This window comes from Geodermatophilus sp. SYSU D00815 (genome assembly GCF_054050035.1).
Map to the genome: position 1 here is coordinate 166667 of NZ_JBJGYO010000004.1, position 109674 is coordinate 276340.

A 109674-nucleotide genomic window follows, 5' to 3' on the forward strand; every position below is an offset into this window, starting at 1 on the left:
TGGGGCTCTTCGCCGGTGGCGCGCTGCTGGCCTACCAGCTGTTCGCGCACGTCCAGGCCCGCGTCGACGTCTGGCTCGACCCGTTCGCCTACCGCGACGACGCCGGCTACCAGCTCGTGCAGTCGCTGTTCGGCCTGGGCACCGGCGGCCTGTTCGGCGCCGGGCTGGGCAGCGGCCGGCCCGACCAGGTGCCGGTGGCGAAGAGCGACTTCATCACGGCCGCGATCGGCGAGGAGCTGGGGCTCTTCGGGCTGGTCGCGGTGATCATCGTCTACCTGATCCTCGTCGAGCGCGGCCTGCGCACCTCGCTGATCGTGCGCGACGCCTTCGGCAAGCTGCTCGCCGCCGGCCTGGCCTTCGCCATCGCCTGGCAGGTGTTCGTCGTCCTGGGCGGGGTCACCGGGCTGCTGCCGCTGACCGGCCTGACCACCCCGTTCCTGGCCTACGGCGGCTCCTCCCTGGTCGCCAACTTCGGCCTCGTCGCCCTGCTGGTGCGGATCAGCGACGCCGCGCGCCGCCCGGCCGCGCCGCCGGCGCCGCAGCCGCCGCGGCTCGGTGACGCCCCGACGGAGGTCGTGCAGTCGTGAACGCGCCGCTGCGCCGCGTGGCGATCAGCGTGCTGGTGCTGTTCACCCTGCTGATCATCAACGTCAACTACATCCAGGTCGTCCGCTCCGACGAGCTGCGCAACGACTCCGGCAACACCCGCGTGCTGCTCGAGGAGTACGAGCGCGAGCGCGGGTCGATCGTCGTGGAGGGCACCGAGATCGCCCTCTCCGTGCGCACCGACGACCGGCTGACCTACCTGCGCCAGTACCCGCAGGGGCCGACCTACGCCCCGGTCACCGGCTACTACTCGCTGATCTACAACACCTCCATGCTGGAGCGGGCCGAGAACGACGTGCTCGCCGGCAACGACCCCCGGCTGTTCGCCCGGCGGCTGGCCGACCTGTTCACCGGCCGCGACCCCTCCGGCGGCGACGTCGTCCTCACCCTCGACCCCACGCTGCAGCAGACCGCCATGGAGGCCCTCGACGGCGTGGTCGGCGCCGTGGTCGCCCTCGACCCGTCCACGGGCGCCGTGCTGGCCCTGGCCAGCACGCCGACCTACGACCCGAACCTGCTCTCCAGCCACGACCCGGCCGGCATCCGCGACTACGCCGCCCAGCTCGACGCCGCCGACACCGACCCGCGCAGCAACCAGGCGATCTCGCAGCGCTACTCGCCGGGGTCGGTGTTCAAGGTGGTCGTGTCCGCGGCGGCCCTCGAGGACGGCTACACGCCGGAGACGGTCATCCCCGCCCCCGACCTGCTCACCCTGCCGGGCACCAGCACGGAGCTCGAGAACTTCAACGGCGAGACCTGCGACCCCAGCCAGGAGCAGCCGCTGATCGACGCGCTCACCATCTCCTGCAACACCGCCTTCGCCCAGCTGGGCATCGACCTCGGCGAGGACCGGGTCCGGGAGATGGCCGAGGCGTTCGGCATGGACGGCGAGGGTTTCCGCATGCCACTGTCCGTGGCGGGCAGCACCATCGGCGACATCGCCGACGACGCCCAGCTGGGCATCAGCTCCATCGGGCAGCAGGACGTGCAGATGACCCCCATGCAGGCGGCGATGATCGCCGCGGCGGTGGCCAACGACGGCACGCTGATGCAGCCCTACCTGGTCGACCAGGTGCGCGCCCCCGACCTCACGGTCATCGACCAGACCGAGCCGGAGGAGCGGGCGCAGCCGATCTCCGCCGACGTCGCCGCCCAGCTGCAGGAGATGATGGTCAGCGTCGTCGAGGACGGCACCGGCCGCCGTGCCCGCGTCGACGGCGTCACGGTCGGCGGCAAGACCGGCACCGCGGAGATCGGCGAGGGCCAGAGCCCGCACACCTGGTTCATCGGCTTCGGCAGCGAGGGCGACCGCGAGATCGCGCTCGCCGTGTTCGTGCGCAACGGTGGGCAGAGCGGCACCGAGGGCACCGGCGGTGACATCTCGGCTCCCATCGCCGGCCAGGTGATGGAGGCCTACTTCGGGGAACAGGGGGGCTGATGGCGCTGTCCCTGGGCACCCTCCTCGCCGGGCGCTACGAGATCACCGCACCCATCGCCGTGGGCGGCATGGGCGAGGTGTGGCGGGCGCGCGACCGCGTGCTCGACCGCACGGTCGCGGCCAAGGTGCTGCGCAGCGAGTTCACCGGGGACCCGAACTTCCTGGCCCGGTTCCGCAACGAGGCCCGGCACACCGCAGCGCTCTCCCACCCCAACATCGCCTCGGTCTACGACTACGGCGAGACCGTCGACGAGCGCACCGGCCACAACCTGGCCTTCCTCGTCATGGAGTTCGTCGACGGCCAGCCACTGGTCACGATCCTCCACGAGGAGGGCCGGCTCCCGGTCGACTGGACGCTGCACGTGCTCGGCCAGGCCGCCGAAGGGCTCTCCGTCGCCCACCGGGCCGGGGTGGTCCACCGCGACATCAAGCCCGGCAACCTCATGGTGCGGCCCGACGGCGTGGTGAAGCTGACCGACTTCGGCATCGCGCAGGCCCGCGACGCCGCCCCCCTCACCCGCACCGGCATGGTCGTGGGCACCGCCCAGTACCTCTCGCCGGAACAGGCGCAGGGCTTCGAGGTCACCGCCGCCTCCGACGTCTACTCCCTCGGCGTGGTCGCCTACGAGTGCCTGACCGGCGTGCGGCCCTTCGACGGCACCTCGCAGGTCGCGATCGCCCTGGCGCACATCAACCGGCCGCCGCCCCCGCTGCCCGCGGAGATCCCCCGGGCGGTGCGCGAGCTCGTCGAGCGGGCGCTGGCCAAGGACCCGGCCGAGCGCTTCCCCGACGGCGGCGCCTTCGCCGAGGCGGTCCGCGCGGTGGCCGCGGCCGCCGGTCCGGTCGCGGCGGCCGGCGGCCCGGTCACGGCGGCCACCACCGAGGTCATCGCCATGCCCGAGGACGGCACCCGCGTGCTCGGCGGCGGCACGGGGGCCGCCGCGGCGGTCCGCGGCCCCTCCACGTCGCCGCGGACCATGCCGCCGCTGCAGGGCCCGCCGGTCGACGGGGACGACGACCGGCGGGACGACGGCCAGCCGGCGCGGCGCAACCGGCGCGGCCTGTGGATCGCCGCCGTCGTCCTGGCCGTGCTGCTGCTGGCCGGCGGCGGGTGGCTGCTGCTGAGCGGCGACGGCGAGGAGAGCCCTCCGGGCGGCACCACGGCCAGCGCCTCCTCCACCAGCGCCGCCCCCACCACGGCCGGGACGGTGGTCGTCGACACCGCCGCCTACATCGGCCGGCCGTACGACGAGGTGCGCACCCTCCTCGAGGGGCAGGGGCTGCAGGTCAACCGCGAGGAGGCCGGCGAGGACCGGCTGGCCGCGCTCGGGCGGGAGCTCGCCGCGGGCGCCGTCGCCGGGTCCGACCCGGCCGACACCACCGTGCCGGTCGGCTCCGCGGTCATCCTGTTCGTCGCCGGGGACGGCTACGCGCCCGACGACGGCGACGACGGCCGGCCGACCGAGCAGCCGCAGCAGACGACCTCGTCGTCGACGACCTCGCGGCCGACGACCTCCTCGCAGGCCCCGACCACCACCACGTCCAGCCCCACCGAGACCACGACGGAGACGACCACGGCCACCGCGCCCGGGACGACGGCCGGCGAACCCCCCGCGGGCGAGGGGCCGGCGGAGGGCGAGGGTCAGGCGGACGGGGAGAGCCTCGGTGCGGCGGCTGTGCCGGATGGGACGTAGTGGTCCTCGACGTCCGGGATTCCCGGGATCCGGCGGCCGCGCCGGTTAGGGTGGCCGACGGCCCCCTCCGGCACCGCCCGGGCGTCCCCCGGGGCGCGCACGGCACCACCCGAGAGGACCCCGTATGACCACCCCGCAGGTGCTCGGCGAGCGCTACGAGATCGGCGGGGTGCTCGGCCGCGGCGGCATGGCCGAGGTGCACCGCGGGCGCGACCTGCGGCTCGGCCGCGAGGTCGCCGTCAAGGTCCTCCGCCAGGACCTGGCCCGCGACCCCTCCTTCCAGGTCCGCTTCCGCCGCGAGGCCCAGGCGGCCGCGTCGCTGAACCACCCCGCGATCGTCGCGGTCTACGACACCGGCGAGGACCGCACCGCCACCGGCGCGACGCCCTACATCGTCATGGAGTACGTCGAGGGCGAGACGCTGCGGGACGTGCTGCGGCGCGAGGGCGTCCTGCCGGCCGACCGGGCGATGACCCTCGCCGCCGACATCTGCGGCGCCCTGGACTTCAGCCACCGCAACGGCATCGTCCACCGGGACGTCAAGCCCGGGAACGTGATGATCACGCCGCAGGGGTCGGTCAAGGTGATGGACTTCGGCATCGCCCGCGCCGTCTCCGACTCCGCGGCCACGATGACGTCCACCGCGGCGGTCATCGGCACGGCCCAGTACCTCTCGCCGGAGCAGGCCCGGGGCGAGAGCGTCGACGCCCGCTCCGACGTCTACTCCGTCGGCTGCCTGCTCTACGAGCTGGTCACCGGGGCGCCTCCGTTCACCGGCGACTCCCCGGTCTCGGTGGCCTACCAGCACGTGCGGGAGGACCCGCGCCTGCCGTCGTCGATCAACCCGGCGGTCCCGCCGGAGCTCGACGCCATCCTGCTCAAGGCCATGAGCAAGAACCCGGCCAACCGGTACCAGTCGGCCGCCGAGATGCGCAACGACCTGCTCCGGGCGCTCGCCGGGCAGCGGGTCGAGGCCACCCCGGTGATGAACGACGCCGAGAAGACGACCCTGCTCTCGGCGGTGCCCGGCGCCGTCACCGACGACCAGGACTGGGACGAGGACCCCGAGGCGGCCCGCCGCAAGCGGCGCAACCGGATCATCGCGATCGTCGCGGCGGCGCTCGTGCTCGTCGGCGGGGCCGTGGCCCTGTTCCTGCTCCTCGGCGGCGGCGACGAGGAGCAGCCGCCGCCGGCCACGCAGCAGGTGACCGTGCCCAACGTCGTGAACCTGACGGAGGCCGACGCCCGCGCCCAGATCGAGGGCGCCGGGCTCGTCGTCGGCGACGTGACGACACAGCCGAGCACCGCCGAGCAGGAGGGCCTGGTGCTCTCGACCACCCCGGCCGGCGGCGCGGCCGCCGACGAGGGCACCGAGGTCGACCTGGCCGTGGGCGCCGGGCCGGACACGCTCGCCGTCCCGGCCGTCGTCGGCCTGGACCTCGACGAGGCCCGCGACAACCTCCGCGGCGCCGGTTTCACGGGGAACATCAACACCGAGCAGGTCGACAGCCTCGCCCCCGAGGGCGAGGTCGTCGACATCGACCCGGCGCAGAACTCGCAGGCGGCCCCCGACGTCGAGATCACCCTGTCGGTGTCCGACGGCGACGCCCCCGTCCCCGCCGTCGTGGGTCAGCAGCAGGCCGCCGCCGAGCAGGCCCTGGCCGACGCCGGCTTCGGCAACGTGGTCGTCGAGGAGGTCGAGTCCGAGCAGCCCGCGGGCACGGTCATCGGCGTCGACCCGGGCGCGGGCCAGCAGGCCGCCGCAGACACGCAGATCACGCTCCAGGTGGCGTCGGCGCCCACCCAGCTGACCGTGCCGCCGTCGATCGTCGGCCAGACCGAGGCGCAGGCGCGCGCGATCCTCCAGCAGGCCGGCTTCACCAACATCACGGCGATCCCCACCGATCCCGAGGCCGGCACGCCGGGCACCGTGGCCGGGTCCGACCCCCAGCCCGGCACGCAGGCCGACCCGGACACCGAGATCACCCTGCTGGTGGTCCCCGCGGCGCCGACCCCCGGCACGGAGGACTGAGCGAGCCCCCCGCAGGGCCTCGCTAGGCCGAGGCGGCGGCCAGCCGGCGGGCGCCCGCCGACGCCGCCTCGAGCCGCTCGGGGTCCGGCGCCAGGCCGCAGGTGGTCAGCCAGTTGGCCAGCATGCGGTGGCCGCCCTCGGTGAGGACCGACTCGGGGTGGAACTGCACGCCCTCGATCGGCAGCTCGCGGTGCCGCAGGGCCATCACCACGCCCGAGGGGGTGTGCCCGGTGACCTCGAGCTCGTCGGGGACGGTGGCCGGGTCCACGGCCAGCGAGTGGTAGCGGGTGGCGGTGAACGGCGACGGCAGGCCGGCCAGGACGCCCACGCCCTCGTGCACCACCTCGCTGGTCTTCCCGTGCAGCAGCTCCGGCGCGCGCACGACCTCGGCGCCGAAGGCCTCCGCGATGCCCTGGTGGCCCAGGCACACGCCGAGGACGGGGGTGCCGGCCTCGGCGGCCGCCCGCACCATCGGCACCGTCACGCCGGCGTCGGCGGGCGTGCCGGGGCCGGGGGACAGCAGGACCCCGGCGACGTCGAGATCGGCCAGCTCGTCGACGCTGACGGCGTCGTTGCGCCGCACGACGCAGCCGACGCCCAGCTGGCCCAGGTACTGGACCAGGTTGTAGACGAAGCTGTCGAAGTTGTCGACGACGAGGACGGGCCGGTTCGCGCGCACCCCTCAGGTGTACACGGCCGCGCTGCCCGCGTCGTCCCCCGGCCGCGTGCTGCCGGGCCTCAGCGGCCGGTGGCGTGCTGCAGGTCCAGCGGCCCGCTGTAGGCCGGGAGGGACACCTCGGCCCGCTCCCGGACGGTGAAGGTCAACCCGAACGCCTGCACCGCCTGCTGCAGGACCGCCACCTGCGGCGAGGCGGCCAGCTGGGCGCGCACGGCGTCGGCGTCGGCGACCGCGGTGATCACGAACGGCGGCGAGTAAGTGCGGCCCTGCAGGAGCAGCACGTTGCCCACGCAGCGGACGGCGCTGGTGGCGATCAGCCGCAGGTCCATGATGGCGACCCCGTCGGCGCCGGCGGCCCAGACGGCGTTGACGACCGCCTGGACGTCGGACTGGTGGATCACCAGGTCGTCCGGCCGGGCGTTCACCGGCAGGGTGCCGTCGGCCCGCGGCGGGGCGTCGTCGAGCACGATCTCCAGGCCCGGGCCCGTCAGCGGCACCAGCGCGGCCGACAGCGCTCCGGCGTCGGCGGCGTCGCGTGCGGCGGCGACGTCGCCGTCGCGGGCGGCCACCTGGTCGGTGAGCCCCTCCGCCTGCTCCTGGAGCTCGGCCAGCTGCGCCTGCTGGCTGCGGATCTCCTGGCCGCGCTGCACGATCAGCTCCGACAGCTCGGTGACCTCGCCGGCGCGCAGGTCGGTGCCCTGGGCGGTCCGCCCCGAGGTGGCGAAGAGCAGGCCCGCGGCGAGCGCGACCACGGGCACCAGCGCCGACCAGGCGGAGGGCCGGCGCAGGGGGCGCCGCAACCGGAGCGTCGACAGGGCCACGCGGACCTCCTCTCGGCCGTCGGGGCGGTACGAAGGGGGGAGGACACCACGGCGCAACCCCACCGCCGTCCCCTCGAAGCTTAGGCTGGGAGGCAGTTGGCGGCCGGTACGCCGAACCGGCCCGCGGAGGGAGTTCGCACGGTGCCCAAGTCCAAGGTGCGCAAGAAGTCGGTCTACACGCCGCCGGCCGACGCCCTGCAGTCGCGCGGTGCCCGCGCCAAGGCCGCCCAGCCCAGCCCGCGCTGGTACGCCGTCGTGATGGTCGCCCTCATGCTGCTGGGCCTGGCGTGGATCGTCGTGTACTACGTCGCCGGCGACCGCATCCCCGTGATGGTCTCCCTCGGCGCGTGGAACTTCGCCATCGGCTTCGGCGCCATGGTCGCCGGCCTGGTCATGTCGATGCGCTGGCGCTGACGGAGGACTCCGTTCGCCCCGTCCCGGCGCCTGTACACGAGGCCCTCGTCCCCCTGGGGACGGGGGCCTCGCTCGTTCCCGCCCTGGGGATTCTGTGCACAGCGACCGGCTGAGTCCACAGGTCGACATGGCGCTCCACCCCCAGGGTTGTCCACCGAGTGTGGAGAGAGGGAACCGGTCGTCACACCGCTGACCTGCGATTTCCGCCGCGCTGGGACTCGTGTGACCAGCCCGCCACCCGCGTAACTACACCGATGTGAGTCTGTCCCCAGCTGTGCACACAGCTGTGGAGAAGTCGACTTGTGTGCCGGGGCGCGGCGGTGACCTGCGGCTTTCCCGCGCCCCCCGGGTGTGGATCGGCACGCGCGTCGGTCACGGGGAGCAGCCGACCGCCCACGGGGCCCCGGCTGGCAGCCTGGGGACGTGCAGTGGTCCCCCCGCGCGGCCGAGACGGTGGCGCTCACCGCGATCGGGCTCGGTCTGGCCCTCGCCGTCCTGCTGGTCGACCCGCTGGGCCGGGTGCTCGTGGGCGCGGCGGCGCTGCTGGTGCTGGGGACGGCCGCCCGGGACGCGCTGCTGCGCCCGCGGCTGGCGGCCACGCCCGACGGCGTCGTCGTCCGCACCCTGACCGGGCGTCGGGTGCTGCCGTGGAGCGGGCTGCGGGTGCGGGTCCGGACCAGCTCGCGGTGGGGGCTGCGCAACCGCACCCTCGAGCTCGACACCGCCGCCGGGCCGGACGACGAGGGCGTCCTGGTCGTCCTCGGCCGGCGCGACCTCGGTGCCGATCCCGAGGTGGTGGCCCGAGCGCTGCGCGCGCTCGACCCGTCCTAGAGGACGGCGACCGTCGGCACCGCCAGGCAGAGGACCAGGAGGACGACGGCGAGCACGGCGACCCCGGCCAGCTGCGCCGGGCGGCTGCGGCGGGCGGCCACGAGCAGCCCCGTGGCCGCGATGCCCGCGAGCAGCCCGCCCAGGTGGCCGACGATCGAGATGCCGGGCACGAGGACGCTGACGAGCACGTTGATGGCCAGCAGCGCGACGATGCCGCGCAGGTCCTGCCGCCGGGCCACCATGAGGACCGCCAGGCCGCCCATGAGGCCGTAGAGGGCCGTGGAGGCGCCCGCGACGGGGACGCCGGGGTGGCTGAACAGCTCCACGGCCGCCGCGCCGCCGAGGACCGACAGGAAGTACAGCGCCAGGTAGCGCCAGCGGCCGAGGGCGTGCTCGAGCTCGGTGCCGAAGACCAGCAGCGCGAGCATGTTGAGCGCCAGGTGCACCGGGCCGACGTGCAGGAACGCGGCGGTGACCAGCCGCCACACCTCGCCCTGGTCGACCAGGACCGGGTACTGGGCGAGCCAGAAGAAGACCGAGGAGTCGTAGTTGTCGAGCGGGTCGTACCCCGCGACGCCGGCGGAGACCGCGGTGACCACGAACATCGCGACGTTGACCGCGATGAGCGTGAGGGTCACCGGCCCCCAGCGGCGCCCCGCCGACCGCACCCCGCCGCCGCGGACGCGGCGCACGCCGGCCTGCCCGGCGCGCACGCACTCCGGGCACTGGAACCCGACGGAGGCCGGGACCATGCACTCGGGGCAGATCGGCCGCCCGCAGCGGGTGCAGGAGATGCCGGTGGCGCGGTCCGGGTGCCGGTAGCAGGTGGTGGTCGGCGGGGCCGGCTGGGGCTCGCTCAGCTGCGCTGCACCTCGACCGACTGGATCACGACGTCCTCGACCGGACGGTCGTTGCGGCCGGTGGACACCTTGGAGATGCGGTCGACGACGTCGCGGCTCTCCTGGTCGGCGACCTCGCCGAAGATGGTGTGCCGCATGTTCAGGTGCGGGGTCTTCCCGACGGTGATGAAGAACTGCGAGCCGTTGGTGCCGGGCCCGGCGTTGGCCATGGCGAGCAGGTACGGCCGGTCGAACTGCAGCTCGGGGTGGAACTCGTCCTTGAACTGGTAGCCGGGGCCGCCGTAGCCCTGCCCGAGCGGGTCGCCGCCCTGGATCATGAAGCCGTCGATGATCCGGTGGAAGATCGTGCCGTCGTACAGCGGGGCGGTGGTCTTCTGCCGCGTCTCCGGGTGCGTCCACTCCCGGCGGCCCTCCGCCAGGTCGGCGAAGTTCGCCACCGTCTTGGGCGCGTGGTCGGGGAACAGGTTCAGCCGGATGTCGCCGTGGTTGGTGTGCAGGACGGCACTGCGCGCGGGGGTCGATTCGGTCACGCCGTCCACTCTCCCACTGCGGGCGGGGGCCGCGGGGGGCCGGGGAGCGGGACCTCCGACCCTGACCCGATGTGGGGGAACGAGATCCCCCGATTTGGCTCTCGTGAGGGAACCGATCCGGCCGCAACCTGGGAGGGCGGGGAACGGGGGCCTCGCGATCCGCCGGAGCTCCGGCGCGTCGACGACTCCCCTCGTCCGGCCCAGCAGGAGGCCATCCCCGTGAACGCCACCGACGCCCGCATCTCCCGCCGCGCCGCGCTCCACTGGGGAGCCGGCGCCGTGGCCACCGCCCTCCTCGGCGGCACCGGCGTCCTCGCGACCGCACGCCGCGCCGCGGCCGACGTCGTCGAGGCCGACCTGTTCGCGCTGCCCGGCGAGCGCGTGATGATCGACGGGCTGTTCGTGCCGTTCCTCGGCTTCGGCAGCACCCCCCAGCGACCCGAGCTGCCCGCCGGCCGGCTGGAGGTGCAGACCGGTGACACGGTCAGCCTGACCATCGAGAACGGCACGACGCGGCTGATCGGGCTGGCCGTGCCCGGGGTGGCGGCCGTGGACGGCGGCCCCGTCGCGCCGGGCAGCACCGGCACGGTCACGTTCACGGCACCCGACCGGCCGGGGACATCGGTCTACATCGGCACGGTGGACGGCAGCGCCGAGACGGGGCGGGCGCTGGGGGCCACCGGCGCCCTGGTCGTCCGGCCCCGCGCGGGCGCGGCGTCCGTGGGGGCCAACTTCCCCGGCGCCCTGGCCCGGGCGCGCCGCCAGCCGTTGTTCGGCACTCAGCCCGCGGTGTTCCCGACCGTGATCGTCCAGGAGCGCTCGTGGCTGTTCGCCGAGCTGAACCCCGCGACCGCCCGCGATCTCGCCGGCGGCCGGGTCGCCCTGCCCAGCGATCCGGAGCCGGAGTACTTCCTCATCAACGGGATCAGCGGGATGTTGGCGGTCGAGGACCCGGCCACCTTCCTGGAAGGCCGTGCGGGCGATCTCGGCCGGCCCGGGGACGCCACCCTCGTCCGCATGATCAACACCGGCCGTGCGCCGCGGTCGGTGCACTTCCACGGCAACCACTTCTGGGTCCTCAGCCACCCGGACACGCCCTGGATCGTCGGCGCCTTCAAGGACACGGTGCGGGTGCCCCCGGGCTCCGCGGTGGACGTGCTCTTCCCGATGGAGACCCCACCGGACTCGTTCCCGGTGGTCGACCGCGCGCAGAAGTACGTCGTGCACGACCACATCGAGATGGCCGAGACCGCCAGCGGGGGCCACTACGCCGGCGGCATGGTCTCCGAGGCCGCCTTCGACTGAGCCTTCGACCGAGATCCTCGACCGAGAGGAGCTGATCACCATGGCCGGCGGACTCGTCCCGATCGACCAGAACCGTCCCGCGGACCTCACCCAGTCGGTGCACTTCGGGCACAACTACCCGGAGGCGGGCCCCGAGACGCCCGGGCGGGTGCGGCCCGACGCGGCCTTCGTGCGCAAGGTCTTCAACGACAAGCTGGAGTTCTCCGACGGCGAGGACGTCGAGTACTGGGCGTTCAAGGACCCCGACGACGACAAGCCGTTCCCCTCGACCCCGATCCGGGTCCGGCAGGGCCAGGTGGTGCACACGACGATCGAGCCGTCGATCAACCGGCACACGATCCACCACCACGGCATCGAGCCGTCCACCTACAACGACGGGGTGCCGGACACCTCGTTCAGCGTCGCCGGCGACTACACGTACCAGTGGCGGGCGTCGCGGGCGGGCACCTTCTTCTACCACTGCCACCGCAATGCGCCGCTGCACGTGCAGATGGGCATGTTCGGCTACCTGGTCGTCGACCCGCCGACCGGCCCCGGGAGGCTCTACGTGGGCGGGCCCGAGTACGACGTCGAGGCGCTGTGGGCCACGTACGACGTCGACCCCGCGTGGCGCGACTACAACCACGCCTCCGGCGAGGAGAACGCGATCGCGGACCGGACGAGGCTCAACCGGTTCCGGCCCCGCTACTTCACGGTCAACGGCGTCGACGCCCAGCGGTCGCGGAACGACCCGAGGACGACGGTGCGGGCGCGGGTCGGGCAACGGATCCTGCTGCGGCACCTGACCGGCGCGTACTTCGTCAACACGGTGATCTTCCCCGGAGCGCTGCGGCCGGTCGTGCACATGTCCGACGGCGAGCCGCTGCCCGAACCGTTCCGGCTGCCGCAGAACCGCTTCACCACGACCACGGCCGAGCGCTACGACCTGATCCTCTGGCCGAGCACCGCGGGGACCCACACCGTCACCTACCAGTTCCGGCACTGGCTCACCGGCGCCCTCGCCGGCACGGCCACCGCCCACGTCGTCGTCACCTGACCCGGACGAGCGGAGGACCGCACCATGCGCACCTGGAGGAGGAGGACGGCCGTCGTCGGCACGCTGGTCGCGGTCGGCGTCGTGAGCGGCGTGACCGCCGGCCTGGCGGCCCTGCAGGACGACGGGGTGCACCTGTCCGCCGAGCTGGAGGACGGCGGCCACGCCTGGCTGGAACTGGAGGACCGCAACGCCCTGCCGGTGGTCTGCTTCATCTGGGACAGCGACGCACCGCAGGACGGCGACTCGATCCACAGCGCGATCCTCGACCGGGCCGGCGCGGAGGTGGTCGACCTGGGGATCGGCGACCAGTGGGTCGACGGCGGCGCCTCCGGCTGCGAGGTGGTGCGGGACGACCGGTTCCGCGACGTGTTCGCCGACCCCGGGGAGTACGTCGTCGAGGTGGTCGTCGTGGAGGAGCAGGGCACCCCGCCGACCCCACCGCTGCGCTCCGGGCCGCTGGCGCCCCACGACGGCACGACGACGTCGTCCGGCTGAGCGCCCGGCGACGTTCCACGGGAAACCGAGCGGACCGCTCGCGGGGGCTGCTACGTGGAGACGAGGGGAATCGAACCCCTAACCCCCGCCTTGCAAAGGCGGTGCTCTGCCAATTGAGCTACGTCCCCGGGCGAGCCGGGCGCCGGCCGGCTCAGCGTGCGGTGGGGGTGCTGACCGCGTCGGGCCCGCTGGTGGCCTCGTGCCACAGGTCGGCCTCGGTGCGGCCGGCCGAGCGCTTGCGGATCGCGGTGATCGCGCCGGCGACCGCTGCCGCGAGGGCCAGCTTCTTCAGCACGGAGTACCTCCTCGGGGCGCCGGGACGACCGGCACACGGGTGGGCCTGGGAGGACTTGAACCTCCGGCCTCATCCTTATCAGGGATGCGCTCTAACCGCCTGAGCTACAGGCCCGTGAACCTCGAACAGCTTACCTGGGCGTCATCACCGACCGAACGGGGGGTCGTGCCGGGTGGGGCCCGCAGGGCTCCGTGCAGGCGCGACGCCGCCGAGGGCGGCTCCTGGCCGCGGTGCAGCCCGCAGGGCCGCCCCGCCCTAGTCCCGCTCGGAGAGGGTCAGCTCCAGGCCGCCGACCAGGTCCGAGCAGAGGTTGTAGATGAACGTCCCGACGGTGCACAGCGCCGTCATCAGGACGACGTTGATCGCCCCGATCACCGCGGCGCCGCCGAAGACGATGCCCGGCGTGATGACCTCGCTGCCGCCGCCGTCACCCGACGCGCTGCCGAGCTGGCCGAACAGGTCGTTGAGGGTGTCGAACACGCCCAGGCCGGAGAGGACCCCGTAGAGGATCCCGACGGCCACCATCCAGATGAAGAACAGGGCGATCGAGAGCACCAGCGAGATCTTGAACGCCGACCAGATGTCGATGTTGCGCAGCTGCAGCCGTGCCCGCCGCGGGCCGCGGGGCGCGCCCTTGGCCGGCCGGCCCACCTTGCCCGCCTTCTTGGCCGGTGCCGACGCCGCGGCGCCACCGGCCGGAGCCCCGGCGGGAGCGCCCGCTCCCGGGGCGCCCGCTCCCGGGGCGCCCGCCACGGGGGCGGCACCGGGGGCGCCGGCACCGGGGGCGCCGGCTCCGGGACCCCCCGGCGGGACGGCGGCCGAGGCCCCGGTGGCGGGGGGCACCGGGGCACCCGTCGCGGGGCCGGCCGCGGACTGCGCGCGCTGGCTGCCCGTGGTCGGGATGGCCTGCGTCGTCGAGACCGACGCGGCGCCCGGGCCGCCGGCGGCGTCCTGCGTGCGCACCGAGCCCTGCCGGTCGCTCATCCCAGTCTCCCGTCCCCCGGCGCCGCGCGCCGCTCGCTCGCGACCGGTGCTCCCGGGGTGCGCGGTGCGGCACCCCGGGGCCGGTCAGGTCGGTGGTTCGACGGGGCGCGGCCCGTCCGCCGCGGGCTGCGGCGGCGACCGGGACCCCCGCCCGTCACCCGGTAACCCTAGGCTGCGGGCTCGTCATTGTCCGTGGTACGCGCGATTGCCACGATGCTCACGTCCTCCGGCAAGTTCATGAGCTTGACACCCATGGTGGCACGGTCCTTGTTGTGCCGCACGCCGTTGACCGGCGTCCGGATCACGCCGCCACCGGAGGTGATCGCGTACAGCTCGTCTCCGAGCCGGACGGAGAGCGCGCCGACCAGGTTGCCCTTGCGCGCCTTCGGGTCGGCGGTGAGCACGCCCTTGCCGCCGCGGCCCTGCGCCGGGTAGTTCTCGATCCCGGTGCGCTTGGCGAAGCCCCGCTCGGTCGCCACGAGGACGTCGACGCCCTCCTCGACCACGATCATCGACAGCAGCGCGTCGTCGTCGGCGAGGGAGATGCCGCGCACGCCCTCGGTGGCCCGGCCCATGGGCCGCAGCGTCGAGTCGTCGGCCTTGAACCGGATCGACATCGCCTTCCGCGTGACCAGCAGCAGGTCCTGCTCCGGGTCGATGAGGGCGGCGCCGATGAGCTCGTCGCCCTCGCGCAGGTTGATGGCGATGATGCCGCCGCTGCGCGGGGAGTCGAAGTCGGTCAGCCGGGTCTTCTTGACCTGGCCCTTGGCGGTGGCGAGGACCAGGTACGGCGCGACGCCGTAGTCCTTGATCTGCATGACCTGGGCGATCCGCTCGTCGGGCTGGAACGCCAGGATGTTCGCCACGTGCGCGCCGCGGGCGGTGCGGTTGGCCTCCGGCAGCTCGTAGGCCTTGGCCCGGTAGACCCGGCCCTTGTTCGTGAAGAACAGGATCCAGTCGTGGGTGGAGCCCACGAAGAAGTGGTCGACGATGTCGTCCTGCTTGAGCTGGGCACCCATCACGCCCTTGCCGCCGCGGCGCTGCGACCGGTAGAGGTCGCTCTTCGTCCGCTTGGCGTAGCCGGTGCGGGTGATGGTGACGACGACCTCCTCCTCCGCGATGAGGTCCTCCATGGAGACGTCGCCCTCGTTCGGCACGAACTTGGTGCGACGGTCGTCGCCGTACTTGTCGACGATCTCCTTGAGCTCGTCGCGGATGATCTGCCGCTGCCGCTCGGGGGAGGCGAGGATCGCCTGCAGGTCGGCGATGCGGGCCTCGAGCTCGGCCAGCTCGTCGTAGATCCGCTGCCGCTCGAGGGCGGCCAGCCGGCGCAGCTGCATGTCCAGGATCGCGGTCGCCTGGATCTCGTCGATGTCGAGCAGCTCCATCAGCCCACCGCGCGCCGCCTCGGCGGACGCGGCGCTGCGGATGAGCTGGATGACGGCGTCGAGCATGTCGAGCGCCTTGGCCAGACCGCGCAGGATGTGCGCCCGCTCCTCGGCCTTGCGCAGCCGGTACTGGGTGCGCCGGACGATGACGTCGATCTGGTGCAGCACCCAGTAGCGGACCAGCTCGTCGAGGCGCAGCGTCCGCGGGACGCCGTCGACGATCGAGAGCATGTTGCAGCCGAACGTCGTCTGCAGCTGGGTGTGCTTGTACAGGTTGTTCAGCACGACCTTGGCCACGGCGTCGCGCCGCAGCGTGATGACCAGCCGGCGGCCGACGCGGTCGCTGGACTCGTCGGCGATCTCGCTGATCCCCTGCAGCCGGCCGTCGCGGACGGCGTCGGCGATCGCCTCGGCCAGGTTGTCCGGGTTGACCTGGTAGGGCAGCTCGGTGACGACCAGCTGCACCCGGCCGCGGGCGTCCTCCTCGACCGTGACCACGGCGCGCATGCGGACCGAGCCGCGGCCGGTCCGGTAGGCGTCCTCGATGCCCTCGCGGCCGACGATCAGGCCGTAGGTCGGGAAGTCGGGGCCCTGGATCCGGGCCATGCAGGCGTTGAGGGCCTCCTCGGGCTCCGCCTGCGGGTGGTCGAGCATCCAGTAGACGGCCTCGGCCACCTCCCGCAGGTTGTGCGGGGGCATGTTCGTGGCCATGCCGACGGCGATGCCGGCCGAGCCGTTGATCAGCAGGTTGGGGATGCGCGACGGCAGGACCAGGGGCTCCTGGTTCTTGCCGTCGTAGTTGGGCTGGAAGTCGACGGTCTCCTCGTCGATGCCGGCCATCATCTCCATGGCCAGCGGGGTCAGCCGGGCCTCGGTGTAGCGCATGGCCGCGGCCGGGTCGTTGCCCGGGGAGCCGAAGTTGCCCTGGCCGTCGATCAGCGGGTAGCGCATCGCCCAGGGCTGGGCCAGCCGCACGAGGGCGTCGTAGATCGCCGAGTCGCCGTGCGGGTGGTAGTTACCCATGACCTCGCCGACGACGCGGGCGCACTTGACGTAGCCGCGGTCGGGGCGGAAGCCCTGGTCGTACATCGCGAACAGCACCCGGCGGTGCACCGGCTTGAGGCCGTCGCGGACCTCGGGCAGCGCGCGGCCGACGATGACCGACATCGCGTAGTCGATGTAGCTGCGCTGCATCTCCTGCTGGAGGTCGACCGGCTCGACGCGGTCGCGGAAGGGGGTTTCGGTCACCGTTCAGGTCCTCAGTCGAAGGACCCCGTCCTCCCCGCCCCTCGCGAGCTCGGGCGGACCCGGGACGGGGCCGGGGATGGTGCGGGCAGTGGTCCTCGGCTACACGTCGAGGAAGCGGACGTCCTTGGCGTTGCGGGTGATGAAGCTGCGGCGGGCCTCGACGTCCTCGCCCATCAGCACGCTGAACAGCTCGTCGGCGGTGGCGGCGTCCTCGAGGGTGACCTGGAGCAGGATCCGGGTCTCCGGGTTCATCGTGGTCTCCCACAGCTCGGTCGCGTTCATCTCGCCGAGGCCCTTGAACCGCTGGATCGCGTCGTCCTTCGGCAGCTTGCGACCGGCCTCGGCGCCGGCCTTGAGGACGGCGTCGCGCTCCTTGTCGGTGTAGACGTACTCGTCACCGATCTTGCCGCCCCACTTGATCTTGTACAGCGGCGGCTGGGCCAGGTAGACGTGCCCGGCCTCGACCAGCGGCCGCATGAACCGGAACAGCAGGGTCAGCAGCAGCGTGCGGATGTGCTGGCCGTCGACGTCGGCGTCGGCCATCAGCACGATCTTGTGGTAGCGCAGCTTCGACAGGTCGAACTCGTCGTGGATGCCGGTGCCGAAGGCCGTGATCATCGACTGGACCTCGGTGTTCTTGAGGACCCGGTCGATGCGCGCCTTCTCGACATTGATGATCTTGCCGCGGATGGGCAGGATCGCCTGGAACATCGAGTCGCGGCCGGACTTCGCCGAGCCGCCGGCCGAGTCGCCCTCGACGATGTAGATCTCGGAGTTGCGCGGGTCGGTGGAGCGGCAGTCGGCCAGCTTGCCCGGCAGCGAGTTGTTGTTGAGGACGTTCTTGCGGGCCAGCTTGCGGGCGTCCTGCGCGGCCCGGCGGGCGCGCGCGGCCGAGCTGGCCTTGGAGATGATCGTCTTCGCCTCGGACGGGTTCGCCTCGAACCAGTGCCCGATCTGCTCGTTGCAGACCCGCTGCACGAAGCCCTTGACCTCGGTGTTGCCGAGCTTGGTCTTCGTCTGGCCCTCGAACTGCGGGTCGCCGATCTTCACCGAGACGATGGCGGCGAGACCCTCGCGGATGTCCTCGCCGGTGAGCTTCTCGTCCTTCTCCTTGAGCAGCTTCTTGTCCACGGCGTACCGGTTCACCACCGAGGTGAGCGCCGCGCGGAAGCCCTCCTCGTGGGTGCCGCCCTCGTGGGTGTTGATGACGTTGGCGAACGTGTAGACCGACTCGGAGTACGACTCCGACCACTGCATCGCGACGTCGACCGACATGCGCATGTCGTTCTTGCCGGTGCCCTCGGCGGAGAAGCTTACGACCGACTTGTGGATCGGGTTGCGCTTGGCGTTGATGTGCGCGACGTAGTCGATCAGGCCACCCTCGTAGTGGTAGGTGACCTCCGTCGCCTCGAACGCCTGCGCCTCGGCCGCCGGGTCCGGTGCCTCCACGGCGACCGAGGTCTCGTCGGCCACGCCGGTCTCGGCCTTGCCCTGCCCGGGCCGCTCGTCGCGCAGGACGATCTTCAGGCCCTTGTTGAGGAAGGCCATCTCCTGCAGCCGCCGGCTGATGGTGTCGAACGAGTAGCTCGTGGTCTCGAAGATGTCGCCGTCGGCCCAGAAGGTGATCGCGGTGCCGCGCTTCTTCGTCGGGCCGACCTCCTCGAGCGGACCGGGCTTGGCGTAGTCGTAGACCTGGTGCCACTCGGTGCCGTGGGTCCAGACCCGGACGTCGAGCCGGGTCGACAGCGCGTTGACCACGGTGACGCCGACGCCGTGCAGACCACCGGAGACGCCGTAGCTCTTGCCGTCGAACTTCCCGCCCGCGTGCAGGACGGTCATGATCACCTCGACGGTCGGGCGCTTCTCGACCGGGTGCATGTCCACCGGGATGCCGCGGCCGTTGTCCTCCACCCGGACGCCGCCGTCGGCCAGCAGCGTCACCTTGACGGTGTCGCAGAAGCCGGCCAGCGCCTCGTCCACGGCGTTGTCGACGACCTCCCACACCATGTGGTGCAGGCCGCGCTCGCCGGTGGAGCCGATGTACATGCCGGGGCGCTTGCGCACCGCCTCGAGGCCCTCGAGGACGGTGATGGAGCTGCCGGAGTACGAGTTGTCGGTCTTGGGTCGGGCGACCACGAGGGGCCTTTCTCTCGCGCAACCGGCGCGCGGCGGCCCGTCGACGCTGAAGGGCACGGAGGGCGCAGAACGGCGCTCAGCCGGTTGCTGGCGGTTTCTCCCGTCCAGTCTACCTGTGCCACCGACAGGAATGCCGCCGTCCACGCCCTGAGGCAGCATCTGCGCCACAAACGACTCGCCAGCCACCACCGGTGCTGCCCCCGGGGGTGACACGCCGTCCCTGGGGGCGCTGGGACGGCGGCGCCGCCCGGCGCCCGGCTCAGCCCGGCAGCCGGCTGGCGTCGAGCCGCCCGGGGGAGCGGTTCGCCAGCACGGTGACCACCCACAGGACGACGCCGATGCCGAGCAGGATCCCGGCGATCCGGTACTGCTCGGCCGGGCGGCCGGCCCACGGCGTGGCCAGGAAACCGCACGCGAGCGCGCCGACCACGGGGAGCACGGTGGGCGTGCGGAAGTGGTCGGCGTCCACGTGGTCGCGGCGCAGGACCAGCACCGCCACGTTGACGACGGTGAAGACGCAGAGCAGCAGCAGCGCCGTCGTCCCGCCGAGCGCCGGGACGCGGCCGACGAACGTGATCAGCCCGATGGCGAGCACGGTGGTGAACAGGATCGCCGGCCACGGGGTGCGGCGGCGGGGGTGCACCCGGCCGAGGAAGGCCGGGAGGACGCCCTCCCGGGACAGCCCGTAGACCAGCCGGCTGGCCATGAGCATGTTGATCAGGGCGGTGTTGGCGACGGCGAACATCGTGATGACGCCGAACAGGCCCAGCGGGAAGGCCGGCGCCCCGGCCTCCACCACCTGCAGCAGCGGGGTGTCGCCCTCGCTGAGCCGGTCCGCGGGCACGAGCGCGATGGCCGAGATCGACACCAGCACGTAGATCAGGCCGGTGAGCAGCAGGCCGGCCAGCAGCACCTTGGGGAAGATCCGCCGGGGCTCCTTGCACTCCTCGGCCATGTTGACCGAGTCCTCGAAGCCGACCATCGCGAAGAACGCCAGGCCGGTGGCGGCGACGACGCCGGCGAAGACGGTCCTGTCGCCGGTGTCGAACTCGGTGACCCGCGAGAAGTCCCCTTCGCCGAAACCGAGCGCCCACAGGCCGATGGCGATGATGATCAGCAGGCCGGAGAGCTCGACGCAGGTGAGGACGACGTTGGTCTTCACGCTCTCGCCGACCCCGCGCAGGTTCACGAGGGCCACCAGGGTCATGAAGCCGAGGCCGACCAGCGTGATGCCCACGCCCTCGCCCAGCCCCAGGTCGAACACCTCGGCGAAGTTCGCGCTGAACGCCCGCGCCGCGGTCGAGGCCGAGGTGATCCCGGAGCTCATCACCGCGAAGGCGACGATGAACGTCAGGAAGTGCACGCCGAAGGCCTTGTGCGTGTACAGCGCGGCGCCGGCGGCCCGCGGGTACTTCGTGACCAGCTCCAGGTAGCTGAACGCGGTGATCAGTGCGACCAGGAACGCGATGAGGAACGGCAGCCACACGACACCGCCCACCTCGGCGGCCACGGTGCCGGTCAGCGCGTAGATGCCGGTGCCCAGGACGTCGCCGACGACGAAGAGCAGCAGCAGGCCCGGTCCCATGACCCGCCGCAGTTCCGGCTGGGCGCCGGCGCGCGCGTCGGTGGAGGTCTCCGCCATGACGGAATCGTGGTGCGGGCGGCGGGCGCCCGCGAGTCGGGCGGGGGGCGCGCGGGCGCCGGACACTCGGGAGGTGGACGAGCCCGGGACCACCCGACCGCTGACCTGCCTGGTGACGGGCGCGACCGGCTACATCGGGGGACGGCTGGTGCCCGAGCTGCTGGCCGCGGGCCACCGCGTGCGCGTGCTGAGCCGCTCGCCGGAGCGGTTGCGCGACCACCCGTGGGCCGGCCGGGTGGAGGTGGCCCGTGCCGACGCCGGCGACGCCGAGGCGGTGGCCGCGGCCTGCGCCGGCGTCGACGTCGTCTACTACCTGATCCACGCGCTGGGCACGGGGCCGGAGTTCGAGGAGACCGACCGGCGCACCGCCCGGGTGGTGGCGGCCGCGGTGCGCGAGGCGGGCGTCGGCCGGCTGGTCTACCTCGGCGGCCTGGAGCCGCGGGGCGAGGAGCTCTCGCCGCACCTGCGCTCGCGGGCCGAGGTCGCCGGGATCCTGCTCGGCTCCGGCGTCCCGACCGTCGTGCTGCGGGCGGCGGTCGTGCTCGGTTCCGGGTCGGCGTCGTTCGAGATGCTGCGCTACCTGACCGAGCGGCTGCCGGCGATGGTGACGCCCAGCTGGGTGCAGAGCCGCATCCAGCCGATCGCCGTCCGCGACGTCCTGCGCTACCTGGTCGGCTGCGCGACGCTGCCGCCCGAGGTGCACCGGTGCTTCGACATCGGCGGCCCCGACGTCATGACCTACGAGGAGATGATGCAGCGGTACGCCCGGGTGGCCGGGCTCCCCCGCCGGCGCATCGTCCGCGTGCCGGTCCTGTCGCCGTCGCTGTCCAGCCACTGGGTCGGCCTGATCACCCCGGTGCCGGCGTCGATCGCCCGGCCGCTGGTCGAGTCGCTGCGCAACACCGTCGTCTGCGGCGAGCACGACATCTCCCGCTGGATCCCCGACCCGCCGGAGGGGTTGCTCGGCTTCGACCGGGCGGTGGCCCTGGCGCTGCAGCGGGTCCGGGAGGCGGCCGTCGCCACCCGCTGGTCGTCGGCCTCGGTGCCGGGCGCGCCGTCCGACCCGCTGCCCACCGACCCCGACTGGGCCGGCGGCAGCCTCTACGTCGACGAGCGGGTGCGCACGACCTCGGCGTCGGCGCAGGCGCTGTGGCGGGTGGTCGAGGGCATCGGCGGCGAGGCCGGCTGGTACTCGTTCCCCCTCGCCTGGCGGGTGCGCGGCTGGCTGGACCGGCTGGTCGGCGGGGTGGGCCTGCGGCGGGGACGGCGCTCGCCGCACGACCTGTACGTGGGCGACGCGCTGGACTTCTGGCGGGTCGAGGAGGTGGAGGACGGCCGGCTGCTGCGGCTGCGGGCGGAGATGCGGCTGCCCGGGCTGGCCTGGCTGGAGTTCCACGTGGAACACGGGCGGCTGCGGCAGCGGGCGACGTTCCACCCGCGCGGCCTGCTCGGCCACCTGTACTGGTGGGCCGTCGCCCCGTTCCACGGCGTCGTCTTCGGCGGCATGGTCCGCGGCATCGCGCGGGCCGCCGAACAGCGGTCCTCCGCGACGGCCTAGACGAGCAGCTGGGCCGCGGCCAGCTCCCGGTAGAGCGGGCTGGTCTCGACCAGCTCGGCGTGCGTGCCGCGGGCCACCGCCCGGCCGGCGTCGAGGACGACGATCTGGTCGCTGTCGAGCACGGTCGACAGCCGGTGCGCGACGACCAGCAGCGACCGGTCGGCGGCGGCCGCGGCCAGCGTGTCGCGCAGCAGGCTCTCGTTGCGGGCGTCGAGGCTGGCGGTCGGCTCGTCCAGCAGCAGCAGGTCGGGGCGGGCGAGCAGCGACCGGGCGATGGCCAGCCGCTGCCGCTCGCCGCCGGAGAGCAGCACGCCGTCGTCGCCCACCGGGACGTCGAGCCCCCGCGGGGACCGCTGCACGATGCCGGTCAGACCCACGTCGGCGAGGACCGCCCACAGCTCGTCGTCGCCGGCCTGCGGCGCGGCCAGCAGCAGGTTCTCGCGCACGGTGCCGGCCAGCACCGGCGCCTCCTGCTCGACGTAGCCGAGCCGGGCGCGCAGCGCGGCGCGCGGCAGGTCGCGGACGTCGGTGCCGGACCACCGGATCGCCCCGCCGGTGAGGGGGTAGAAGCCCTCGATCAGCGCGAGCACCGTGGACTTGCCGGCGCCGCTCGGGCCGACCAGCGCCACCCGGCTGCCGGCGGGCACGGCGAGCGACAGCCCGTGCAGCACCGCCGTGCCGTCGGGGTAGGCGAACGAGACGTCGTCGAGCTCCAGCAGCGGGACGGCCGCGCCGGCCGCGGGTGCCCGGGGGAGCGCGGTGGCGGAGCCCCGTTCCGGTCGCTCGTCGTGCTCGGGTTCGAGCTCGAGCACCTCCCGGATGCGCCCCAGGGCGCCCAGCCCGGTCTGGATCTGGGTCCACGCCGCGATGGCCTGGCCCAGCGGGATGACGAGCAGGAACAGGTAGAGGATGAACGCGACCAGGTCGGCGACGCGGATCGACCCCGTGGCCACCCGGTACCCACCGACGCCGAGCACGGCCAGGAACGCGCCCTGCACGGCGATCGCGCCGGCCGGGGCGATGAGCGCCTCCAGCCGGGCCAGCCGGACGCCGGCCGCGTACGCGCGGGTGGCGCTGGCGTCGACCACGGCCACCTCCCGCGCGGTGGCGCCGCTGGCCCGGATGGTCCGCACCGCCGACAGCGCCCGCTCGACCGCCGCGGTCATGGCCCCGACCGCCTCTTGTGCCTGCCGCGACAGCCGGCGCGCCCCGCGCGAGGCGGTGATCGCCACCCCCGCCCCGACGACGACCGCGACGACGGTCACCAGCAGCAGCCAGCCGTCGACCAGCGCCATGGCCACGAGCGAGCCGACGCCGACCACCGCCGAGCCGGCCACCTCCACCACGCCCGAGGTGACCGTGGCGCGCAGGAGCGTGGTGTCGGCGCCGACGCGGGACATCAGGTCGCCGGTGCGCCGCCGGTCGTACTCGGCCACCGGCAGCCGCAGCAGCCGCTCGGTCAGCGTCCGGCGGGTGGTGAGGACGACACCCTCCGCCGTCCGCTGCAGCAGGAACTGCTGCGCGGCACCCAGCAGCGCGGCGGCGACGAGCACGACCAGCAGGACGACGACCGGGCCGACCAGCCCCCCGCCCCGGCCGACCGCGTCGATGACCCGGGCGATGAGCGCCGGCTGGGCCAGCGCGGCCAGGCCGCCGGCCAGGCTGAGGACGGCGGCGAGCGCGAGCGCCCGCCGGTGCGGGCGCAGCAGGGGGAGCAGGTCGCGCGGCCGCGCGGTGGCGACCTCGTCCGCGGCGGGACCGGGCGCGGCGTCGGTGCTCACCGCCGGCGGCCGGGCTAGTGGCCGGCCAGCGCGCCGAGGACGGCGCCCAGCAGCCGGGCGTGGTGCTCGATGAGCGAGGGCCGGTGCCCGTCGGGCCGGATCGCGGCCACGTGACCGGCCGCGGTCCAGAACTCGTCGCCGTCGTCGCTGCCGAGCAGCAGGCCGCGCAGGGTCGGGTCGGCCACGAGGCGGCGCAGGTCGGGGCCGTCCTCGGCCGCGAGCAGCACCCAGCGGGTGTCGAACTCCTCGTCCCCGCTCGGGATCTGCAGCAGCCCGCCGGTGCCGTGCTTCCAGAACCGCGCGGGGGTGAGCCGCATCCGCGGCAGCGGGAGCAGCACCGGCGCGGCGGTGACCGCGTACTCCGGCACCCGGTAGCGGCCGGACTCGTAGACCACGTCGAAGGCGACGAGGTCGGTGGTGCCGACGCGCCCCCGGACGACGGCCGCGGGCCGGTGGTCCCTGCCCAGCCGCACCGGGGCGGCGGCGATGAGCTCGCCGAGGACGGCGTCCTGCGGCTGCGCGCCGTCGCTGACCGCCCAGCCGTGCTGGACGGCCCAGGCCTGCGCGCCGACGAGGTCGCCCTGGTAGGCGAAGACCTGCTCGACCGCGCCCGGACGGCGTCGGCGCCCGCCGAACAGCCCCCGCCGCGGCTGCTCCGCCGGCGGGGGGTACGGGCCCGGCTCCTCGGCCGGGGGCTGCTCCGGCGGGATCGCGCCGGGCTGGGTCTCGTCGCGCTGCGCCGGGGGGAGCGACCAGCCCGGCGGCTCCCAGGGGGCGGGCTCCTCCGGCCGCGACGGGCCGCGGTCGGCCTGGGGCTGGTCGCCGCCGCCCCCCAGGTGCGCCGGTTCCTGCCAGCCGGCGCCCTCGTCGCGGCGGTCGTCGAAGCCGTCCCGGTCCCTGCTCATCGCTGCCTCGTCCTCCCGGTGCCGGCGTCCGCGCCGGCGCCCGTCATCCGTACGTGTCGCGGGGCCCGCGGCCGCGCACCGAGCGCGGCCCCTTCTTCCAGCTGGGCGCCGTCGGTCCGACAACGCGCAACCTGGTCACGACGTCCCCGCCGACCTGTGCCCGCAGCTTGGCCAGGATGCTCGGCGCGAGCAGCCGCAGCTGGGTGGCCCAGGCCGTGGACTCGGCCTGGACCAGCAGCTCGCCGTCGGTGAGCGTCTGCGGGGTGCAGTGCGCGGCGATGTCGGGGCCGACCAGGGCCGACCAGCGGCCGAAGACCGTGCCCACCTTCGTGCGCTCGGACCAGTCCTGCGCGCTGACCAGGGAGTCGACCAGCCGGCCCAGCGGCTGCGGGTCGTCGTCGCCGGGGCGCGGGCCGGTCCAGGTGCGCCGGGGGCCGGCGATCCGCCGGCGGGTCGGCTGCGGCCGGGCGGCCGAGGCGGCGCGGGCCGCCTCCAGCGCGGCGCGGGCGATGTCGCTCGGCCGCGCGGGCCGGTCATCGGTCACCGGGCACCTCCAGCAGTGACGGCCCCTCGTGCCCCGCGCCCTCCGCGAGCCCGGGGTCGGCCCCCGGGGGGAGGCCGGCGTCGCCCAGCGGCGTCGCCGTCCCGCCGCCGACGAGCACCACCGCGCCGCGCAGCTCCGCGGGCACGTCCTCCAGGACGGCGGCCGTGATGAGCGTCTGCTCGGCCGACCGGGCCACCGCGGCCAGGGCGGCTCGGCGGTCGGCGTCCAGTGTGGCGAAGACGTCGTCGAGCACGAGGACGGGCTCCTCGCCGTCGGCCCGGAAGAGGGCGAAGGTGGCCAGCTTGAGCGAGAGCGCGAGCGACCAGGACTCCCCGTGGCTGGCGAACCCCTTGGCCGGCGAGCCGCCGAGGTGGATGACCAGGTCGTCGCGGTGCGGCCCGACCAGGGTCATCCCGCGGTCGACCTCCTCGCGCCGCCGCTCCGCGAGCCGGTCCCGCAGCGCCGCGGCGAGCTCGTCCGCCGTCGGCAGCGGCGTCTCGGGCGGCACCGGACCGCCGTCGCCGGCGAGCGGCACGGTGCTCGCGTACCCGAGCCCGGCGGGGGCGGCGCCCGGCCCGGCGACGGAGGCGTAGGCGCGGCCGACGTGCGGCGCCAGGTCGGCGACCAGCCGCAGGCGCGCGGCGAGCAGCTGGCTGCCCAGGTCGACGAGGTGACCGTCCCAGACGTCGAGGGTGGCCAGGGCGTCGCCGCGGGCCAGCCGGGCGGTCTTCAGCAGCGCGTTGCGCTGCTTGAGCACCCGGTCGTAGTCGCTGCGCACGCCGGCCAGCCGGGGGGTGCGGCTGACCAGCAGCTCGTCGAGGAAGCGGCGGCGCTCGGTGGGGTCCCCGCGCACCAGGGAGAGGTCCTCGGGCGCGAAGAGCACCGTCTTGACCACGCCGATCAGCTCCCGGGGGCGGGGCAGCGGGGCCCGGTTGACCCGCACCCGGTTGGCCCGGCCGGGGTTGACCTCGATCTCGACCAGGAGCTCGCGGTCGCCGCGCCGCAGCGCGGCGCGCACCACGGCCTGCGGGTCGCCGGTGCGGACCAGCGGGGCGTCGGTGGCCACCCGGTGGCTGCTCAGGGTGGCCAGGTAGCCCACCGCCTCGACGAGGTTGGTCTTGCCCTCGCCGTTGCGGCCGACGAAGACCGTCGGGCCGGGGCGCAGCGCGAGGTCGACCCGCTCCCAGTTGCGGAAGGAGCCCAGCTGCAGGTGCCGGACGTACACCGGTCACGCCCCTCGGGGGGTGCTGGGGCGACCCCTCCGCGGAGCCCCGCGCCCAGCTCGAACGGCCCCGCCCCCGGCTCGCGGAGGCCGGGGACGGGGCCCTCCCAGGCGGGCAGGGGGATCCGTCCTCACGCCGGGCGCTCGACCTCCTGCGCCGCGACGGCGTGCACGGCGTGGCCGCCGAACTGGTTGCGCAGCGCGGCGACCGCCTTCATGGTCGGGGAGTCGTCCTGGCGCGAGACGAAGCGGGCGAACAGCGAGGCGGCGATCGTCGGCATCGGGACGGCGTGCTCGATCGCCTGCTCGACGGTCCACCGGCCCTCCCCCGAGTCCTCGGCGTAGCCGCGGATCCGCTCGAGCTTGGGGTCCTCGTCGAGGGCGCGCACCAGCAGGTCGAGCAGCCACGAGCGGATGACCGTGCCCTGCGTCCACGACGCGATGACCCCGGGGACGTCGTCGACGAGGTCGGTGGCCGCGAGCAGCTCGTAGCCCTCGCCGTAGGCCTGCATCAGCGCGTACTCGATGCCGTTGTGGACCATCTTCGAGAAGTGGCCGGCGCCCGGGCGCCCGGCGTGCACGAAACCGGCGCCGGGCAGCGCCTGGCCGGACTCGTCGGTCGGCGAGGGCGGGCGCAGCGCGTCGAAGATCGGCTGCACCCGGGCCACGTGCTCGGCGTCACCGCCGACCATCAGGGCGTAGCCGTTCTCCAGCCCCCACACCCCGCCGGAGACGCCGCAGTCGAGGTAGCCGATGCCCTTGGCGCCGAGCGCCTCGTGGTGCAGCAGGTCGTCGGTGAACTTCGAGTTGCCGCCGTCCACCACGACGTCGCCGGGGCTGAGCAGCTCGCCGAGCTCGCGGACGACCGACCGGGTGGCCTCGCCGGCGGGGACCATGACCCACACCACCCGCGGCGCCTGGAGGGCGTCGACCAGCCCCTGCAGGCTGTCGACGTCGCTCTTCGGCGAGCTCCTGTCGTAGCCCACGACCTCGTGGCCGGCGCGGCGCACGCGCTCGGCCATGTTGCCGCCCATCTTCCCCAGACCGACCAGCCCCAGCTGCACGGCGACGTCCTCTCTCGAAACGAACTGCGTTGGTGTGCGCTCGCGGTGCCCGGGCGGCGGTGACCTGACACCTGCTCGACGGGTCAGCCGGGCAGGCGGACCGGCATGATCAGGTAGCGGTAGCTGCCGCTGCGCTGCGCCGGGCTCGCCGGCGCGGCGTCGCCGCCGGCGCCGTCGTCGTCGGCGGCGGGCTCGTCGACCCCCGACAGGACGGCGGGCTTGAGCGGGCTGGTGAAGTCCATGCGCGCCCGCGGCGTGTGCACCGACGCCAGCCCGTCGAGCAGGAAGGTCGGGTTGAAGCCGATCGTCAGCGGCTCGCCGTCGAACTCGACGTCGCAGCGCTCCTCGGCCTGGCCCTCGTCGTCGGTGCCCCCGGCGCGCAGGGTGACCTGCCCGGGGGTGAACTCGCACCGCAGCGGCGTGCCCCGCTCGGCGACGAGCGCGACGCGCTTGGCGGCGTCGGTGAACAGGCCGACCGGCAGCACGGCGTGCGCGTTCGACTCGTTCGGCATGATCGCGCGGTACTTGACGAACTCGGCGTCGAGCAGCCGGGTGGTCGTCTGCCGGTCCTTGCCGGACAGGCCGAGGATGCCCTCGCCGGAGCCGCCCGACGACAGCGAGACCACGATCTCCGGGCCGCTGGTGAGCGTCTTCGCGGCATCGGCGAGCGTGCGCGCCGGCACCAGGACGGCGGCCGAGGTGCCCGGCGTCTCCGGTCGCCAGGCGAACTCGCGCACCGCGAGGCGGTAGCGGTCGGTGGCGGCGAGGGTGATCAGGTCGTCCTCGATCTCCAGCCGGACGCCGGTGAGCATCGGCAGGGTGTCGTCGCGGCCGGCCGCCACGGCGACCTGGCCGACCGCCTCGGCGAACACGTCGCTGTCGACCACCCCGGCCGACGACGGCATCGACGGCAGGGAGGGGTAGTCCTCGACCGGCAGCGTCGGCAGGCTGAACCGCGCGTTGCTGCAGGCGATGGCCAGCCGCGCGCCCTCGGCGGTGATCTCGACCGGGTGCGGCGGCAGCGCGCGGGTGATCTCGGCGAGCAGCCGGCCCGGCACGAGCGCGCGACCGCCCTCGGTGGCGTGCACGTCGACCTCGGCGCGGGCCGAGACCTCGTAGTCGAAGCCGGAGACGGAGAGCTGGTTGCCGTCGACCTCCAGCAGGATGCCGGCGAGGACCGGCACCGACGGCCGCGGCGGAAGGCTGCGCGCCGTCCAGGCGACGGCGTCGGCGAGCACCTCTCGTGCCACCCGGAACTTCATGACTCGACCCACCCCAGCTCTGCCCGAGGGGTGAGGACTCCGGTGTCCTCACCCTCCGCGGGATCTCCCGTGCTCATGTGCGTGTGCTCCCCCGTGTGCTCATCGTGCCTGGTGCGCCTGCCTCAGTGGAAACCCGTGCCCCCCGGAGGGCCCGCCCAGCGCAGCGTCCCCACCCAGACTGGGGTTCGAGAATTTCCCGGGACATCTCCTTCATCCTCGTCATCACCGGTGTGGATCCTGGGGACGGAGCCCGTTCGCGCAGGTCGTCGCACAAGTCGACATGTTGGTGCGTTGTGGGTGGCCGAGGGCGCTCCCGTGTCGACACGTGGACAACTCGACGGCCGTGCACACGCCACCCCCGTCGTCCACGGGCCGTCCCCTGCCCGCTGCCCGGCGCATCCCCAGCCCGTCCGCAGGCCGCCCGACGGCGTCCACCGCGACCCCGCGTGACCGGGAAACCGCAGGTCACACGCATGTAGTTACACGGGGGGCCGAGTACGGTCGCGTACCCGACCGCAAGGGCCGTGGGTCGGCGGGGGGCGCGCCCGTGACCGGATGTGAGCCAGCGCACACGAGATACCCCCAACCTGTGCACATTCCTGGGGACAACTTCTCGACGAGTCGACGGCGGCCGGGACGGCGACCGGCGCATACCCGCGCGGGACGAGGCCTTACGCCATGCACACAGTTCCCCACAGGTGGGGATAAGTCGACGTCGCGGGGGGTGTCACCGGATCCGTCCGACGGGCCCCGGACGGGCCGGCCCACCGCAGCCGGGTCGGTGCAGGGTCCCGTCGCGAGCGGGTGACGTGCTGGAGCGGCCCCGTTCGCGCGCCCAGAGCGTGCGAACGGTGGGGAGGAACGGGGTCCTTCTACTGGCGGGCGCGGCTCTTGATCCGGGCGGTCAGCTCGGTGACCTGCGTGTACGTCGCCCGGCGCTCGCTCATCTGGTTGGTGATCTTCTTGACGGCGTGCATCACCGTGGTGTGGTCCTTGCCGCCGAAGGAGGCGCCGATCCGCGGCAGGGACAGCTCGGTCAGCTCACGGCAGAGGTACATGGCGATCTGCCGGGCGTTGACCAGCGTGCGGCTGCGGTTGGTGCCCTGCAGCTCCTCCATCGTCACGGAGAAGTACTCCGCGGTGGCGGCCATGATGATCGCCGCGGTGATCTGCGGGCCCTGCTCGTCGCTGATCAGGTCCTTGAGCACGAGCTCGGCCAGCGGCAGGTCGACCTGCTGCTTGTTGAGGCTGGCGAACGCCGTCACCCGGATCAGCGCGCCCTCGAGCTCGCGGATGTTGGTCTGCACCTTGCTGGCGATGAACTCCAGCACCGCGTCGGGCACCTGCAGCCGCTCGCCCCACGCCTTCTTGCGCAGGATCGCGATGCGGGTCTCGAGGTCCGGCGCCTGGACGTCGGTGATCAGGCCCCACTCGAAGCGGGTCCGCAGCCGGTCCTCCAGAGTCGTCAGCTTCTTCGGCGGACGGTCGGAGGTGATGACGATCTGCTTGCTGGCGTTGTGCAGCGTGTTGAACGTGTGGAAGAACTCCTCCTGCGTCCGCTCGGCGCGCTCCAGGAACTGGATGTCGTCGATGAGCAGGAAGTCGATGTCGCGGTAGCGACGGCGGAAGTCCTCGGCGCGGCCGGAGTGCACCAGGTTGATGAACTCGTTGGTGAACTCCTCGGTGCTGACGTACCGCACCCGGACGTTCGGGAACATGCGCGCGGCGTAGTGGCCGATCGCGTGCAGCAGGTGCGTCTTGCCGAGCCCGGACTCCCCGTAGATGAACAGCGGGTTGTAGGCGCGGGCCGGCGCCTCGGCGACCGCGACCGCCGCGGCGTGGGCGAACCGGTTGCTGTTGCCGATGACGAAGCTGTCGAAGACGTACTTCGGGTTCAGCCCGAGGTCCACCGCGGCCGACCGGCGCTCACCGCCGCTGCCGGTCTCCGCCCCGCGGGCTGCGGCGCGGCCGCTCTCCCCCCGGCGGCCGGCGGTCCGGCCGCGGCCGGCATCGGCCGGCAGGTCGAGGTCGAAGGGCAGGACGTCGGCGGTGTGCTCGTCGGCGCTGGGCACGGCGGGCGCCGCCGGGCTCCAGTCCTCGGGGGCGCCGCGGTCGGCGACCGGCCGGGGCCCCGGCTCGTCGACGACCGGGCTGCGCAGCCCCTCGGCCGGCTCGCGGTCCCAGGCGGGCGGCGGCTGGCTCCACGCCGGGGCCTCCCGTTCCCAGACCGGGCCGGCGTCGGCGCGCACGCCGAACGCGCTGCGCCCGTCGTCGGCGCGGTCCCGGCTCTCCTCGTCCTCCGCGGTGCGGTGCGCACCCGAGGCCGACCACGGTCGCCGCGTGGGCGGCTCCGGCTGCTCCTGCGGCGCGGGGGGCGCGTCCTCGAGCTGGACGGCGACCCGGATGTCGCGGCCGAACTGCTCGGACAGCGCCTCCGACAGCACCCGGCGCATGCGCGACTCGAGCACGGTCTGGGTGAATTCGTTCGGCGCGGCGAGCACGGCGGTGTCCTCGACGAGGCCCAGCGGCCGGGTCAGGTTCAGCATCGCGTTCTGCTGTGGGGACAGGCTCGTGGCCAGCCGCTCGCGGATCTGGTCCCAGACCGTCGCCAGGTCCAGCGTGGCATCGGTCATGCCCGTCGTCCTCCCAGTGCTGTTCTCGACCCCAGGCCCCCGGCCCGGCCCCCGCGGTGCCGACCCCGGCTCGCCCCCGGCGTGCCGGGGTGCGCGCACCCCGCCCGGAGCCGTCGTTGTGGATACCCGAGCACACCGGGTCCACATCGCTGTCCACAGGCTGTGCACGAGCGGCGGCGAGCGTCGGCGCGGGCCGCCGCGGGCGGTCCTCCTCGACGATATCCGTGCTGGTCAGCGCGCTGGACGAGCGGACGTGCTGTGGTCGGCCACGCCGGTTCGACCGACGGGTCGGCTCCGGCGCCGGACCTGCTCGGAGCGACGCGGAGCGACGGCGACGCTAACAGCCTTGTCCACAGACCGGCAACGATCGCCGGACGTTCCCGGGCGCGTCGATCGGAGTTGGGACGGGCGTCACTACGGCGTGCCTCTGCCGAGCCCGGGCGGCGGTGGGTGAGGCTGGGGAGTCGCCGATCGGCCCTCCCGCCGGGCACCCGCCATCCTCGGCTATGCTGGTCGGAGTCTGCAGAGCGCCCGGGCGCCTGCGCAGGTCGTACCTGTCTCCCGGGGTTCTCGCAGGAACCAGCTTCCGGGGTCCGAGCCCCGAGCGCGCCCGTCGGCCGGCGGGTGCGCGCCCGCCGATGTCGTGCAGTAGGAGTACCTCGTGAGCAAGCGCACGTTCCAGCCGAACAACCGCCGCCGGTCCAAGACCCACGGCTTCCGGCTGCGGATGCGCACCCGCGCGGGCCGGGCGATCATCGCCGGCCGTCGGCGCAAGGGTCGCGAGAAGCTCTCCGCCTGAGGTGTTGCCCGCGCAGGCCCGCCTGCGCCGGCGTCCGGAGTTCACCGCGGTCGTCCGGTCGGGGCGGCGCGTCGGGCGGCCGACCATGGTGCTCCACTACCTCCCCTCCCGTCCCGCCCTGCCGGGCGTCGCCACCGACGGCCCGCGGGCGGGATTCGTCGTGGGCCGGGCGGTGGGCAACTCGGTGGTCCGCCACCGCGTGACCCGTCGGTTGCGCGCCGTCGTCCGTGCCGAGCTGCACCGGCTGCCCGCCACCGCCGACCTGGTGGTGCGAGCCCGCCCCGAGGCCGCCGAGGCGAGCTCCGAGCGGCTGGGCCGCGACCTGGCCGCCGGCCTCGACCGCCTGCTCGGCGAGCCGGTCCGGTCGTCGTGAGGTCGGCCCTGCTCGCGGCGGTCCGCTTCTACCAGCGGGCCATCAGCCCCGCCCTGCCCCCGCGCTGCCGCTTCTACCCGACGTGCAGCGCGTACTCGGTCGAGGCGATCGAGCGGCACGGCGCGGCCCGCGGCACCTGGCTGGCCCTGCGCCGGCTGGCGAAGTGCGCACCCTGGCACCCCGGCGGGGTGGACCTGGTGCCCGAGCCGCGCACCGGAACCACTCCCGACGGCCGGTCGTCGAGCACTGCGGCACCGGTCGCGGACCCCCGCTCCCACGGCCACCACCACCCCGACCGTGCGACCGCACGGGCCGCGCAGCAGGAGGCTGGCGTTGCTTGACTGGATCTACACCGCCATCTCCTGGGTGATGGCGCGGTGGCACTCGCTCTGGAACTCCCTCTTCGGTGATCCCGCGCCCGAGACCGCCCTCGGCGGCCTCGCCTGGGTCCTGGCGATCGTGTTCCTCGTCGTCACGATCCGGATCGTCCTGTTCCCGCTGTTCGTCAAGCAGATCAAGTCGCAGCGGGCGATGCAGGAGATCCAGCCGGAGATCCAGAAGCTGCGCAAGCAGTACGGCAGCGACCGGCAGGGCTTCAGCCAGGCCGTGATGGCGCTGCAGAAGGAGCGCGGGGTCAACCCGCTGGCCGGCTGCCTGCCGATCCTGCCGCAGATCCCGGTCTTCATCGGCCTGTTCCACGTGCTGCGCCGCATCGCGCCGGGCGCGGACGGGCTCTACAGCTGGAGCGACCAGCTCACCGACGAGGCCGCTCGCGCGAAGTTCTTCGGCGCGCCGATCTCCTCGTCGTTCAACATGAGCGGCTCCAAGGAGCAGGCGATCCTCGAGATCGCCACCTACACGAACATCCGCGTCGTCGCGTTCGTGCTGATCGTGATCATGTGCGCGACCACGTTCTTCACGCAGAAGCAGATCATGCGGCGGTCGGGGCCGGTCGAGGGCCAGGCCGCGATGGTGCAGAAGTTCATGCTCTACGGGATGCCGCTGAGCCTGTTCGTCTCCGGCTTCTTCTTCCCGATCGGCGTCCTCCTCTACTGGTTCACCAACAACCTGTGGACCCTGGGCCAGCAGTTCTACGTGCTCAAGAAGATGCCCCCGCCGCCCGGCTCGCCCGCCGCGCTGGCGAAGGCCGCCGCCGAGAAGCCCGCGATCGACCCGAAGGCGCTGGCGCCCAAGCCGGGCGCCAAGCCGGTGCGCGGCAAGGGCGGCAAGCCGGTCACTCCCGCGGCGCCCTCCGCCGGCCCCGACGGGGCGGCCGCCGCGGCCTCGAGCGACAACGGCACCCCCGGCGGCACCCCCGGCGGCACCCCCGGCGGCTCCACCGGCAGCACCGCCGCGGACGGGGCCCGCTCCAGCCCCCCCAGGACGGGCGCCTCGGGCTCGGCCAAGGCGAAACGCAAGCGCCGCTGACCGGCGCTCCGGCGTCCCGCGGGGACGTCCGGCCGGCTCCCGCCGGCCCGCAGACCTGATGTGCCACCCTTCCGAGGAGGAACCCCCGTGAGTGCTCCGCAGCAGCCCGCCACGGACACCGCCGCCACCGCCGAGGCGACGTCGGGCGCCGTGCTGAGCCCGCCCGCCGGCACCGCCGTCGAGCCCGACGGCACCCCCGCGCTGCCCGACGCCGACGAGGACGGCGACGACGCGCTGGTCGACGACGTCGACGACCCGGCCGACGACGACCTGCTGGTCCGGGAGGGCGATGTCGCCGGGGACTACCTCGAGCGGCTGCTGGACATCCTCGACGTCGACGGGGACATCGACCTCGACGTGGAGGGCGACCGGGCCTCGGTGGCGATCGTCGGCGGCCAGCTCGACGACCTCATCGGCCCCGACGGCCAGGTCCTCGAGGCGCTGCAGGAGCTCACCCGCCTCGCCGTGGCCCAGTCGACCGGCGTCCGCAGCCGGCTCATGCTCGACGTGGGCGGTTTCCGGGCCAAGCGGCGCGCGGACCTCTCGACCCTGGCCGGCGAAGCCGCCCGGCGGGTCGCGCAGAGCCGCCAGCCGGAGCGGCTGACCCCCATGAACCCGTTCGAGCGCAAGGTCGTCCACGACGTCATCGCCGGCGTGACCGGTGTGCGCAGCGAGTCCGAGGGCGAGGAGCCCAACCGGCGCGTCGTGGTCCTGCCCGACGCGTGAGTGTTCCGGACGATCCTGTTCCGCCTACGCCGGAGGTGGCGCGGGCCGTCTTCGGCGACGCCCTCGAGGCGGCCGAGCGCTACGTCGCCCGGCTCGCCTCCGACGGGGTCACCCGCGGGCTGATCGGCCCGCGCGAGGTGGACCGCCTGTGGGAGCGGCACGTCCTCAACAGCGCGGCGGTGGCCGAGGCGGTGCCCAGCGGCGCCCGGGTGGTGGACGTCGGCAGCGGTGCCGGGCTGCCCGGCATCCCGCTGGGGCTCGCCCGGCCGGACCTGGCGATGACGCTCGTCGAACCCATGGCGCGTCGCGTCGAGTTCCTCGAGGAGGCCGTCGGCGAGCTGGAGCGGCCCTGGCGCGTCGTGCGCGGCCGGGCGGAGGAGCGCTCGGTCGTCTCGGCGGTGGGGCCGGTCGACGTCGTCACCGCGCGGGCCGTGGCGCCGCTCCCCCGGCTGGTCGCCTGGTGCCGCGGGCTGCTGCGCCCGGGCACCCGGCTGGTCGCCCTTGTCGGCGCGCGCGCGGTGCAGGAGCTGCCGGCGCTCGTGCCCGAACTGGAGGCCGCCGGGATGCGTGACGTACACCCACGGGCTGTCGGTGCCGCGCTCGGGAACGCTGCCACTACCGTGGTGGTGCTGACCCGCGCGGGACGATGACGAGAGCGCGTCACCTGTTCCACGTGGAACCGATAGGAATGCCCCGACCCGTTCCACGTGAAACGGATCCGGGGAGCGAGGGGGAAGGACCGCGATGACCGACCCGGGCGAGCGGTTGCGGAGCAGTCTCGCCGCTGACAACGTCGCCTCGGGGGCACCGGCGGACTTCGACAGCCCGATCGCGATGGAGGCGCTGCGCGCCACCCGCGTGCTGCACGCCGCCGACCAGGAGCCGTTCCCCAGGCCCGGCCGGCTGCGCGTCATCACCATCGCCAACCAGAAGGGCGGCGTCGGGAAGACGACGTCGGCGGTGAACCTCGGCGTCGCGCTGGCGCTCTACGGCCTGCGCACGCTCGTGATCGACCTCGACCCGCAGGGCAACGCGAGCACCGCCCTGGGCGTCGACCACACGGTCGGGACGCCGTCGGTGTACGACACCCTGGTCGGCGACAGCGCGCTGTCGGAGGTCGTCCACCCCACCACGGCCAGCCCCCTGCTCACCTGCGTGCCGGCGACGATCGACCTGGCCGGCGCAGAGATCGAGCTGGTGTCGGTGGTCGCGCGGGAGTACCGGCTGCGCCGCGCGATCGAGGCCTACGTGCACTCCCTCCCGGAGGACCGCAAGCCGCAGTACGTGCTCATCGACTGCCCGCCGTCGCTGGGCCTGCTCACCCTCAACGCGCTCGTGGCCGGCGACGAGGTGCTCATCCCGATCCAGTGCGAGTACTACGCCCTGGAGGGGCTCGGCCAGCTGCTCAACAACATCGACCTGGTCCGGGCGCACCTCAACCCGGGGATCGCCGTGCGGACGATCCTGCTCACCATGTACGACGGGCGCACCAAGCTCGCCGACCAGGTGGCCGAGGAGGTCCGCAACCACTTCGGCGAGCTGGTGCTCGACGCGGTCATCCCCCGCAACGTCCGGGTGTCCGAGGCGCCGGGGTACAGCCAGTCGGTCCTGACCTACGACCCGGGTTCCCGCGGGGCGACGGCGTACGTCGAGGCGGCCCGCGAGCTCGCCGAGCGCGGCGCGACGATGCCGCCGCTCGATCCCGGGAAGATGCCGGCCGGTGTCGCTCCCCCGGCGTACGGCGACGCCGGCGTTCCCTCCCACTCCCCGACGGAGAACCGATGACCAAGCGTGGCGGGCTCGGCCGCGGCCTGGCGGCCCTGATCCCCACCGCTCCTCCCCCGCCCGCCGGTCCGGAGACCGACCGGCCGTCCGGGGTCACCCCGCCGTCGCCGGCCGCGGCGGCGCCCGCGGACGGGCGCCCGGCCGACGGGCACCCCGCACCGGCGCGTGCCGAGGAGCCGGCCACCCCGGTCGTCCGCCCGACGGAGCGGCCGGCCGAGGACGCCGTCGGCGTGCCCGGGGCCCAGCTCCGGGAGGTCGCCGTCGACGACGTCGTCCCCAACCCCAAGCAGCCGCGGCAGGTCTTCGACGACGAGGCGCTGGAGGAGCTCACGCACTCCGTGCGGGAGTTCGGGCTGCTCCAGCCGATCGTCGTCCGCGAGAAGCGCCGGGAGGACGGCGGCCCGGCGTACGAGCTCATCATGGGCGAGCGGCGGTTGCGGGCCGCCCGGGCGGCCGAGCTCGAGACCGTGCCGGCGATCATCCGCGACACCACCGACGACGCTCTGCTGCGCGACGCCCTGCTCGAGAACATCCACCGCGTCCAGCTCAACCCGCTCGAGGAGGCGGCGGCCTACCAGCAGCTGCTGGAGGAGTTCGGCGCCACCCACGAGGAGCTCGCCGGCCGGATCGGTCGCAGCCGGTCGCAGGTCACCAACACCATCCGCCTGCTCAAGCTGCCGGTGAAGGTGCAGACCCGGGTCGCCGCCGGGGTGATCTCCGCCGGGCACGCCCGCGCGCTGCTCGGGCTGGCCGACGCCGAGGCGATGGAGGCCCTCGCCGGGCGCATCGTCGCCGAGGGGCTCTCCGTGCGGGCCACCGAGGAGGCCGTGGCGCTGGCCGCCGCCGAGCAGCCGACCGCCAAGCGCCGCGCCCGCAAGATCAGCGCGCCGGGCGTGGAGGACCTCGGCCAGCGGCTCTCCGACGTCTTCGAGACCAGGGTGAAGGTCCAGATCGGCCGCGCCAGGGGCCGCATCGTCGTCGAGTTCGGCTCGGTCGACGACCTGCAGCGGATCGTCGGCCTCATGGCCCCCGACCTCACCGGCCGCCGGGGCGACTCCTGACGGAGCGGCCCCCGGCGGTCGGCCGTTGCGTCACTGACGCAAGTCAGGACCGCGGGTCGGTGTACCGGTCGCTGTTGGCCGGGCCGACGAACGGCTCGACGTCCGGCAGGTGCGGCTCGGTGTCGGGGCGGACGGCGCGGAACCGGCCGGTGTCCACCGAGCCGAACGTCGTGTGCAGATCGAGCTCCTGCTCGATGACCCGGGCCAGCCGCCGCACGCCCTCGCGGATCTCGTCCGGCTCGGGGTAGCAGTACGACAGCCGCATGTACTCGCGGCCGCTGCCGTCGGCGTAGAAGCCGATGCCGGGCACGTAGGCGACGAGGTTGTTGACCGCGCGCGGCTGCATGAGCTTGGCGTCGAGCCCGTGCGGCAGCTTCAGCCACACGTAGAACCCGCCGTCGGGGCGGGTCCAGGTGGTGCCGGCCGGCATCAGGGCGTCGAGCGACTCCAGGGTGGCGTCGCGGCGGTCGCGGTAGAGCTCGATGAAGTGCTTGATCTGCTGCTGCCAGGGCTGGGTGTCCAGGTAGCGCGCGACGGCGTACTGGGTCAGCGACGGCGGGCAGAGCACCTGCGCCTCGGTGGCCAGGACCAGCTTCTCGCGGACGGCGATCGGGGCGAGCACCCAGCCGACCCGCAGGCCGGGCGAGAACGTCTTGGAGAACGACCCGAGGTAGATGACCCGGTGCGGGTCGCGGGCGCGCAGCGCCTGCATCGGCTCGCGGTCGAAGCCGAGCAGGCCGTAGGGGTTGTCCTCGATGACGAGCAGGTCGTAGCGGTCGGCGAGCTCCACGATCGCGCGCCGGCGCGGCTCGGACAGGGTCACGCCGGCCGGGTTGTGGAAGTTCGGCACGGTGTAGAGGAACTTGACCCGCTCGCCGCGGGCGCGGCACTCCAGCAGCGCCTGCTCGAGGGCCTCGGGGATCAGCCCGTCGTCGTCCATGGGCACGTGCCGGACGCGCGCCTGCGCGGCCTGGAAGACGCCGAGCGCGCCGACGTAGGAGGGGCCCTCGGCGAGGACGACGTCGCCCGGGTCGCAGAAGACGCGGGTGACCAGGTCCAGCGCCTGCTGGGACCCCACGGTGACTACGACCTCGCTCGGCGAGGCGTCGCGGATGCCCTCCAGCGCCATGACGTCGCAGATCCGCTCGCGCAGCCGGGGGTCGCCCTGGCCGGAGCCGTACTGCAGCGTCTGCGCGCCCAGCCCCGAGACCAGCTCCCCGATCATCGAGCCGACGGCGTCCAGGGGGAGCGCGGTGACGGCCGGCATCCCGCCGGCCAGCGAGACCACCTCGGGGCGGCTGACGACCGAGAACAGCGCACGGATCTCGGAGGTCTTCATCCCGTGCGTGCGTGCCGCGTACCGGTCCGCCAGCGGGTCCAGCCGCGTGGACCGCGGAACGGGAGGCAGGCCGGGGTGCGCGCCGGGACCGGAAGCGGTCGGCCCGCCGGGAGGTGTGACCACCCTCAGGAGTGTAGGCAGCGCCGCCGCGACGGCTCGCAGGACACGGCAGGCGGACGGACGGGTCCGGTCCCGCCCGCTCCATCCGTCACAGCGTCAGCTCCTGGCGGGCAGCACGAAGGTGCCCGTCGGCGGGTCGGCCTCGGGCGCGAGGTAGAGCCGCTGGACGGCGGCGAGGACCGCCTGCGCGATGGTGCTGCGCAGCCGGGCGTCGAGCAGCAGCAGCCGGTCGACCGGGTGGGACAGGTAGCCCAGGTCCAGCCGGACGGCGGGCATGCGGGTGGTGCGCAGCAGGTCCCACGTCTTGGGGTGCGAGCCCAGGTCGAGCATGCCGGTGCGGGCGACGACCTCGCGGCGGACCAGGTTGGCGAACTGCTCCCCGACCGTGGAGGAGGCCCCCGAGCCGGTGCCGTAGTGGTAGCTGGCCACCCCGCGGGCGTGCTCGGAGCGGTGGGCGTCGACGTGCAGCGAGAGGAACAGGTCGGCCCGGGCCTGGTTGGCGAACGTCGTCCGCTCGGTGTGCGAGGGGTTCTGGTGCCGTCCGCGGGTCAGGTAGACGGTGGCTCCGGCCCCGGCCAGCTGCCCCTCGATGCGCGAGGCGATGTCGAGGACCAGGTCGGCCTCGGTGGTCTCGCCGTGCCGGTGGCCGGGCTCCGGGCCGCCGTGGCCGGGGTCGACGACGATGCGGCGGCCGATGAGGTGGGGACCGCTCTCCACGAACGACGCGCTCTGCCGCAGCAGCTGGGGGCGGCCGCCGGTGACCTTGCGGCCGAGCTGGCGCAGCGCGCGCAGGGTGGCGGGGCCGCAGGTGCCGTCGGAGGTTAGGCCGTAGTCGCGCTGGAAGGTGCGCAGGCCGATCTCGGTCTCGGGGCCGAAGACGCCGTCGACCGGGCCGGCGTCGTACCCCAGCTCGTGCAGGCGGTCCTGCAGGTTGGTGACGTCGTCGCCCCGCATCGGCCGCTCGGGGTCGTAGCGGAGCAACCGGTCGCCGAGCGACCAGCGCGCCTCGGTCAGCGCGCGGTAGGTCTCCTCGCCGACCCGCCCGTCGACGGTCAGCCCGCGCACCTGCTGGAAGTGCCGGACGGCGAGCTCGGTGACGGCCTCGTAGACCGCGGGGCCCTCGGCCGGGCCGCCGCCGTCGGGGACGGGTGGCAGCAGGCCCAGGCTGCGCAGCGCGGCCTGCACCTCGGCCACGGCCGGGCCGCTGTCCCCGGGACGGAGGGGTTGCATGCGGCTGTCGCTCATCGTGGTCCGATTCTCGCCCGCCGTGCGCCCGGCGGCCCGGCGGGGGTGGGCGCCGACGCGCGAGGGCCCGTCCGGCCGGGTGGTCGGACGGGCCCTCGACCGCCTTCCGGCGTCAGCGGATGTAGTCGGCGAGGTCGGAGAGGATCGCGCCCTTGGGCTTGGCCCCGATGATGCTCTTCACCGGCTTGCCGCCCTGGAAGACGGTCATCGTCGGGATCGACATCACCTGGTAGTCACGGGCGATCTGCGGGTTCTCGTCGATGTTGAGCTTGGCGATGGTGAGCTTGTCGCCGTGCTCGGCCGCGATCTCCTCCAGCACCGGGGCGACCATCTTGCACGGCCCGCACCACTCCGCCCAGAAGTCCACGAGGACGGGCTTGTCGCTGCCCAGCACCTCGCTGGCGAAGCTGGCGTCGGTGACCGTCACGGTGTTGCCTGCCATGGTCGTACTCCCTGTTCGGTTGCTCGAAGGTCGCCGGTCTCTCCAACCGGCACGGTGGTGGATCTATGCCCCGCAAGGCCCCGCCGTCCCACCGCTCGCGGCGGGACGCTGCGGAGGGGCGTCAGCGCTCGTCGAAGGTCTCGGCCAGCCAGCGCTCGGCGTCGATCGCCGCGGCGGCCCCGGTGCCGGCCGAGGTGATCGCCTGCCGGTAGATGTGGTCGACGACGTCGCCGCAGGCGAACACGCCGTCGATGTTGGTCCGGGTGGTCGGGTGCTCCACCTGGACGTACCCGGCGTCGTCCAGCTTGAGCTGGCCGGCGAACATCTCGCTGCGCGGGTCGTGGCCGATCGCGACGAACACGCCGGCCACCGGCAGCTCCTCGGTGGCCCCGGACTCGACGTCGGTGAGCCGGACGCCGGCGACCGTGTCCTGGCCGAGGACGTCGGTGACCTGCTTGCCGAGCTGCCAGCGGATCTTCTCGTTGTCCTGGGCGCGCTTCTGCATGATCTTCGACGCGCGCAGCTCCTGGCGGCGGTGCACGACGGTGACGCTCTTGGCGAACCGGGTGAGGAAGGTGGCCTCCTCCATCGCGGAGTCGCCGCCGCCGACCACGACGATGTCCTGGTCGCGGAAGAAGAAGCCGTCGCAGGTGGCGCACGCCGAGACGCCGCGGCCGAGCAGCCGCTGCTCGTTGTCCAGGCCCAGGTACCGGTACTTGGAGCCGGTGGCCACGATGACCGCGTGGGCGAGGTGGGTCTCGTCGCCCACCTTGACCACCTTGGGGGTGGCGGTGAGGTCGACCTCGGTGACGTCGCGGGGCTGCAGCTCGGCGCCGAAGCGCTCGGCCTGGGTGCGCATGTCGTCCATGAGCTGCGGGCCCTGGATGCCCTCGGGGAAGCCGGGGAAGTTCTCCACCTCGGTGGTCGTCATGAGAGCGCCGCCGAACTGGGAGCCCTCGAAGACGAGCGGGTGCAGGTTGGCGCGCGCGGCGTAGATCGCCGCGGTGTAGCCGGCCGGACCGGACCCGATGATGATCAGGTCGCGGACGCCGTCGCGCTCCGCCGGCGGGATGCCGGGGTGCGCCGGGTCGGTCGCGACCGCAGGTCCGGGGGTCGGCTGGGAGTTCGTCACGGGCTGCACAACCGCCGATGGTAGGGGGGCATTCCCGCTCCGGGCTGCACCTCCCGTCAGCCGGCGGTGCTGACCGCCACCTCGGAGATGCTCCCGGCGAAGCCGTCGTCGCTGGGCACCAGGCCGGTGATCCACACCAGCACGAAGCGCGCGGTGGCCGGGGCCTCGAACGCCAGCTGCGTCTCGCCGTCGACCGTGCCGCTCGCCGCCACCGGGTAGCTGTCGAGGGCGCCGTCGGGCTCGGCACCGGTGCGCACCTCGACGGTGATGCCCGGCGTGCTGGTGTTCACGGTGACGCCGGCCAGCTGCTGCTCGCCGCCGAGGTCGTACAGCACGCCGACGCCGCTCTTGAGGTTGCCGAACGCCGGCGAGCGGAAGTACGTGACCGTGGACCAGGAGGTCGCGGGGTCGCCGTCGAAGCTGAGCGGGACGTCCTCGTCGTTCTCGGGCTCGCCGTCGCCTTCGGGGTTGTAGACCTCGGCGCCGACGATCGCCGCGGGCGCCCCCGCGGACGGCGCGGAGCTGCTCGCCTCGCCGCTCGACGAGCTCGGCGGCGGGGTGGAGCCCGGTACCTCGTCGACCGAGCCGGCCACGGAGAGCACGTTCGTGCCGAACCACCAGGCCAGCGCGACCACGACGGCGAGCGCGGCCAGCGAGATGCCGATGACGGCGAAGCGGCGGCGCGCGCCGGGCTCCTCCACCTGGCGGTCGGTGCTGCCGGTGTCGGCGTCGTAGCCCTCGGAGTCGTAGCCGTCACCGTCGTACGAGTCGGCGTCGTCGGCGTCGTATGCCCCGTAGGGGTCGTAGGACCGGTCGTCGAGCACCGCGCCGAGGTCGTCGGAGGTGGGCGGCCAGGCGTCCCCGGTCGCCGTCCACCGGTCGTCGGCGGGTGGCGGGGCCTGCGGTGCCGGGCGCACCGGCGGGACGGGCGGGAGGGTCTGCGGGGCCATCCGGACCGGGGCGTCGACGCTCACCGTGGGCGCCGGCGGGGCGGGCGGCGCGGGCGGCGCGTCGTCGGGGTGGACCCGGCGCAGCCGGCCGCTGTCGGGGCGGTCGAGGGCCGGGGCGCCGGCGCGCGGCCGCTCGTTGAGCAGGGACACCATGGCCGCGACGCTGGACAGGCCCTGCCCGGGCTCGGTCGAGCGGGCGCGGCGCACCAGGGCGGCCAGGTCCGGCGGGACGGCCGGCGTCCGGCGCGCCCCGCGGCCGGCGGAGTCGACGGCGGCGGGGCCGCCCAGGCACGCCTCCAGCAGCGCCCCGAGGGCGGTGATGTCGCCTTGCACGGTGCCGTTGGCCGCGGGCACGCCGCGCAGCCCCACCAGGCCGTTGGGCCGCAGGACGACGTGCTCGGGGGTGAGGCCGCCGACCGCCAGGCCGACGCGGTGGGCCTCGGCCACGCCCTCGGCCAGCCGGCGGACCACCGTGCGCGCCTCGCGCTGGGGCAGCGGCCCGCGGGCCAGCCGCTCGGCGAGGGTCTCCCCGTCGATCCACTCGTTGACCACGTACGCCGCGCTGTTGGCGGCGTCGCCGTCGCCGCTGCCCTCGGCGGCGTCGTAGACCATCGCCAGGGCCGGGGTGGCCAGGCCGCCGGCGGTCAGGGCGCGGGCGATCCACGCGTGCGCGGCCGGGCCGCCGGGCGTGTGCACGCGGATGGCGACGTCGCGGTTGAGGATGCGGTCCTTGGCCCGGTAGGTGCGGATGACCCCGGTGGGGGTGGGTTCGTCCGGCCCGACCTGGTCGAGCGGACGGTAGCGGTCCGGGAGGCCGGTGACCGTGGAGGTCATGGGCGCGGACGACCTCCTCTTCGCATCGCTCCCGGCGGCGCCACGCCCCGGGCCCGACGTCCCGGCACCGGGTCTCACGCTCGACCACGCCCCAGCCGGGCCCGGAGCGCCGCCAGGGGCTCCCGGACCTCGGGGACGCGGGCGACCACGAGACCTCCGGCGGTCGCGACGCCGATCACCACGGTACCGACCAGCAGAGTGACGAGCGAGCCCGCCACCGATGTGCCCAAAACGTGACCGAGCAGGGCCACCGCTCCCCAGCCCAGCAGGCCCGCCGCCACCGACACCGCCCCGACGCGCGCGACCGGCGCGAGGGTGGCGCCGGTGTGCACCGCGCCCAGGCGCCGCCGCAGCGCGACGTCACCGAGGACCCACCCGGCCACGTACGTGAGGCTGGTGGCCAGCATCAGCCCCGCCACGACGTGCCGGGGCTCGACGACCACGGGGACCAGGAGCAGCAGCGGCACCCGGACGGCGACCATCCCGACCTGGACGAGAGTCGGCGTCCGGGCGTCCTTCATGGCGTAGAAGACCCGCAGCTGCAGCAGCGTGACCGCCATCGGCAGCAGGCCGAAGGCGCCGATGGCCAGCGCCACGCCCACGGCGCGGGCGTCGGCCACCGAGGTCTGCCCGTGGCCGAAGAGCAGGGTCGCCAGCGACGGGCCGAGCACGCACAGCGCCGCCGTCACCGGCAGCAGGCCCAGCGCCGAGAGCCGGGTGCCCAGCGAGAGGTCCTGCACCACGCCGGGGACGTCCCCCCGGGCCGCCGCCCGGCTCATCCGCGGCAGCAGCGCGGTCAGCAGCGCGACGCCGATGATGCCGTAGGGCATCTGGAACAGCAGGCTGGTGTTGGCGAACGCGCTCTGGCCCAGGCCGCCGGCCCGGGTGGCCGCGTTCGCGACGTTCGTGGCCACCACGACGCCGACCTGGCTGACCGCCACGTAGCCGATCACCCAGAGCCCGAGCGTGCCCGCCTCGCGCAGGCCGGTGTTCTTCACCCCCCAGCGCGGGGTCAGGGGGACCCCGGCCTTGCGCAGCAGGGGCAGCAGCACGAGCGCCTGCACGGCGATGCCGAGCGTGGTGCCGATGCCGAGCAGCCAGACCTGGCCGGCGGTGATGGTGGCCGGCGTGAGGTCCCCGGGCCCGCTCGCGGCCATGAACAGCAGCCCGGTGGCGATGACGACGACGTTGTTGAGCACCGGGGCCCAGGCGGGCGGGCCGAAGACGTCGCGCGCGTTGAGGATCGCCGTCGCCAGCGCGCCGACGCCGTAGAACACGATCTCCACCAGCAGCAGGCGGGCCAGCCAGTTCGCCAGCGCCACCTGCTCCGGGTCGTCCCGGATGCCGTAGGCCCAGGTGAGCACGGGCGCTGCGAGCACCGCGAGGACGGTGATCACGGCCAGGCCGGCGATCGCGATCGTCGCCAGCCGCTGGGCATAGGCCACGCCGCCGTCGCGGTCGCGCTCCTGCCGGTGCACCAGCAGCGGGACGACGACCGAGGTCAGCACCCCGCCGAGCAGGAGCTCGTAGACGATGTTCGGCAGCGTGTTGGCGGTGGTGTACGCGTCGTTGACCAGGCCCAGGCCGAGCGCGGCGGTGAGCACGATCGTCCGGAGCAGCCCGGTGATGCGGCTGACCAGCGTGGCCACGGCCATCGTCCCGGCCGCGCGCAGGATGCCGCGGCTCGCCCCCGGAGCGCCCTCCCGCTCCTCGGCCTCCGCGTCGCTCTCCTCCACCGCCCGCGGCACGGGCGGCAGCACGGGGATGAGCTGGGTGAACTCCTCCTCCGGGTGCGGCACGAACCGCCGCCGCGGGGGTGGCGGCGGGGGCAGCGGCATCCGGCGGGGCAGGGGCTCGCCGTCGGCGGGCGGCGGAGCCGGCGCGGGCGCCGACCGCCCGGCCGGGTACGGCGGCGGGGGCGGGAGCGCGGGCCGGACGGCGGGGCGCTCCCCGGAGGGCGCCCGGCCGGAGAGGGCGTCGGCCGACGGGACCGACGGCGGCGGCGGCTCCTTGTACGGCGGCGGGGGCAGCGGGGCCGGTGCGCGGCCGCGGGTGCGCGGACCCGCCGGCGGGACCGGGGGCAGTGGCGGGCGGCCGCCGTCCCCGCGTGCGGCGTCGCCGTGCTCGTGCGCGAGCTCGCTGCGCTCGCTCACACCGGGCTCCGGGTGGGCGGCAGCGGCACGGCCGCCCCCTCGGGGGCGGGGCCGGTCGGGACGCCGTCGGACGGGCCGCGGCGCCGGCCGAGCAGGAAGCGGACCAGGCGGCGCAGGAAGAGCAGCCCCAGCAGCACCGCCGCCCCGATGGTGATGGTCAGCGAGATGGCGCCGTAGGCGGTGCTCTTGACCTGGATGTCCACGCGCTCGCCCAGCGGGCCGCCGCTCGGCGTGGTCAGCGCCGCGACGACGGCGACGCGGCCGGACTGGCTGGTCGACGTCGGCACCTGCAGCGTCGTCCGCTCGCCGGGCGCCAGCTCCTGCAGCCCGACGTCCTCGATGCGCAGGCCCACGTTGCCGCGGGTGCGCACCTCGAGCCGCACCCGGACCGTGAAGGGCAGGTCGTTGCGCACGGTCAGCACCAGGGGCGCGTCGCTCGAGGCGAGGCTGTACGTGCCGTCGGCCGGCGCGAGCAGCGTGACGCGGCCGCGCAGCCGGGCGAGCGCCTCCTGGGCCGCGCCGGCCGCCGCGCGGAAGCCGGTCGGGTCGCCCCGCCACGTCACCGAGGCGGCGCGGGCGACGGCGGCGTCGTAGGGGGCGAGCGCGGCGTCGGCGGACCCCACCACGGCACCGGCGAGGTCGTCGCGGACGGCGACGGCGCCCGCGAGCTCGGCCAGCCCGCCGGCGTCGAGCACCGGGTCGGCCGGCGCGGCGAGCGCCCCGGCGTCGGCGACCGGGCCGGCGGCGAGCTCCTCGACGGTCGCCGGGCGCAGCCACGGCAGCTCGGCGGTGTCGAGCATCATCGCCCGCACGCCCTCGGGGTCGGCGCCCACCTCGCGGGGCGGGGCCACCAGCACGGTCGGCGCGAGGGCGGGGTCGGCGGGGGCGGCGAGGCTGAGGAGGGCCAGCTCGGCCAGGTAGCGCTGCTCGGCGATCCGCACCCCGCCGGCCACCTGCCCGGTGGAGGCGGCCACCGCGCCGAGCGCCGGGTCGGCGAGGAGCGCCTCCACCGAGCCCTCAGGCAGCGCGAGCGTGGCCCGGGCCGCGGCGGTGCTCTCACCGAGCCCGAGCGCGGCCTCGCCGCCGACCAGCGCGCCGGCGCCGAGCACCACGCGCTCGGCCCCGCCGGCCTGCAGCGCGGCGACGGTCTCGGCGCGCACGGTGCCGTCGGCCAGCCAGGCCAGGTCGGTGCGCGGCTGCACGCCCAGGACGTCGCCGACGATCCGCGCCCCGGCGCCGGTGGAGCCCGCCGCCTCCGGGGCCGCGTCGGCGGCCGGTGCCTGGTCCTCGGCGGTGCCGCCCTCCGGCAGGCTGCGGCCGAGGACGGCGGAGAGGCCGGCGGCCACCAGGGCGTCGGCGTCGACGTCGCCGTAGGGCAGCGCGACGACGGTGTGCAGGCGGGCCACCGCGCGCAGCCGCTCCAGCCAGGCCTCCGCGTCCGCGCTGCCCTCCCCGGGCTCGGCCTGACCCGCGACCTCGTAGGGGCCGGCGGCCATGAGGGCGAGCTCCTCGAGCAGCGCCGGGTCGACGGCGAGGGTGACCGGGACGGTCGGCACGGCGTCGCCGCCGCTCCCGGGCACGGCGCGGGGCAGCTCCTCGACGACGGAGAGCGCCCGGTCGAGCCGGCCCCCCTCGCGCACCACGGCGGCCAGGCCGTCGTCGGCGAAGGCGCCGGAGGCGGTGCGGTGCGAGCGCTCGACGAGCGGCCACAGCCAGGCCACCGACGTCCGCCCCGCCGGGATCGCCGGCTGCTGGACGAGGTAGGTGGAGAGCTCGCCGACGCGGCGCCGCTCGCCGCCGTCCACCGTGCCGTTGACGTTGAGCAGCACCGGGTAGACGCCGTCGCGGTCGAGGCGGAGCTCGTCGGCGGGGACGGCGTAGCTGAACGGGGTCGAGTCGCCCGGCTCGAGCTCGCCGGCGACGTCCTGGAACGCGGGGACGACGGTGGTGTCGGGATCGGGGTCGTCGTCGGCGGCGGCCAGCTCGGCCCGGGTGGTCAGCACATCGCCGCGCTGCAGCCGGATGCCCAGGTCGCCCACCGTGGTGTCGCCGGTGTTGGTCAGCGTGCCGGTGACCGTGACGATCGAGCCCGGGGCGACGCTGCGCGGCTCGAACCGGCTCACGTCGACCGTGATCGGCCGGCCCGGGTCGCTGGTGTCGTCCACCGGCGCGGCGGCGGCGCGCGGCGGCGCGAGCAGCAGCGGTGCGCCGAGCAGGGTGAGGCAGAGCAGGACGGCGAGCACGGCCCGCGACCCCGGCCGGGCGCGGTCGGGGTCGGCCCCACGCCCCGCGCGCGCTCCTCGCCGGCTCCCCTCGCCGCTGGGGCGACCGTCTGCTGTGCCTGCCGGTGAGCTCGCGAGCCCGCTCACGCGCTGTCGGCCAGCAGGGCGGGCGCCCGCTCGACCAGGGCTCGTTCGTCGGCGTAGGCGAGCCGGTCGGCCAGCTCCGAGAACGGGACCCAGGCGACCTCGGTCACCTCGACGTCGGCGTCGGAGAGGGCTCCCCCGATCGCGCGGAGCAGGAAGTGGTGCACGGTCTTGTGCACGCGGCGTCCCTCGGCGACGAACCAGAAGTCGATGATCCCCAGGGGGGCGACGACCTCACCGATGATCCCGGTCTCCTCGGCGACCTCGCGGACGGCGGTGTCCTCGGGCGTCTCGCCCTCCTCGATGTGCCCCTTGGGCAGCGACCAGAGGAGGCGGCCGCGACGGTCGGTGCGGCCGATGAGGGCGGCACGGGGCTCGTTGACCCCGTCGTCGGCGACCACCAGGCCCCCGGCGGAGGTCTCGTCGACCCGGCGCAACCGGCGGCCGGGGCGTCCTCGCCCGCCCGTCCCAGCCATGCCAGGAGGGTAGCGCGCGTCCGGCGACAGCTCCGGGAGCATCGCAGCGGGATCGAGCCGGGCGGGGCGCCCGCAGGGCGGCGACCACGGAGCCGCACCGGGGTGGATCCGGCGCGCCACTACCCTGGCTCGTCGTGTCCGCAGCGCCCCCGAGTCGCCCCGCCCCCGAGCCCGTGCCGCCGGCCGTGCAGGAGACGGTGCGCGAGCTCGTCGACCTCTCGCCCGTGCTCACCGAGCTGGGTGAGCGCTTCGCCGCGGCCGGGTTCGAGGTCCACCTGGTCGGCGGCTCGGTGCGCGACGCGCTGCTCGCGGCCGGCTCGGGCGAGCCGCGCGTGCCGGGGGACCTCGACGTGACGACCGACGCCCGGCCGGAGCAGACCCTGGCCCTGCTGCGCGGCTGGGCGGGTTCCACGTGGAACACGGGCATCGAGTTCGGCACGGTCGGGGCCGAGGTGCGCGGTGTCCGGCTGGAGATCACGACCTACCGGGCCGACCGCTACGACCGCGAGTCGCGCAACCCGGAGGTGGCCTGGGGCAGCTCGCTCGAGGACGACCTCGCCCGGCGCGACTTCACGATCAACGCGATGGCCGTCTCGCTCGGCCCCGACCGCCGGGTCACCGACCCCTTCGGTGGGCTCGGCGACCTGCTGAAGCGGCGGCTGCGGACGCCGGGGAGCGCCGTCGAGTCCTTCCTCGACGACCCGCTGCGGATGCTGCGCGCCGTCCGCTTCGTCGCGCAGCTGCAGGTGACCCCCGACGACGAGGTCGTCGCGGCGATGACCGCGCTGGCCGGGGAGCTGGGCCGGATCACCCCGGAGCGGGTGCAGGCGGAGCTGTCCAAGACGCTGCTGCAGGACGCGCCCCGGGCGGCGCTGGAGCTCTTCGTCGGCACGGGGTTGGCCGACGTCGTCCTGCCCGAGCTGTCGGCGCTGCGGATGGAGATCGACGAGCACCACCAGCACAAGGACGTCTACGCGCACTCGCTGACCGTCCTGGACCAGGCGATCGCGCTGGAGAAGGCCGATCCCGAGCACGGGTCGCCCGACCTGGTGCTGCGGCTGGCGGCGCTGCTGCACGACATCGGCAAGCCGGCCACCCGGCGGCACGAGCCCCGCGGGCGGGTCTCCTTCCACCACCACGAGGTGGTCGGCGCCAAGCTGGTGAAGAAGCGCCTGACGGCCCTGCGCTACCCCAAGGACGTCATCGACGCCGTCGCCAAGCTCACCTTTCTCCACCTGCGCTTCCACGGGTACGGACGCGGCGAGTGGACCGACTCGGCGGTGCGCCGCTACGTCACCGACGCCGGCGACCTGCTGCCCCGCCTGCACAAGCTGGTGCGGTCGGACTGCACGACGCGCAACCGGAAGCGGGCCGCGGCGCTGGCCGCGACGTACGACTCCCTCGAGGCGCGGATCGCCGAGATCGCGGAGAAGGAGGACCTGGCGCGGGTGCGCCCGGACCTCGACGGCAACGCGATCATGGAGATCTTGGGCATCCCGCCGGGGCGGGAGGTCGGCGAGGCGTGGCGCTTCCTCAAGGAGCTGCGGCTCGAGCGCGGCCCCCTCTCCCCCGACGAGGCGGAGCAGGAGCTGCTCACCTGGTGGCGCGCCCGCAGTTGATGGAGTGCCACGGCGCGGATTCCGCGCCCGTGGCACTCCACGAGCCGTGGAGGCCTGTGGACGGCGCGCGTGCCGCCCGTTCGCATGCCCCACGCTCCCCCGGTGCGCGTCCCGGTCACCACCGCCCATCGCCGCGAGCTGGCTGTGCTGGGCGTGGGGAAGGACCGGATCAGACGGGCGGTGCGCGCGGGCCGTTGGCAGGAGCCGGTCCCGGGGGTGATCGTCGTGCATTCCGGCGCCCTCACGCGCCGGGAGCGCCTCGTCGCCGCCCTCCTGCGGGCAGGCGACGACGGACGGCTGTCGCACACGAGCGCACTCCACCTCCTGGGAGCTCGGGTCGAGGAGCCCGTGGCCATGCGGCGCGTCGCCGGTGTCCGAGGGGACTACGCAACGTCACCTGATGCCGGGCTGGTCCAGGTCACGGTCCCGCACGGCCGTCATCTCGAGTCGTGCGGCTTCGTGGTCGTCCACCAGAGCCGCAGACCGCTGGGAGACCTCGTCGTGGACGGGCTGCGGACGACGACCGCGGCGCGCGCGGCCGTGGACGTGGCCCTGACCGCACGACGGCGACAGGACGTGGACCACGTGGTGGCCGACGTCCTCCGGAAGGACCTGGCGCTGCTCGACGACCTGGCGGCGGAGTTCCGGGCGGCCGGCCGCCGGGCGACGGCGTGGTTGGAGGACGCGGTGGCCGACGCCTCGCGAGGGATGCGGTCGGTCGGCGAGAGCGACCTCCGGCGCGTCATCGCGCAGGCGGGCCTGCCCGAACCGGAGTGGGGGGCGGCGATCACGACTCCGGCCGACATCTTCTTCGTGGACGCCTACTGGCGTCATCAGCGCGTCGCGGCCGAGGCGGACGGAGCAGCGTTCCACCTCAGCGCCGCCGACTGGGACGGTGATCTGCGGCGCCAGAACGCGATCCAGGGAGTGGGCGTCCGACTCCTGCGCTTTCCGGTACGGCGTCTCCGGTGGGCCGGTGACATCTGCGCGAGAGAAATCCTCGTCGCTTCCGGCGGCTGAGCGGAGTGGCAGGGGCGCACTTTCCGCGCCGTGGCACCCCGCTCAGTGGCGGGAGGTGGTGCGGGCGTGGAGGACGGCGGTGAGCACGTAGCCGGCGCCGACGGCGACCAGCACCGGGGCGGAGATGCCCGACGGCGGCAGCACGAACGCCCCGATCAGCAGGGCCGCCACGTAGGTGACGTTGAACAGCGTGTCGTAGACGGAGAAGACGCGGCCGCGGAAGTCGTCGTCCACGGCCTCCTGCAGCGTGGTGTCCACGCAGATCTTCACCGCCTGGCCGGCGAAGCCCAGCGCGAAGCCGGCCGCGACGATCGTCGGCGGGACGAACGGCAGCCCCAGCACCAGCTGCGCCACGCCCACGCCGGCGAGCAGGGCGGTCGTCCACCGCGGCTTGCCGATGCGCCGCACCACCCACGGCGTCACCGCCGCCGCGGTCAGCGTGCCCACCGCACCCGCGCCGACCACCTGGCCCAGCCCCACCAGGCCGCCCGGGAACAGGCCCGACCCGGCGAAGGTGTTGCGGTAGAGCAGCAGGGTCATCAGCGTGAGGACGCCGTAGCAGAGCCGGTGCAGGCTGATCGCGGTCAGCGCCGCCGCGGCGGGCGGGTGCGACCACGCGTGCCGCGCGCCGGCCACCATGCCGGCGGCCACCTCGCGGGCCGAGAGCCGGGCGGACCGCGCCATGTGGTCGGGGCCGAGGTGGGCCCGCGAGAACCCGGAGACGACGGCGGCGGCGGCGAGGTACGGCAGCGCGGCGGCCGCGGTCACGGCCGCGTAGCCGCCGTCGCCGGACCCGGTCAGCGGGAGCAGGCCGAGCGCGGCGCCCCCGCCGAGCACCGTCGCGACGGCGCCCGACGTCGTCGACAGCGCGTTGGCCGAGACGAGCGACGGCTCGTCGACCGTGTGCGGCAGCCCCGCGGAGAGCGCCGCCAGGACGAACCGGTTGACGGAGAACACGGCCAGCCCGGCCACGTAGAACGGCAGGCCCGCCACGCCGCCGAGCACCAGCGCCGCCACGACGGCCACGAGCCCGGCCCGGACGACGTTGGCGTGCAGCAGCACCTGGCGGCGGCTCCACCGGTCCAGCCACACGCCGGCGAACGGGCCCACCAGGGAGTAGGGCAGCAGCAGGACGGCGAAGCCGGCGGCGACGTCGACGGGGTCGGCCGCGCGCTGCGGGTTGAACAGCACGGTGCCGGCCAGCGCGGCCTGGAACACGCCGTCGCCGAACTGGGACAGCAGGCGGGTGCCGAGCAGGCGCCGGAAGTCGCCCCGGCGGAACAGGTGGCGCGCGGTCGTCGCCTCCTGCTGGTGCACCCGGTCACAGTACGGGGCGGGCAACCCACGTCCGCGTCACCGCCGGGCCGGGAGGAACCCCTCGGGGGGAGGTCCGACCGGCGCGATCCGCCGGACGCTCCGCGACGGCGCACGCTCGCCCTCCCTCCGCCGCGCACCTGGGGCACACTGGACGCCGATGACTCCGGTGCCTTCGTCGCCCGACCCCGAGTCCGGTCCGCCCGCCCGGCCCGCGACCGGTCGCCGTCCTGCCGACGCCGTCCCCCCGCTGTCGATCGGCGGGATCGAGGACGTGCGTCCGGGGGCGCTGCTGGTGGCGATGCCGGCCCTGTCCGACCCGACCTTCGCCGGCACCGTCGTCTACGTCCTCGACCACACCGACACCGGCACGCTCGGCGTCGTGCTCGGCCGGCCCAGCCAGGTCGAGATCCGCGACGTCCTGCCCGGCTGGTGCGACCTGGCGGTGGAGCCGGAGGTCTTCCACGTCGGCGGGCCGTGCGAGACCGACACGGCGCTGTGCCTGGCCACGTCGCCGGCCGTCGACGCGGCTCCGGACGAGGGGCTGCGCCGGGTGGCCGGCGACGTCCACCTCGTCGACCTCGACAGCGACCCGGCCGCGCTCGAGGGCCGGCTGACCGGGCTGCGGGTGTTCGCCGGTTACGCCGGCTGGTCGCCCGGCCAGCTGGCCGGGGAGATCGCCGAGGGGGCGTGGGCCTGCGTGCCCGGCCGCCCGTCCGACGTCCTCAGCCGGATGGCCGGACCGCAGCTGTGGCGCGCCGTCATGGGCCGCCAGACCGGCCGGCTGGCGGTGCTGTCCACGGCGCCCGCCGACCCGTCGGCCAACTGATCGCGCGCGTCGGGGCTGCGCACGGCGCCGGCATCTGGTAGGAAGAGGCCCGGGAAGGGGCGGTCTGGGGAAGAGGCCGCCCCTTCCTGCTGTCTCAGACGCCGACCTCCGCCGCCACCTCCGGGTGCTCCGCGGCGTCCACCGCCTCCTCGGCGGCCGGCAGGTCGATCTCCCGGTCCCCGTGCTCGGAGAGCGTGATCGTCACCTCGAAGTCCTGGTCGGGCAGCGGCGTCACGTACTGCAGGAGCAGGTCGTCGGACGCCGACACCGCCACCGTCTGGCCGCCGGACAGGCCGAAGAGCGAGACCAGGTGGCCGTCGATGGACCGCTGCCCCTGCCACGTGTAGTCGCCGGACAGGAAGGCGCGGGGGTCGTCACCGGCCCGGGCCGAGAGGTTGAGCACGAGCTGGGCGAGGACGTCGACGAGCGAGGCGGCCCCGCCGGCGGACGTGGTGGCCATCGGCCGGCGGACGTAGGCGGCCTCGGGCAGCCCGCGGCCGGCGAGCGCCTCCGAGAGGCCCGGGACGTCGCCGAACCAGATCTCCTCCGGGGTGAAGAACAGCGTGCGCGTCTCGTCGGGACGCCCGTCCTCGTAGGTGGTCACCGCCTGCGCCCGGCCGATCGAGCGCACGAAGTCGATCTCCCCGGTGAGCGTGAGCACCGCGCCCTCGGCGTAGGGCGCCGTCTCCACGAAGTCGGCGCCGCCGTGCTCGAAGTTCTGGTGCAGCAGCTCGGCGAGGACGTCGGCCTCCTCGCGGGTGATCTCGTCACCGGGGGTGCGCTCGGCGGACGACCCGCCGGTGCAGCCGGTCAGCAGGGCCAGCACCAGTCCCAGGGCGAGCAGGAGCGATCGGGAGCGGGACGGCATGCCGCCAGGGTAGGCAGCCGCGCTGCGCCCCTCCGAACGCCACCGGGCCCATCCCCGGAGGGATGGGCCCGGTGACAGAGGACCTACCTGGCCCCACCCCTCGCAGGCTCGCGGCGGGACCCTGCAGGAAGCCTCAGCGCTCGACCTCGCCGCGGATGAACGCCTCCACGAGGTCGCGGGCCTCGCTGTCGGAGTACTGCTCCGGCGGGCTCTTCATGAAGTAGGACGACGCCGACAGGATCGGGCCGCCGATGCCGCGGTCCTTGGCGATCTTGGCGGCGCGGATGGCGTCGATGATGATCCCGGCCGAGTTCGGGGAGTCCCAGACCTCGAGCTTGTACTCCAGGTTCAGCGGGACGTCGCCGAAGGCGCGGCCCTCGAGGCGGACGTAGGCCCACTTGCGGTCGGACAGCCACGGCACGTGGTCCGACGGGCCGATGTGCACGTTGCCCTGGCCCATGTCGCGGTGCACCTGGCTGGTCACCGACTGGGTCTTGGAGATCTTCTTGGACTCCAGCCGCTCCCGCTCGAGCATGTTCTTGAAGTCCATGTTGCCGCCGACGTTGAGCTGCATCGTGCGGTCGAGCTGCACGCCGCGGTCCTCGAACAGCTTGGCCAGCACCCGGTGGGTGATGGTCGCGCCCACCTGGCTCTTGATGTCGTCGCCCACGATCGGCACGCCGGCGGCGGTGAACCTGTCCGCCCACTCCTTGGTGCCGGCGATGAACACCGGCAGCGCGTTGACGAACGCGACGCCGGCGTCGAGCGCGGCCTGGGCGTAGAACTCGGTCGCCTGCTGCGAGCCCACGGGCAGGTAGCAGACGAGCACGTCGGCGCCCGACTCCCGCAGCGCGGCGACGACGTCCACCGGCTCCTCGTCGGACTCCTCGATGGTCTCGCGGTAGTACTTGCCGAGGCCGTCGAGGGTGGTGCCGCGCTGCACGGGCACGCCCAGCGGCGGGACGTCGCAGATCTTGATCGTGTTGTTCTCGCTCGCCACGATCGCCGCCGACAGGTCCTGGCCGACCTTCTTCGCGTCGACGTCGAACGCGGCCACGAACTCCACGTCGGAGACGTGGTACTCGCCGAAGCGGACGTGCATCAGGCCGGGGACCGACGTCGTCTCGTCGGCGTCCCGGTAGTAGTGGACGCCCTGCACGAGCGACGCGGCGCAGTTGCCCACGCCGACGATGGCGACCTTGACGCTTCCCATGGGTGCTCCTCACTTCTCGGACCGGGAGGTCCGGGACACGGACCGGGGGCGGTCCACTCGGCTTGCGGTGGGTGGGTTCAGGTGGTGCCGGCGGGCGGATCCGCGGGGGGATCCGCGGACCGTTCGTGCGGTGGTCCACCAGCGGGGCCGGTCGAGCCGCGCCGCTCGCTGTCGATGAGCTCGGACAGCCAGCGGACCTCGCGGTCCACCGAGTCCAGCCCGTGGCGCTGCAGTTCGAGGGTGTAGCGGTCCAGCCGCTCCCGGGTGCGGGCGAGCGAGGCCCGCAGCCCCTCGCGCTGACGCTCGACCGTGCGCCGGCGACCCTCCAGGATCCGCAGCCGGGCGTCGGCCGCGGTGTGCCGGAAGAAGGCGAGGCGCACGCCGAACAGGCCGCCGTCGTCGTAGACCTCCGGGCCGGTCTGGGTGACCAGCTCGTGGAAGCGCTCCTTGCCCTCGGCGGTGATCGTGTAGACGACCTTGCCGCGGCGGCCGGTCAGCGGTGGGGCGTCGGCGGGCAGCAGCGCCTTGCGGTCCGGCTCGGCGGTGGTGATGTACCCCGCGGCGTGCAGGCGCTTGAGCGCGGGGTAGAGCGAGCCGAACGAGATCGAGCGCAGGCCGCCCAGCAGCTGGGCCAGCTCCTTGCGCAGCTCGTAGCCGTGCATCGGGGACTGCTGGAGCAGGCCGAGGATGGCGAACTCGAGCACGTCGCCTCCCCACCGCTGTCGTCACGATCGATGTATCGGGACGATACATCGGCTGTCCAACGGCAGCTGAACGGGAGGGAAAGCCCCCGGCCGGCCGGGACGCGGTGATCCGCCGCGGGGTGGCGGGCGTGCGTACCCTGACCTCCGTGCCCGGACGTCGATCCGTCGTGGACTACTCGCTGCAGCGGCGAGCCGTCCTCGCCGACGTCTACGCCGGGCGCACCGGGTTGTTCGAGGTGTGCGACGCCAGTCCCTACCTCTCCCGCGCGGCCAGGTACCACGGTGAGAAGACCGACATCGCCTGCCCGGTGTGCCGCAGGGAGCGGCTCACCATGGTGAACTACGTCTACGGCGAGCACCTCGGACCCACGGCCGGGCAGGCCAAGACCGAGGTCGAGCTGGCCCGGATGGACGCCGCGCAGGAGGAGTTCTCCGTCTACACCGTCGAGGTGTGCCGGGGCTGCGGGTGGAACCACCTGGACTGCTCGTACGTCCTCGGTGCCGAGCCCGAGCCCGGCCGCCAGCCGCGCAGGAGGCGCCGGGCAGCCACCGACTAGGTGCGCCCCCCGGGGACCGGGGCCGGGTCACGCCGGACCCTTCCGTCACACGCGTCGCGTGACGCGTGCGGTCATCGCGCGTTGTCCCCGTGAATCACAGCTGAAGACGTCACGCTTCGACCGGGGACCACCCCCGGTTCCTTCCGAGAGTCTGAGAGGGGCTCCTTCGTGCCTTCCCACGACGAGACCTCGCCGGTCGCGCCGCGCGCCGGCTCGGTGCGTCGGCCACCGCCGGCCCGTACCCGCAGCACGGGCGGCGGCGGAGGGGGCCGCACCGGAGGCGGCTCCGGCCGCGGGTCCACCGGTGGCGACGGCCGGCCGCGCCGGCCGGCTCCCGCCGGCAGCGGCCGCGGCAGGACGACGGCCGCCCGCCAGCCGGCCGCCGGCGCCGGGGGTGGCGGCTCGCGCCCGCCCGGCTCGCGGCCCCCCGGTGGCCGCGCCACCGGAGGTGGGCCCGGCGGCCCGAAGGGCAAGCCGCCGCGGTCGAAGAAGCAGAAGCGCCGCCGCCGGCTCAAGATCGCGCTGGGCGCGCTGCTCGGCCTGTTCGTGCTGCTCGGGGTCTTCGTCGGCGTCGTCTACGCCAGCACCGACGTCCCCGACCCGAACTCGGTGCAGAACGCGCAGACGACGGTCATCTACTACGGCGACGGCACCACCGAGATGGCCCGCCTCGGCGACGAGAACCGCACCAACGTCAAGCTCGAGCAGGTGTCGGAGGCGGCCCGCAACGCGGTGCTGGCCGCCGAGAACCGCAGCTTCTACTCCGACCCCGGCATCTCGTTCACCGGCATCGTCCGGGCCGCCTGGAACAACCTCACCGGCGGTTCCACCCAGGGCGGGTCGACGATCACGCAGCAGTACGTGAAGAAGGCCTTCCTCACCGACGAGCAGACCTTCAGCCGCAAGTTCCAGGAGCTGTTCCTGGCGATCAAGCTCGACAACAACTACTCGAAGAACGAGATCTTCGAGAACTACCTCAACACCATCTACTTCGGCCGCGGCGCCTACGGCATCGAGGCCGCCGCCAACACCTACTTCGGCGTCCCGGCGTCGCAGCTGACCGCGCAGCAGGGCGCCGTCCTGGCCGTGCTGATCCGCAGCCCCTCGCGGCTGGACCCCGAGAACGACCCGCAGGGTGCGCAGGAGCGCTGGGACCGGGTGCTCGACGCGATGGTCGAGGAGGGCTGGCTCTCCGCCGAGGAGCGCACCGCCTCCGCCTACCCGCCGGTGCTGCCCCGGGCCACCGCCACCCTGGGCATCCCCACCGGCCCGGAGGGCCTGGTCGTCTCGCAGGTGATCGCCGAGCTCGAGGCCCGCGGCTACCCGGAGGAGCAGATCCGGGCCGGCGGCCTGCGGATCACCACCACGATCGACCCGCGCCTGCAGAACGCCGCCGTGGCCGCGGTCGGCGACGTCATGGCGGGGGAGCCGGAGAACCTGCGGCAGGCCCTGGTGTCGGTCGACCCCAAGTCGGGCGCGGTGCGGGCCTACTACGGCGGCCCGATCGGGGCCGGCGAGGGCGCGATCGACTACGCGCAGGCCCGCCGGCAGCCGGGGTCGTCGATGAAGCCGTACGTGCTCGCGACCGCTCTGGAGCGGGGCATCAGCGTGGACGCCCGCCGCGACGGCAGCTCGCCGCAGACCTTCCCCGACCGCGAGGCGCCGGTGCGCAACTCCGGTGGCGTCTCCTGCCCGGCGTGCACGCTCAAGGAGGCCATCACCCGGTCGCTGAACACGACGTTCTACGGCCTGGCCTACGAGGTGGGCCCGGACAGCGTGCGCGAGCTGGCGCTGCGGGCCACCGGCATGCCGGAGACCTGGCCGGACAACGGCGGCCTCCTCGACGGCGCGCGCACCCTCTCGGCCCCGCAGACGGGGACCACCGGTTCGTCGATCGGGATCGGCGAGTACGAGATGCGCCCGATCGACCAGGCGGTCGGCTTCGCCACGTTCGCCAACGGCGGGGTCCACCACGCGCCGTTCTTCGTCGCCCGGGTGACCGACAACGAGGGCGCCCTGCTGCTGGAGAACACCGGCGACGCCGGCGACCAGGCCGTGCCGGCCGACGTCGCCAACGACGTCACCTTCGGCATCGAGGGGGTCGCCCAGTACTCCGACCGCGAGCTCGCCGGTGGCCGTCCGGTGGCGTCGAAGACGGGTACGCAGGGCCTGGACGCCGAGAACAACTCCGACGCCTGGATGGTCGGCTACACGCCGTCGCTGTCGACCGCGGTCTGGATGGGCAGCGACTCGCTCCAGCCGATCGTCGACTCGCGCGGCCGGATCATCTACGGCGCCGGCCTGCCGGGCCAGATCTGGCAGGAGTTCATGAACACCGCCCTGGAGGGCACCCCGGAGGAGCCGCTGCCGACGAAGGCGCGGATCAGCGGCGACACCGGGGAGGGCGTGCCTGCGCCGACCACCAGCGCGGCCCCGACGTCGTCGGCCCCTGCCCCGACGACCTCGGCGCCGGCGCCGACGACGACGGCGGCGCCCACCACCCCCACCACCACCGCCCCGACGGAGCCGACCGTCCCCGCGGGGCCGGGCGGCGGTGGCGGTGAGGAGGAGGACGGCGGCGACACGGAGCAGGGCGGCGTGCCCGTGCCGAGCCTCCCCGGTCAGGGTCCGCCGAACGGCTGAGCCGGCGCGGCAGACTGGGGCCGTGACGAAGCCCCCCTCGGAGAGCACCCCCACGGACCCCTCGGCCCCCGCGGCCGAGGGGTCCGTGGCGTCCGGGGGGTCGCCGGCGTGGCCCGACCGCGTGGTGCCGACGTGGTCGGACCCGGTGGCCGCCCAGGCGAGCGAGGCGATCGGCGGCCCGTGGGGCCGGCACGCCGTCACCGGCCGGGCGCTGTTCTGGACCCCGCTGCGGGTCTGCCTGCTGTTCACCACGCTCGTCCTGGCGCTGGCCTGGACCAAGCAGGCCCCGTGCGCGAGCGGGAACTGGGCGGGCTGGGTCCAGTACACGCACTTCTGCTACTCCGACGCCGTCCCGCTCTACGCGCTGCGCGGTCTGGACACCGGCGAGGTGCCCTACCTCGACTCCGCCGTCGAGTACCCGGTGCTGACCGGCGGCCTGATGGCGCTCGCCGCCGGGATCGCGCGCGGCTACGACGGCCTGGCCGGCTCCTTCGGGCTGCTGCCCGAGGTCCCCCCGGTGCAGAGCTACTACGTCGTGACCTGCCTGCTGCTGTCGGCCTGCGCGCTGCTGGTCACCCGGGCGGTGCTCGGGCTGGCCGGCCGGCGCCCCTGGGACGCCGCGATGGTCGGCCTCTCCCCCCTGCTGTTCGTGCACGCGTTCACCAACTGGGACCTGCTGGCCGTCGCGCTCGCCACGCTGGGCATGTGGGCGTGGGCCCGGTCGCGCCCGGTGCTGGCCGGCCTGCTCATCGGGCTCGGCGTCGCGGCGAAGCTGTACCCGGTCCTGCTGCTCGCGGTGCTGTTCCTGCTGTGCCTGCGCGCCGGCGCGTTGCGGACCTGGCTGCGCGCGGCGGTGGCGGCGGGGGCCGCGTGGCTCGTCGTCAACCTGCCGATCGCGTTGCTGGCGCCGGCCAACTGGGCGCGGTTCTTCACGCTCAACGGCAGCCGGCCGGCCGACCCGGACACCGTCTGGAACCTGCTGCTGGCCGCGACCGACCACCGGATCCTCGGCGGTGCGCCCGCCGACGGGCAGGCGCCGACCGTGCTCAACGCCGTCGTCGCCGTGGGTCTGGTCCTCCTGCTGGCGGGCACGGCGTGGCTGACCCTGGCCGCGCCGGTGCGGCCGCGGGTGGCGCAGCTGGCCTTCCTGCTGGTCGCCGGGTTCCTGCTGCTCAACAAGGTGTGGAGCCCGCAGTACTCGCTGTGGCTGCTGCCCCTGGCCGTGCTCGCCCGCCCCAGGTGGCGCTCGCTGCTGCTGTGGCAGGCGACCGAGGCGCTGCTGTGGGTGCCGCGGCTGCTCTGGTACCTCGGCACCGACAACAAGGGGGTCGAGGTCGAGTGGTTCTACCTCGCGGTGGGCCTCCGCGACGTCGCCGTGGTCGTCCTGATGTGCCTGGTGGTGCGCGACGTCCTGCGGCCCGACGAGGACGTCGTCCGGTGGTCGTGGCCGGGCACCGACGACCCGGCCGGCGGGGTGCTGGACCACGCCCCCGACCGGGTCGTCCTGCGCCGGCGGGTGTCAGCGGCCTAGGGCCTGCCTGAGCACCTCGATCTCCTCGGCGTGGGCAGCCGCGTCACCGGGGGTCTCGAGGACGACGGGGCAGCCGGCGGAGCGGGCCACCTCGACCAGCAGCTCGGTCGGGATCTCCCCCTCGGACAGCGGGGCGTGCCGGTCGCGGCTGGAGCCGGCCGGGTCCCGGCTGTTGTTCAGGTGCACGAGGTCGAGCCGGCCGGTGATCCGCCGGACGTCCTCCACGGCCGTGGCGAGGTCCCAGCCGGCGGCCCAGGCGTGGCAGGTGTCGAGCACGAAGCCGGCCCCGAACTCGCCCACCGCCTCCCACAGCCGGTCGATCGCGTCGAGGTCGCGGGCCATGGCGTTGCCCCCGCCGGCGGTGTTCTCGATGAGGACGGGCAGCGGGAAGCCGCCGTCCTCGGCCTGCCGGGCGAAGGTCTTGCGCCAGTTGTCCACGCCCGCCGCGGGGTCGTCCTTGGCCAGCACGTGGCCGCCGTGCACCACCATCGCCGCCGCGCCGACCGCGGCCGCCGCGGCGGCGTGCTGGCCGAGCAGCTTGCGGCTGGGGATGCGGATCCGGTTGTTCGTCGTCGCGACGTTGAGCACGTAGGGCGCGTGGACGACGACGAACACGTCGCTGTCGCGCAGGGCCCCGGCGTCCGGCCGCGGCTCGGGTGCCTTCCACCCCTGCGGGTCGGCGAGGAAGACCTGCACCCCGTCGGCGTCCATCTCGGCCGCCCGCGCGAGCGGGCCGCCGTCGAGCAGCTCGTCCTCCTCGGTCAGTCCGGGTCCGACGTGTACGCCGATCGGGTGCATCGCCACGGGGAGCGACCCTAGTTCCGGCCGATCGCGGGTTCGCGCGTAACCGGGCTCACACATCATCGTTCTGCCAGCGTGACGAGGGTTACCCGCTGGTAGCGGGGGTCGCGGCAGGCGCGGCGCGGACGTGGAGGTGCGGAGCAGATGGCAACCGGTCGGATCCGGCGCAGCGCCCGGCGGGGCATCGTCGTCCTCGTGCTCGCCTGGCTGGCCGCGGTGGTCGCCGCGATCGCCCTCGCCCCCGGTGCCGGCGCGGCGCCGAGCACGACGGTGCAGATCAGGACGCTGACGCCGCCCGTCGCGAGCGTCGACGCGGGCGGCACCGTCACGTTCGTCAACCAGGTGGCCACCTACGACACCGGCGTCACCCTCCCGCTGGTCGGCGGCGTGACCGCGACCGTCCACACCGACGTCGCGGTGACCTTCTCCGGCGAGAAGCGGACGCTGCAGCACGGGCAGCAGACCTCGTGGACGTTCCCGTCGACCACGGCGGGCACGATCACCTACACCTACCGGATCGTGCCCGCGGCGGGCCTGGCCGTGAACCTGCTCGACCAGGTGGTCGGCGCGGTCGCGGCGACCCTGCCGCCGCTGCCGGCGCCGGTCCCCTACGTCGTCCAGACCCTGGTGCCGCTGCCGGACCTGCCCAGCACCAACCTGCCCGACCCGCCCGAGGTCGACGTCGCGGTGCCGGTCCTGCCGTCGCTGCCGGCGGCGCCGCCGGGCGGCCCGGCGGTCCTGCCCACCACCCCGACGACCCCGACGCCGGGCGGCCCGCCGCAGGGCGCCCCGGGCAGCCAGTACACCTACGACACCGGCGCCGGCGCCCCGCAGATGGCGCCCGTCGACACGGCCGCCGCGGCCGCCTTCGACCCGTCCCGGTCCACCGCCTGGGGCGCGGGGGCGGGCGCCTCCGGCACACCCGGCGGCTCGGGTGCCAGCGGGTTCGCCGGCACCTACGACGGCGCCTCCGTGCCGGTCTTCGGCCAGCTGGCCGGCCTGGACGGCGGCGCCCTGGAGGAGGTCGACGACGCGGTGGCGGCTCCCGGGTCCGGCGCGGCCGCGAGCCTGCCGGTGCCGGCGCTGGCCGCGGTGGTCGCGCTCGCCGCCGTGACCGCCGCGCTGGTCCGCACCCAGCAGGCCGCCCGGGCGGTGAAGGAGGCGCACCGCTGCCGGTGACGGAGCCCCTCCTCCCCGGCGACGGTCCGCCCCCCGGTCGGCGGACGGGGAGCGCTGGAGCGCTGGTAGCCTTGTCCGCGCGCGTTCCGGCGGCTGCCGGGGCGCGCGACGCGTGTACGACCCTCCTGCTGCAGACCGACTGCAGCCGCCCAGACCAGAGGAGGTGGGGTTCTCCGTGCGTCACTACGAACTGATGGTCATCCTCGACCCCGACCTGGAGGAGCGCACGATCGCGCCCTCCCTCGACCGGTTCCTGACGGTCGTCACCAAGGCGGGTGGCACCGTGAAGACCGAGATCTGGGGCCGTCGCCGCATGGCCTACGAGATCAAGAAGCACGTCGAGGGCATCTACGCCGTCATCGACATCCAGGCCGAGCCCGCCGCCGTGGCCGAGCTCGACCGGCAGCTCAACCTGAACGAGTCGGTCCTGCGCACGAAGCTGCTCCGGCCCGAGGTCCACTGAGCATGGCCGGCGAGACCGTCATCACCGTGATCGGCAACCTCACCGCCGATCCGGAGCTGCGCTTCACGCCGTCGGGCGCCGCCGTCGCCAACTTCACCGTGGCCTCCACGCCGCGGACCTTCGACCGCCAGTCGCAGGAGTGGAAGGACGGCGAGGCGCTGTTCCTCCGCTGCAACGTCTGGCGCCAGGCGGCGGAGAACGTCGCCGAGTCCCTGACCCGCGGCTCGCGGGTCATCGTGACCGGCCGGCTCAAGCAGCGCTCGTTCGAGACCAAGGAAGGCGAGAAGCGCACCGTCATCGAGCTGGAGGTCGACGAGATCGGCCCCTCGCTCCGGTACGCCACGGCCAAGGTCACCCGCGCCTCGCGCGGTGAGGGTGGCGGCGGCTTCGGCGGCGGTGGTGGCGGCTTCGGCGGCGGGGGCGGTGGCGGTGCCGGCGACCCGTGGTCGACGCCCGCCGGCCCGTCCGACGAGCCGCCCTTCTGAGAAAGGACCCCGCTGCCCCCACGCCTCGCTCCGCTCGGCGCGGGCCCCTGCAGCGGGGCCACACACCTCTCGTACTGATTTCTGGAGACTCCGGTGCCCAAGCCACCCGTTCGCAAGCCCAAGAAGAAGGTCTGCCAGTTCTGCAAGGACAAGGCGACCTACATCGACTACAAGGACACGGCCCTGCTGCGGAAGTTCATCTCCGACCGCGGCAAGATCCGTGCCCGCCGCGTGAGCGGCAACTGCAGCCAGCACCAGCGGGACGTCGCCACGGCGGTCAAGAACAGCCGTGAGATGGCCCTGCTGCCCTACACCTCCACGGCGCGCTGACCATGAGCACGATGAAGCTGATCCTCACGCAGGAGGTCACCGGGCTCGGCAGCTCCGGTGACACCGTCGAGGTCAAGGGCGGTTACGGCCGCAACTACCTCCTGCCGCGCGGCCTGGCCATCAAGGCCACCCGCGGGGCCGAGAAGCAGGTGGAGGCCCTGCGCCGGGCGCGTGCCGCCCGCGACGTGCGCTCCCTCGAGGAGGCCCAGGCCATCGCCGGGCGGCTGGGCAACCTGACCGTCCGCGTGCCGGCGCGCGCCGGCGCCGAGGGCCGGCTGTTCGGCCGGGTCACCACCGCCGACGTCGCCGCCGCGGTCACCGCCGCCGGCGGCCCGGAGCTCGACCGTCGCCGGATCGAGCTGCCGAGCAGCATCAAGACGACCGGCCAGCACACCGTCACCGTGCGGGTGCACCCGGAGGTCACCGCCTCGCTGGTGATCGACGTCGTCGCCGCCTGAGAGCAGGGCCCTGCGCGGGCCCGCCCACCGCCCGAGGGGCGTCGGACTCCGGTCCGGCGCCCCTCGCGGCGTTCCCGGGGCCGCCCGAGCGGGCCCGGCGCCGAGAAGGCGGTGCGGGCACGGGTCGTCGGCGCGTCGTCGCGCGTCCCGGGCACGGATCGCCTCCTCGACGTCCGCGGGCCCCGTTCCGGGTGGTCCGGGCGGCTGTGGACGGTGGGACTCCTGCGCCCCGACGGACGGCGGCCGCGACACGCCGGGGGGCGACGCGCAGGTATTTCCCGACTTTCTCCCGTCCACAGGCGGTGCACGGCCTTCGCGCAGGTGGCGCCGGGGAAGACGGCGGGTGTCCGGCGGCTGTCCCGACGCCTCTCCACATGTCGACATGCGTCCGTCCACCGACTTGTCCACAAGTTGTGCAGAAAGACGTCCCCACCGGTGTTGGACTGGTCCGTCCGCGATTCCTAACGTCTCTCTCGCTCACCGCCCGGCCGGAACTTGTCGGTCCCCGGCGGTAGAACTGGCCCGAACAGACGTTCGAGCCACGCGTGTCGCGTCCTGGTGCTTCCCCCACCAGACCCCGGCCATCGGCCGGGGTCTGTTCGCGGGTGCGCAGAGAGTAGATGGAGGGGTTCGGCGTGGCAGTCGCCGACGAGTTCAGCCGGCCGGTGCCTTCGGCACCCGAGTACGACCGCCAGCCGCCGCAGGACGTCGCGGCCGAGCAGTCGGTGCTCGGCGGCATGCTGCTGAGCAAGGACGCGATCGCCGACGTCGTGGAGGTCCTCCACGGCAACGACTTCTACCGCCCGGCCCACCAGGTCATCTACGACACGATCCTCGACCTCTACGGCCGCGGTGAGCCGGCCGACGCGATCACCGTCGCCGCCGAGCTCAACCGCACCGACCAGCTGTCCAAGATGGGCGGCGCGGTCTACCTGCACACGCTGATCCAGTCCACGCCCACGGCCGCCAACGCCGGCTACTACGCCCAGATCGTGGCCGAGCAGGCCACCCTGCGCCGGCTCGTCGAGGCCGGCACCCGCGTCGTGCAGCTCGGGTACGGCGCGGCCGGCGGGCGCGGCGACGTCGACGACATCGTCGACCGGGCGCAGCAGGAGATCTACGAGGTCACCGAGAAGCGGATGAGCGAGGACTACTCGCGCCTCGAGGACATCCTGCAGCCGACGATGGACGAGCTCGACGCGATCGCCTCGCGCGGCGGCGTCAGCCGCGGCGTCCCCACGGGCATCCGCGACCTCGACGAGCTCACGAACGGCCTGCAGGCGGGCCAGATGGTCGTCATCGCGGCGAGGCCGGGTGTCGGCAAGGCGCTGGCCCTCGACACCCCCATCGCCACGCCGACCGGGTGGACGACGATGGGCGAGGTCCGCGTCGGCGACCGGGTCATGGGTTCCGACGGCCGGCCGACGACGGTCGTCGCCGCCACCGAGGTGATGACCGGCCGCCCCTGCTACGAGGTGCACTTCTCCGACGGTTCGGTCATCGTCGCCGACGCCCAGCACCAGTGGCTCACGGAGACCCGCGCCAGCCGCAGGTCCGCCCAGGCGGCGGCCACCGGCTACAACCGCTGCCGCAGCCAGGGCACGTTCGCCGCGGTCCGCACGACCGAGGAGATCGCCGCCACGGTGCGGTGCGCCACCAAGGACGCGCGGCTCAACCACTCGGTGACGAACGCCGGGCCCTTGACCCTGCCCGAGGCCGACCTCCTCGTCCCGCCGTACGCCCTCGGGGTCTGGCTGGGTGACGGGACGTCGGCCGCTGCCCAGTACACGAGCGCAGACCCCGAGATCGCCGCCTACATCGAGGCCGAGGGTCTCGTGGTCGTCCCCACGGACGTCGACGGCCGCTACGCGCTCCGCCTGCCGCAGCGGCCGGGGCCGGTCGAGCGCCCCTGCCCCGTGTGCGGTCGTTCGTTCGTCGCGAAGACCTCCCAGCTGCAGACGTGCGGCAAGGCCTGCGGTGGGGCGTTGCGCGCCGGCGCCGGAGTCGGACGCCAGGCGTCCTGCTCCGACTGCGGAGGACCGTCGTCCGGGATGGCGCAGTGCCAGCCCTGCCGGGACGACCACGGCACGGTCCAGGCGCTTCTCCGCAAGCTCGGCGTGCTCGGGGACAAGCACATCCCGACGCGGTACCTGCGCGCATCCGTCGCGCAGCGCCGGGCGCTGCTCGCCGGGTTGCTGGACACCGGCGGCACGGTCGCGCCGAGCGGAGTGGTCCAGCTCGCGGTGACCAGCCGGCGCCTGGCCGAGGATGCCCGTGAGCTGGTCGCGAGCCTGGGCTACCGCGTGCGGATGAGCACGGAGCGCGTACGTGGTCGCTCGGAGAGCTCGTCGACCTGCTACACGCTCACGTTCAGCACCGACGACGAGGTCTTCGTGCTCGAGCGCAAGAAGCTCCTGCACAAGGAGCGGGGCGCCCGGACATTCACCGCCCGCGGGTCGCGCTTCATCACCGAGGTGCGGCCCATCCCCAGCGTGCCGGTGCGCTGCATCCAGGTCGACGCCGAGGACCACCTGTTCCTGGCCGGCCGCAGCTTCATCCCGACGCACAACTCGACGCTGGGTCTCGACATCGCGCGGTCAGCCGCGATCAAGAACCACCAGGCGACCGTGATCTTCTCGCTCGAGATGAGCAAGCACGAGATCACCATGCGTCTGCTCTCCGCGGAGGCGAAGGTGCCGCTGCACCACATGCGCGCCGGCACGCTGTCCGACGAGGACTGGTCCAAGCTCGCGCGCCGCATGGGCGAGGTCGCCGACGCGCCCCTCTACATCGACGACTCGCCGAACATGACGATGATGGAGATCCGCGCCAAGGCGCGGCGGCTCAAGCAGCGAAACGACCTCAAACTGGTCGTCATCGACTACCTGCAGCTCATGACCTCCGGGAAGAAGGTCGAGAGCCGCCAGCAGGAAGTCTCGGAGTTCTCCCGCGCTCTCAAGCTCCTGGCCAAGGAGTTGGAGGTCCCGGTCATCGCGATGAGTCAGCTGAATCGTGGCTCCGAACAGCGCCAGGACAAAAAGCCAATGCTGTCCGACCTCCGCGAATCGGGTTCGATCGAACAAGATGCGGACATGGTCATGATGATCCACAGAGAAGACATGTACGAGAAGGAATCCCCGCGCGCCGGGGAAGCGGACATCATGCTGGTGAAGCACCGGAATGGTCCGACGGCGAACGTCACCGTCGCCTTCCAGGGTCATTACAGCCGCTTCGTGGACATGGCCAACTGACCTCTCGCCACCGGCAACGGCGCCCCGCCCGGCCCGGCCGGGGCGCCGTTCGCGTCCTCGGCCGGAGCGGCCTCAGCCCCGCAGGGCCGCCGTGAGCTTGCGCATCGCCGACGCGGCGCTGTCGCTCACCGTCGGTCGCAGGACGGCGAGGCTCGACATCAGCGCCGCGGCCTCCGGCAGGTCCAGCTCGACCGCGACCGCGCTGCGCGACAGGGGCAGCGAGACCCCGCCGCCCCGGCCCTGGTGGGTCATCAGCGGCACGCCGCCGCCCTGCAGCCGCTCGACGTCGCGGGCCACCGTCCGCTCGGACACCCCGAGGTCGCGTGCCAGCTCCGCCAGCTGGACGCGCGCACCGCGGCGGGCGTGCAGCCGCTCGATCAGCGCCTGCTGCCGCTCCACCCGCCGCAGCGCCAGGTGGCCGTCCCGCGACGCCGCCGCCAGCCGCACCCGCGCGCATCCACGACCTGCCCGGTAAGCCGACACCGGCGTGTCCGGTTCCGCCCCTAGCGTCGCCGGCATGAGCAGTCCCGAGACCCCGGGGCCTTCTTCGACCGCTACGCCGCCGCGTTGCTCGCCCGCGACGAGCAGGCGGTCGCCGGCATGTACGCCGTCCCGTCGCTCATCCTCTGCCCCGGCAACGCCGTCGCGGTCAGCGATCGAGGCCAGACCGAGCAGTTCTTCGCGTCCTCCTGGGACCAGTACGACGGCGTGGACGACGTCCGCCAGGAGGTCGAGGTCGAGGTCGTGGCCGAGGCGCCGGGGAGCACCTGGGCCGACGTGACCTGGATCCACGGCGGGGAGCCCCGGGAGCGGTTCTGCTACCAGCTCGTCCCGGGCGCCGACGGCCTGCGGATCGCCGTCCTCACGCCGCTGCCGCTGCCCGGTCAGGCCCGCTGACGCTCCTCCACGCCTCGACCGGGGTGCCACGACCGGATCACCAGCTTGTCGCGCGCCTCGTTGAGCCCGGTCCACACCACCTCGTGCAGGTCCAGGTGGAACACGTGCGCGCCGTCGCGGTCGGGCTCCGCGACGGCGACGCCGGCCACCTTGGCCTCGCCCGGCCAGTCGGCCCCGCCCTCGCCCGGCTCGGACGTCGGGCTGTGCAGCGCCAGCCGCGGGTCGCGCTGCAGGTCCCTCGCCTTCACCGCTCCGGGCATCGACCCCAGCCGGAGGTGCCCGTCGTCGCCGAACTCCACCTCGGTCCCGCTGATCCGCGGTGACCCGTCGGCCCGCAGCGTCGCCATGGTCGCGTGCTTGCCGCGGGTGAACGCCGCCCGGACCTGGGCGGCCAGCTCCGCCGCCTCCTTCTCCACCTCTGCCCAGCTCGCCATGCCGGGCAGTGTGCCGCCGGACACCGACAGAAGTCAGCGGCAGCGGTCAGCAGCCGGCGGGTCAGCCGGCGCAGGACTGTCACACCCGCCTGGGACGGTGTCGGCACGGGATCCACGGCGACCTCGCACGCGTCGTCCAGGCGGCGCACAGCTCGGTCCCGCAGTCTCGGATCACGCGGCTCCCCCGAGCCGGTGCGACCAGGAGGTGACCATGCACGAGGACGACGCCCAGCAGACCGCGTGGCGCGAGCGCATCGGCACGCACGCGTGGGTGCGTTCCCCCGAGCCGGTCGACCTGCGGCACGACTCGCTGGCGACCGCGATCGCCCGCCGCCGCGCCCGGCGCCGCCGCCCCTGATCCGGACGGCGCGAGGTCCGGTCCCGGACCGTCGGCCTCGCGCCGCCCGTGTGCCACGTGAAACGTCAGGCCGGCCGCAGCACCGCGACCAGGAACCCCGACTCCCCCGGGAACGGCCGCAGGTCCCAGGTCGACAGCAGCAGGTCCGGCGCCCAGCCGGCGGCGGCCGCGTCGGCGAGGAACTCGTCGAAGTCGTAGCCCCGGCCGCCGCCGAACCCGATCGCCGCCCGCCCCGACGGGGCCACGTGCGCCCGCAGCCGCCGCAGCACCTCCCGCCGCGTGCTCGGCGCCAGGAACGTCATCACGTTGCCCGCGCAGACGATCCCGTCGAAGTCGGCCGGGATGCCCCGCGCCGGCAGGTCGAGCTCGGCCAGGTCCCCCACCAGCCACGTGGGACCGGGGTGGTCCTCCTCGGCGGCCGCGACGAGCACGGGGTCGACGTCCACCCCGACCACCTCGTGGCCCGCCTCGTGCAGGAAGGCCCCCACCCGCCCGGGGCCGCAGCCGGCGTCGAGGACCCGCGCCGCGCGCGGCACCAGCGCGTCCACCAGCCGCGCCTCGCCGCCCAGGTCGGCCCCGGCCGCGGCCATGTCGCGGAACCGCTGGACGTAGGCGGCCGAGTGGCCCGGGTCCTGCTGGGTGATGCGCACCCACGTGCTGATCTCCGTCACGATCCCTCCTCGTCGCCGGGCCCTACCCGCCAGTCCGGCGGATCTCCCGGGTGCAGTGCGGGATCGTCCGCCGGCAGGGTCCGCACCGGTCCCGGCGGGGTGCGCGGGCCCTCGAACCGCACCGTCACCCGGCCCAGCCCGCGCCCCCAGACCCAGCCCGGCCCCAGCTCGTCGTGCCGCACGTCCTGCCCCGGCCACCAGCGGCGGTCCGCCGGCGCCGGCTCCTCGGCGGTCTCCGGCTCCTCGGCGGCTGGCTCGTCGACGTCGACGCCGTCCGGCTCGTCCGACGCGAACAGGTCACCCTGCGCGTACACCGACAGCCCGGAGACCCCCACGCCCAGCAGCCGCAGCCCGCCGCCGGTGCCGGTCTCGGCCAGCAGCCGCCGCGCGATCGAGGCGATGGTCCGCGGGTCGTCCGTCGGCTGCGGCAGCGTGAGCGAGCGGGTCAGCGTCGTGAAGTCGTAGCGGCGCAGCTTCAGCGTCACCGTCCGCCCCGAGTACGCCGACGCCCGCAACCGCTCCCCCACCCGCGCGGCCATGGTGTCGATCTCGCGCCCGAGCACGGCCAGGTCGGTCAGGTCCCGCTCGAAGGTCTCCTCGTGCGACACCGACTTGACCTCCCGGTCGGCCACCACGGGGCGGTCGTCCTCCGCCCGCGCCAGCGCGTGCAGGCCCGCGCCGTGCGCCCGCCCCACCAGCGCGACGAGGTCGGCGAGCGACTTGGCGGCCAGGTCGCCGACCGTGCGCACGCCGACCGTCCGCAGCCGCTCCTCCGTGGCCGGACCCACGCCGCCCAGCCGGTTCACCGGCAGGGGGTGCAGCACCTCCAGCTCCGTCCCCGGGGCGACGACGACCAGCCCGTCCGGCTTGTCCAGGTCGGAGCCCAGCTTCGCCATGAGCTTCGAGGTCCCCACGCCGACCGAGCCGGTGACCCCGCCGGTGGCCGCCGCGATCCGCTCCTTGAGGTCGCGGGCCAGCGCCGTCACGCCGGCCACCGACAGGTCGTGCCCGCGGCCGGCGGCCAGGTCGACGTACGCCTCGTCCAGCGACACCGGCTCGACGAGCGGCGAGAGCTCGCGTAGCAGGTCCATGACCACCTCGGAGGTGCGCCGGTAGGCACCGAAGCGGCCGCCGAGGAACGCCGTCCCCGGCGGGCACCGCCGGCGCGCCTCCGCCGTCGACATCGCCGACCGCGCCCCGTACGCCCGCGCCTCGTAGGACGCCGTCGCCACCACCCCGCGGCCGCCGACCCCGCCGACCACCACCGGCCGGCCGCGCAGCGACGGCTTGTCCCGCTGCTCCACGGCGGCGTAGAAGGCGTCCAGGTCCAGGTGCAGGACGCTCGCCTCCCGCCGCACGTCCCGCACCTCCCGATCGACCCGACCCCTCGATCATCCCCGCACCCGCCGACGGCACGGGCCACCCGATCGGGCGGCCGAAACGGAACTCCTTGTTCTGCGGGCCGCGACCTGCCACCGTCCGTCGCCGATCGACCGGTGACAGGAGGGTGCGTGGACGCGGCGACGGTCGCCTTCCTCGCCACGGGCGGGCTCGGGCTCGTGGTGCTCGTCGTCTCCCTCGTCGTCGGTGAGCTCGGCGAGCTCGGCCTCGGCGACGCCGACGGGCCGTTCTCGGTGCCGGCGGTGGCCGCGCTGCTCGGCGGGGTCGGCTTCGGCGGTGCGGCGGCGCTGGCGCTGCTGCCCCTCACCGGCGCCGTCGCCGTCCTCGTGGCCGTCCTCGTCGGCCTCGCCGGCGCCGTCCCGCTGGCCTGGGGCGCCGTCCGGCTCTCCGGGGCGCTGCACGACATGCCCACCACCGAGACGCTGACCCGCGCCCACCTGCTGGGCGCCCAGGGCGTCGTCGTCACCCCGGTGCCCGCCGGCGGCTACGGCGAGGTCCGGCTGGCGCTGGCCGGCCAGCAGCTCAAGTACACCGCCCGCTCCGACGTCCCGCTGCCGCTCGGCACGCCGGTCTACGTCACCGACACGCTCAGCGAGACCGCCGTCGAGGTCGTCTCGACCGCACGCGACCCCCTGCCCGGAGGCGACCTCCCGTGACCCTGCTCCTCGCCATCGGCGGCATCGCCCTGCTCGTGGTGCTGCTGGTGCTGCTCGTGCTCTCCCGGATCAAGGTGGCCGGGCCCAACCAGGCCTTCCTGGTCACCGGCCGGCAGGGCCGCCAGGTCACCGGGGCCGACGGGGCGATCTCCCGCGACCTGTCGGGTCAGAAGGTCGTCATGGGGGCGAGCGTCTTCGTCCTCCCCATCGTGCAGAAGCTGCACACGATGGACCTGTCCAGCCGGCGCATCCCGGTCGGCATCCGGGGTGCCATCTCCAAGCAGGGCGTGAAGTGCGACCTGGAGGGCGTGGCCATCGTCAAGGTCGGCGGCACCGAGCAGGCGATCCGCGCCGCCGCCCAGCGCTTCCTCAACCAGCAGTCCGGGATCGACTCGTTCACCTCCGAGGTGCTCGCCGGCGCGCTGCGGTCGATCGTCGGCCGGCTCACGGTGGAGGAGATCATCCGCGACCGCGCCGCGTTCGCCTCCGCCGTGGCCGAGGAGGCGGAGTCCTCGCTCACCGGCCAGGGCCTGGTGCTCGACACGTTCCAGCTCCAGGACATCCAGGCCGAGGGGTCCTACCTCGCCGACCTCGGCCGGCCCGAGGCCGCGCGCGTGCTCAAGGAGGCCAGCATCGCCGAGGCCCGCGCCCGGCAGGCGGCCGAGCAGGAGAAGCTGCTCGCCGACGAGGCGATCGCCGTCGCCCAGCGGCAGCTGGCCCTCAAGCAGGCCGAGATCGACGCCGAGATCGACGCGGCCAAGGCCAAGGCCGCGGCGGCCGGCCCGCTCGCGCAGGCCGCGCAGGACCAGGCGATCCTCACCGAGCAGGAGAAGGTCGCCGTCCGGACGGCGGCGCTGACCGAGCGGCAGCTGGACACCCAGGTGCGCCGCCCCGCCGACGCCGAGCGCTACCGCGTGGAGCAGGAGGCCGAGGGCCGCAAGAACTCGGCCATCCTCACCGCCGAGGCCGAGCGGCAGGCCACGATCGCCGCCGCCCAGGCCGCGGCCGAGCAGGCGAAGCTGCACGGCGAGGGCGAGCGGGCCCGCCGCTCGGCGCTGGCCGAGGCGGAGGCGATCGAGGGCGCCAAGCGCGGTGAGGCCGAGAAGCTGCGCCGGCAGGCCGTGGCCGAGGCCGTCGAGCGGGAGGGCCTGGCCGAGGCGGCCGCCATCCAGGCCCGCGGCCGGGCCGAGGCCGAGGCGCTGGACGCCCGCGCCGACGCGTTCGCGCACTACGGCGAGGCGGCGATCCTCGACCTGCTGGTCAAGGTGCTGCCCGACGTGGTGGGCGCGGCGTCGGCCCCGCTGTCGGCGGTGGACAAGATGACCGTGATCTCGGCCGACGGGGCCGGGTCGCTCGGCCGTTCGGTCGCGGCGAACGTCGCCCAGGGGCTGCAGCTCTCCGGGGACCTCACCGGCGTCGACGTCGCCGGGCTGCTGCGCCGCCTCGGCCGGGTCGCCGTCCCCGAGGAGGCCGACGGCGTCACCCGGGTGCCGGTCGTCACCGTGGACGGCGACGGGGCGTCGCGGAACGGCACCGCGGAGGCGCGCTGACCCCGGCTCAGCGGCCGGCGGGCGCGTGCCGGTACTGCGTGGTCCACAGGCCGGGCAGCACCTCGCGCTCGCCGGTCACGGCGAAGCCCAGCCGCTCGTACAGGGCGCGGGCCGGCCGGTTGTCGCGGCCGGTGGAGACGACGGTCGGCCGGGAACCGGCCGCGGCCAGCGCGGCGCGGACGAGCGCCGAGCCGACCCCGCGCCGGTGCGCGGCCGGGACCACGACCAGGCGTGCCACGTCGAGGACCTCCGGGTCCGCCGTCCAGCCCACGGCGCCGGCGAGCCGGTCCCCGAGGAAGGCGCCGACCCAGGTGAGCCCGCTGCCGCGCAGCTCGTCGACGCCCTCGGCCAGCGGCGGGATGCGGTCGTCGCCGATCAGCTCGGCCTCGACGGCGTAGGCCGCGTGCTGCACGGCCAGCAGCTCCCGCGCCAGGGCCTCGTCGACGCCGGGGTCGAGCGGGCGCAGGACCGGCTCGTCGGCCGGGTCAGGCATCGGTGAGCGCGGCGGGCGGCAGCCAGCCGGCGTCGAGCAGCTCGGCGATCTCCTGCAGCGAGGAGGTGTCGGCGCCGGCCGTCGAGCCGCTGACCACGAGCCGCTCCACCATCACCCGGGCCACCTGCTCCTCGACGGTGTCCTCGGCGTAGGCGACCCGCCACGGCGAGCTCCTGCCGTCGCGGTGGGTGCGCCCGGTGACCTGGCGGGCCTGGATGCCGGAGAAGCGCGGCTGGTGGAACAGCCCGACCCGCGGGACCTCCGAGGCGGTGGTGCCGTCGGGCAGCAGCTCGCCGGCGTGCAGGCTGATCGAGGCGGTCACGGTGAACACGCAGACCGGCGCCTTGCCGCTCTGGAAGCGCAGCCGCTCGCCCTCGACGTCGAACCGGTCGCGCCCGTAGACGGCGGCCACGCCGATGCCGGCGTCGAGCAGCGCCTCGCGGATCGGGTCGGCGGCGGTCTCGACGAACTCCACCGACACCGCGACCTGCCGCTCCGCCTCCACCTGCGCCTTGACCCAGTCGACGGTGGCCTGCACGCGGATCAGCCCGGCCTTCTGCCGGAACCGCAGCAGCGCGGCGCGGCCGCGGGCGGTCTGCCGGCTCCGGCGGGCCAGCTGCATCTCGGCGCGGAACTCCTGCCACTCCGACTCGTACGACGCCCGCTCGGCCGGGGTGAGCGCCACCGGGGTGCCGCTGACCGACACCGGGCCCCACGGCGCCGGGCGGTGCAGGGTGGCCGGCGGGTCGGCGTCGGCGAGCCAGCCCTGCAGCCGGGCGAGGTCGCGCCGGCGGGCCTCGGGGTCCTCGGTCCACTCCCAGCCGTAGCGGCCCTTCTCGACCGCGAAGCCCAGGGCCGCCAGCCGGGCCGGCAGGTCGGACCAGGCCCTGAGCGGCTCACCCTGGCAGCGGGCGAACTCCGGCGCCAGGTAGGGCAGCTCCAGCGGCGTGTGCGCCGGCGTGGCGGTGGCGGCGAGGACGAACGGCGCGCCCTTGACCCGGCCGCCCCCGGAGACGGCCTTCCAGTGCTTCCAGCGCTGGGTGGTGGTGTGCCGGACCATGTGCGCCTCGTCGGCGACGACGACGTCGAAGGCCAGCTCGCCGACCTTGGCCAGCCGGTCCCACGTGGTGACGCACCAGCGCAGGCCGCCGTCGCCGAAGCCGGCGATCGAGCGGGTCCAGTGCGGGATGGTGATCGCGGCCGGCCGGTCGGCGACCACCAGGACGCGGTCGCCGCCCCGCCGCTCGGCGATCTCCCGCGCGGCGAGGACCGCCGTCCCGGTCTTGCCCACCCCCGGGTCGTCACCCAGCAGGAAGACCCGCCCGCCGGCCTCGGCGTGCGCGACGACCGCGTCGGCGCCGGCCCACTGCTCCTCGCGGGGGGTCAGCGGGCGGGGCGCCGGCAGCGGGCGCCGGGTGGCGTTGAGCTCGTCCTCGAGGAAGCGCTCGAAGGTGTACGGCGGCGGGTCGTAGGGCGCCAGCTCGGGCGGCAGGGCCGCCCCGACCCAGACGTGCGCCTGCAGCCCCGGGTGCCACTGGGCGCCGGGGGCGGGTGCGCGGAACGGCACCGCGAGCACCCACACCCGCTCCCCCGGCCCGGCGGTGGGCAGCGCGACGGCCGGCTTCGCGGCCCGCTTCGCCGGCGTCGGCCTGCGCGCCGCCGTCGTCCGGGAGCCGGTGGACGACGCCGAACGGCGGCTGGTCGAGCTGCTGGTGCGGCGGCGCCGTCCGGGCATGGGGGAGCGGTCCTCTCGTGGGCGAGACCGCAGTGTGCGGGCCGCCACCGACGCTCCGGCGCATCTCGGGCGGGTGTCGCGGTGTCTGGTGGAATCACTGCGTGACGGAGGACCTGGGCCAGGACGAACGGCTCGCCGCGCGCACGGTCGGCGAGGGCGGACCGCGGGTGGTCTTCGTGCACGGCCTGTTCGGCCAGGGCCGGAACTGGACGACGATCGCCAAGGGGCTCGCCGACCGGCACCGCGTGACGCTGCTCGACCTGCCCAACCACGGCCACTCCCCCTGGACCGACACCGTCGACTACGTGGACATGGCCGGCCTGGTGGCGGCCGAGCTGGAGTCCTACGGCGAACCGGTGACGCTGGTCGGGCACTCCATGGGCGGCAAGGTGGCGATGACGCTCGCGCTGCGCCGCCCGGAGCTGCTGCGCGCGCTGGTCGTCGTCGACGTCGCGCCGGTCGAGTACCCGGTCTCCGGCGGGCGCACCGACGACCCGGACGAGGAGGCCTCGCCGTTCGCCGCCTACATCGCCGCGATGAAGGCGCTCGACCTCGGCTCGCTGCAGCGGCGGGAGGAGGCCGACCGGGCGCTGCAGGACGTCGTCCCCAGCCGGATGGTGCGCAGCTTCCTGCTGCAGAGCCTGGTGCGGGAGGGCATCGGCGCCGACGGCGGCTGGCGCTGGCGGCTGAACCTGGACCTGCTCGAGCGCGACCTCGAGCGGCTGCGCGGCTTCCCCGACCCACCGCCGGGCGCCCGCTACGACGGGCCGGTGCTCTGGATCGCCGGGGCGAACTCCCACTACGTGCTCGAGCGCGACCGCGGACGGATGGACGAGCTGTTCCCGGCGACCCGGCTGGTGCGGGTCAAGAACGCCGGCCACTGGGTGCACTCCGAGCAGCCGGAGATCTTCCTGGAGACCCTGCGCCGCTTCCTGGACCGCGTCGAGCGCGGCTGATCCGGTTGTTCCACGTGGAGCAGCGCTCTACCCGAACAGCCCGCGGACGTCGTCGGCGGTGAGCGCGCCCGAGGCCAGCGCCCCGTCACCGACGACGCGGGAGAACAACGCCTGCTTGCGCGCCTTGAGCTCCATCACCTTCTCCTCGATGGTGCCGACGGCGACCAGCCGGTAGACGACCACCGGCTTGTCCTGCCCGATCCGGTGCGCCCGGTCGACCGCCTGCGCCTCGCTGGCCGGGTTCCACCACGGGTCGAGCACGAAGACGTAGTCGGCCTCGGTGAGCGTCAGGCCGAAGCCGCCCGCCTTGAGGCTGATCAGGAACGCCGGCGCGGTGCCGGTGCGCCACTCCTCGATCCGGGCGTCCCGGTCGCGGGTGTGCCCGTCCAGGTAGACCCAGCCGATCCCCTCGGCGGTCAGCCGGTCGCGGATCGTCCGCAGGAAGCGGGTGAACGAGCTGAAGACCAGCACCCGGTGCCCCTCGGCGACCACCTCGCGCAGGTGCTCGAGGAAGGCCTCGGCCTTGCTGGACCGCACACCGGCGTACTCGGGGTCGACCAGCGCCGGGTCGAGGCTCAGCTGCCGCAGCAGGGTCAGCGACCGGAAGATCGTCATCCGGTTCTTCCGCATGTCCTCGACCAGGCCGAGCACCTTGGTCCGCTCCCGCTGCAGGTGCGTCTGGTACAGCTTCTCGTGCCGAGGGGACAGCTCCACCTCCAGCACCTGCTCGGTCTTGGCCGGCAGGTCGGCGGCGACCATCTCCTTGGTGCGCCGCAGCACCAGCGGCCGGATCCGCCGGCGCAGCTGGGCCAGGCGGTCGGCGTCGCCGTCGCGCTCCACCGGGATCCGGTAGGTGTCGCTGAACCGCTGCGGGTCGGGAAAGAGCCCCGGCGCGACGATCGACATCAGCGACCACAGGTCCATCACGCTGTTCTCCAGCGGCGTACCGGTGAGCGCGAGCTTGACCGGGGCCGGCAGCAGGCGCGCGCTGCGGTAGGTGCGGGCCCGGGAGTTCTTCACGAACTGCGCCTCGTCGAGCACCAGCGCGGACCAGGGCAGCCCGGCCCACGCCTCCTCGTCGATCCGGAACAGCGCGTACGAGGTGACGACGAGGTGCGCCCCGGCCACCTCGCGGCGCAGGGCGGTGCCCCGCTTGCGCTCGGTCTCGGTCACCGCGACCACCCGCAGCCCGGGCGCGAAGCGCGCCGCCTCCCGCACCCAGGTGTGCACCACGCTGGTCGGCGCGACGACCAGCGCCGGGGCGCCGTCGAGCTCGCCGGCCTCGTGCGCCCGCACCAGCAGGGCCAGCGTCTGCAGCGTCTTGCCCAGCCCCATGTCGTCGGCGAGCACCCCGCCCAGCCGGTGGTCCCACAGGAAGGACAGCCAGCCGAAGCCCTCGCGCTGGTAGGGCCGCAGGTGGGCGGCCAGCCCGGCGGGCACCGGCGGCGGCTCGGCGGTCCCCAGCTCCAGCAGCCCGCGCACCTCGCGGGTCCAGCGCTCGCTCTGCTCCTCGACGACGCCGAGCCCGAGCAGCTGCTCCCACAGCCCGACCGCGTACCGGCTCACCTGCACGCCGTCGCCGGGCACGTCGCGCAGCTCCCGGGCCTCCTCGATGAGCAGGCGCAGCTGCTCGAACTCCGGCCGCTGCAGCGAGAACCACGTGCCCGAGATCAGCGCCAGCCGGGTCCGGCCGGCGACCAGGGCCTGGAACAGCGTGGCGAACGGGACGGTCTGCCCGTCGACGGTCACCGTGACACCGAGGTCGAACCAGTCGGACTCGCCGGTGTCGCGGGCGGTGAAGCTGATCTGCGGCGCGGCGGTGCTCTGCCGGTAGCGCGGCGGGGTGCCCTCGACCGCCACGTCGACGTCGGGGTCGGCGCGCAGCGCGGGCAGCACCTCGGTGGTGAACTCCAGCGCCTCCACGCCGCCCAGCTCGGCCCGCTCGGCCAGCCGGCGCTCCGGCGTCCACAGCTCCGGCAGCGCCCGCGCCGGGGCGGGCAGCGCGTCGACGAGCGCCCGCTCGCCGGCGGGGTCGCGGCCGGACCCGGGCGCCACGGGCTCGTCCAGGGCGAACGCCCGCTCGCCGTAGGCCACCGACCAGCTCACGCAGACGCTGCCGTCCCCGGGGTAGCGGGCGGTGACGGCCAACCGCGGCCGCGGGGTGTCGGGCAGCTCGACGGAGCCGTCGGCGGAGATCACCGGCACCGCCCGGCGCAGCCCCGGGTACCAGTCCCGCAGGAACCGGTCCCGGTCGCCGGCCGGGACGCCGATCGACCCGCCGCGGGCCACCAGGCCGGCCAGCGCGGGCGGCGCGGGGCGGTCGAGCCGGGCCAGCACCAGCCCGGGGCCGTCGTCCGGCCGCCCGTCCACGGTGACCCCGTGCGGAGGCACCCCGAGGAACGAGAGAGCGGCGGGGTCGACCGGCCGGCCGGCGAGCTGCAGGACGGCGGCCACGTCGGTGCGGTCGCCGCCGTCCCGGAGGTCGACGGCGACGGTGGCGGGCTCCGCGGAGAGCACCACCGGCCGGGCCGGGCGGTCGGCGGTCACCAGCTCGACGCCGTCGGCGACCGCCTCGGCCAGCAGCCGCCACAGCCCGGGGCCGAACTCGTGCAGGTACACGTCGACCGGGGCGTAGGAGTAGTACTGGTTGCGCGCGGCCTGGTGGGTGGCGTGCAGCGCGCGCAGCGCCGCCAGGTGGGCGGGGTCCCAGCCGGCGCGCACGCTGTCGTACTGCAGCTGCCGCCACGACACCCCGGTGCGCACCCACGAGCCCCGCTTGCCCGGGGTGACCGGGCGCAGCCGGACCAGCCGCTGCCGCGCCCCCCGGGCGCCGACGGAGGCCCGCCCCCGGCCGGGCTCCGGGGCGACCAGCTCGAACTGCAGCCCCAGGGGCACCGATCCCCCGCCCGGCGGGTCGGCGGCGGCCAGCAGGTCCGCGAGCTCCTCCTCCCAGCCGGCGGAGCGCCGGCCGTTCCCGCCGTCGGGCGAGCCGCCCAGGTGGCCGCGCAGCACCAGCAGGACCGCGACCGCGTGCTTGCAGTCCTCGCCCACCGGGCAGGTGCACGCCCCGACCCAGCCGGTGCGGCTGCCCTCGGCCCGGACGACCGTGGTCCGGTACGGCACCGGCTGGTTCCCCTGCACCAGCGCGGAGACCCGGCGGACGTCGTCGGCGACGCGCAGGCCGAGCACGCTGCGCGCGACGTACGGACGGGCGCGGTCGAGCACCTCGGGGCCCACCGCGTCGGCCAGCGCCGGGTCGGTGACCAGATCCCGCCAGCCACCGAGCACCCGGACAGGCTACGGCGGAGCACCGACGGCCCGGTCGGGCGCGACGGCCCGGCTCGCCGCGACCCGGGTCCGGGCGCGAAGATCGGCGCATGACCGACAGCCGCGCCGGACAGCCCGCCCAGCCCAGCGACCTGGTCGACGTCGCCGCGCTGGTCACCGCCTACTACGCGCTCGAGCCGGACCCCGCCGACCCGGGGCAGCAGGTCGCGTTCGGCACCAGCGGGCACCGCGGGTCCAGCTTCGACGCCGCGTTCAACGAGGCGCACATCCTCGCCACCACGCAGGCCATCTGCGAGTACCGGGCGGCGCAGGGCTACGACGGCCCGCTGTTCCTCGGCCGTGACACCCACGGGCTGTCGGAGCCGGCCTGGACCAGCGCCCTCGAGGTGCTGGCCGCCAACGACGTGACGGTGCTCGTCGACGCCGCCGACCGGTACACGCCCACGCCGGCGGTCAGCCACGCCATCCTGCGCGCCAACCGCGGCCGCACGAGCGGCCTGGCCGACGGCGTCGTCGTCACCCCGTCGCACAACCCGCCGCGCGACGGCGGCTTCAAGTACAACCCGCCGTCCGGCGGCCCCGCCGACACCGACGCCACGAAGGCCATCGCCGACCGCGCGAACGAGATCCTCCGCGGCGGCCTCAAGGAGGTGCGGCGGATCCCGTTCGCCCGCGCCCGGGCGGCGGCCGGCGCGCACGACTTCCTCGGCGACTACGTCGACGACCTGCCGCAGGTCCTCGACCTCGACGCCGTCCGGGAGGCCGGCGTGCGCATCGGCGCCGACCCGCTCGGCGGCGCCAGCGTCGACTACTGGGGCGCGATCGCCGAGCGGCACCGGCTCGACCTCACCGTGGTCAACCCCCTGGTCGACCCGACGTGGCGGTTCATGACCCTCGACTGGGACGGGAAGATCCGCATGGACTGCTCGTCGCCGTCGGCGATGGCCTCGCTGATCGGCAAGCGCGCCGACTACGCGATCGCCACCGGCAACGACGCCGACGCCGACCGGCACGGCATCGTCACGCCGGACGCCGGGTTGATGAACCCCAACCACTACCTCGCGGTCGCCATCGCGTACCTCTTCGCGCACCGGCCCGGATGGGGCGCGGGCACGGCGGTCGGGAAGACGCTGGTCTCCAGCTCGCTGATCGACCGGGTGGTCGCCGGCCTCGGCCGCCGGCTGGTCGAGGTGCCGGTCGGCTTCAAGTGGTTCGTCCCGGGCCTGCTCGACGGGTCGGTCGGCTTCGGCGGCGAGGAGTCCGCCGGGGCGTCGTTCCTGCGCCGCGACGGCAGCGTCTGGACGACGGACAAGGACGGCATCCTGCTGGCGCTGCTGGCCGGCGAGATCCAGGCGGTCACCGGCCGGTCGCCCTCGCAGCTGCACGCCGAGCTGACCGAGCGGTACGGCGAGTCGGCCTACGCCCGCGTCGACGCCCCGGCCACCCGGGAGCAGAAGGCGGCGCTGGGCAAGCTCTCCCCCGAGGACGTCACCGCCACCGAGCTCGCCGGGGAGCCGATCACGGCCAAGCTGACCCGGGCTCCCGGCAACGACGCCCCGATCGGCGGGCTGAAGGTGGTCACCGAGAACGCCTGGTTCGCCGCCCGGCCCTCCGGCACCGAGGACGTCTACAAGGTCTACGCCGAGTCCTTCCGCGGACCCGAGCACCTCGCGCAGGTGCAGGAGGAGGCGCGGGCGGTGGTCACGGCGGCCCTCGGCGGCTGACCCACCGACATTGCCGTTGACCCACCGACATGGCCATCATGGTGGTGAGGGGCGGGCGGTCAGCGCGTCGCGCACCCGCGCCACGACGACGTCGAGGTCGCGGAGGTCCGCGGCGCTCACCCTGATCACCGTCCAGCCGGCCGCGACCGGAGCGTCGTCGCGGACGATCCGGACGCCGTCGAAGTGGTGCGCGCCTTCGTGCTCCAGCGCGACCTTCGCCTCCGGCCAGGCGAGGTCCACCCGCGCGAGGAACCGGCCGCCGACCACCACCTCGTACTGCGGTGTCGGCGCGAGCCCGGCCAGGGTCAGCGCCACCCGCACGCGTCACTCGGGCGGGGACTCCGCGCGGGGGGCGACCAGCTCGACCGCGCGGCGCACCCGGCGCACGCCCCACCGACGGCCCGCTCCGATCGGGAGCGCCCGCAGCTCGCCCAGCGCCACGCCCCGGGACCGCAGCTCGTGGTCGAACGGCAGCGAGGGGTCGGCGTGGACGCCGTGCACCACCCGCCGGAAGCCGGAGGTCCGGAGGCGCTCGCGGGTGATCAACCCCGCGGCGATGGCATGGCTACCGACGAAGACACCGGTCAGCGCGTGGTCGAGCGGCACGGAGGCAGGCTCCCCGATCCCGCGCCGTCGTCAGGTGGTCGTCCACAGGTCCACCGGGATGGCCGTCGTGGTGGCGGGCTCACGGGCCACCGGGATGGCCATCTGGGTGGAGATCAGCGGCGGCGGTCGGACTTGTCGGCGTACATCGCGTCGTCGGCCTCGCGGACGACCCGCTCGTAGACCTCGTCGGGGTCGGCGCCGCCCGGGGCCGAGCCGATCCCGATGCTCATGCCGATGGTCATGCTGAGGTCGCCGATGACCAGCGGGTCGGTCACGGTCGTGCGCACCCGCTCGGCGAGCACCTCGGCCTCGGGCCGCTCGGTGTTCTCGCAGACGATGGCGAACTCGTCGCCGCCGAGCCGGGCCGCGGTGTCGCTGGCCCGCAGCACCGACGTCAGCCGGCCGGCGAAGGACACGAGGACGGCGTCGCCCATCGGGTGGCCGTGCTCGTCGTTGATCGCCTTGAAGCCGTCGAGGTCGATGATCAGCACGCAGGTCGGCGTCCGCTCCCGGTGGCCGCGCTCGAGGGCGTGCCGCAGCCGGTCGTGGAAGAGGATCCGGTTGGGCAGGCCGGTCAGCGGGTCGTGCAGCGACCGGTGCACCAGCGCCGCCTCCAGCGCCTTCCGGTCGGTGATGTCCTCGACGATCATCACCAGGTGCGCCGGTCCGCCGTCGGGCGTCGCCGCGACCCAGGACGTCGCCACCTGCACCGGCACGGCCGAGCCGTCGGCCCGCAGGAACCGGCACTCGTGCCGCATGGGCCGGCCCGGGTGCCGCCCCAGCACCGCGCAGGCCTCCCGGGCGCCCTCCACGTCGTCGGGGTGGGTGAGGTCGAACAGCGACCGGCCGACCAGGTCGTCGGGGGTCCGGCCGAGCAGCTGGCCCAGCACGGGGTTGGCGTCGGTGACGACGCCGTCGGTGGTGCAGAGGGCCACACCCATCGGCGCGTTGGCGAAGACGCTGCGCCGGTCCGCCGGCGGTGGGGCGTCCACCAGCTCCGTCACGTCGTCCACCTCCTCGGCCGTCGCACGGCACCTGTGGAAAACCAGTGTTCCCCAATACCCGCGATCCGCATGCCGTGCATGGGGTGCAGGATGCGGAGGAGACGCCTGAGACCCGCGCAGGAGGCCGCCGTGAACGACTTCGACCTGGTGCTGCCCGCCGAGGTCGACATCCGCGAGGTGGGCATGCGCGACGGGCTGCAGCTCGAGGCGCCGGTCCCGCTGGCGGCCAAGCTCGACATGCTCGAGGCGCTGGTCGCCACCGGTGTCCGCCGGATCGAGGCGACCTCGTTCGTCTCCCCGCGGGCCGTGCCGGCGCTGGCCGACGCCGACCAGGTGGCCGCGGAGCTGTCGCGGTGGGGTGGCGTGCACTGGTCGGCCCTGGTCGCCAACGCCCGCGGCGCCGTCCGGGCGGTCGACGCCGGGGTGGCGAACCTCGAGTACGTGGTGAGCGCCTCCGACGGGCACAGCCGCGCCAACGCCGGGCGCGGCACCGCCGAGGCCGTCGGCGCGGTCGGCGAGATCGCCGGGCTCGCGCACGGCGCCGGCGGCTCGCTGGAGGTCATCATCGCCACGGCCTGGGACTGCCCCTTCGACGGCCGCACGCCCGTCGCGCGCACCGTCGACGTCGCCCGGGCCGCGGTCACGGCCGGCGCCGACCAGCTCTGCCTCGGCGACACGATCGGCACGACCACGCCGCTGCGGGTCGTCCAGCTGCTCGACGCCGTCCGCCGCGCGTGCCCCGGCGTCCCGGTGGGCGTGCACTTCCACGACACCCGCGGCACCGGGCAGGCCAACGCGCTGGCCGCCGTCCAGGCCGGCGTCACCCAGCTGGACTCCTCCGTCGGCGGCCTCGGCGGCTGCCCGTTCGCCCCCGGCGCCAGCGGCAACATCGCCACCGAGGAGCTGGTCTACATGCTCGAGGAGTCGGGCGTGCGCACCGGGTTGGACCTCGACGCGGTGCTCGGCGCCGCCGCGGTGACCGAGCAGGCGGTCGGCCACGCCCTGCCCAGCTCGCTGTACCGGGCCGGCGGTCGTTCCGTCCCCCGCGGCGCGGCACCGCGCTGACCGGTGGTTGGCTGGTGCACGTGAGCGCCGCGCCGCAGGACCCGGGGCCGGTCGACCCGCGCGTGATGCGCGACGTCCTCGGCCACTTCGCCTCCGGCGTCACCGTCGTGACCGCCGACACCGCGGCCGGCCCGATCGGTTTCACGTGCCAGTCGTTCAGCTCGCTGTCGCTCGACCCGCCGCTGGTCGTCTTCGCCCCCGCCCGCACCTCCACCACCTGGCCGCGGCTGCGCGAGATCGGCCGGTTCTGCGTCAACGTCCTCGCCGAGGACCAGACCCGGCTCTCGCAGGCCTTCGCCCGCTCCGGCGCCGACAAGTTCGCCGGCGTGCCGTGGTCGCGCAGCCGCCGCGGCTCACCGGTGCTGCAGGACGTCGTCGCCTGGATCGACTGCGAGCTGTGGGCCGAGTACGACGGCGGCGACCACACCCTCGTCGCCGCGCGCGTGCTCGACCTCGGAGCCGACCCGGCGCGCCGGCCGCTGCTGTTCCACCGCGGTTCCTACGGCCTGCTCGACGTCTCCCGCACCGACGGCTGACCCGGGGCCGACGCGGCTCACCCGAGGCGGACGGCGATGAGCGCGACGTCGTCCCGGCGGTCCAGGTGGCCGGCGACGGCGGCGTCGCACAGCGCGCGGGGGTCGGCGTCGGCCGGGGCCGCGGCCAGGCGCACGCACAGCTCGGCGATGCCGGCGTCGAGGTCCTCGCCGGGGCGCTCGATGAGCCCGTCGGTGTAGGCCACGAGGGTCGAGCCCGCGGGCACCTCGACGTCGACGGTCTCCCGGCGGGTGGCCGAGTCCACGCCGACCAGCAGCCCGGTGGCGCCGTCGAGCACCCGCACCGCGCCGTCGGGGGACCGCAGCAGCAGCGGGGGGTGGCCGGCGTTGCCGACCCGCACCCGCCACGGCCCGCCCTCGCGCTCCGGCCGCACGGCGCGGACGTAGACCATCGTCGCCATCGGCGCCACGTGCAGGCCCTGCACCAGCCGGTCGACCCGGCTGAGCACCGGCGCGGGGTCGTCGTCCTCGGCGTCCCACACGCAGGCCCGGATGAGCCCCCGCAGGTGACCCATCGCCGCGGCCGCGGCGACGTCGTGCCCGACGACGTCGCCGACGACCATGCCGATCGAGCCGTCGGGCAGCTGCAGCAGGTCGTAGAAGTCGCCGCCGACGTCGGCCGCCGTGGAGGCGCTGACGTAGTGCGCCGCGGCGCGGATGCCGGGGATCTCGGGCAGCACCGGCAGCAGCGAGCGCTGGAGGGTGTCGGCGACGGTGTGCTCCTGCTGGTACAGCCGCACGTTGTCCATGGCCAGCGCCGCCCGCCGGGCCAGGTCCTGCAGCAGCTCGACGTCCTCGGGGGCGAAGTGCCGGTCCGGCGACGTCATCACCAGCGCCATCGCACCGAGCGTCCGGCGGCGGGCCACCATGGGCACGGTGACCACCGAGGCGCAGCCGAGCCGCTCGATGAGCGCCCGCGCGGTGGGGTGCACGAAGATTCGGTCCTTGACCTCCGCGGTGACCGGGTCGATCAGCGTGGGCTGCGAGGTGGCCATGCTGCGCCGGCTCGGCGAGCTCTCGGGCAGGTTCAGGGCGTGCGCCGCGCTGAACGCGCGCAGGTCGGTCTCGAAGCCGTCGCGGTGGTGGGCGGCGGTGTCGACGACCTCGCCGTAGGCGTCGACGAGCGTGACGAACACCCAGTCGGCGAGCAGGGGGACGCAGATGCCGGCCAGCCGGTCGAGCAGCGACTGCATGTCCAGCGTGGCCATCAGGGTGCTGGTGGCCTCCGACATCAGGGCCAGCCGGTTCTGCGCGCGCTCGGCCCCCTCCTGCGCCCGCTCCGCGTCGATCCGCGCCTGCTCCGCGATCGCCCGGGCCAGCTCGGCCTCCTGGCGGGCGGCCTGCTCGGCGGCGAACGCCGCCTCGCGCTCGTTCTCGACCCGCACGCGCTCGGTGACGTCGGTCTGGACGCCGACGAAGCTGACAAGCTCGTCGTTGCCGTCGAAGACCGGGCTGATCGACAGCTGGTTCCAGAACGCCGTGCCGTCCTTGCGGTAGTTGAGCAGCGTCGTGGTGACGGTGCGCTGCGCGGCGAGCGCGGCTCGGATCTCGGCCACGGCGTCCGGGTCGGTCGCCGGACCCTGCAGGAAGCGGCAGTTGCGGCCGACGGCGTCCTCGTAGTCGTAGCCGGTGACCCGGGTGAACGAGGGGTTGACCCACACCAGCGGGTTGTCCGGCTGCCGCGGGTCGGTGATGGTGAAGGTGATGTCGGTGGCGATGACCGCCCGCTCGCGCAGCGCCTGCAGGTAGGTGTCGGGATCCCCGACGCCGGCGGCGCCGTCGAGCTTGAGGAAGACCACCAGCGCCAGCTGCTGGTAGCTCTCGGTGTGCGAGAGGGGGAAGCCGGTGACCCACAGCAGCCGGTCGGAGATCCCGTCGTCGCGGCGGGCGCGGTCGGGCTGCGAGCTCGTGCCCGGCCGCAGCCGCACCGCCTCGCCGGTGACCGGCTGGCCCTGCGCCACCAGGGACAGCGGGCTGCTGGAGCGGGCCAGCGGCTCGCCGGCGAGGTCGGTCAGCCCGGCCGAGGCGCCCCAGGTGTCGATGTCGACCGGCAGCGTGACGTTGCCGGCCAGCTCCACCGCCGCCGTGTTGGCGTAGGTGACCGTCCCGGCCTTCTGGTCGATGACCAGCACGGCGACCGGGACGTCGGCGAGCACGCCGGGCAGCGCGGCGTGGGCGCCGGAGTCCTGCGCGTGCTCCGACACCACGGCGCTGGCCGCGGTGACGATGCCGGCCTGGCGGTCGAGGTCCGCCCCGGCGTCGGCGGGCGCGCCGGACACGCCCGCGGCGGTCTGCGGGGGGACGGCGGGGCCCGGTCCCCGGTCGCGGTTCGGCGGCACGCAACCAATCTAGCCGGGCGGTTCCGGGCCGACCACGACCCCGATCCCCGCCGTGGCCAGCGGGTTCACCCCGCCAGGTGTGGCGGCGTGGCCGAACGGGCACCCGGTGCGCGACCGGGGAACGCAGCACCCCCGCCGCTCGTCCGACGGGCACAGGGTCCGCCAGGGGAGGAACCGCCATGGGACTGCTCGACCGCCTGTTCGGCCGCCGCGACCGCGGCCGCGCCGGCCACGGGGCCGGCTACACCGGGTACGGGGACGCCCACGACACCTACGACACCTACGACACCCGAGCCGGGGCGCCGGGCCGCGGCCGGACGACCGACGAGCAGGCGATCGAGCGCTACCGCTACCTGCTCCGGACCGCGCCCCCGGACCAGATCGAGCAGGCGCACGCCGAGGCGTTCGCGCAGCTCACGCCCGACCAGCGCCGCCAGGTGCTCGAGCAGCTCTCGGCGGCCGGGGAACGGCCCCAGGGGGAGGACCCGCGGTCCCTCGCCCGCGCGGCCACCCGCGCCGAGATGCGCCACCCGGGCACGCTCGAGCGCGCCTTCGGCGGCTACGGCCCGGGATACGGCCCGGGATACGGCCCGGGGTACGGGCGGGGCCCCGGCGGCGGCTACGGCGGGCCCGGCTTCGGCAGCATCGTCGGCGGCAGCCTGCTGGGGACGATCGGGGGGCTGGTGATCGGCACGGCCGTCGCCGACGCGCTCTTCGACACCGGGCTGGGCGACGGCGGCCTGTTCGGCGGCGGCGACGAGGAGGCCTACGCCGCCGGGTACGAGGAGGGCGCCCAGGACTTCGGGGGCGACTACGGCGGGGACTACGGAGGCGACTTCGGCGGCGGGGACTTCGGTGGTGACTTCGGCGGCGGCGGCGACTTCTGAGCGCTACCGCTCGCCGGCGTCCCGGGCGCGGGCCCGCAGCCACAGCAGGCCCAGCACGGGCAGCGCCAGCGGGATGAACAGGTAGCCCCGCCCGTACACCGACCACACCGTCTCGTCGGGGAAGGCCGCCCGGTCGACCAGCGACAGCGTGCCGACCACCAGCACCCCGACCAGCTCCACCGAGACCGCCACCAGGGCCGTGCGCCGGCCGCCCCGGCCACCGCGCACCAGCCCGATCGTGGCGATCAGGTAGACGACCGCGGCCAGCGCCGAGAGCAGGTAGGCCAGCGGCGCCTCGGAGAAGCGGGTGGACAGCTGCACCGCGGCGCGGGCGCCGGCGGCCAGCGTGAAGATCCCGTAGAGGGCCACCAGGACGCGGCCGGGCCCGGCCGCGGTGGCGGCGGGCTGCGCGGCGGGCTCACGCACCGGTCGCCTCCCACACCTGGACCAGCCGCCACACCATGACCCCCACCACCGCCGCCGCGACGGCCAGCACCGTGCCGGCCCACCGCGTCGGCTCGGTGCGGGCCCAGAGCACCCCGGCCACCGGGATCAGCGGGATCGACACGAGGTAGCCGAAGAAGGTGCCGGTCTCCGCGAGGCGGTGCCCGCCGACCAGGCCGGCGACCGCGACGACGACCTGGGCGAGCAGCACCGCCTCCAGCAGGCCGGCGGCGGCGAGGTGCAGCGCCCCGATCCGGCGCCGCGTGGCGGTGGACGCCAGCCCCAGGACGACGAGCAGGACCGCGACGACGGTGGCGAGGGCGGCGAGCGTCGTCACGGGTGGACGGGAGGCGGGACGGCGGACGGCACGCCGCCATCCTCCCCGACCGGCCGGCGGGCCGAGGCGACCGGTGACCGGCGGCTCGGGCCACCCCGGCCGGCTCCGCTGGCGACCGGGACCCCGCCACGACGCCCGGCCGGTCGCGGCGTTCCACGTGGAACGTCGTCCGTTGCGGGCGTGTGACTTCTCACCGCCCGGCGCGCATGCCCGCCTGCGGAGGGGTTAGATCAGGATGCATGTGCGGCCTCTCCGGCGAGATCACCTTCGACGGCTCCCTGGCCGACACGGGGGCGGTGGACCGCATGGTCTGCGCGCTGGTCCCGCGCGGGCCGGACGGCCAGGGGATGTGGAGCGCGGGCCGGGTGGCGTTCGGCCACCGCCGGCTGTCGGTCATCGACCTGTCGAAGGCCGGCGGGCAGCCGATGGTCGACAACGAGCTCGGCCTGACCGCCGTCTTCAACGGGTGCATCTACGACTACAAGGAGCTGCGCGCCGAGCTCGAGGGCCACGGCTACCGCTTCTTCTCCACCAGCGACACCGAGGTCCTGCTCAAGGGCTACCACCACTGGGGCCTGGACTTCGTCGACCACCTGCACGGCATGTTCGCCGTGGTGATCCACGAGCGGGACACCGGCCGGGTCGTGATGGCCCGCGACCGGCTGGGCATCAAGCCGCTCTACGTCGCCGAGACGCCGGGCCGGCTGCGCTTCGCCTCGTCGCTGCCGGCGCTGCTGCGGGCCGGCGACGTCGACACCTCGGTCGACCCGGTCGCGCTGCACCACTACCTCAGCTGGCACGCCGTCGTCCCGGCGCCGCGGACCATCCTCAACGGCGTCCGCAAGCTGCCGCCGGCGACGGTCCGCGTCGTCGAGCCGGACGGCACCGGCCGCGAGCACCGCTACTGGCAGCCCCGCTACGAGCGCCGCGCCGAGCACGCGGGCTGGTCGGCGCGCGACTGGGAGGACGCCGTCGAGGAGGCGCTGCGGGTGGCCGTCCGCCGCCGCCTGGTCGCCGACATCCCCGTCGGCGTGCTGCTCTCCGGCGGCCTGGACTCCAGCCTGATCGTCGGCCTGCTCGCCGAGGAGGGGCAGACCGGCCTGGCCACGTACAGCATCGGCTTCGAGGCGGTGGCCGGCCGCGAGGGCGACGAGTTCCGCTACTCCGACGTCATCGCCGAGCGCTTCGCCACCGACCACCACCGCATCCGCGTCTCCTCCGACGAGCTGGCGGGCGCGCTGGACCACGCGATCGGCGCGATGAGCGAGCCGATGGTCAGCCACGACGTCGTCGCCTTCGACCTGCTCAGCGAGCGGGTGAGCCAGTCCATCCGCGTGGTGCAGTCCGGCCAGGGCGCCGACGAGGTGTTCGCCGGCTACCACTGGTACCCGCCGCTGGCCGGGATCCCGCGCGAGCAGGCGCCGGGCCGGTACGCGGCCGCCTTCTTCGACCGCGACGCGGCGGACATGCGCCGGCTCGTCGCCGACCGGTACGCGCTGGACGACGACCCCTCGATGGCCTTCGTGCGGCAGCACATGGGCGCCGACGGGGCGGAGACGGCGGTGGACGCCGCGCTGCGGCTCGACAGCGAGGTCATGCTCGTCGACGACCCGGTGAAGCGGGTCGACAACATGTCCATGGCCTGGGGCCTGGAGGCCCGGGTGCCCTTCCTCGACCACGACCTGGTCGAGCTGGCCGCCGCCTGCCCGCCGGAGCTCAAGCTCGCCGACGGGGGCAAGGGCGTGCTCAAGGCGATCGGCCGGCGGATCATCCCGGCCGAGGTGATCGACCGGCCCAAGGGCTACTTCCCGGTGCCGGCGATCACCCACCTCGAGGGCAAGGTCCTCTCGCTGGTGCGCGACGCGCTCGGCAGCGGGGCCGCGCGCGACCGCGGCCTGTTCCGCGACGGCTACGTCGACGCGTTGCTGGCCGACCCGAACGGTGAGCTCACGCCGCTGCGCGGCAACAAGCTCTGGCAGCTGGGGCTGCTGGAGCTGTGGCTGCAGACCCACGGGGTGTGAGAGGACGACCGTGACCAGCACCGCCCGGGTGGCCGGCGCGCGACGACGTCCCGGCCCGGTCCCCGCGTTCACCAACCGGTCGGAGAAGCGCCCCTCCGCGCACCAGCGGCGCGGGATGCGCACCGACGTCGTCCTGGACATGGGCTGGGGCCGGCTGGTCTTCGGCCACACGTTCGGCGACCTGCGGCGGGTGCTGGACGCGCTGCGGGCCGAGGAGAGCGGCCGGCGCGACATCTGCGTCTACCCGCGCGACCCCCAGGTGCTGATCGGGCTGGCGCCCGACGAGCTGTTCCTCGACCCCTCGCTGACCTACCGCCTCGACCTGTCCCGCTACCGCGCCCGCGGCGAGCTGATCCGCGGCGTCTTCGTGCGCACGGTGACCTCCGGCGCGGAGATGGACGCGATCAACGACATCTACGCGCGCGCCGGCATGGTGACCGGGGACGCCGACACCATGTGGGCCAACCACCGCACCCGCGCGTTCACCTACCTGGTGGCCGAGGACCGGCGCACGGGGCGGATCGTCGGCACGGTGACCGGCGTCGACCACGCCCTGGCCTTCGGCGACCCGGAGGGCGGCACCAGCCTGTGGTGCCTGGCCGTCGACGCCCAGGACGCGCCGCCCGGCGCCGGCGAGGCCCTGGTGCGCGTGCTCGCCGAGCGCTACGCCGCGCGCGGCCGCGCCTACCTCGACCTGTCGGTCATGTACGACAACGAGCCGGCGATCGCGCTGTACCGCAAGCTCGGCTTCACCCAGGTGCCCGCGGTCTGCGTGAAGCGGAAGAACCCGATCAACTCGCCGCTGTTCGCGGCCCGGCCGCCGGAGCTCGACGAGCTCAACCCCTACGCCCGGATCATCGCCGAGGAGGCGCTGCGCCGCGGCATCCGGGTCGAGGTCACCGACGCCGAGTTCGGCGAGATGCGGCTGTCGCTGGGCGGCCGGGCGGTGCTCACCCGCGAGTCCCTGTCGGAGTTCACCTCGGCGGTGGCCATGAGCCGCTGCGACGACAAGCGGGTCTCCCGCCGGGTCGTGGAGCGGGCCGGCGTCCGGGTCCCCCGCGGCGCCGTCGCCCGCGAGGGCGACCTCGAGGCCGCCGAGGCGCTGCTGGCCGAGACCGGCGAGGTGGTGGTCAAGCCGGCCCGCGGCGAGCAGGGCAAGGGCATCACCGTCGGCGTCCGCGACCGCGAGGGGCTGGAGCGGGCCGTCGCGCTGGCGGCGCTGCACTGCCCCGACGTGCTGGTGGAGGAGCTGGTCCCCGGCGACGACCTGCGCGTCGTCGTGATCGACCACGAGGTGGTCGCCGCCGCCGTCCGCCGGCCCGCCGAGGTCATCGGCGACGGCCGCTCCACCGTGGCCGAGCTCATCCGCGCGCGCAGCCGGCGCCGGGAGCGGGCCACCGGCGGGGAGTCGTCGATCCCGATGGACGGCACGACGGCCGACGTCGTCGCCGACGCCGGGTACGGCATGGACGACGTCCCGCCCAACGGCGAGCGGATCCGCGTGCGCCGGACGGCGAACCTGCACACCGGCGGGACCATCGAGGACGTCACCGACCGGCTGCACCCCGACATCGCCGCGGCGTCGGTGCGGGCCAGCCGGGCGCTGGGCATCCCGGTCACCGGGCTGGACTTCATGGTCCCCGACGTCGAGGGCCCCGAGCACGTGTTCATCGAGGCCAACGAGCGCCCCGGGCTGGCCAACCACGAGCCGCGGCCGACCGCCGTCCGCTTCGTCGACCTGCTGTTCCCCGAGACCCGCCGCTGAGCCGTCTATCGTCCGTGCCGATGGACGGCGAGCGGTCGGGCCGCGGCCGCGAGCGCGCCGTCGTCGCGGCGGTCGCGGTGGGCGGCGTGCTGGGCGCGGAGGCGCGGTACGCCCTCGACCGGTGGGCCGGCGCCCCCGTCGGCGCGTGGCCGTGGGCCACGTGGTGGATCAACGTCGGCGGCTCGTTCCTGCTCGGCGTCCTCGTGGCGGTGCTCACCGCGCTGCCCCGGCCGCACCGCCTCGCCCGTCCCTTCCTCGGCACGGGCGTGCTCGGCGGCTTCACCACCTTCTCCACCGCGATGGTCCAGGTGCCCGAGCTGGCCCGCGCGGGCCGGCCCGTCGCGGCGGCCGGCTACCTGGTGGGGACGGCGCTCGCCGCGGTGCTGGCCGCCGCGCTGGGCCTGGGCCTGGTCCGCGCCGCCGTGCGCCGGCGCGCCCGGTGAGCTGGCTCTGGGTGGGCCTGGGCGCCGTCGTCGGCGCGCCGGCCCGCCACCTCGCCGACCGCTGGGTGCGGCGCCGGCTCGGCGGCGCCCTCCCGTGGGGCACGCTGGCGGTGAACGTCGTCGCCTCGTTCGTGCTCGGCGTCCTCGCCGGCGCCGCCGACGCCGTCTCCCCCGCGCTCGCCCTGGGCCTGGGCACCGGCTTCTGCGGCGCCCTGTCGACGTACAGCACCTTCAGCCACGACACCGTGCGGCTGGTGGAGACGGGAGCGTGGGTGCGCGGCCTGGCCAACGTGGTGGTCTCGCTGCTGGCCGGGCTCGGCGCGGTGGTCCTCGGCTGGGCCGCGGGGGCGGCCGTCCTCTAGCCCCTGGTGCTTCCGGCCCCGGGGGTCCATAGGATCCACCGTGATGGTCGACACCGGTGACGTGGCAGAAGAATCGGACGTGCGGGCCGACAGCCCCGTCGTCGTCGTCGCCAACCGGCTGCCGGTGGACCAGGTGACCGACCCCGACGGGACGACGCGCTGGCAGCGCAGCCCGGGCGGGCTGGTGACGGCGCTGGAGCCGTTCGTGGCCGGCCGCGGCGGCGCGTGGGTGGGCTGGTCGGGCTCGGCCGGGGAGGCGCCGGAGCCGTTCGAGTCCGGGGGCATGTCGCTGATCCCCGTGCCGCTCTCCGAGGAGGAGGTCGACGGCTACTACGAGGGCATGTCCAACGCCTCGCTGTGGCCGCTGTACCACGACGTCGTCGAGAAGCCCGAGTACCACCGGCGCTGGTGGGACACCTACGTCCAGGTCAACAAGCGCTTCGCCGCCCGCGCCGCCGAGGTGGCGGCGGAGGGCGCCACGGTCTGGGTGCACGACTACCAGCTGCAGCTGGTACCGGCCCTGCTGCGCCAGCAGCGGCCCGACCTGACCATCGGCTTCTTCCTGCACATCCCCTTCCCGCCCTTCGAGCTGTTCACCCAGCTGCCCTGGCGGCAGGCGGTCATCGAGGGGCTGCTCGGCGCCGACCTCGTCGGCTTCCAGCGGCCGGCGGCGGCGGCGAACTTCGTCCAGCTCGCCCGCCGCCTGCACGAGCTGCCGACCCGCGGCAACGTGATCGAGTACGACGGCCGCCAGGTGGTCGCCAAGGCGTTCCCGATCTCGATCGACGTGGACTCCTTCGACCGGCTGGCCTCCTCCGAGGAGGTCATCGCCCGGGCCAAGGAGATCCGCGCCGAGCTGGGCAGCCCGGAGAAGATGATCCTGGGCGTCGACCGGCTCGACTACACCAAGGGCATCAGCGTGCGGCTCAACGCCTTCCAGGAGCTGCTGGAGGACGGCGTCATCACCGCTCCGGAGACCGTGCTGGTGCAGGTCGCCACGCCCAGCCGCGAGCGGGTCGAGCACTACGTGCACATGCGGGAGACCATCGAGCAGCAGGTGGGCCACATCAACGGGGTGTTCGGCTCGATCGCCGGCCCCGCGGTGCACTATTTCAACCAGTCGATGCCCCGCGAGGAGCTCGCCGCGCTCTACCGCGCCGCCGACGTCATGCTCGTGACGCCGTACCGCGACGGCATGAACCTGGTGGCCAAGGAGTACGTCGCCGCACGCGGCGACCTCGGCGGCGCGCTGGTGCTCTCGGAGTTCGCCGGGGCCGCGGCCGAGCTCCGGCAGGCCTACCTGGTCAACCCGCACGACGTCGCCGGGGTGAAGAACCAGCTGGTGCGCGCCCTGCGGCAGGAGCCGGGCGAGGGGCGCAAGCGCATGCGGGCCATGCGCCGGCACCTGTTCCGCAACGACCTCGAGCACTGGGCCAGCTCGTTCTTCGACGCGCTGACGGCATGACCGGGGTCCCGGCCGACCTGCACGCCGCTCTCGCCGCGGTGGCCCGGCGCCGGCCGCTGCTGGTGGCCAGCGACTACGACGGCGTCCTGTCCCCGCTGGTGGGCGACCCCTCGGCCGCGGTCCCGCAGCCGGGCGTCGCCGACGCGCTGCGCCGGGTGGCCGCCGCCGACGGCGTCACCGTCGCGCTGGTGAGCGGCCGCGGCGTGGCCGACCTGCGGCGCACCAGCGGGCTGACCGGCGCCTACCGCTGGGTCGGCAGCCACGGCGCGGAGTTCGACGGTCCGCTGACCGGTGAGTCCGCCGACCGCCGCGATGCCCTGGCGGCGCTGCTGGAGCCGGTCGTGCGAGAGGTCGCCGGCGCCCGCCTCGAGGTGAAGCCGGCCAGCGTCGCGGTGCACGTCCGGCAGGTCCCCGACCCGGCCGCCGGCGCCGCGCTGCTGGAACGAGTCCGCACGCTGGTCGATCCGTCACTGACGATGAAGCCGGGCAAGGCGGTGCTCGAGCTGGCCGTCACCGACGCCGACAAGGGCGGCGCGCTGCGCCGCCTGCGCGCCGAGCTGGGGGCCGCGGCCGCGGTCTACCTCGGCGACGACGTCACCGACGAGGACGGGTTCCGGGCGCTCGGCCCCGACGACGTGCCGGTCAAGGTGGGCGAGGGGCCGACCGCGGCCCGCCACCGGGTGGCCGACCCCGCCGCCGTCGTGGCCCTCCTGGAGGACCTCGCCGACCTGCTCGGCTGAGCGCACCGGCCGCAGCGGCAGCCGGTGCGCCGGGACCGGTTCCCCGGTGACCGGACGGGCTGAGGACGGTCGCAGTCCTCCGCGTGTCGACACGTCCCCGCTCGCGCCCGCGCGACCTCGACGTCCTCCTCCCCGCTGCCCGGACGAGCCGCGCACGGCCATTCCCCGATGTCGACAAATGCGTCGCAGAAATCCGCTGACCACCGTTCTGGGAAACGATTCGGTGGAGTGGGTGGAATCAACCCAACGTGCGTGGCTGGAGTGGCAACAATCGTCGCGCGCCATTCCCCGTTCGCGTTCCCTGGAGATGTCCCATGAGGTCCACCGCCGCACCCGGGAAGCCGCCGGGCTGGTTCGCCAACCGGCCGCTCGCGGTCAAGTTCGGCTCGCTCGTCGCCGTCGTCGTGCTCGCCTTCGGCGGCCTGCTGGGCGCGGTGCTCATCGGCATCGCCGACGTCCACGAGGCCAACGACGAGCTCAACCGGCTCAACGAGGCCCAGGAGCTGGTCCTCCAGCTCGACACCCGGGCCAGCGAGCTCAAGGTCGACGGCTTCAAGGCCGTCGTCCGCGACGACCCGGCCGAGCAGCTCGGGGAGCTCGCCGAGGACATCGCCACCCCCGAGGCCCTGCTGGACGAGCTGGAGGGCATCGAGCTCGACGGCGCCAGCCAGGCCGCGCTGCTGGAGCTGCAGGCCACGTTCGGGGACTACACCGCCGCGATCGGCGTCTTCGTCGAGAGCGCCGTCGCCGACCAGGCCGCGGCCCGCGTCCGGTGGGAGCAGATCCAGGCGGCCAACGACCTCACCGACGGTGCCGTGAGCGCAGCCAAGGACGCCCTGGCCACCGAGTCCGACGCCGCGCAGACGGTGCTCGACGACGCGATCGCCCGCACCCGGCTCATCAGCGTGGTCACCGCCGTCGTCGGCCTCGCCCTGCTCGTCCTCATCGCGGTGCTCACCATGCGGTCGATCACCGGGCCGGTCCGCAGGGTCAAGGCCTCGCTCGAGGCGCTGGCCACCGGCGACCTGACCGTGGCCACCGGGATCCGCAGCAGGGACGAGGTCGGCCGGATGGCGGCGGCGCTCGACACCGCGCAGGCCAGCCTGCGCGACGTCCTCGCCCTGGTCGCCGGGTCCGCCGGCGCCGTCGCCGGCAGCGCCGAGGAACTGTCGGCGTCCGCCACCCAGATCGCCGCATCCGCCGAGGAGACCAGCACCCAGTCCGGCGTCGTCTCCGCCGCCGCGGAGGAGGTCTCCCGCAGCGTGGAGACCGTCGCGGCCGGGGCCGAGCAGATGGGCGCCTCGATCCGGGAGATCGCCTCCAACGCCGCCGAGGCCAGCGAGGTGGCGGACAAGGCCGTCTCGGCCGCGGCGTCGACCACCGCCACGGTGGCCAAGCTGGGCGAGTCGTCCGCGGAGATCGGCAACGTGGTCAAGGTGATCACCTCGATCGCGGAGCAGACCAACCTGCTGGCGCTCAACGCCACGATCGAGGCGGCGCGGGCCGGGGAGGCGGGCAAGGGGTTCGCCGTCGTCGCGAACGAGGTCAAGGAGCTGGCCCAGGAGACGGCGAAGGCGACCGAGGACATCGCCCGCCGGGTGGAGGCGATCCAGGGCGACACCTCGGCCGCGGTCGCGGCGATCGAGGAGATCTCCGAGATCGTCGCCCAGATCAGCGACCGGCAGGCCACGATCGCCTCGGCGGTGGAGGAGCAGACCGCCACCACCCAGGAGATGTCGCGCTCGGTGACCGAGGCGGCCGGCGGCACCAGCCAGATCGCCGAGAACATCACCAGCGTCTCGGCCGCGGCCGGGGACACCACGCAGGCGCTCAGCCAGACCCGCACCGCGGTGGACGAGCTGTCGCGGATGTCGGCGGACCTGCGCGCGACGGTCGGCCGCTTCACCTACTGAGGCCCGCTCGCGGGATCGACGCCCGGGCGGGGGCGGCGCGCGGGCGCCGCCCCCGCCGACGGCGGCCGGAAATGCCCGCCGACCATTACCGGCGCTTTGTCGACAATGGAGGGGGAGGTCGTCGAACTACTTTTCCCGGCTAACTTCGACACGCCCGCGCAATGGCGCGGAACGGATCCGGCTCGACCTAACTTCGTCGCCGCAACGCCTGTGACTCCTGTGCCCAGAGGCACGGAACACGGTGCGGCGCGTCTCGTCGATCCGCATCCGGGAGTTCCCCTTGTCCGCCACCCCGTCATCCGCCCGCACCGGGCGGTCGTCCTCGTCGTCGCGGCGGTTCCGCGACCTCTCCGTCGCCGTCAAGATCACCGTCGCCGTCGGCCTCGCGGTCGTGGTGACCGTGCTGACCGGCGTCCTCGGCCTGCGGGAGCTCTCCGCCTCGGCCGAGCGCACGGCGGACATGCACCAGCAGAACGTCCTGGGGGCCCAGCTGGCCCAGGAGATCCGCTTCCAGTTCCTGGCCAGCCGCTTCAACTCCACCAACGCCACCTACGCGCCCGACCCGCAGGCCGAGCAGCAGTACGTCGCCGCCCGCGACGAGGCCCGCGCCGAGCTGGCCGTCGCCGGCGAGCGCCTGCTCGAGGACACCCACCCCACGCCGGAGATCCGCGAGGCGACGACCCGTGCCCTCGCCGACGTCGACGAGTACATCGAGGTGGGCAACCAGCTCGACGCGCTGGCCGCCGCGGGGCGGATGGCCGAGTTCAACCAGCTGCGCGCCCAGACCGTCGCGCCGCTCAGCCAGCAGATCGTCGAGGAGCTCCAGGCCCTCTCCGAGCTGGCGGCCACGGCCGCGGAGGAGCAGGCCACCGAGGCGGCCGACGCCTACGCCTCGACCCGCACCTTCCTCGTCGCGGTCATCGTCGTCGGCGCCGTGCTCGCGCTGGCCTTCGGCATCCTGGTCGCCCGCGGCATCACCCGCGCGCTGGACCGGGTGCGCGGCTCCGCGGAGCGGCTGGCGGAAGGCGACCTGACCCACCGGGCCCAGGTGGACCAGCGCGACGAGGTCGGCCGGATGGCCACGGCGATCGACGCCGCCCAGGACCGGCTGCGCGAGCTGATGGCGTCGGTGGTGTCCTCGGCGGACGCGGTGGCGGCGTCGTCGGAGGAGCTGTCGGCGTCCTCGGCGCAGATCTCGGCCTCGGCCGAGGAGACCTCGGCGCAGTCCGGGGTGGTGGCGTCCGCGGCGGAGGAGGTCAGCCGCAACGTGCAGACCGTCGCCGCCGGCGCGGAGCAGATGGGCGCCTCGATCCGGGAGATCGCGTCGAACGCGGCCGAGGCCAGCGAGGTCGCCTCGCGGGCCGTCACTGCCGCCGAGACGACCACCGCCACGGTGGCCAAGCTGGGCGAGTCCTCCGCGGAGATCGGCAACGTGGTCAAGGTGATCACCTCGATCGCGGAGCAGACCAACCTGCTCGCGCTCAACGCGACCATCGAGGCGGCGCGGGCGGGCGAGGCGGGCAAGGGCTTCGCGGTGGTGGCCAACGAGGTCAAGGAGCTGGCCCAGGAGACGGCGAAGGCGACCGAGGACATCGCCCGCCGGGTGGAGGCGATCCAGCACGACACCGGTGCGGCGGTCGAGGCGATCGCCGAGATCAGCGCGATCGTCGCGCAGATCTCCGACCGGCAGACCACGATCGCCTCCGCGGTGGAGGAGCAGACCGCGACGACGAACGAGATGTCGCGGTCGGTGCAGGAGGCCGCCGGCGGCTCGGGGCAGATCGCGGAGAACATCACCAGCGTCTCCACCGCCGCCGACTCCACCACCCAGGCCCTGACCCAGACCCGCACCGCCGTCGACGAGCTCTCCCGCATGGCCGCCGACCTGCGGGCCACCGTGGGCCGCTTCACCTACTGAACCCGACGACAGACCAGGAGACCCACCCCATGGACGACCGCAACGCCGCGGCTGCAGCGCCCCACTGGTGGCGCGACCGCGGGGTCCGCGCCCGCATCTTCGGACTCACCGGCGTCCTCCTCGCGGGACTGCTCGCGGTGACCCTGACCAGCGCGATCAGCCGCTCCCGCGTCGCCGAGCTGAACGACGAGGTGACGGCGGCCGTCGAGGTGCAGCGCCAGGTCGAGGCGGCGCGCTACGACCTGCTCTGGGCGGCCAACTGGCAGAACATCACCGCCTGGCGGGCGCGGGTCGACGGCGGTGCCGTGGCCGCGGCCCCGAACGGCGACAACGTGCCCAACTACGAGGACGGCGCCGCCGGCTTCGAGGAGCTCTTCGCGATCGACCGCAGCCGGCTCGACGCCACCGCCCGCGAGAGCCTGGACACCATCCAGGAGAACTGGCAGGCGATGAGCGCCTACAACGACCAGATCTTCGCGCTCTGGGGGCAGGGGCGGCTCGACGAGGGCGACGCCGTCTCCACCGGAGAGAAGTGGGACGTCTTCTACGTCCTGGACCAGGCCATGACCGAGCTGGTGGCCTCGGTCGACGCCCGGGTGGTCGAGGCCCGCGCCGACGCGGCGGACGCCGAGGAGACGGCGGGGCTGATCGCCACGGTGGTCACCGCGGTCGCGGTCCTCCTCGGGCTGGTGGTGGCCTTCACGGTGTCCCGCCGGATCGCCGCGGGCGTCCGCGAGGTGCAGGGGGGCCTCGAGCGGGTGGCCGCCGGCGACCTGACCGTCCGGCTGCCCGTGCGGGCCGGCGACGAGCTCGGCCGCATGGCCACGGCGCTGAACAGCGCGGCGGCCACCATGGCCGGCACGGTCAGGGACATCGCCTCGTCGGCGGACGCGGTGGCGGCGTCGTCAGAGGAGCTGTCGGCGTCCTCGGCGCAGATCTCGGCCTCGGCCGAGGAGACCTCGGCGCAGTCCGGGGTGGTGGCGTCCGCGGCGGAGGAGGTCAGCCGCAACGTGCAGACCGTCGCCGCCGGCGCGGAGCAGATGGGCGCCTCGATCCGGGAGATCGCGTCGAACGCGGCCGAGGCCAGCGAGGTCGCCTCGCGGGCCGTCACTGCCGCCGAGACGACCACCGCCACGGTGGCCAAGCTGGGCGAGTCCTCCGCGGAGATCGGCAACGTGGTCAAGGTGATCACGAGCATCGCCGAGCAGACCAACCTGCTCGCGCTCAACGCGACCATCGAGGCGGCGCGGGCGGGCGAGGCGGGCAAGGGCTTCGCGGTGGTGGCCAACGAGGTCAAGGAGCTGGCCCAGGAGACGGCGAAGGCGACCGAGGACATCGCCCGCCGGGTGGAGGCGATCCAGCACGACACCGGTGCGGCGGTCGAGGCGATCGCCGAGATCAGCGCGATCGTCGCGCAGATCTCCGACCGGCAGACCACGATCGCCAGCGCCGTGGAGGAGCAGACCGCGACGACGAACGAGATGTCGCGGTCGGTGCAGGAGGCCGCCGGCGGGTCCGGGCAGATCGCGGAGAACATCACCAGCGTCTCCACCGCCGCCGACTCCACCACGCAGGCGCTCGCCCAGACGCGCACCGCGGTCGGTGAGCTCTCCCGGATGGCGGCCGACCTGCGCAGCACGGTGGGGCGCTTCACGTACTGATCCGTTCCTCGCGCCGTTCCCGGGGCCGTGCCGACCGCCGTCCGCACGGCCCCGTGGTCGCGGGCCCCGTCCTCCCTCCGGGGGAGCGGCCCGCGGAACGCTTCAAAACAGAACGTCATCGGCCGATTCATCCGCTGCCGGCCGACCAGCCGGACCGTCCGACCAGAGAGGTGTGGCATGCGCGCAGGCCCGGCCGACCCCGCGCCCGAGCTCGCGGGCACCTCGACGATGACCACCCGTCTCGTCCTGCGTCTCGCCGACCACGTCGGCGGCGAGGGCACGGCGCGACGGGTCCTCGCGCGTGCCGGGCTGGAGTCGCAGGAGACCGAACTGACCAGCGCCCACGGCCGGGTGCCCTACCCGACCAAGCTCCGCCTGATGGACGCCCTCGCCGACGAACTCCGCGACCCCGACGTCGGGCGGCGCCTCGGTGCCGCCGCGCTCCTGGACCCGGCGCTCGCCCCCTTCCGGGCGGTGGTCAGGGCGGTCGGCTCCCCGGAGGCGGTCCTGCGCCACGTCTCGCGCGTCTCCACCCGGCTGGACACGGCCACGGTCTTCCGGTGCCTGGAGAGCGTCCCGGGGCGGGCGCGGTTGAGCTGGCGCGTGCTGCCGCCGCACCGACCCAGCCGGATCGACTGCGACTACACCGTCGGCATGCTGGAGCAGGTGCCCGTCCTGTTCGGCCTTCCTCCGGCGGAGGTCCAGCACGAGACCTGCCAGGTGGACGGGGCGCAGGAGTGCCGCTACACGGTCACGTGGCACGAGCGGGGACGTCGCCGGGGACGGGATCGCCGCGGCACCCCGGCCGGACGTGCGCTGTCCCTCGACGCAGCCGTCCTGGTGGAGGACCGGCTGGGCGGCCTCCAGGAGGCGGTGACCGATCTCGCCGGCGAGGTCTCGCTCGAGGAGACGCTGGACCGGGTGGCCCAGCGGGCCGACCGCGCCGTCCACGCCCCCGGCCACGTGCTGGACGTCCGGCTCCCCGGCGGGAACAGGCACGTCCGGTCCCGCGGCCTCGGGGACCGTGTGCTGCGGGAGCTGGGGGACCGTCGGCTGCGTCCCGGGCTGCAGCGGGTGGGTGGTGCGGAGGTGCTCGCCGTGCCCGTGACCGGGGCGACGGGCGCCTACGGCGTGCTGGCCGCGGTGGCCCAGCCGGGGCAGGCCTTCTTCCCCGAGGACGAGGCGATGCTGGCCGCCTTCGCGCGGCACGCCGCCGTCGCCGTGCGCATGGCCGGCCTGCTGACCGAGGCGAAGGCCCACGAGGAGACCGCTCGTCTCCTGCTGAGCGTCGCGCGGAAGCTGGCCGGCCGGCGGTCGGTGCGTCAGATCGCCCAGGAGGTCGCCGACGCCGTCCCGGTGCTCTCCTCGGCCGACCGGTCGGCGGTGGCCCTGTGGGAGCCAGGGGTGGAGGGCATCTGGATCGCGGGCGCCAGCGGGTGGCCCGACGACCTCGTGGGCAAGGTCGCGGACTACGTGACCAGCACCGAGGAGAGCCCGGAGCTGTGCCAGATGGTCAGCCGCGGTCAGCCGATGCTGGTGGACCGCACCGCTTCCCCCTGGGCCCGGGACGTGCTCGACGAGTTCGGCCTGCGGGCGATGGCCGGTGTGCCGATCACCTCCGACGGCCGGCTGGCGGGGATCGTGCTCGCCTACTGGGCCGACGGCGAGCCCCCCGCAGCGCTCGACGACACCCTGGTGGAGCGGCTGTGGGGCCTCGCGGGCCTGGCGGGGGTGGCGCTGGACAACAGCAAGCTGCTCGACGAGGTGCGCTGGCAGGCCGCCCACGACGCGCTGACCGGCCTGCCGAACCGGGCCGAGTTCGAGACCCGGCTGGCGGCCACCACCGAACGGCTCGGGCGGGACCTGGCGTCGTGCGCGGTGCTGTTCTGCGACGTCAGCCGGCTCGCGCGCATCAACGACAGCCTCGGGCACGAGGCCGGCGACCACGTGCTGCGGCAGGTCGGTCAGCGCCTGGCCTCCGCGGTGCGCGAGGGCGACCTGGTCGCGCGGTACAGCGGTGACGAGTTCGCCGTCCTGCTGCTCGACGTGGGGACGGCGGAGGCGCGGCGCGTCGCCGCCCGGATCAGGGACGGCCTGTCCCGTCCGGTGCGGGCCGGGGACGGCGAGGTGTTCGTGGAGCTGGCCACGGGGACCGCCGTCGCCACGGCGAGCACGGCCGGGGACGACCGCCCGGCGCTGGCCCGCGGGCTGCTCGCCCGGGCGACCGAGGACATGCACGCGAGCAGGGCACGCAGCCGGGGGCTGCCGGCGCGACCGGACCGGTCACCGCAGCGGCTGCGCCTGGAGACCGAGCTGCACGGTGCGGTGCGGCGGGACGAGATCCGGGTGCACTACCAGCCGCAGGTGGAGATCCTCACCGGCCGGCCGGTGGCGGTGGAGGCCCTGGCCCGATGGGTCCACCCCGAGCTCGGTCCGGTCCCGCCGGACGTGTTCATCCCGCTGGCCGAGGACTGCGGGCTGATCCACGAGATCGGCACCCACGTCCTGCGGGAGGCCTGCCGCACCGTCGCGGGGTGGGGCGCCGACGGCGTGGCGCTCGAGGTGTCGGTCAACGTGTCGGCCGCCCAGCTGGGGCGGTCGGACTTCACCGACCTGGTCCGGCGGATCCTCGACGAGACCGGCCTGCGCGGTGAGCGCCTGACGCTCGAGATCACCGAGAGCCAGGTGGTCACGGACCTGGCCGAGCGGAACCGGCACCTGCGCCGGCTGCGCTCCCTCGGGCTGGGCATCTCGGTGGACGACTTCGGGACCGGCTACTCCTCCCTCGCCCAGCTGCACCGGCTGCCGGCGACCGAGGTGAAGATCGACCGGAGCTTCATGGCGACGTCCGCCGGCGGGGACCTCGCCGGTCTCGTCGCCGGCATCGTCGGCCTGGGGCACGGTCTGGGCCTGCGGGTCGTGGCCGAAGGGGTGGAGACGCCGGCGCAGCTCCACGCGCTCGCGGCCATCGGCTGCGACCGCGCGCAGGGCTACCTCCTGGGCCGGCCCGCTGACGCCGCCGCCGTCCTCGGCGCCCTGCGCGAATGCCCGGTGAATTCCACCGCCATTCCTGACCCGCGCTGACCCGACTGCGGGAAGTCGTGCGTGTCGACAAATCCCGGCCCCGGAACGGTGACCGGCACATCGCGTAACGATCGTCACAGATGTGCGCGGAAATGTGTCGTCGATCGCTCGAGGTGGTCCAACCTTCCACCCGTTCCTCTCCTGCCGAGACCCCATGGAGAACCGATGTCCCCGCGCACCTCCTCCCGCCGACGAGGGGGCTGGTTCGCCGACCGGCCGGTCGGCGCCAAGATCGGGGCGGCCGTCGCGCTGCTCGCGATCGTCGTCCTGGCCACCAACGCCCTCGCGATCATGCGGATCCAGGAGCTGCGGGACGGCCAGGAGCAGATCTACACCGAGAACCTGCAGCCCCTGAACGCGCTGTCCGCCGTGCAGCGGGCCACCGCCGCCCACCGCGCCCGCGTGCTCGAGTACGCCGTCTCCGACCCCGCGCGCCGGCAGGAGCTGCGCGGGGAGATGGACGAGAAGCAGGCCGACGTCGAGGCCGCGCTCGCCGAGTACCAGCCGTTCGTCATCGACCGGGCCGCGATGGACAAGTACCTCGGCGCCCGCGAGCAGTTCCTCGCCACCAACGAGGCCCAGCTGTTCCCGGCCGCCGACGCCGGCGACCTGACCGCCTACGCGCAGATCTACCGCGAGGTCTCCAGCCCGCTGCTCACCGACATCGCCGACGGCCTCGAGGAGGAGGGCGTCGCCCAGTCCGCCGAGGCCGCCGCGCGCAACGCCGAGGCCGCGGACGCCGCGGACGCCGCGATCCTGACGCTCGTCGTCACCGCGCTCGGCTCCGTGCTCGTCGCCGGCGTCGCCACCGTGCTGATCGTCCGGCGCATCACCGGCACCGTCCGTTCCGTGCAGCGGACCGCCGAGGCCCTGGCCCAGGGCGACCTGACGGTCCGCACCGGCGTCGAGTCGCGCGACGAGCTCGGCCGGATGGCCGCCGCGCTGGACCGCGCGCAGGACAGCCTCGGGCAGGTCATGTCGTCCGTGGTCGCGTCGGCGGACGCGGTGGCCGCCTCGTCGGAGGAGCTGTCGGCGTCCTCGGCGCAGATCTCCGCCTCGGCGGAGGAGACCTCGGCCCAGTCGGGCGTGGTCTCGGCGGCCGCGGAGGAGGTCAGCCGGAACGTGCAGACGGTGGCCGCCGGCGCGGAGCAGATGGGCGCCTCCATCCGGGAGATCGCCAGCAACGCCGCGGAGGCCAGCGAGGTCGCCGCGCGCGCCGTGACGGCGGCCGAGACCACCACCGCGACGGTGGCCAAGCTGGGCGAGTCGTCGGCCGAGATCGGCAACGTCGTCAAGGTCATCACCTCGATCGCCGAGCAGACCAACCTGCTGGCCCTGAACGCCACGATCGAGGCGGCGCGGGCCGGGGAGGCGGGCAAGGGGTTCGCCGTCGTGGCCAACGAGGTCAAGGAGCTGGCCCAGGAGACGGCGAAGGCGACCGAGGACATCGCCCGGCGGGTGGAGACGATCCAGCACGACACCGGGGCCGCCGTCGCCGCCATCGAGGAGATCTCGGCGATCGTCGCGCAGATCAGCGACCGGCAGACCACCATCGCGTCCGCGGTGGAGGAGCAGACGGCGACCACCAACGAGATGAGCCGCTCGGTGCAGGAGGCCGCCGGCGGCACCGGTCAGATCGCCGACAACATCACCAGCGTCTCCACGGCGGCCGGCGCGACCACGCAGGCGCTCACCCAGACGCGCACCGCGGTGGACGAGCTGTCGCGGATGGCGGCGGACCTGCGCAGCGCGGTGGGCCGCTTCTCCTACTGACCGCAGGCACGCGTGTCCCGCCAGAGGGGGGTCGGTGGTCTCCACCGGCCCCCCTCCCGCCATTTCCCGGAATGCGCGACGGATCAGCATGTCGACACGGCAGGAACGGTTGCCGGACCATTCCGCGGCGCGGTGACGGACACGGCAGGAATTGCGGACGAACCTGATTCGGAAACGGCCGCAACTTCGGCCGGCCACCCGGCGGCACGTCCCGCCGGGGCCGGCTCCCCCCGCGGCGGGCATCCGCCGCCGTCGGGGCCGACGACACCGTTCTCGGGAGTTCCGCACCAATGAGCACCACCCCCCGACCCCTGTCCCGCTCCGCGTGGTGGGACGACCGCGAGGTCGCGACCAAGGTCCTGACGGCCGTAGCGGCCGCCACGCTCGTCGCCGTCCTGATCGGGTTCTCGGGCGTCCAGTCCCTGCTCGCCGCCGCCGACCGCACCGAGCGGATGTACGACCGCAACCTGCAGGGCCTCTCCAACGCCGCCGCGATGCGCAACGCCATGCAGAGCGTCCGCATCGCCAGCCGCGACGCCGCGCTGTCCACCGATCCCGTGACCGCGCGGAAGGCGCTGGACACCATCCCGGCGTTCCGGGACCGCTTCGAGGAGGTCCTGGCCGACATCCGCCGCGACGACCAGACCCGGGAGACCACCGAGCTGCTCGACCGGATCGAGGCTGACTTCGCGGAGTACCTCCACCACGTCGAGACGACGGTGACGCCGCTCGTCCTCGTCGACGACACCGACGGCTGGCGAGCGTTCAACGAGGCGGTGCTCCGGCCCCTCTCGGACGAGCTGCAGGCCGACCTGCAGACCTTCCTCGAGGCCCAGCGCACCGAGGCCGCGGCAGCCGCCGAGGCCGCCCGGGAGGCCGCCGACGACCAGGTGGCCACGTCGGTCGTGGTGGTGCTCGCCGGCGCCGTCCTGGCCGTCGGCCTGGGCCTGGTCGTCGCGAAGGGCGTGGCGCGCGGCGTCGCCCGCGTGCAGCGGGTCGCGGAGGCCCTGGCGGCGGGCGACCTGACCCGGACGACGGACCTGCGCACCCGCGACGAACTGGGCCGCATGGGCGCGGCGCTGGACACGGCGGTGGGCGAGCTGCGCGAGCTGATGGCGTCGGTGGTGTCCTCGGCGGACGCGGTGGCGGCCTCGTCGGAGGAGCTGTCGGCGTCCTCGGCGCAGATCTCGGCCTCGGCGGAGGAGACCTCGGCGCAGTCCGGGGTGGTGGCGTCCGCGGCGGAGGAGGTCAGCCGCAACGTGCAGACCGTCGCCGCCGGCGCGGAGCAGATGGGCGCCTCGATCCGGGAGATCGCGTCGAACGCGGCCGAGGCCAGCGAGGTCGCCTCGCGGGCCGTCACTGCCGCCGAGACGACCACCGCCACGGTGGCCAAGCTGGGCGAGTCCTCCGCGGAGATCGGCAACGTGGTCAAGGTGATCACGAGCATCGCCGAGCAGACCAACCTGCTCGCGCTCAACGCCACGATCGAGGCGGCGCGGGCGGGCGAGGCGGGCAAGGGCTTCGCGGTGGTGGCCAACGAGGTCAAGGAGCTGGCCCAGGAGACGGCGAAGGCGACCGAGGACATCGCCCGCCGGGTCGAGGCGATCCAGCACGACACCGGTGCGGCGGTCGAGGCGATCGCCGAGATCAGCGCGATCGTCGCGCAGATCTCCGACCGGCAGACCACGATCGCCAGCGCCGTGGAGGAGCAGACCGCGACGACGAACGAGATGTCGCGGTCGGTGCAGGAGGCCGCCGGCGGCTCGGGGCAGATCGCCGACAACATCACCAGCGTCTCCACCGCCGCCGACTCCACCACCCAGGCCCTGACCCAGACCCGCACCGCCGTCGACGAGCTCTCCCGCATGGCCGCCGACCTCCGGGCGACCGTGGGCCGCTTCACCTACTGATCCTGCCGATCCGGGGCCATGCGGACGACGACGTCCGCACGGCCCCTCTGCATTTCCCGGCAGTGCCGACCGCCCCGATCGTGTCGACATGCGGTTACGGACCAGCCATTCCGCGACAAATGGGTCATAGTGGTTGGAAGGTGCAACCGAGGACTTTGGTCCCGACCTTTCCGGGACCTTGTCCAGGGAGTTCGCACGCAATTCACGACGCGCCGGATAAATGAACCGGACGGTCGTGATCCGCCTTTACCTTGGGCGCCGTCGAGCGCGTGCACCGGCGCACCGTCGGCCGACGTCCCCACGGAACCGACCGGACCAGAGCCGGTGCGCGTCCCTCCCCCACCCCCGCTGCGGCGGCCGTTCGAGGAGCCCCCATGCCCGACCCCACGACGGACGGCGCGCACGTCCGCGCCGACGCCCAGGCCCGACGGGGCGGCTGGTTCGCCGACCGCCCCGTCGCCGTGAAGATCGGCGCCGCCCTGGCCCTGCTGGCCGCGGTCGCGATCACGGTCAGCGGCGTGGCGGTGCAGCGGATCGGCACGTTGGCCGACGCCCAGCAGGTCCTCTACAGCGACAGCATCGTGCCCCTCGAGCGGCTCGGTGAGCTGCAGCGGACCTTCCAGGGCGACCGGGCCCGCTACAACATGTACGCGCTGGCCGACGCCGCCGCCCGGGCGGACCTCAAGGTCCAGTTCGCCGAGCGCAAGCAGCTGCTCGAGGAGCAGGCGCGGGCCTACGTCGACTCGCTGAACGACCCCGCCGACTTCGACGGCCTGCAGCAGGGGCTCGACGACTACTACGCCCTCGCCGAGCAGCAGCTGGTCCCCGCGGCGGACGCCGGCGACACGGCCACCGTCTCCGCGCTCGTCCAGGGGCCGATGGCCGAGGCCGCGCGCGGGCTGTCGGACGCCTTCGGTGCCGAGCAGGCGCGCCAGGGCGAGGACGCCCGGGCCGACGCCGACGAGGCGGCGGCGCTCGCCACCACGGCGACGGTCGTCGTCTGGGTGTCCCTCGCCATCGGCATCGCGCTGGCGGCCGGCCTCGCCCTCCTGGTGGTGCGGCAGATCGTCCGCACCGTCCGCTCCGTCCAGACGTCGGTCGACGCGCTGGCCGCCGGTGACCTGACGGTCACCCCGGACGCCCGTTCCCGCGACGAGCTGGGCCGGATGGCCGCCTCGATGGCGGCGGCGCAGCGCAACCTGCGCACGGTGCTGGGCTCGGTGGCCTCGTCGGCGGACGCGGTGGCGGCGTCGTCGGAGGAGCTCTCGGCGTCCTCGGCGCAGATCTCGGCCTCGGCGGAGGAGACCTCGGCGCAGTCCGGTG

94 protein-coding genes and 2 tRNA genes (1 of these 96 running past the window's edge) are annotated in these 109674 nt (G+C 74.6%); 52 read left to right on the forward strand and 44 right to left on the reverse strand.

Going from position 1 to position 109674, the window contains the following annotated elements:
• From ACI78S_RS06875 to pknB, 4 genes are all read left to right on the forward strand, one after another.
• Window positions 1-587, forward strand: partial view of an FtsW/RodA/SpoVE family cell cycle protein gene (locus ACI78S_RS06875; protein WP_456971516.1) — the 3' end only. It extends 829 nt beyond the left edge of the window; only the last 587 of its 1416 coding nucleotides appear in the window; the start codon falls outside the window, past its left edge; it ends in the stop codon at window positions 585-587.
• Window positions 584-2044 carry a peptidoglycan D,D-transpeptidase FtsI family protein gene (locus ACI78S_RS06880; RefSeq protein WP_456971518.1) on the forward strand — a complete coding sequence of 487 codons (1461 nt, stop codon included), beginning with the start codon at window positions 584-586 and terminating at the stop codon, window positions 2042-2044. Before ACI78S_RS06875 ends, ACI78S_RS06880 begins: the two co-directional genes overlap by 4 nt.
• On the forward strand, window positions 2044-3738 hold the full coding sequence (locus ACI78S_RS06885; RefSeq protein WP_456971520.1) for a serine/threonine protein kinase: 1695 nt from the start codon (window positions 2044-2046) through the stop codon (window positions 3736-3738). Before ACI78S_RS06880 ends, ACI78S_RS06885 begins: the two co-directional genes overlap by 1 nt.
• 124 nt (window positions 3739-3862) lie before the next feature.
• Window positions 3863-5770 (forward strand): Stk1 family PASTA domain-containing Ser/Thr kinase, encoded by a 1908-nt coding sequence (gene pknB / locus ACI78S_RS06890; RefSeq protein WP_456971522.1) that lies wholly within the window; start codon window positions 3863-3865, stop codon window positions 5768-5770.
• A 22-nt stretch (window positions 5771-5792) separates the two neighbouring features.
• On the opposite strand, the gene ACI78S_RS06895 is transcribed toward pknB, so the two are convergent.
• On the reverse strand, window positions 5793-6449 hold the full coding sequence (locus ACI78S_RS06895) for an aminodeoxychorismate/anthranilate synthase component II (protein WP_456971524.1): 657 nt from the start codon (window positions 6447-6449) through the stop codon (window positions 5793-5795).
• A gap of 59 nt (window positions 6450-6508) precedes the next feature.
• On the reverse strand, window positions 6509-7270 hold the full coding sequence (locus tag ACI78S_RS06900) for a DUF881 domain-containing protein (protein WP_456971526.1): 762 nt from the start codon (window positions 7268-7270) through the stop codon (window positions 6509-6511).
• 141 nt (window positions 7271-7411) lie between these two features.
• On the opposite strand from ACI78S_RS06900, the gene crgA reads away from it, so the two are divergent.
• A complete protein-coding gene (gene crgA / locus ACI78S_RS06905; RefSeq protein ID WP_456971528.1) occupies window positions 7412-7684 on the forward strand; it encodes a cell division protein CrgA in 273 nt (90 codons plus the stop codon).
• 423 nt (window positions 7685-8107) lie between these two features.
• Window positions 8108-8515 carry a PH domain-containing protein gene (locus ACI78S_RS06910; RefSeq protein ID WP_456971530.1) on the forward strand — a complete coding sequence of 136 codons (408 nt, stop codon included), beginning with the start codon at window positions 8108-8110 and terminating at the stop codon, window positions 8513-8515.
• On the opposite strand, the gene ACI78S_RS06915 is transcribed toward ACI78S_RS06910, so the two are convergent.
• Both ACI78S_RS06915 and ACI78S_RS06920 read right to left on the reverse strand, forming a co-directional pair.
• Window positions 8512-9267, reverse strand: a complete 756-nt coding sequence (locus ACI78S_RS06915; RefSeq protein WP_456971532.1) for a rhomboid family intramembrane serine protease — start codon at window positions 9265-9267, stop codon at window positions 8512-8514. The two genes, ACI78S_RS06910 and ACI78S_RS06915, sit on opposite strands and share 4 nt — an antisense overlap.
• A gap of 104 nt (window positions 9268-9371) precedes the next feature.
• The gene (locus tag ACI78S_RS06920; protein WP_456971534.1) at window positions 9372-9905 is read right to left on the reverse strand and encodes a peptidylprolyl isomerase; all 534 of its coding nucleotides are present in this window, start codon (window positions 9903-9905) and stop codon (window positions 9372-9374) included.
• Window positions 9906-10124: 219 nt separating this feature from the next.
• Here ACI78S_RS06920 and ACI78S_RS06925 point away from each other — a divergent pair, with 219 nt between their 5' ends.
• Genes ACI78S_RS06925 through ACI78S_RS06935 form a run of 3 tightly spaced genes read left to right on the forward strand, consistent with a single transcriptional unit; the run spans window position 10125 to window position 12741 of the window.
• Window positions 10125-11210: a multicopper oxidase domain-containing protein gene (locus tag ACI78S_RS06925; RefSeq protein ID WP_456971536.1), complete on the forward strand. Its 1086-nt coding sequence runs from the start codon at window positions 10125-10127 to the stop codon at window positions 11208-11210.
• A gap of 40 nt (window positions 11211-11250) precedes the next feature.
• Window positions 11251-12246 carry a multicopper oxidase domain-containing protein gene (locus ACI78S_RS06930; protein WP_456971538.1) on the forward strand — a complete coding sequence of 332 codons (996 nt, stop codon included), beginning with the start codon at window positions 11251-11253 and terminating at the stop codon, window positions 12244-12246.
• 24 nt (window positions 12247-12270) lie between these two features.
• Window positions 12271-12741: a hypothetical protein gene (locus ACI78S_RS06935; protein ID WP_456971539.1), complete on the forward strand. Its 471-nt coding sequence runs from the start codon at window positions 12271-12273 to the stop codon at window positions 12739-12741.
• A 55-nt stretch (window positions 12742-12796) separates the two neighbouring features.
• On the opposite strand, the gene ACI78S_RS06940 is transcribed toward ACI78S_RS06935, so the two are convergent.
• The 7 genes from ACI78S_RS06940 to ACI78S_RS06970 all read right to left on the reverse strand — a co-directional run bounded on the left by ACI78S_RS06940 (window position 12797) and on the right by ACI78S_RS06970 (window position 20434).
• Window positions 12797-12869, reverse strand: a tRNA-Ala gene (locus ACI78S_RS06940).
• Between the two features lie 23 nt (window positions 12870-12892).
• Window positions 12893-13036 carry a DLW-39 family protein gene (locus ACI78S_RS06945; RefSeq protein ID WP_456971541.1) on the reverse strand — a complete coding sequence of 48 codons (144 nt, stop codon included), beginning with the start codon at window positions 13034-13036 and terminating at the stop codon, window positions 12893-12895.
• 40 nt (window positions 13037-13076) lie between these two features.
• Window positions 13077-13150 (reverse strand) — tRNA-Ile (locus ACI78S_RS06950).
• Window positions 13151-13291: 141 nt separating this feature from the next.
• Window positions 13292-14020 (reverse strand): DUF3566 domain-containing protein, encoded by a 729-nt coding sequence (locus ACI78S_RS06955; protein ID WP_456971543.1) that lies wholly within the window; start codon window positions 14018-14020, stop codon window positions 13292-13294.
• 167 nt (window positions 14021-14187) lie between these two features.
• On the reverse strand, window positions 14188-16656 hold the full coding sequence (gyrA, locus tag ACI78S_RS06960) for a DNA gyrase subunit A (RefSeq protein ID WP_456971545.1): 2469 nt from the start codon (window positions 16654-16656) through the stop codon (window positions 14188-14190).
• A gap of 99 nt (window positions 16657-16755) precedes the next feature.
• Entirely contained in the window at window positions 16756-18792 is a 2037-nt protein-coding gene (gyrB, locus tag ACI78S_RS06965) for a DNA topoisomerase (ATP-hydrolyzing) subunit B (protein WP_456971547.1), read from the reverse strand.
• Window positions 18793-19051: 259 nt separating this feature from the next.
• On the reverse strand, window positions 19052-20434 hold the full coding sequence (locus tag ACI78S_RS06970) for an APC family permease (protein ID WP_456971549.1): 1383 nt from the start codon (window positions 20432-20434) through the stop codon (window positions 19052-19054).
• Window positions 20435-20507: 73 nt separating this feature from the next.
• On the opposite strand from ACI78S_RS06970, the gene ACI78S_RS06975 reads away from it, so the two are divergent.
• Window positions 20508-21992 (forward strand): SDR family oxidoreductase, encoded by a 1485-nt coding sequence (locus tag ACI78S_RS06975; RefSeq protein WP_456971551.1) that lies wholly within the window; start codon window positions 20508-20510, stop codon window positions 21990-21992.
• Here ACI78S_RS06975 and ACI78S_RS06980 read toward each other — a convergent pair.
• From ACI78S_RS06980 to dnaA, 7 genes are all read right to left on the reverse strand, one after another.
• Window positions 21989-23773 (reverse strand): ABC transporter ATP-binding protein, encoded by a 1785-nt coding sequence (locus ACI78S_RS06980; protein ID WP_456971553.1) that lies wholly within the window; start codon window positions 23771-23773, stop codon window positions 21989-21991. The two genes, ACI78S_RS06975 and ACI78S_RS06980, sit on opposite strands and share 4 nt — an antisense overlap.
• 14 nt (window positions 23774-23787) lie before the next feature.
• On the reverse strand, window positions 23788-24678 hold the full coding sequence (locus tag ACI78S_RS06985; protein WP_456971555.1) for a hypothetical protein: 891 nt from the start codon (window positions 24676-24678) through the stop codon (window positions 23788-23790).
• 43 nt (window positions 24679-24721) lie between these two features.
• Entirely contained in the window at window positions 24722-25222 is a 501-nt protein-coding gene (locus tag ACI78S_RS06990; RefSeq protein WP_456971557.1) for a DciA family protein, read from the reverse strand.
• Complete coding sequence (gene recF, locus ACI78S_RS06995) at window positions 25212-26447, reverse strand: DNA replication/repair protein RecF (protein ID WP_456971559.1); 1236 nt, start codon at window positions 26445-26447, stop codon at window positions 25212-25214. Before recF ends, ACI78S_RS06990 begins: the two co-directional genes overlap by 11 nt.
• 128 nt (window positions 26448-26575) lie before the next feature.
• Window positions 26576-27595 (reverse strand): phosphogluconate dehydrogenase (NAD(+)-dependent, decarboxylating), encoded by a 1020-nt coding sequence (gene gnd / locus ACI78S_RS07000; protein ID WP_456971700.1) that lies wholly within the window; start codon window positions 27593-27595, stop codon window positions 26576-26578.
• Entirely contained in the window at window positions 27592-28770 is a 1179-nt protein-coding gene (dnaN, locus tag ACI78S_RS07005) for a DNA polymerase III subunit beta (protein ID WP_456971561.1), read from the reverse strand. Before dnaN ends, gnd begins: the two co-directional genes overlap by 4 nt.
• Window positions 28771-29642: 872 nt before the next feature.
• The gene (gene dnaA / locus ACI78S_RS07010; RefSeq protein ID WP_456971563.1) at window positions 29643-31403 is read right to left on the reverse strand and encodes a chromosomal replication initiator protein DnaA; all 1761 of its coding nucleotides are present in this window, start codon (window positions 31401-31403) and stop codon (window positions 29643-29645) included.
• Window positions 31404-32064: 661 nt separating this feature from the next.
• On the opposite strand from dnaA, the gene rpmH reads away from it, so the two are divergent.
• The 8 genes from rpmH (at window position 32065) to ACI78S_RS07050 (ending at window position 37575) form a co-directional block, all read left to right on the forward strand.
• Window positions 32065-32202: a 50S ribosomal protein L34 gene (rpmH, locus tag ACI78S_RS07015; protein ID WP_089305879.1), complete on the forward strand. Its 138-nt coding sequence runs from the start codon at window positions 32065-32067 to the stop codon at window positions 32200-32202.
• 1 nt (window position 32203) lies between these two features.
• Window positions 32204-32575 (forward strand): ribonuclease P protein component, encoded by a 372-nt coding sequence (gene rnpA, locus ACI78S_RS07020; protein WP_456971565.1) that lies wholly within the window; start codon window positions 32204-32206, stop codon window positions 32573-32575.
• On the forward strand, window positions 32572-32916 hold the full coding sequence (yidD, locus tag ACI78S_RS07025; RefSeq protein ID WP_456971567.1) for a membrane protein insertion efficiency factor YidD: 345 nt from the start codon (window positions 32572-32574) through the stop codon (window positions 32914-32916). Before rnpA ends, yidD begins: the two co-directional genes overlap by 4 nt.
• The gene (yidC, locus tag ACI78S_RS07030) at window positions 32909-34003 is read left to right on the forward strand and encodes a membrane protein insertase YidC (RefSeq protein ID WP_456971569.1); all 1095 of its coding nucleotides are present in this window, start codon (window positions 32909-32911) and stop codon (window positions 34001-34003) included. The genes yidD and yidC overlap by 8 nt, the downstream gene beginning before the upstream one ends.
• Window positions 34004-34090: 87 nt before the next feature.
• Window positions 34091-34729: a Jag family protein gene (locus ACI78S_RS07035; RefSeq protein WP_456971571.1), complete on the forward strand. Its 639-nt coding sequence runs from the start codon at window positions 34091-34093 to the stop codon at window positions 34727-34729.
• A 35-nt stretch (window positions 34730-34764) separates the two neighbouring features.
• Complete coding sequence (gene rsmG / locus ACI78S_RS07040; protein WP_456971573.1) at window positions 34765-35379, forward strand: 16S rRNA (guanine(527)-N(7))-methyltransferase RsmG; 615 nt, start codon at window positions 34765-34767, stop codon at window positions 35377-35379.
• A gap of 94 nt (window positions 35380-35473) precedes the next feature.
• Window positions 35474-36514, forward strand: coding sequence for a ParA family protein (locus ACI78S_RS07045; protein WP_456971575.1), 1041 nt, complete (start codon window positions 35474-35476; stop codon window positions 36512-36514).
• Window positions 36511-37575 (forward strand): ParB/RepB/Spo0J family partition protein, encoded by a 1065-nt coding sequence (locus ACI78S_RS07050; RefSeq protein ID WP_456971577.1) that lies wholly within the window; start codon window positions 36511-36513, stop codon window positions 37573-37575. Before ACI78S_RS07045 ends, ACI78S_RS07050 begins: the two co-directional genes overlap by 4 nt.
• Window positions 37576-37618: 43 nt before the next feature.
• Here the strand turns inward: ACI78S_RS07050 and ACI78S_RS07055 are convergent, their stop codons facing one another.
• The 8 genes from ACI78S_RS07055 to ACI78S_RS07090 all read right to left on the reverse strand — a co-directional run bounded on the left by ACI78S_RS07055 (window position 37619) and on the right by ACI78S_RS07090 (window position 48632).
• Window positions 37619-38914, reverse strand: a complete 1296-nt coding sequence (locus ACI78S_RS07055) for an aminotransferase-like domain-containing protein (protein ID WP_456971579.1) — start codon at window positions 38912-38914, stop codon at window positions 37619-37621.
• Window positions 38915-39130: 216 nt separating this feature from the next.
• The gene (locus ACI78S_RS07060; protein ID WP_456971581.1) at window positions 39131-40264 is read right to left on the reverse strand and encodes an N-acetylmuramoyl-L-alanine amidase; all 1134 of its coding nucleotides are present in this window, start codon (window positions 40262-40264) and stop codon (window positions 39131-39133) included.
• A gap of 127 nt (window positions 40265-40391) precedes the next feature.
• The gene (gene trxA / locus ACI78S_RS07065; protein WP_456971583.1) at window positions 40392-40721 is read right to left on the reverse strand and encodes a thioredoxin; all 330 of its coding nucleotides are present in this window, start codon (window positions 40719-40721) and stop codon (window positions 40392-40394) included.
• A 121-nt stretch (window positions 40722-40842) separates the two neighbouring features.
• On the reverse strand, window positions 40843-41862 hold the full coding sequence (trxB, locus tag ACI78S_RS07070) for a thioredoxin-disulfide reductase (protein WP_456971585.1): 1020 nt from the start codon (window positions 41860-41862) through the stop codon (window positions 40843-40845).
• 47 nt (window positions 41863-41909) lie between these two features.
• Window positions 41910-43637: a hypothetical protein gene (locus ACI78S_RS07075; protein WP_456971587.1), complete on the reverse strand. Its 1728-nt coding sequence runs from the start codon at window positions 43635-43637 to the stop codon at window positions 41910-41912.
• Window positions 43638-43711: 74 nt separating this feature from the next.
• Window positions 43712-45790 carry a murein biosynthesis integral membrane protein MurJ gene (gene murJ, locus ACI78S_RS07080; RefSeq protein WP_456971589.1) on the reverse strand — a complete coding sequence of 693 codons (2079 nt, stop codon included), beginning with the start codon at window positions 45788-45790 and terminating at the stop codon, window positions 43712-43714.
• Complete coding sequence (locus ACI78S_RS07085; protein ID WP_456971591.1) at window positions 45787-48033, reverse strand: DUF6049 family protein; 2247 nt, start codon at window positions 48031-48033, stop codon at window positions 45787-45789. Before ACI78S_RS07085 ends, murJ begins: the two co-directional genes overlap by 4 nt.
• A 122-nt stretch (window positions 48034-48155) precedes the next feature.
• Complete coding sequence (locus ACI78S_RS07090; RefSeq protein WP_456971593.1) at window positions 48156-48632, reverse strand: NUDIX hydrolase; 477 nt, start codon at window positions 48630-48632, stop codon at window positions 48156-48158.
• 134 nt (window positions 48633-48766) lie between these two features.
• Between ACI78S_RS07090 and ACI78S_RS07095 the strand changes: the two genes are divergently transcribed.
• Together ACI78S_RS07095 and ACI78S_RS07100 are read left to right on the forward strand one after the other, a co-directional pair.
• Window positions 48767-50251 carry a CCA tRNA nucleotidyltransferase gene (locus ACI78S_RS07095; protein WP_456971595.1) on the forward strand — a complete coding sequence of 495 codons (1485 nt, stop codon included), beginning with the start codon at window positions 48767-48769 and terminating at the stop codon, window positions 50249-50251.
• Between the two features lie 102 nt (window positions 50252-50353).
• On the forward strand, window positions 50354-51271 hold the full coding sequence (locus tag ACI78S_RS07100; protein ID WP_456971597.1) for a hypothetical protein: 918 nt from the start codon (window positions 50354-50356) through the stop codon (window positions 51269-51271).
• Between the two features lie 42 nt (window positions 51272-51313).
• On the opposite strand, the gene ACI78S_RS07105 is transcribed toward ACI78S_RS07100, so the two are convergent.
• A complete protein-coding gene (locus ACI78S_RS07105) occupies window positions 51314-52588 on the reverse strand; it encodes an MFS transporter (protein WP_456971599.1) in 1275 nt (424 codons plus the stop codon).
• Between the two features lie 157 nt (window positions 52589-52745).
• Here ACI78S_RS07105 and ACI78S_RS07110 point away from each other — a divergent pair, with 157 nt between their 5' ends.
• On the forward strand, window positions 52746-53414 hold the full coding sequence (locus tag ACI78S_RS07110; protein WP_456971601.1) for a YqgE/AlgH family protein: 669 nt from the start codon (window positions 52746-52748) through the stop codon (window positions 53412-53414).
• A gap of 94 nt (window positions 53415-53508) precedes the next feature.
• Here the strand turns inward: ACI78S_RS07110 and ACI78S_RS07115 are convergent, their stop codons facing one another.
• From ACI78S_RS07115 to ACI78S_RS07125, 3 genes are all read right to left on the reverse strand, one after another.
• Window positions 53509-54282 (reverse strand): hypothetical protein, encoded by a 774-nt coding sequence (locus tag ACI78S_RS07115; RefSeq protein ID WP_456971603.1) that lies wholly within the window; start codon window positions 54280-54282, stop codon window positions 53509-53511.
• A 133-nt stretch (window positions 54283-54415) separates the two neighbouring features.
• A complete protein-coding gene (locus ACI78S_RS07120) occupies window positions 54416-55495 on the reverse strand; it encodes an inositol-3-phosphate synthase (protein ID WP_456971605.1) in 1080 nt (359 codons plus the stop codon).
• 77 nt (window positions 55496-55572) lie between these two features.
• On the reverse strand, window positions 55573-56199 hold the full coding sequence (locus tag ACI78S_RS07125) for a PadR family transcriptional regulator (protein ID WP_456971607.1): 627 nt from the start codon (window positions 56197-56199) through the stop codon (window positions 55573-55575).
• A gap of 146 nt (window positions 56200-56345) precedes the next feature.
• On the opposite strand from ACI78S_RS07125, the gene ACI78S_RS07130 reads away from it, so the two are divergent.
• The 3 genes from ACI78S_RS07130 (at window position 56346) to ACI78S_RS07140 (ending at window position 60930) form a co-directional block, all read left to right on the forward strand.
• On the forward strand, window positions 56346-56756 hold the full coding sequence (locus ACI78S_RS07130) for a DUF5318 family protein (protein WP_456971609.1): 411 nt from the start codon (window positions 56346-56348) through the stop codon (window positions 56754-56756).
• Between the two features lie 168 nt (window positions 56757-56924).
• Window positions 56925-59399, forward strand: coding sequence for a transglycosylase domain-containing protein (locus ACI78S_RS07135; RefSeq protein WP_456971611.1), 2475 nt, complete (start codon window positions 56925-56927; stop codon window positions 59397-59399).
• A 22-nt stretch (window positions 59400-59421) separates the two neighbouring features.
• Window positions 59422-60930: a glycosyltransferase family 87 protein gene (locus ACI78S_RS07140; protein ID WP_456971613.1), complete on the forward strand. Its 1509-nt coding sequence runs from the start codon at window positions 59422-59424 to the stop codon at window positions 60928-60930.
• On the opposite strand, the gene ACI78S_RS07145 is transcribed toward ACI78S_RS07140, so the two are convergent.
• Window positions 60919-61728: a deoxyribonuclease IV gene (locus tag ACI78S_RS07145; protein ID WP_456971702.1), complete on the reverse strand. Its 810-nt coding sequence runs from the start codon at window positions 61726-61728 to the stop codon at window positions 60919-60921. The two genes, ACI78S_RS07140 and ACI78S_RS07145, sit on opposite strands and share 12 nt — an antisense overlap.
• Before the next feature lie 147 nt (window positions 61729-61875).
• Between ACI78S_RS07145 and ACI78S_RS07150 the strand changes: the two genes are divergently transcribed.
• The 6 genes from ACI78S_RS07150 (at window position 61876) to dnaB (ending at window position 67897) form a co-directional block, all read left to right on the forward strand.
• Window positions 61876-62910, forward strand: a complete 1035-nt coding sequence (locus ACI78S_RS07150; RefSeq protein WP_456971615.1) for a hypothetical protein — start codon at window positions 61876-61878, stop codon at window positions 62908-62910.
• Window positions 62911-63085: 175 nt separating this feature from the next.
• Window positions 63086-63373: a 30S ribosomal protein S6 gene (gene rpsF / locus ACI78S_RS07155; RefSeq protein ID WP_456971617.1), complete on the forward strand. Its 288-nt coding sequence runs from the start codon at window positions 63086-63088 to the stop codon at window positions 63371-63373.
• Between the two features lie 2 nt (window positions 63374-63375).
• On the forward strand, window positions 63376-63858 hold the full coding sequence (locus ACI78S_RS07160; protein ID WP_456971619.1) for a single-stranded DNA-binding protein: 483 nt from the start codon (window positions 63376-63378) through the stop codon (window positions 63856-63858).
• Window positions 63859-63951: 93 nt separating this feature from the next.
• Window positions 63952-64188 (forward strand): 30S ribosomal protein S18, encoded by a 237-nt coding sequence (gene rpsR / locus ACI78S_RS07165; protein ID WP_179716001.1) that lies wholly within the window; start codon window positions 63952-63954, stop codon window positions 64186-64188.
• Window positions 64189-64199: 11 nt separating this feature from the next.
• Window positions 64200-64646: a 50S ribosomal protein L9 gene (gene rplI, locus ACI78S_RS07170; protein WP_456971621.1), complete on the forward strand. Its 447-nt coding sequence runs from the start codon at window positions 64200-64202 to the stop codon at window positions 64644-64646.
• 635 nt (window positions 64647-65281) lie between these two features.
• A complete protein-coding gene (dnaB, locus tag ACI78S_RS07175) occupies window positions 65282-67897 on the forward strand; it encodes a replicative DNA helicase (RefSeq protein ID WP_456971623.1) in 2616 nt (871 codons plus the stop codon).
• A 72-nt stretch (window positions 67898-67969) separates the two neighbouring features.
• On the opposite strand, the gene ACI78S_RS07180 is transcribed toward dnaB, so the two are convergent.
• Entirely contained in the window at window positions 67970-68344 is a 375-nt protein-coding gene (locus ACI78S_RS07180; RefSeq protein ID WP_456971625.1) for a helix-turn-helix transcriptional regulator, read from the reverse strand.
• 120 nt (window positions 68345-68464) lie between these two features.
• On the opposite strand from ACI78S_RS07180, the gene ACI78S_RS07185 reads away from it, so the two are divergent.
• Entirely contained in the window at window positions 68465-68794 is a 330-nt protein-coding gene (locus tag ACI78S_RS07185; protein ID WP_456971627.1) for a hypothetical protein, read from the forward strand.
• Here the strand turns inward: ACI78S_RS07185 and ACI78S_RS07190 are convergent.
• A complete protein-coding gene (locus ACI78S_RS07190; RefSeq protein ID WP_456971629.1) occupies window positions 68782-69228 on the reverse strand; it encodes a pyridoxamine 5'-phosphate oxidase family protein in 447 nt (148 codons plus the stop codon). The genes ACI78S_RS07185 and ACI78S_RS07190 overlap by 13 nt on opposite strands.
• 211 nt (window positions 69229-69439) lie before the next feature.
• Here ACI78S_RS07190 and ACI78S_RS07195 point away from each other — a divergent pair, with 211 nt between their 5' ends.
• Entirely contained in the window at window positions 69440-69586 is a 147-nt protein-coding gene (locus tag ACI78S_RS07195) for a hypothetical protein (RefSeq protein ID WP_456971631.1), read from the forward strand.
• A 65-nt stretch (window positions 69587-69651) separates the two neighbouring features.
• On the opposite strand, the gene ACI78S_RS07200 is transcribed toward ACI78S_RS07195, so the two are convergent.
• Window positions 69652-70257 carry a class I SAM-dependent methyltransferase gene (locus tag ACI78S_RS07200; protein WP_456971633.1) on the reverse strand — a complete coding sequence of 202 codons (606 nt, stop codon included), beginning with the start codon at window positions 70255-70257 and terminating at the stop codon, window positions 69652-69654.
• Window positions 70254-71615, reverse strand: coding sequence for a DNA polymerase IV (locus ACI78S_RS07205; protein ID WP_456971635.1), 1362 nt, complete (start codon window positions 71613-71615; stop codon window positions 70254-70256). Before ACI78S_RS07205 ends, ACI78S_RS07200 begins: the two co-directional genes overlap by 4 nt.
• A 153-nt stretch (window positions 71616-71768) precedes the next feature.
• Between ACI78S_RS07205 and ACI78S_RS07210 the strand changes: the two genes are divergently transcribed.
• The gene (locus ACI78S_RS07210; protein WP_456971637.1) at window positions 71769-72314 is read left to right on the forward strand and encodes a hypothetical protein; all 546 of its coding nucleotides are present in this window, start codon (window positions 71769-71771) and stop codon (window positions 72312-72314) included.
• Entirely contained in the window at window positions 72311-73864 is a 1554-nt protein-coding gene (locus ACI78S_RS07215) for a flotillin family protein (protein WP_456971639.1), read from the forward strand. Before ACI78S_RS07210 ends, ACI78S_RS07215 begins: the two co-directional genes overlap by 4 nt.
• A gap of 7 nt (window positions 73865-73871) precedes the next feature.
• On the opposite strand, the gene ACI78S_RS07220 is transcribed toward ACI78S_RS07215, so the two are convergent.
• Together ACI78S_RS07220 and ACI78S_RS07225 are read right to left on the reverse strand one after the other, a co-directional pair.
• Window positions 73872-74357 carry a GNAT family N-acetyltransferase gene (locus ACI78S_RS07220; RefSeq protein ID WP_456971641.1) on the reverse strand — a complete coding sequence of 162 codons (486 nt, stop codon included), beginning with the start codon at window positions 74355-74357 and terminating at the stop codon, window positions 73872-73874.
• Entirely contained in the window at window positions 74350-76092 is a 1743-nt protein-coding gene (locus ACI78S_RS07225; RefSeq protein WP_456971643.1) for a helicase, read from the reverse strand. The genes ACI78S_RS07220 and ACI78S_RS07225 overlap by 8 nt, the downstream gene beginning before the upstream one ends.
• 101 nt (window positions 76093-76193) lie before the next feature.
• Between ACI78S_RS07225 and ACI78S_RS07230 the strand changes: the two genes are divergently transcribed.
• Entirely contained in the window at window positions 76194-77048 is an 855-nt protein-coding gene (locus ACI78S_RS07230; protein ID WP_456971645.1) for an alpha/beta fold hydrolase, read from the forward strand.
• Between the two features lie 27 nt (window positions 77049-77075).
• On the opposite strand, the gene ACI78S_RS07235 is transcribed toward ACI78S_RS07230, so the two are convergent.
• Complete coding sequence (locus tag ACI78S_RS07235; protein ID WP_456971647.1) at window positions 77076-80336, reverse strand: DEAD/DEAH box helicase; 3261 nt, start codon at window positions 80334-80336, stop codon at window positions 77076-77078.
• An 89-nt stretch (window positions 80337-80425) separates the two neighbouring features.
• On the opposite strand from ACI78S_RS07235, the gene pgm reads away from it, so the two are divergent.
• Complete coding sequence (gene pgm, locus ACI78S_RS07240; protein ID WP_456971649.1) at window positions 80426-82060, forward strand: phosphoglucomutase (alpha-D-glucose-1,6-bisphosphate-dependent); 1635 nt, start codon at window positions 80426-80428, stop codon at window positions 82058-82060.
• A 36-nt stretch (window positions 82061-82096) separates the two neighbouring features.
• Here the strand turns inward: pgm and ACI78S_RS07245 are convergent, their stop codons facing one another.
• The 3 genes from ACI78S_RS07245 to ACI78S_RS07255 all read right to left on the reverse strand — a co-directional run bounded on the left by ACI78S_RS07245 (window position 82097) and on the right by ACI78S_RS07255 (window position 83670).
• Window positions 82097-82381 (reverse strand): endonuclease domain-containing protein, encoded by a 285-nt coding sequence (locus tag ACI78S_RS07245; protein WP_456971651.1) that lies wholly within the window; start codon window positions 82379-82381, stop codon window positions 82097-82099.
• Between the two features lie 3 nt (window positions 82382-82384).
• Window positions 82385-82666: a hypothetical protein gene (locus ACI78S_RS07250; protein WP_456971653.1), complete on the reverse strand. Its 282-nt coding sequence runs from the start codon at window positions 82664-82666 to the stop codon at window positions 82385-82387.
• 113 nt (window positions 82667-82779) lie between these two features.
• Complete coding sequence (locus tag ACI78S_RS07255) at window positions 82780-83670, reverse strand: diguanylate cyclase domain-containing protein (RefSeq protein ID WP_456971655.1); 891 nt, start codon at window positions 83668-83670, stop codon at window positions 82780-82782.
• Window positions 83671-83799: 129 nt separating this feature from the next.
• On the opposite strand from ACI78S_RS07255, the gene ACI78S_RS07260 reads away from it, so the two are divergent.
• Together ACI78S_RS07260 and ACI78S_RS07265 are read left to right on the forward strand one after the other, a co-directional pair.
• Window positions 83800-84735, forward strand: coding sequence for a hydroxymethylglutaryl-CoA lyase (locus tag ACI78S_RS07260; RefSeq protein ID WP_456971657.1), 936 nt, complete (start codon window positions 83800-83802; stop codon window positions 84733-84735).
• Window positions 84736-84755: 20 nt separating this feature from the next.
• On the forward strand, window positions 84756-85271 hold the full coding sequence (locus ACI78S_RS07265; RefSeq protein ID WP_456971659.1) for a flavin reductase family protein: 516 nt from the start codon (window positions 84756-84758) through the stop codon (window positions 85269-85271).
• A gap of 17 nt (window positions 85272-85288) precedes the next feature.
• Here ACI78S_RS07265 and ACI78S_RS07270 read toward each other — a convergent pair whose 3' ends face one another.
• Window positions 85289-87628, reverse strand: coding sequence for a SpoIIE family protein phosphatase (locus ACI78S_RS07270; protein ID WP_456971661.1), 2340 nt, complete (start codon window positions 87626-87628; stop codon window positions 85289-85291).
• 179 nt (window positions 87629-87807) lie between these two features.
• Here ACI78S_RS07270 and ACI78S_RS07275 point away from each other — a divergent pair, with 179 nt between their 5' ends.
• Window positions 87808-88515: a hypothetical protein gene (locus tag ACI78S_RS07275; RefSeq protein ID WP_456971663.1), complete on the forward strand. Its 708-nt coding sequence runs from the start codon at window positions 87808-87810 to the stop codon at window positions 88513-88515.
• A gap of 3 nt (window positions 88516-88518) precedes the next feature.
• Here ACI78S_RS07275 and ACI78S_RS07280 read toward each other — a convergent pair whose 3' ends face one another.
• A complete protein-coding gene (locus tag ACI78S_RS07280; protein ID WP_456971665.1) occupies window positions 88519-88941 on the reverse strand; it encodes a hypothetical protein in 423 nt (140 codons plus the stop codon).
• On the reverse strand, window positions 88934-89296 hold the full coding sequence (locus ACI78S_RS07285) for a hypothetical protein (RefSeq protein WP_456971667.1): 363 nt from the start codon (window positions 89294-89296) through the stop codon (window positions 88934-88936). The genes ACI78S_RS07280 and ACI78S_RS07285 overlap by 8 nt, the downstream gene beginning before the upstream one ends.
• Before the next feature lie 239 nt (window positions 89297-89535).
• Between ACI78S_RS07285 and ACI78S_RS07290 the strand changes: the two genes are divergently transcribed.
• From ACI78S_RS07290 to ACI78S_RS07350, 13 genes are all read left to right on the forward strand, one after another.
• Window positions 89536-91317 (forward strand): N-acetylglutaminylglutamine amidotransferase, encoded by a 1782-nt coding sequence (locus ACI78S_RS07290; protein ID WP_456971669.1) that lies wholly within the window; start codon window positions 89536-89538, stop codon window positions 91315-91317.
• A gap of 10 nt (window positions 91318-91327) precedes the next feature.
• On the forward strand, window positions 91328-93082 hold the full coding sequence (ngg, locus tag ACI78S_RS07295) for an N-acetylglutaminylglutamine synthetase (protein ID WP_456971671.1): 1755 nt from the start codon (window positions 91328-91330) through the stop codon (window positions 93080-93082).
• Window positions 93083-93102: 20 nt separating this feature from the next.
• Window positions 93103-93525 (forward strand): fluoride efflux transporter FluC, encoded by a 423-nt coding sequence (locus ACI78S_RS07300; RefSeq protein ID WP_456971673.1) that lies wholly within the window; start codon window positions 93103-93105, stop codon window positions 93523-93525.
• On the forward strand, window positions 93522-93887 hold the full coding sequence (gene crcB / locus ACI78S_RS07305; RefSeq protein WP_456971675.1) for a fluoride efflux transporter CrcB: 366 nt from the start codon (window positions 93522-93524) through the stop codon (window positions 93885-93887). Before ACI78S_RS07300 ends, crcB begins: the two co-directional genes overlap by 4 nt.
• 43 nt (window positions 93888-93930) lie before the next feature.
• Window positions 93931-95352: an alpha,alpha-trehalose-phosphate synthase (UDP-forming) gene (locus ACI78S_RS07310; RefSeq protein WP_456971677.1), complete on the forward strand. Its 1422-nt coding sequence runs from the start codon at window positions 93931-93933 to the stop codon at window positions 95350-95352.
• Entirely contained in the window at window positions 95349-96092 is a 744-nt protein-coding gene (gene otsB / locus ACI78S_RS07315) for a trehalose-phosphatase (protein WP_456971679.1), read from the forward strand. The genes ACI78S_RS07310 and otsB overlap by 4 nt, the downstream gene beginning before the upstream one ends.
• A gap of 314 nt (window positions 96093-96406) precedes the next feature.
• Window positions 96407-98005 carry a methyl-accepting chemotaxis protein gene (locus ACI78S_RS07320; RefSeq protein WP_456971681.1) on the forward strand — a complete coding sequence of 533 codons (1599 nt, stop codon included), beginning with the start codon at window positions 96407-96409 and terminating at the stop codon, window positions 98003-98005.
• Window positions 98006-98285: 280 nt separating this feature from the next.
• Window positions 98286-99923, forward strand: a complete 1638-nt coding sequence (locus ACI78S_RS07325; protein ID WP_456971683.1) for a methyl-accepting chemotaxis protein — start codon at window positions 98286-98288, stop codon at window positions 99921-99923.
• Between the two features lie 29 nt (window positions 99924-99952).
• Window positions 99953-101584, forward strand: coding sequence for a methyl-accepting chemotaxis protein (locus ACI78S_RS07330; RefSeq protein ID WP_456971685.1), 1632 nt, complete (start codon window positions 99953-99955; stop codon window positions 101582-101584).
• Window positions 101585-101761: 177 nt separating this feature from the next.
• Entirely contained in the window at window positions 101762-104668 is a 2907-nt protein-coding gene (locus ACI78S_RS07335; RefSeq protein ID WP_456971687.1) for a putative bifunctional diguanylate cyclase/phosphodiesterase, read from the forward strand.
• A 165-nt stretch (window positions 104669-104833) separates the two neighbouring features.
• Window positions 104834-106441, forward strand: coding sequence for a methyl-accepting chemotaxis protein (locus ACI78S_RS07340; protein ID WP_456971689.1), 1608 nt, complete (start codon window positions 104834-104836; stop codon window positions 106439-106441).
• Between the two features lie 290 nt (window positions 106442-106731).
• Window positions 106732-108351 (forward strand): methyl-accepting chemotaxis protein, encoded by a 1620-nt coding sequence (locus tag ACI78S_RS07345; protein ID WP_456971690.1) that lies wholly within the window; start codon window positions 106732-106734, stop codon window positions 108349-108351.
• 374 nt (window positions 108352-108725) lie between these two features.
• The coding region (locus ACI78S_RS07350) for a HAMP domain-containing protein (protein ID WP_456971692.1) at window positions 108726-109674 on the forward strand (949 nt) is incomplete at its 3' end.

Excerpts from the sequence above, each read along its gene's own strand:
- ACI78S_RS06885 (WP_456971520.1), top strand. The coding sequence starts at position 2,044 with ATGGCGCTGTCCCTGGGCACCCTCCTCGCCGGGCGCTACGAGATCACC.
- pknB (WP_456971522.1), top strand. The coding sequence starts at position 3,863 with ATGACCACCCCGCAGGTGCTCGGCGAGCGCTACGAGATCGGCGGGGTG.
- ACI78S_RS06915 (WP_456971532.1), bottom strand. The coding sequence starts at position 9,267 with ATGGTCCCGGCCTCCGTCGGGTTCCAGTGCCCGGAGTGCGTGCGCGCC.
- ACI78S_RS06930 (WP_456971538.1), top strand. The coding sequence starts at position 11,251 with ATGGCCGGCGGACTCGTCCCGATCGACCAGAACCGTCCCGCGGACCTC.
- ACI78S_RS06935 (WP_456971539.1), top strand. The coding sequence starts at position 12,271 with ATGCGCACCTGGAGGAGGAGGACGGCCGTCGTCGGCACGCTGGTCGCG.
- ACI78S_RS06955 (WP_456971543.1), bottom strand. The coding sequence starts at position 14,020 with ATGAGCGACCGGCAGGGCTCGGTGCGCACGCAGGACGCCGCCGGCGGC.
- ACI78S_RS06970 (WP_456971549.1), bottom strand. The coding sequence starts at position 20,434 with ATGGCGGAGACCTCCACCGACGCGCGCGCCGGCGCCCAGCCGGAACTG.
- ACI78S_RS06985 (WP_456971555.1), bottom strand. The coding sequence starts at position 24,678 with ATGAGCAGGGACCGGGACGGCTTCGACGACCGCCGCGACGAGGGCGCC.
- dnaN (WP_456971561.1), bottom strand. The coding sequence starts at position 28,770 with ATGAAGTTCCGGGTGGCACGAGAGGTGCTCGCCGACGCCGTCGCCTGG.
- dnaA (WP_456971563.1), bottom strand. The coding sequence starts at position 31,403 with ATGACCGATGCCACGCTGGACCTGGCGACGGTCTGGGACCAGATCCGC.
- ACI78S_RS07045 (WP_456971575.1), top strand. The coding sequence starts at position 35,474 with ATGACCGACCCGGGCGAGCGGTTGCGGAGCAGTCTCGCCGCTGACAAC.
- ACI78S_RS07050 (WP_456971577.1), top strand. The coding sequence starts at position 36,511 with ATGACCAAGCGTGGCGGGCTCGGCCGCGGCCTGGCGGCCCTGATCCCC.
- ACI78S_RS07055 (WP_456971579.1), bottom strand. The coding sequence starts at position 38,914 with ATGAAGACCTCCGAGATCCGTGCGCTGTTCTCGGTCGTCAGCCGCCCC.
- ACI78S_RS07060 (WP_456971581.1), bottom strand. The coding sequence starts at position 40,264 with ATGCAACCCCTCCGTCCCGGGGACAGCGGCCCGGCCGTGGCCGAGGTG.
- trxA (WP_456971583.1), bottom strand. The coding sequence starts at position 40,721 with ATGGCAGGCAACACCGTGACGGTCACCGACGCCAGCTTCGCCAGCGAG.
- ACI78S_RS07075 (WP_456971587.1), bottom strand. The coding sequence starts at position 43,637 with ATGACCTCCACGGTCACCGGCCTCCCGGACCGCTACCGTCCGCTCGAC.
- ACI78S_RS07090 (WP_456971593.1), bottom strand. The coding sequence starts at position 48,632 with ATGGCTGGGACGGGCGGGCGAGGACGCCCCGGCCGCCGGTTGCGCCGG.
- ACI78S_RS07110 (WP_456971601.1), top strand. The coding sequence starts at position 52,746 with ATGACTCCGGTGCCTTCGTCGCCCGACCCCGAGTCCGGTCCGCCCGCC.
- ACI78S_RS07115 (WP_456971603.1), bottom strand. The coding sequence starts at position 54,282 with ATGCCGTCCCGCTCCCGATCGCTCCTGCTCGCCCTGGGACTGGTGCTG.
- ACI78S_RS07120 (WP_456971605.1), bottom strand. The coding sequence starts at position 55,495 with ATGGGAAGCGTCAAGGTCGCCATCGTCGGCGTGGGCAACTGCGCCGCG.
- ACI78S_RS07145 (WP_456971702.1), bottom strand. The coding sequence starts at position 61,728 with ATGCACCCGATCGGCGTACACGTCGGACCCGGACTGACCGAGGAGGAC.
- ACI78S_RS07150 (WP_456971615.1), top strand. The coding sequence starts at position 61,876 with ATGGCAACCGGTCGGATCCGGCGCAGCGCCCGGCGGGGCATCGTCGTC.
- ACI78S_RS07160 (WP_456971619.1), top strand. The coding sequence starts at position 63,376 with ATGGCCGGCGAGACCGTCATCACCGTGATCGGCAACCTCACCGCCGAT.
- rplI (WP_456971621.1), top strand. The coding sequence starts at position 64,200 with ATGAAGCTGATCCTCACGCAGGAGGTCACCGGGCTCGGCAGCTCCGGT.
- ACI78S_RS07190 (WP_456971629.1), bottom strand. The coding sequence starts at position 69,228 with ATGGCGAGCTGGGCAGAGGTGGAGAAGGAGGCGGCGGAGCTGGCCGCC.
- ACI78S_RS07195 (WP_456971631.1), top strand. The coding sequence starts at position 69,440 with ATGCACGAGGACGACGCCCAGCAGACCGCGTGGCGCGAGCGCATCGGC.
- ACI78S_RS07220 (WP_456971641.1), bottom strand. The coding sequence starts at position 74,357 with ATGCCTGACCCGGCCGACGAGCCGGTCCTGCGCCCGCTCGACCCCGGC.
- ACI78S_RS07225 (WP_456971643.1), bottom strand. The coding sequence starts at position 76,092 with ATGCCCGGACGGCGCCGCCGCACCAGCAGCTCGACCAGCCGCCGTTCG.
- pgm (WP_456971649.1), top strand. The coding sequence starts at position 80,426 with ATGACCGACAGCCGCGCCGGACAGCCCGCCCAGCCCAGCGACCTGGTC.
- ACI78S_RS07275 (WP_456971663.1), top strand. The coding sequence starts at position 87,808 with ATGGGACTGCTCGACCGCCTGTTCGGCCGCCGCGACCGCGGCCGCGCC.
- ACI78S_RS07290 (WP_456971669.1), top strand. The coding sequence starts at position 89,536 with ATGTGCGGCCTCTCCGGCGAGATCACCTTCGACGGCTCCCTGGCCGAC.
- ACI78S_RS07300 (WP_456971673.1), top strand. The coding sequence starts at position 93,103 with ATGGACGGCGAGCGGTCGGGCCGCGGCCGCGAGCGCGCCGTCGTCGCG.
- ACI78S_RS07310 (WP_456971677.1), top strand. The coding sequence starts at position 93,931 with ATGGTCGACACCGGTGACGTGGCAGAAGAATCGGACGTGCGGGCCGAC.
- otsB (WP_456971679.1), top strand. The coding sequence starts at position 95,349 with ATGACCGGGGTCCCGGCCGACCTGCACGCCGCTCTCGCCGCGGTGGCC.
- ACI78S_RS07320 (WP_456971681.1), top strand. The coding sequence starts at position 96,407 with ATGAGGTCCACCGCCGCACCCGGGAAGCCGCCGGGCTGGTTCGCCAAC.
- ACI78S_RS07330 (WP_456971685.1), top strand. The coding sequence starts at position 99,953 with ATGGACGACCGCAACGCCGCGGCTGCAGCGCCCCACTGGTGGCGCGAC.
- ACI78S_RS07335 (WP_456971687.1), top strand. The coding sequence starts at position 101,762 with ATGCGCGCAGGCCCGGCCGACCCCGCGCCCGAGCTCGCGGGCACCTCG.
- ACI78S_RS07340 (WP_456971689.1), top strand. The coding sequence starts at position 104,834 with ATGTCCCCGCGCACCTCCTCCCGCCGACGAGGGGGCTGGTTCGCCGAC.
- ACI78S_RS07345 (WP_456971690.1), top strand. The coding sequence starts at position 106,732 with ATGAGCACCACCCCCCGACCCCTGTCCCGCTCCGCGTGGTGGGACGAC.